The 89441-nt window shown below is 54.0% G+C and carries 91 protein-coding genes, 1 tRNA gene and 3 pseudogenes; 44 read left to right on the forward strand and 51 right to left on the reverse strand.

From position 1 onward, the window contains the following. The first annotated feature begins 52 nt into the window (after positions 1-52). A complete protein-coding gene (locus DS901_RS08720; protein WP_181820820.1) occupies positions 53-625 on the forward strand; it encodes a hypothetical protein in 573 nt (190 codons plus the stop codon). 66 nt (positions 626-691) lie between these two features. On the opposite strand, the gene DS901_RS08725 is transcribed toward DS901_RS08720, so the two are convergent. Genes DS901_RS08725 through argE form a run of 3 tightly spaced genes read right to left on the reverse strand, consistent with a single transcriptional unit; the run spans position 692 to position 4392 of the window. Further along, positions 692-1855, reverse strand: a complete 1164-nt coding sequence (locus tag DS901_RS08725) for a M20 aminoacylase family protein (protein WP_113776563.1) — start codon at positions 1853-1855, stop codon at positions 692-694. Between the two features lie 33 nt (positions 1856-1888). Then, positions 1889-3235 carry an NAD(P)/FAD-dependent oxidoreductase gene (locus DS901_RS08730; protein WP_113776564.1) on the reverse strand — a complete coding sequence of 449 codons (1347 nt, stop codon included), beginning with the start codon at positions 3233-3235 and terminating at the stop codon, positions 1889-1891. Next, entirely contained in the window at positions 3232-4392 is a 1161-nt protein-coding gene (argE, locus tag DS901_RS08735) for an acetylornithine deacetylase (RefSeq protein ID WP_113776565.1), read from the reverse strand. Before argE ends, DS901_RS08730 begins: the two co-directional genes overlap by 4 nt. A gap of 211 nt (positions 4393-4603) precedes the next feature. Here argE and DS901_RS08740 point away from each other — a divergent pair, with 211 nt between their 5' ends. The 5 genes from DS901_RS08740 (at position 4604) to DS901_RS08760 (ending at position 10438) form a co-directional block, all read left to right on the forward strand. After that, the gene (locus tag DS901_RS08740) at positions 4604-5608 is read left to right on the forward strand and encodes an ABC transporter ATP-binding protein (RefSeq protein WP_113776566.1); all 1005 of its coding nucleotides are present in this window, start codon (positions 4604-4606) and stop codon (positions 5606-5608) included. Next, on the forward strand, positions 5601-6608 hold the full coding sequence (locus tag DS901_RS08745) for an ABC transporter ATP-binding protein (RefSeq protein ID WP_113776639.1): 1008 nt from the start codon (positions 5601-5603) through the stop codon (positions 6606-6608). Before DS901_RS08740 ends, DS901_RS08745 begins: the two co-directional genes overlap by 8 nt. A 50-nt stretch (positions 6609-6658) precedes the next feature. Then, positions 6659-8389 carry a peptide ABC transporter substrate-binding protein gene (locus tag DS901_RS08750; RefSeq protein WP_113776567.1) on the forward strand — a complete coding sequence of 577 codons (1731 nt, stop codon included), beginning with the start codon at positions 6659-6661 and terminating at the stop codon, positions 8387-8389. A 104-nt stretch (positions 8390-8493) separates the two neighbouring features. Continuing rightward, entirely contained in the window at positions 8494-9501 is a 1008-nt protein-coding gene (locus DS901_RS08755; RefSeq protein WP_113776568.1) for an ABC transporter permease, read from the forward strand. After that, positions 9494-10438, forward strand: a complete 945-nt coding sequence (locus DS901_RS08760; protein ID WP_258546686.1) for an ABC transporter permease — start codon at positions 9494-9496, stop codon at positions 10436-10438. The genes DS901_RS08755 and DS901_RS08760 overlap by 8 nt, the downstream gene beginning before the upstream one ends. A gap of 2 nt (positions 10439-10440) precedes the next feature. Here DS901_RS08760 and DS901_RS08765 read toward each other — a convergent pair whose 3' ends face one another. The 4 genes from DS901_RS08765 to DS901_RS08780 form a co-directional block, all read right to left on the reverse strand. Continuing rightward, positions 10441-10815, reverse strand: coding sequence for a carboxymuconolactone decarboxylase family protein (locus tag DS901_RS08765; protein ID WP_113776570.1), 375 nt, complete (start codon positions 10813-10815; stop codon positions 10441-10443). A gap of 1 nt (position 10816) precedes the next feature. Beyond that, positions 10817-11185 carry a MerR family transcriptional regulator gene (locus DS901_RS08770; protein ID WP_113776571.1) on the reverse strand — a complete coding sequence of 123 codons (369 nt, stop codon included), beginning with the start codon at positions 11183-11185 and terminating at the stop codon, positions 10817-10819. Positions 11186-11259: 74 nt separating this feature from the next. Then, the gene (locus tag DS901_RS08775; RefSeq protein ID WP_113776572.1) at positions 11260-12318 is read right to left on the reverse strand and encodes a phospholipase D-like domain-containing protein; all 1059 of its coding nucleotides are present in this window, start codon (positions 12316-12318) and stop codon (positions 11260-11262) included. A 90-nt stretch (positions 12319-12408) separates the two neighbouring features. Next, positions 12409-13236 (reverse strand): LysR family transcriptional regulator, encoded by an 828-nt coding sequence (locus tag DS901_RS08780; protein ID WP_113776573.1) that lies wholly within the window; start codon positions 13234-13236, stop codon positions 12409-12411. Between the two features lie 86 nt (positions 13237-13322). Here DS901_RS08780 and DS901_RS18560 point away from each other — a divergent pair, with 86 nt between their 5' ends. Further along, positions 13323-13514, forward strand: a complete 192-nt coding sequence (locus tag DS901_RS18560; protein WP_147249889.1) for a hypothetical protein — start codon at positions 13323-13325, stop codon at positions 13512-13514. Between the two features lie 42 nt (positions 13515-13556). On the opposite strand, the gene DS901_RS08785 is transcribed toward DS901_RS18560, so the two are convergent. The 3 genes from DS901_RS08785 to DS901_RS08795 all read right to left on the reverse strand — a co-directional run bounded on the left by DS901_RS08785 (position 13557) and on the right by DS901_RS08795 (position 17129). Then, positions 13557-14984 (reverse strand): NAD(P)(+) transhydrogenase (Re/Si-specific) subunit beta, encoded by a 1428-nt coding sequence (locus tag DS901_RS08785; protein ID WP_113776574.1) that lies wholly within the window; start codon positions 14982-14984, stop codon positions 13557-13559. 16 nt (positions 14985-15000) lie between these two features. Continuing rightward, entirely contained in the window at positions 15001-16575 is a 1575-nt protein-coding gene (locus DS901_RS08790) for a Re/Si-specific NAD(P)(+) transhydrogenase subunit alpha (protein WP_113776575.1), read from the reverse strand. Between the two features lie 104 nt (positions 16576-16679). Then, the gene (locus DS901_RS08795) at positions 16680-17129 is read right to left on the reverse strand and encodes a methyltransferase family protein (protein WP_113776640.1); all 450 of its coding nucleotides are present in this window, start codon (positions 17127-17129) and stop codon (positions 16680-16682) included. A gap of 76 nt (positions 17130-17205) precedes the next feature. Between DS901_RS08795 and DS901_RS08800 the strand changes: the two genes are divergently transcribed. The 3 genes from DS901_RS08800 to kynU are packed head-to-tail and all read left to right on the forward strand — an operon-like array spanning position 17206 to position 19520. Then, on the forward strand, positions 17206-17970 hold the full coding sequence (locus DS901_RS08800) for an SDR family NAD(P)-dependent oxidoreductase (protein ID WP_113776641.1): 765 nt from the start codon (positions 17206-17208) through the stop codon (positions 17968-17970). A gap of 12 nt (positions 17971-17982) precedes the next feature. Beyond that, on the forward strand, positions 17983-18330 hold the full coding sequence (locus tag DS901_RS08805) for a DUF1304 domain-containing protein (protein WP_113776576.1): 348 nt from the start codon (positions 17983-17985) through the stop codon (positions 18328-18330). Next, positions 18327-19520 (forward strand): kynureninase, encoded by a 1194-nt coding sequence (gene kynU, locus DS901_RS08810; protein WP_113776577.1) that lies wholly within the window; start codon positions 18327-18329, stop codon positions 19518-19520. The genes DS901_RS08805 and kynU overlap by 4 nt, the downstream gene beginning before the upstream one ends. Here kynU and DS901_RS08815 read toward each other — a convergent pair. Beyond that, positions 19517-20383 carry a YihY/virulence factor BrkB family protein gene (locus DS901_RS08815; protein ID WP_113776578.1) on the reverse strand — a complete coding sequence of 289 codons (867 nt, stop codon included), beginning with the start codon at positions 20381-20383 and terminating at the stop codon, positions 19517-19519. The genes kynU and DS901_RS08815 overlap by 4 nt on opposite strands. Before the next feature lie 158 nt (positions 20384-20541). On the opposite strand from DS901_RS08815, the gene DS901_RS08820 reads away from it, so the two are divergent. Continuing rightward, positions 20542-21180, forward strand: coding sequence for a sugar transporter (locus tag DS901_RS08820; RefSeq protein WP_258546687.1), 639 nt, complete (start codon positions 20542-20544; stop codon positions 21178-21180). Here the strand turns inward: DS901_RS08820 and DS901_RS08825 are convergent. Both DS901_RS08825 and DS901_RS08830 read right to left on the reverse strand, forming a co-directional pair. Beyond that, entirely contained in the window at positions 21173-22486 is a 1314-nt protein-coding gene (locus tag DS901_RS08825; RefSeq protein WP_113776642.1) for a TRAP transporter large permease, read from the reverse strand. The two genes, DS901_RS08820 and DS901_RS08825, sit on opposite strands and share 8 nt — an antisense overlap. Beyond that, a complete protein-coding gene (locus tag DS901_RS08830) occupies positions 22479-22988 on the reverse strand; it encodes a TRAP transporter small permease (protein ID WP_113776643.1) in 510 nt (169 codons plus the stop codon). Before DS901_RS08830 ends, DS901_RS08825 begins: the two co-directional genes overlap by 8 nt. Positions 22989-23201: 213 nt before the next feature. Here DS901_RS08830 and DS901_RS08835 point away from each other — a divergent pair, with 213 nt between their 5' ends. The 4 genes from DS901_RS08835 to DS901_RS08850 are packed head-to-tail and all read left to right on the forward strand — an operon-like array spanning position 23202 to position 27081. Continuing rightward, on the forward strand, positions 23202-23831 hold the full coding sequence (locus tag DS901_RS08835) for a paraquat-inducible protein A (protein WP_258546688.1): 630 nt from the start codon (positions 23202-23204) through the stop codon (positions 23829-23831). Further along, a complete protein-coding gene (locus DS901_RS08840) occupies positions 23801-24442 on the forward strand; it encodes a paraquat-inducible protein A (RefSeq protein WP_113776580.1) in 642 nt (213 codons plus the stop codon). Before DS901_RS08835 ends, DS901_RS08840 begins: the two co-directional genes overlap by 31 nt. After that, positions 24429-26522 (forward strand): PqiB family protein, encoded by a 2094-nt coding sequence (locus DS901_RS08845; protein ID WP_113776581.1) that lies wholly within the window; start codon positions 24429-24431, stop codon positions 26520-26522. Before DS901_RS08840 ends, DS901_RS08845 begins: the two co-directional genes overlap by 14 nt. Position 26523: 1 nt before the next feature. Beyond that, positions 26524-27081, forward strand: coding sequence for a PqiC family protein (locus DS901_RS08850; protein WP_113776582.1), 558 nt, complete (start codon positions 26524-26526; stop codon positions 27079-27081). Here DS901_RS08850 and DS901_RS08855 read toward each other — a convergent pair. The 10 genes from DS901_RS08855 to DS901_RS08895 all read right to left on the reverse strand — a co-directional run bounded on the left by DS901_RS08855 (position 27070) and on the right by DS901_RS08895 (position 36260). After that, entirely contained in the window at positions 27070-28212 is a 1143-nt protein-coding gene (locus DS901_RS08855) for a Gfo/Idh/MocA family protein (protein ID WP_113776583.1), read from the reverse strand. The genes DS901_RS08850 and DS901_RS08855 overlap by 12 nt on opposite strands. 1 nt (position 28213) lies before the next feature. Further along, positions 28214-29266: a sugar phosphate isomerase/epimerase family protein gene (locus tag DS901_RS08860; RefSeq protein WP_113776584.1), complete on the reverse strand. Its 1053-nt coding sequence runs from the start codon at positions 29264-29266 to the stop codon at positions 28214-28216. A 69-nt stretch (positions 29267-29335) separates the two neighbouring features. Next, a complete protein-coding gene (locus DS901_RS18965; RefSeq protein ID WP_258546689.1) occupies positions 29336-29458 on the reverse strand; it encodes a hypothetical protein in 123 nt (40 codons plus the stop codon). Between the two features lie 2 nt (positions 29459-29460). Further along, positions 29461-30654, reverse strand: a complete 1194-nt coding sequence (locus DS901_RS08865; protein ID WP_404932346.1) for a formate dehydrogenase subunit gamma — start codon at positions 30652-30654, stop codon at positions 29461-29463. Between the two features lie 63 nt (positions 30655-30717). Continuing rightward, positions 30718-31311, reverse strand: coding sequence for a formate dehydrogenase FDH3 subunit beta (gene fdh3B / locus DS901_RS08870; RefSeq protein ID WP_113776585.1), 594 nt, complete (start codon positions 31309-31311; stop codon positions 30718-30720). Positions 31312-31322: 11 nt separating this feature from the next. Then, a complete protein-coding gene (locus DS901_RS08875; RefSeq protein ID WP_113776586.1) occupies positions 31323-34274 on the reverse strand; it encodes a formate dehydrogenase subunit alpha in 2952 nt (983 codons plus the stop codon). A 59-nt stretch (positions 34275-34333) separates the two neighbouring features. Further along, on the reverse strand, positions 34334-34519 hold the full coding sequence (locus tag DS901_RS08880) for a twin-arginine translocation signal domain-containing protein (protein ID WP_113776587.1): 186 nt from the start codon (positions 34517-34519) through the stop codon (positions 34334-34336). A 36-nt stretch (positions 34520-34555) separates the two neighbouring features. After that, a complete protein-coding gene (locus tag DS901_RS08885; RefSeq protein WP_113776588.1) occupies positions 34556-35167 on the reverse strand; it encodes a TorD/DmsD family molecular chaperone in 612 nt (203 codons plus the stop codon). Beyond that, positions 35164-35730, reverse strand: coding sequence for a DUF3306 domain-containing protein (locus DS901_RS08890; RefSeq protein WP_113776589.1), 567 nt, complete (start codon positions 35728-35730; stop codon positions 35164-35166). Before DS901_RS08890 ends, DS901_RS08885 begins: the two co-directional genes overlap by 4 nt. After that, positions 35727-36260, reverse strand: a complete 534-nt coding sequence (locus DS901_RS08895) for a DUF3305 domain-containing protein (protein WP_113776590.1) — start codon at positions 36258-36260, stop codon at positions 35727-35729. Before DS901_RS08895 ends, DS901_RS08890 begins: the two co-directional genes overlap by 4 nt. 213 nt (positions 36261-36473) lie before the next feature. Between DS901_RS08895 and DS901_RS08900 the strand changes: the two genes are divergently transcribed. Genes DS901_RS08900 through DS901_RS08920 form a run of 5 tightly spaced genes read left to right on the forward strand, consistent with a single transcriptional unit; the run spans position 36474 to position 40872 of the window. Further along, positions 36474-38429, forward strand: a complete 1956-nt coding sequence (locus DS901_RS08900) for a 4Fe-4S binding protein (RefSeq protein ID WP_113776591.1) — start codon at positions 36474-36476, stop codon at positions 38427-38429. Positions 38430-38444: 15 nt separating this feature from the next. After that, positions 38445-38639 (forward strand): DUF6494 family protein, encoded by a 195-nt coding sequence (locus DS901_RS08905; RefSeq protein ID WP_113776592.1) that lies wholly within the window; start codon positions 38445-38447, stop codon positions 38637-38639. Further along, on the forward strand, positions 38640-39707 hold the full coding sequence (locus DS901_RS08910; RefSeq protein WP_113776593.1) for an Mrp/NBP35 family ATP-binding protein: 1068 nt from the start codon (positions 38640-38642) through the stop codon (positions 39705-39707). Beyond that, positions 39704-40372, forward strand: a complete 669-nt coding sequence (locus DS901_RS08915; RefSeq protein ID WP_113776594.1) for a biotin/lipoate--protein ligase family protein — start codon at positions 39704-39706, stop codon at positions 40370-40372. Before DS901_RS08910 ends, DS901_RS08915 begins: the two co-directional genes overlap by 4 nt. Further along, positions 40369-40872 carry a DUF6505 family protein gene (locus DS901_RS08920; RefSeq protein WP_113776595.1) on the forward strand — a complete coding sequence of 168 codons (504 nt, stop codon included), beginning with the start codon at positions 40369-40371 and terminating at the stop codon, positions 40870-40872. Before DS901_RS08915 ends, DS901_RS08920 begins: the two co-directional genes overlap by 4 nt. A gap of 43 nt (positions 40873-40915) precedes the next feature. Here DS901_RS08920 and DS901_RS08925 read toward each other — a convergent pair whose 3' ends face one another. The 7 genes from DS901_RS08925 to DS901_RS08955 all read right to left on the reverse strand — a co-directional run bounded on the left by DS901_RS08925 (position 40916) and on the right by DS901_RS08955 (position 46599). Continuing rightward, on the reverse strand, positions 40916-41713 hold the full coding sequence (locus DS901_RS08925) for a substrate-binding domain-containing protein (RefSeq protein WP_113776596.1): 798 nt from the start codon (positions 41711-41713) through the stop codon (positions 40916-40918). Then, positions 41710-42426: an ATP-binding cassette domain-containing protein gene (locus DS901_RS08930; RefSeq protein WP_113776597.1), complete on the reverse strand. Its 717-nt coding sequence runs from the start codon at positions 42424-42426 to the stop codon at positions 41710-41712. The genes DS901_RS08925 and DS901_RS08930 overlap by 4 nt, the downstream gene beginning before the upstream one ends. After that, positions 42420-43124 carry an ABC transporter permease gene (locus DS901_RS08935; RefSeq protein WP_113776598.1) on the reverse strand — a complete coding sequence of 235 codons (705 nt, stop codon included), beginning with the start codon at positions 43122-43124 and terminating at the stop codon, positions 42420-42422. The genes DS901_RS08930 and DS901_RS08935 overlap by 7 nt, the downstream gene beginning before the upstream one ends. Before the next feature lie 64 nt (positions 43125-43188). Then, a complete protein-coding gene (locus DS901_RS08940) occupies positions 43189-44019 on the reverse strand; it encodes a metal ABC transporter permease (protein ID WP_113776599.1) in 831 nt (276 codons plus the stop codon). Beyond that, complete coding sequence (locus tag DS901_RS08945) at positions 44019-44876, reverse strand: metal ABC transporter permease (protein ID WP_113776600.1); 858 nt, start codon at positions 44874-44876, stop codon at positions 44019-44021. The genes DS901_RS08940 and DS901_RS08945 overlap by 1 nt, the downstream gene beginning before the upstream one ends. Beyond that, a complete protein-coding gene (locus DS901_RS08950; RefSeq protein WP_113776601.1) occupies positions 44873-45709 on the reverse strand; it encodes a manganese/iron ABC transporter ATP-binding protein in 837 nt (278 codons plus the stop codon). The genes DS901_RS08945 and DS901_RS08950 overlap by 4 nt, the downstream gene beginning before the upstream one ends. Then, positions 45706-46599, reverse strand: coding sequence for a metal ABC transporter substrate-binding protein (locus tag DS901_RS08955; protein WP_113776602.1), 894 nt, complete (start codon positions 46597-46599; stop codon positions 45706-45708). Before DS901_RS08955 ends, DS901_RS08950 begins: the two co-directional genes overlap by 4 nt. 335 nt (positions 46600-46934) lie before the next feature. Here DS901_RS08955 and DS901_RS08960 point away from each other — a divergent pair, with 335 nt between their 5' ends. The 5 genes and pseudogenes from DS901_RS08960 to DS901_RS08980 form a co-directional block, all read left to right on the forward strand. Continuing rightward, positions 46935-48059 carry an ABC transporter ATP-binding protein gene (locus DS901_RS08960; protein WP_113776603.1) on the forward strand — a complete coding sequence of 375 codons (1125 nt, stop codon included), beginning with the start codon at positions 46935-46937 and terminating at the stop codon, positions 48057-48059. Positions 48060-48136: 77 nt separating this feature from the next. Beyond that, positions 48137-49243, forward strand: a complete 1107-nt coding sequence (locus DS901_RS08965) for an extracellular solute-binding protein (protein ID WP_113776604.1) — start codon at positions 48137-48139, stop codon at positions 49241-49243. Positions 49244-49307: 64 nt separating this feature from the next. Beyond that, positions 49308-49595: a DUF1330 domain-containing protein gene (locus DS901_RS08970; RefSeq protein ID WP_113776605.1), complete on the forward strand. Its 288-nt coding sequence runs from the start codon at positions 49308-49310 to the stop codon at positions 49593-49595. Between the two features lie 5 nt (positions 49596-49600). After that, positions 49601-51214, forward strand: coding sequence for an ABC transporter permease (locus tag DS901_RS08975; protein ID WP_113776606.1), 1614 nt, complete (start codon positions 49601-49603; stop codon positions 51212-51214). Between the two features lie 10 nt (positions 51215-51224). Further along, positions 51225-52103 (forward strand): annotated as a pseudogene (locus tag DS901_RS08980) (ABC transporter permease); the annotation flags it as partial. 53 nt (positions 52104-52156) lie between these two features. Here the strand turns inward: DS901_RS08980 and DS901_RS08985 are convergent. Genes DS901_RS08985 through DS901_RS09015 form a run of 7 tightly spaced genes read right to left on the reverse strand, consistent with a single transcriptional unit; the run spans position 52157 to position 58540 of the window. Next, positions 52157-53086: an AEC family transporter gene (locus DS901_RS08985; protein WP_113776608.1), complete on the reverse strand. Its 930-nt coding sequence runs from the start codon at positions 53084-53086 to the stop codon at positions 52157-52159. A gap of 17 nt (positions 53087-53103) precedes the next feature. Then, the gene (locus tag DS901_RS08990; RefSeq protein ID WP_113776609.1) at positions 53104-53907 is read right to left on the reverse strand and encodes an MBL fold metallo-hydrolase; all 804 of its coding nucleotides are present in this window, start codon (positions 53905-53907) and stop codon (positions 53104-53106) included. Then, entirely contained in the window at positions 53904-54692 is a 789-nt protein-coding gene (locus DS901_RS08995) for a TatD family hydrolase (protein WP_113776646.1), read from the reverse strand. Before DS901_RS08995 ends, DS901_RS08990 begins: the two co-directional genes overlap by 4 nt. 10 nt (positions 54693-54702) lie before the next feature. After that, the gene (locus tag DS901_RS09000) at positions 54703-55806 is read right to left on the reverse strand and encodes a DNA polymerase III subunit delta' (RefSeq protein WP_113776610.1); all 1104 of its coding nucleotides are present in this window, start codon (positions 55804-55806) and stop codon (positions 54703-54705) included. Next, positions 55803-56411, reverse strand: a complete 609-nt coding sequence (gene tmk, locus DS901_RS09005; protein ID WP_113776611.1) for a dTMP kinase — start codon at positions 56409-56411, stop codon at positions 55803-55805. The genes DS901_RS09000 and tmk overlap by 4 nt, the downstream gene beginning before the upstream one ends. Next, positions 56408-57586, reverse strand: a complete 1179-nt coding sequence (locus DS901_RS09010) for a D-alanyl-D-alanine carboxypeptidase family protein (protein ID WP_113776612.1) — start codon at positions 57584-57586, stop codon at positions 56408-56410. Before DS901_RS09010 ends, tmk begins: the two co-directional genes overlap by 4 nt. Positions 57587-57613: 27 nt before the next feature. Then, entirely contained in the window at positions 57614-58540 is a 927-nt protein-coding gene (locus tag DS901_RS09015) for an SPOR domain-containing protein (RefSeq protein ID WP_113776613.1), read from the reverse strand. Between the two features lie 248 nt (positions 58541-58788). On the opposite strand from DS901_RS09015, the gene DS901_RS09020 reads away from it, so the two are divergent. After that, positions 58789-58878: transfer RNA gene (locus tag DS901_RS09020), tRNA-Ser, on the forward strand. A 502-nt stretch (positions 58879-59380) separates the two neighbouring features. Here the strand turns inward: DS901_RS09020 and DS901_RS19140 are convergent. The 4 genes and pseudogenes from DS901_RS19140 to DS901_RS09040 all read right to left on the reverse strand — a co-directional run. After that, positions 59381-60427 (reverse strand): annotated as a pseudogene (locus DS901_RS19140) (recombinase family protein); the annotation flags it as partial. Continuing rightward, on the reverse strand, positions 60412-60771 hold the full coding sequence (locus DS901_RS09030) for a hypothetical protein (protein WP_147249890.1): 360 nt from the start codon (positions 60769-60771) through the stop codon (positions 60412-60414). The gene DS901_RS09030 and the pseudogene DS901_RS19140, both read right to left, overlap by 16 nt. A 176-nt stretch (positions 60772-60947) precedes the next feature. After that, positions 60948-61241, reverse strand: a complete 294-nt coding sequence (locus DS901_RS09035; RefSeq protein ID WP_113776615.1) for a type II toxin-antitoxin system RelE/ParE family toxin — start codon at positions 61239-61241, stop codon at positions 60948-60950. Then, positions 61238-61489, reverse strand: a complete 252-nt coding sequence (locus DS901_RS09040; protein WP_113776616.1) for a type II toxin-antitoxin system ParD family antitoxin — start codon at positions 61487-61489, stop codon at positions 61238-61240. Before DS901_RS09040 ends, DS901_RS09035 begins: the two co-directional genes overlap by 4 nt. A 22-nt stretch (positions 61490-61511) precedes the next feature. Between DS901_RS09040 and DS901_RS09045 the strand changes: the two genes are divergently transcribed. Beyond that, positions 61512-62804: a DotA/TraY family protein gene (locus tag DS901_RS09045; RefSeq protein WP_113776617.1), complete on the forward strand. Its 1293-nt coding sequence runs from the start codon at positions 61512-61514 to the stop codon at positions 62802-62804. 15 nt (positions 62805-62819) lie between these two features. Here DS901_RS09045 and DS901_RS09050 read toward each other — a convergent pair whose 3' ends face one another. Next, complete coding sequence (locus DS901_RS09050) at positions 62820-63263, reverse strand: hypothetical protein (protein ID WP_113776618.1); 444 nt, start codon at positions 63261-63263, stop codon at positions 62820-62822. Between the two features lie 239 nt (positions 63264-63502). Between DS901_RS09050 and DS901_RS09055 the strand changes: the two genes are divergently transcribed. The 4 genes from DS901_RS09055 to DS901_RS09070 all read left to right on the forward strand — a co-directional run bounded on the left by DS901_RS09055 (position 63503) and on the right by DS901_RS09070 (position 65241). Next, the gene (locus tag DS901_RS09055; RefSeq protein WP_113776647.1) at positions 63503-63961 is read left to right on the forward strand and encodes a recombinase family protein; all 459 of its coding nucleotides are present in this window, start codon (positions 63503-63505) and stop codon (positions 63959-63961) included. Between the two features lie 280 nt (positions 63962-64241). Then, entirely contained in the window at positions 64242-64712 is a 471-nt protein-coding gene (locus DS901_RS09060) for a hypothetical protein (RefSeq protein WP_113776619.1), read from the forward strand. Continuing rightward, on the forward strand, positions 64709-64978 hold the full coding sequence (locus tag DS901_RS09065) for a hypothetical protein (protein ID WP_113776620.1): 270 nt from the start codon (positions 64709-64711) through the stop codon (positions 64976-64978). The genes DS901_RS09060 and DS901_RS09065 overlap by 4 nt, the downstream gene beginning before the upstream one ends. Further along, positions 64978-65241 carry a hypothetical protein gene (locus DS901_RS09070; RefSeq protein WP_113776621.1) on the forward strand — a complete coding sequence of 88 codons (264 nt, stop codon included), beginning with the start codon at positions 64978-64980 and terminating at the stop codon, positions 65239-65241. Before DS901_RS09065 ends, DS901_RS09070 begins: the two co-directional genes overlap by 1 nt. Here DS901_RS09070 and DS901_RS09075 read toward each other — a convergent pair. The 6 genes from DS901_RS09075 to mobC form a co-directional block, all read right to left on the reverse strand. Further along, on the reverse strand, positions 65236-65595 hold the full coding sequence (locus DS901_RS09075) for a hypothetical protein (protein WP_181820821.1): 360 nt from the start codon (positions 65593-65595) through the stop codon (positions 65236-65238). The two genes, DS901_RS09070 and DS901_RS09075, sit on opposite strands and share 6 nt — an antisense overlap. 62 nt (positions 65596-65657) lie before the next feature. Continuing rightward, positions 65658-66218 (reverse strand): DUF7678 domain-containing protein, encoded by a 561-nt coding sequence (locus DS901_RS09080; protein ID WP_113776623.1) that lies wholly within the window; start codon positions 66216-66218, stop codon positions 65658-65660. An 82-nt stretch (positions 66219-66300) separates the two neighbouring features. Beyond that, a complete protein-coding gene (locus tag DS901_RS09085; protein ID WP_258546690.1) occupies positions 66301-68145 on the reverse strand; it encodes a type IV secretory system conjugative DNA transfer family protein in 1845 nt (614 codons plus the stop codon). A 96-nt stretch (positions 68146-68241) separates the two neighbouring features. Beyond that, positions 68242-69270, reverse strand: coding sequence for a hypothetical protein (locus DS901_RS18565; RefSeq protein WP_147249891.1), 1029 nt, complete (start codon positions 69268-69270; stop codon positions 68242-68244). Between the two features lie 381 nt (positions 69271-69651). After that, positions 69652-70971 (reverse strand): relaxase/mobilization nuclease domain-containing protein, encoded by a 1320-nt coding sequence (locus tag DS901_RS09095; RefSeq protein WP_404932347.1) that lies wholly within the window; start codon positions 70969-70971, stop codon positions 69652-69654. Next, the gene (gene mobC / locus DS901_RS09100; RefSeq protein ID WP_258546691.1) at positions 70926-71303 is read right to left on the reverse strand and encodes a plasmid mobilization relaxosome protein MobC; all 378 of its coding nucleotides are present in this window, start codon (positions 71301-71303) and stop codon (positions 70926-70928) included. The genes DS901_RS09095 and mobC overlap by 46 nt, the downstream gene beginning before the upstream one ends. A gap of 271 nt (positions 71304-71574) precedes the next feature. Between mobC and DS901_RS09105 the strand changes: the two genes are divergently transcribed. From DS901_RS09105 to DS901_RS09130, 6 genes are all read left to right on the forward strand, one after another. Continuing rightward, positions 71575-72744 carry a tyrosine-type recombinase/integrase gene (locus tag DS901_RS09105; RefSeq protein WP_113776625.1) on the forward strand — a complete coding sequence of 390 codons (1170 nt, stop codon included), beginning with the start codon at positions 71575-71577 and terminating at the stop codon, positions 72742-72744. Between the two features lies 1 nt (position 72745). After that, on the forward strand, positions 72746-73561 hold the full coding sequence (locus DS901_RS09110; RefSeq protein WP_113776626.1) for a hypothetical protein: 816 nt from the start codon (positions 72746-72748) through the stop codon (positions 73559-73561). 88 nt (positions 73562-73649) lie between these two features. Further along, positions 73650-73862 carry a MerR family transcriptional regulator gene (locus DS901_RS09115; RefSeq protein WP_113776627.1) on the forward strand — a complete coding sequence of 71 codons (213 nt, stop codon included), beginning with the start codon at positions 73650-73652 and terminating at the stop codon, positions 73860-73862. A 148-nt stretch (positions 73863-74010) separates the two neighbouring features. Next, positions 74011-74481 carry a hypothetical protein gene (locus tag DS901_RS09120; protein WP_113776628.1) on the forward strand — a complete coding sequence of 157 codons (471 nt, stop codon included), beginning with the start codon at positions 74011-74013 and terminating at the stop codon, positions 74479-74481. Positions 74482-74741: 260 nt separating this feature from the next. Then, positions 74742-75029, forward strand: a complete 288-nt coding sequence (locus DS901_RS09125; protein WP_113776629.1) for a hypothetical protein — start codon at positions 74742-74744, stop codon at positions 75027-75029. Next, a complete protein-coding gene (locus DS901_RS09130) occupies positions 74989-75804 on the forward strand; it encodes a sugar phosphate isomerase/epimerase family protein (protein WP_113776630.1) in 816 nt (271 codons plus the stop codon). The genes DS901_RS09125 and DS901_RS09130 overlap by 41 nt, the downstream gene beginning before the upstream one ends. Before the next feature lie 286 nt (positions 75805-76090). Here the strand turns inward: DS901_RS09130 and DS901_RS09135 are convergent, their stop codons facing one another. Together DS901_RS09135 and DS901_RS09145 are read right to left on the reverse strand one after the other, a co-directional pair. Then, positions 76091-81448 carry a beta strand repeat-containing protein gene (locus DS901_RS09135; protein ID WP_113776631.1) on the reverse strand — a complete coding sequence of 1786 codons (5358 nt, stop codon included), beginning with the start codon at positions 81446-81448 and terminating at the stop codon, positions 76091-76093. A 684-nt stretch (positions 81449-82132) separates the two neighbouring features. Then, positions 82133-82705, reverse strand: a complete 573-nt coding sequence (locus tag DS901_RS09145; protein WP_113776633.1) for a TetR/AcrR family transcriptional regulator — start codon at positions 82703-82705, stop codon at positions 82133-82135. 106 nt (positions 82706-82811) lie between these two features. On the opposite strand from DS901_RS09145, the gene DS901_RS09150 reads away from it, so the two are divergent. The 6 genes from DS901_RS09150 to DS901_RS09170 all read left to right on the forward strand — a co-directional run bounded on the left by DS901_RS09150 (position 82812) and on the right by DS901_RS09170 (position 87829). Continuing rightward, a complete protein-coding gene (locus DS901_RS09150) occupies positions 82812-84029 on the forward strand; it encodes a multidrug effflux MFS transporter (protein WP_258546692.1) in 1218 nt (405 codons plus the stop codon). A 286-nt stretch (positions 84030-84315) separates the two neighbouring features. Further along, the gene (locus DS901_RS09155; RefSeq protein WP_220150226.1) at positions 84316-85446 is read left to right on the forward strand and encodes a DUF6152 family protein; all 1131 of its coding nucleotides are present in this window, start codon (positions 84316-84318) and stop codon (positions 85444-85446) included. Between the two features lie 96 nt (positions 85447-85542). Beyond that, the gene (locus tag DS901_RS18900; protein WP_220150227.1) at positions 85543-86001 is read left to right on the forward strand and encodes a hypothetical protein; all 459 of its coding nucleotides are present in this window, start codon (positions 85543-85545) and stop codon (positions 85999-86001) included. A 12-nt stretch (positions 86002-86013) separates the two neighbouring features. Further along, on the forward strand, positions 86014-86511 hold the full coding sequence (locus DS901_RS09160) for a DUF6644 family protein (protein ID WP_113776635.1): 498 nt from the start codon (positions 86014-86016) through the stop codon (positions 86509-86511). A 25-nt stretch (positions 86512-86536) separates the two neighbouring features. Further along, positions 86537-87175, forward strand: coding sequence for a HupE/UreJ family protein (locus DS901_RS09165; protein ID WP_113776636.1), 639 nt, complete (start codon positions 86537-86539; stop codon positions 87173-87175). Positions 87176-87187: 12 nt separating this feature from the next. Next, positions 87188-87829 (forward strand): hypothetical protein, encoded by a 642-nt coding sequence (locus DS901_RS09170; protein WP_113776637.1) that lies wholly within the window; start codon positions 87188-87190, stop codon positions 87827-87829. Between the two features lie 448 nt (positions 87830-88277). On the opposite strand, the gene DS901_RS09175 is transcribed toward DS901_RS09170, so the two are convergent. Next, complete coding sequence (locus DS901_RS09175) at positions 88278-89048, reverse strand: inositol monophosphatase family protein (protein WP_113776638.1); 771 nt, start codon at positions 89046-89048, stop codon at positions 88278-88280. A 51-nt stretch (positions 89049-89099) separates the two neighbouring features. On the opposite strand from DS901_RS09175, the pseudogene DS901_RS09180 reads away from it, so the two are divergent. Continuing rightward, positions 89100-89225 (forward strand): annotated as a pseudogene (locus DS901_RS09180) (IS3 family transposase); the annotation flags it as partial. Positions 89226-89441: the final 216 nt, after the last annotated feature.

Raw genomic sequence — 89441 nt, forward strand, 5'->3', positions numbered from 1 at the left:
ACAAATCTAGGGACACCTCATACTGCCGGATGCCGAGACGCCAAACCTTGCGATGCCCTACCACGAGAGCCTGACATGGGCGAAACTTGCTATGTCACTCGTGGTGGAAACTGGAGCGCCAGAACTCTTTCGGGATATCGCTATACCTGAAAGATATGGTTTTTTAGACACTCGCGGTATGGTCATGCCCCATGAACGCGGCGCAACAAGATCGATCGTCGGCAAAAGCGATTTAAGTAAAGTAGACAATCTTATCGGTAAAATAAACGATTTTAATGCCGACGAACACACTGCATTGCTCACGCTATTACAGCAGTTTCATAAGGCGCGGCTACTGTTAGACCCAGTTCAAAAAGCCATTCATCTGCGTATTTGTATAGAAAACGTGTTCATAAAGCATGGTGAAAAAGAACAACTGGCCGCGAAGGTGAAAAACCGAGGTGCCAGTTATCTGTGTGAAAGTAGAACGCAAACAGAACGTATTTACGATTTTCTTAGTTGTGCCGTGCATCGCGGCGAACTTCCACAAAAACGTAAACACTCACCCACATATATTGAGGGTCGTGTCGCTGGTGCGATCAAACGGCTGCTAGATGAGGGCACATATCCAGTTTGGTCCGACTAGAAAGGTTACGTTACACCCCAAGCATATATTCAACGCGGCGCCAAAGGCCGCGCTGAGAAATTTCATTTAGGCCGCAGGCATCCGTTTTTCAACAATTTCGGCCCACCAGCTACAGCCCGCTGGAATCGCGTCATCGTTGAAGTTGTAGTGCGGGTTATGCACGTCTGCAGAATCCCCGTTACCGACCAGAATATAGGCGCCGGGGCGTTCTTCGAGCATATAGGCAAAATCTTCTCCGCCCATGACCAATGGCGCCTCGCTGCAGTCCCCCGAGACTGATTTCGCCACATCCGCTGCAAATGCGGTTTGATCGTCATGGTTCACCATACAAGGGTAGCCGTGATAATAGGTCACATCGGCCTTTGCGCCCAATGTGGCCGCTGTCCCTTCGCAAATTGCGATCAGACGTTCTTCGGCAAGGGCGCGCATGTCTTTCGACATCGTGCGCACGGTGCCTTTGATCTGCACACGTTGTGCGATCACATTGAATGCTTTGGATGACGATTCAATTGATGTGACCGAAACAACGATCTGATCAACCGGATTAGCATTCCGGCTTGCGATGGTTTGCAAGGCTGTAACAACTTGTGCTGCAACCACCACGGAATCGACGGTTTGATGCGGCTTGGCAGCGTGCCCGCCCTGCCCTTCGATGGTGACATCAAACTGATCGGTCGCTGCAAAAAACGCCCCAGGCCGGATAGAAAATGAGCCGACTTCATGGCCCGGCCAATTGTGCATGCCGTAGACTTCTTGGATGTTCCATTTGTCCATCATGCCATCCTCGCACATCTCGCGGCCACCGCCGCCGCCTTCTTCGGCGGGCTGGAAGATCACGACGACTGTGCCGTCGAAATTGCGGGTTTCCGACAGATATTTCGCAGCACCCAGCAGCATGGCCGTGTGTCCATCATGGCCACAGGCATGCATGGCGCCGTCAACCTTGGACTTGTAATCAACCCCGGTTTGCTCATGGATTGGCAACGCATCCATATCTGCGCGCAGGCCAATCACCTTACCGGATGTATCAGTCTTGCCCTTGATCACCCCAACAACACCAGTGCGCCCGATGCCGGTTACGATCTCATCGCAGCAAAATTCCTTAAGTTTTTCAGCGACAACAGCGGATGTCCGATGCGTTTCAAATAGAATTTCCGGGTTTTCGTGCAGATCTCTGCGCCACGCAGTGATTTCGGGCAGAAGCTCTGCAAAGCGATTCTTGACGGGCATGTCGTCTCTCCATTGGGGTATTTGTCTATGTTGTTAAAGGTTCGGACCAAGCACCAGCTTGGACCCATCTGAAAAACGGGACAGTCTGAACCTGCTGATATCATGCGACGGGGTTTTCCCAGTTGCAAGCTGTGCGGTGATGCGACCAAAGGCAGGACCGATCCCAAATCCGTGACCACACATTCCTGTCGAAATCGTCAGACCGGGAATCGCTTCGACAGTATCGACGATTGGAACGATATCGGGCGTGGCATCGATCATGCCCGCCCAAGCGGTCTCAATCTTGATATTCTCCAACCCCGGGTAGGTTTCTTGAAATGTCCGCGCCATAAATCGGACTTTTGATGCGTTCGGCTTGGGGGCAAGCACGCGCATCTTTTCAAACGGGGTGACATCGCCTGCGGACCAACGTCGCGCAGTCCCCCAAGCATCAGGAAACCCTTTCGGTGCGAAAGGTTTAAGCCGCGTGCCCAATGGGTCTTTCACCAGCTGCGACGCGAATTTCATGAGTGCACGAAAGGCATCTGGCCCGACAAACAGCTCGTGAAAACCGGCTGGGGCAAGCGTATAACCGCCATCAAGACGACGCCGGAATGCAAGGTGATGATCAACGGCAGCACCATTGTGCACGTTGTCGACAGGCGCAGTTGCTGCAACAGTGGCCCGTACCGATAGTTGCGGAATAGAAATGCCATGATTGCGTAAAAACAAGGCCGACCATGCGCCACCTGCGACGACCACAGATTTCGTTTTGATCAACCCGCTTTCTGTCACGACCCCGGTAACTCGGCCACCTTCAAGATCAAGCAAACGCGCTGCGCAGTTTTCAACGAAAGTAACACCATCGGCAGCAGCGGCGCGGGCTATCGCGGGCACCGCTGTCCATGGTTCGGCGCGCAGATCATTTGGGGTCCACAACGCCCCTTCCCAATCGCCATGCGCCCCAGGTAAGACATCCGAAAGATTTTCTTTAGTAACCACACGCGTATCGACACCATGCGCCTTTGCTTCGGGTAACCACGATGCATATCGGTCCAGATCATCTTTGGTTTTTGCCAAAAACGACACACCACCTTCGCGCAATCCGATGTCGGCACCGATGGTGTCATTCAGCGCCCGCCACATCGCGGCCGATTCTTGCATGATCGGTATTTCAGCAGCGTCGCGCCCCTGCACTCGTACCCAGCCCCAGTTGCGCGAAGATTGTTCAGCCGCAATGCGACCCTTTTCAAGTACAACGACCTTCAGGCCCTGCTTGGCGATTTCCCACCCGGTCATGACCCCAATGATGCCACCCCCGATAACCACTGCATCCGCCTGCGCTGGCGGTGGGCCGGGATATTTAATCGGATCGTTGAGCGATATAGGAAATGGTTTCATTGCTTGAGGCTTTCGATCAAGTCCCTGATAAAGGTTTCGCCTTTTTCGAACTGGGCGACAGAGATATATTCGTTTGGTTGGTGCGCCTGTGCAATATTTCCGGGGCCACAAACAACAACGGAATAGCCCTGCGCCTGAAAATGCCCCGCTTCGGTGCCGTAGCTGACGACTTCGCTGGCATTGGCCCCGGTCAATTGCCGTGCGAGCCGCTCTGCCGAGCCGTCGACCTCTGGGGCCAGTCCGGGCAGTTCAAAAAATTGCTCTGTGGTGATTCCCGTATCAGGGTGAATCGCCTTCATGTCGGCCTCGAGCTCTGCAACCTTGGCTAAGAAACGGTCCCGCCATGCGGCATTACTTTCTCCGGGCACGACACGGAAAGTAACATCAAAGGTGCAGTCTTTGGCGGTGATGTTATGTGCAGTGCCGCCGTTGATCATGCCAACATGCAAGGTGGTGTAAGGCGGCAAAAACGCGGCATCCATCGCAGCCGGGGCTTTGGCCGCGTTTTCAGCGTTCACTTGATTCACCCATTCGATCAGCTTTGCGCCCATCATAATCGCACTGACACCTGTGTGCAGCAGCGACGAATGTACTTCGAACCCATGGAAATGCATCTTGTACCCCATGCCGCCCTTATGACCCGTAACCACCGACATCATCGATGGCTCGCCAACAATTACAGTATCCGCACGCGGCATCCCCATGTTCACCATATGGTCGATCATTGGCGGGGCACCAGTACAGCCGATTTCTTCGTCATAGCTGAGCGCAATTTGGAGCGGACGTTTGATATCTGCCTGCGCAGCCAGCGTCATCGCCCAAATTGCAAGCGCATCAAACCCTTTCATATCGCAGGTTCCACGACCGTAAATTTTACCGTTACGCGTGGTCACGGTGAACGGATCGCTGTCCCAACTTTGACCAGCAACTGGCACGACATCTGTATGGCCAGATAGCACAACACCGCCGTCAATTTGCGGGCCAACATGAGCGTAAAGCGCAGCTTTGGTGCCATCTTCATTCGGAACGCGCTGCGTCGAAATACCAAGGTCATTAAAATATTGTTCAACAAAATCAATCAAATCCAGATTGCTTTGTGTGCTGACCGTAGGGTATGAGACCAAACGTTCCATCAATTGGTAAGCTGTCAATGACATCGATTTTTCCTTTCAACGCCGCAAATGCAGCCAATTGGGTGCTCACCTGTTCAATCAGGTGGCATTTCATGTCTGGGCCGGGTTCGGGCACAACGCAATTACGAAACGTCTTGCGGCGTCCAAAATAACTGTTACCAATTGGTAAAAATCCGCAATGCCTAAAATCCGGCAAAAGCGTAAAAATTAATCCGAACCACGTGGGAGGTTCTCTATGCCCGATGGGGCCTTGCCTGTTCTGGATGTCCAGAATCTAAAAACTGTGTTTCAAACGCGATCCGGTGAAGTTCACGCAGTGAACGACGTCAGCTTTTCGCTACGCCCGGGTGAACTACTTGGGGTCGTTGGCGAAAGTGGCTCTGGCAAATCTGTGACCATGATGTCCCTGCTCGGGCTTTTGCCCACCCCGCCCGCCGATGTGCGCGGCGGAACGGTGATGTTTGACGACAAAGATTTGCTGAATGTTGATTCCAAAACCCTGCGCGACGTGCGCGGTGGCAAGATCGGTTTCGTGTTCCAAGATCCGATGACATCCTTAAACCCCGTCTATACCGTCGGCATGCAGATCATGGAGCCCCTACGCAAGCATATGGGGATGAACAAAAAACAAGCTGCGGCGCGTGCGCAAGAACTGTTGGAACTTGTCGGTATACCCGATGCCAAACGCCGATTGAGCGATTACCCGCACCAGTTTTCTGGCGGGATGCGGCAACGTGTGATGATCGCAATTGCGTTGGCTTGCGATCCGCAAGTGTTGATCGCGGATGAACCCACCACCGCGCTGGACGTGACCATTCAGGCGCAGATTCTTGAGCTAATGAAGGAATTGCGCACCAAACTTGGTATGGCTGTTATTTGGATCACCCATGATCTTGGTGTCATCGCGGGAATCGCAGACCGTGTGATGGTGATGTATGGTGGACAGGTCGTTGAGCATGCGACCGTCGAGGACCTGTTTACAGACCCGCAGCACCCCTATACGCGCGCGCTCCTTAAGACGATTCCGACGATTGCGGGCGAACGTGCCGCGCGCTTGACCGTAATCGAAGGGCAGCCACCCATCATGAAAGACGCGCCTGCGTCTTGTGCATTTCGTGACCGCTGTGATGTCGCGTTTGACCGTTGCGCCGTTGAAAATCCGCCCCGCTATGATCTTGGCGCGGGTCATGACGCCGCATGTTTTTATGATGCCCGCACCGGAGCGCCCCGCGATGCTTGATACCGAACAAAAGCCACTCGTCAGTGTGCGCGACCTAAAAATGCACTTCCCTATTCATGCCGGCCTTTTGCGTCGCCGTGTGGGCGAAGTAAAAGCGGTCGATGGCATAAGCTTCGACGTGATCGAAGGCGAAACGCTCGGGCTTGTCGGCGAATCAGGTTGCGGGAAATCCACCTGTGGCCGCGCCGTTTTACGGCTGTATGACATCACCTCGGGTGAGATCATGATCGATGGCGACGAAATTGGTGCCACCTCGCAGGCGCAACTGCGCACCAAGCGACCAACCATGCAAATGGTGTTCCAAGACCCACAAGCCTCGCTGAACCCACGCATGACCGTTGAGGCGATTATCAAAGAGCCGCTTGATGAGCATACAAAGCTGTCAGAGGCTGAAAAGCGCGAAAAAGTCGGCGAACTGATGGACGCCGTTGGGCTCAACCGTCAATTTGCGAAGCGGTACCCGCAGGCGTTTTCAGGTGGCCAACGTCAACGTATTGGGATCGCCCGCGCGCTGGCGTTAAACCCCAAATTCATTGTTTGTGATGAACCGATTGCAGCGCTCGATGTGTCAATCCAAGCGCAGGTTGTGAACCTGCTTGAAGACCTACAAGAACAGTTTGGTCTGACCTACCTGTTCATCAGCCATGACCTATCGATGGTGCGCCATATCGCGACCCGCGTTGCGGTCATGTACCTCGGCAAAATCGTCGAACTCGCCCCGCGCGAGGCGCTGTATGCAGAACCTTTGCACCCTTACACCAAGGCGTTGCTGTCAGCGGTCCCCGAACCCGATCCTAGCCTTGCCAAGACATCAGAACGGGTCGTGCTACAAGGGGATGTACCGTCGCCCGCGAACCCGCCAAAGGGATGCAATTTTTGCACCCGTTGCCCATCGGTGATGGATATTTGCAAGACGACAGAGCCTACGTATTTTGAGGTGCAGCCAGGCCGCTTCACGGCCTGCCACCTCTATGAGAATAACAACGACACTGCCGAATAAACGGCAGGTCACGAGGTTAATAAGAGCACAACCAACAAGGAGAAGACACTATGAAACTCAAGACAGCACTGCTTGGCGCTGTTGCGACCGTTTCCCTGGCGCCCGCGGCATTTGCCGACGCGCATGAAGGCGAACGTGGTCGCGACGGCCAACTGAACATCATTTATTGGCAAGCGCCATCTATCCTGAACCCTTACCTGTCTGGCGGGACAAAGGATCTGGAATCTGCCAGCTTGGTCGTGGAGCCTTTGGGCCGTTACGACGAAACCGGTGCAATGGTGCCATACCTTGTCGACGAAATCCCAACAGTGGGCAATGGCGGCGTCTCCGAAGACCTGACCACGATCACATGGAAGCTGACAGAAGGCCTGCTTTGGTCTGATGGCACACCACTGACATCAGCGGATGTTGTGTTCACAGCCGAATACTGCATGAACCCAGAAGGCGGTTGTGCGCAGCTTGCAAAATTCGAAGGTGTCGAAACTGTCGAAGCGCTGGACGACTTGACTGTCAAAGTCACATTCAGCGGCCCACAGCCGAACCCCTACGGCCCGTTCATGGGCGGCCAGTCCCCAATCATTCAAGCCGCACAGTTTGCTGAATGTCTTGGCGCGAAAGCCCCAGAATGTACGGATGCAAACTTTGGCCCAATCGGCACAGGTCCGTTTGTTGTCACAGACTTCCGCACAAACGACGTGATCCAACTGGTTGCGAACGAAAACTACCGTGATCCAAACAAACCAGCCTTTGCAACTGTGACTTTCAAAGGTGGCGGCGACGCAACTGCGGCCGGTCGTGCCGTTCTTGAAACAGGCGAATTTGATTACGCTTGGAACCTCCAGCTCGCACCTGATGTCATCGCATCTATGGCCGAAGGCGGCGTTGGTACACCTGTATCCGCATTTGGTACACTGGTTGAGCGTCTTGAAATGAACATGACAGACCCATCTGCTTCGCTTGAAGAAGGTGTGCGTGCAACTGCTGCAGCGCCACACCCGTTCCTCAGCGACGAAGCTGTGCGCCGCGCGCTATCTATGGCCATCGATCGCGACCTTCTGGTTGAAGTTGGCTACGGTCAGGCTGGTCGTCCAACATGTAACCTTGTTCCCGGTCCAGAAGTTTACGCTTCAACTGAAAACACTGGTTGCTTGGTCCAAGACATCGAAGGTGCAAAAGCGCTTCTTGATGGCGCGGGCTGGGTTGACAGCAACGGCGACGGCATCCGTGAAAAAGATGGTGTTGAACTGCGTATCCTTTACCAAACTTCGACAAACGCCGTCCGTCAGGATTTCCAAGCGTTGATCAAAGAATGGTGGGGCGAAATCGGTGTTGAGACCGAACTACGCAACATTGATGCATCCGTGTTCTTTGGTGGTGACCCAGGTTCGCCTGATACATTCCAGCGTTTCTACGCAGACGTTGAAATGTACGCCAACAACTTTGACGGCACAGACCCACAGGCCTATTTGTCCGCATACACTTGCGACAAAGCACCAAAGCCTGAAAGCCAGTGGCAGGGTGAAAACATCAACCGTTTCTGTGACCCTGCATATGACGCGCTGGTTGCCGAATTGGGTGCCACTGCTGATCAAGCCGAGCGCAGCCGCATTGCAATCGAAATGAACGACATGCTGACCAAAGACACGATGACCATCGTTCCACTGGTTGACCGTGGTCGTGTGTCAGCACATGCAAACACCCTTGGCGGTGTTGTACTGAACACTTGGGATTCAGAGCTGTGGAACGCAGCTGACTGGTACCGTATCGGCGATAACCGCTAAGAACGGCGTAAGGTGGATCTTGATCCACCCTACCTGAATTATTCGGCAGGGCGTCATATGCGCCCTGCCCCTTTTCCAAAGCTCTGACCAAAGGCGTTGCCACCGTGCTGATCTATACTATACGCAGATTGCTCATTTCGATCCCGACGCTTTTGTTCATCGCTTTTGTGATTTTCATGCTGCTGGAACTTGCCCCGGGTGACCCGATGGCGCAAATGCCGCTGACAATCCCGCCCGAGGTCAAAGAAAAGATGCGCCTCGCGCTCGGCCTTGGGGAACCATGGTATGTACGCTTCCCGCTTTGGCTGAACCAATTCTTTATTGTTGAGCCGCAGTATTGGATCGACAGTAAATTCGGCACCAATTTCGCCGATGGTGCACAGCGTATCATCAGCTTCCAATCGCGCAGCCCAGTGTTCGACACAATCGCACAGCGGATGCCGCAAACCTTGTGGGTTGTGGGCATGTCTTATGTGGTCGGCGTTTTGATCGCCCTGCCCATCGGGATCATCAGTGCTTACCGTCAATATTCGGTCTTTGACCAAGCTGGCACATTCGTCTCAATGATCGGCTTTTCGGTGCCGCCATTCTTTTCAGGCGTGCTGTTGATTGTAATTTTCTCGGTCCAACTGAAGTGGCTTCCGTCGATCTATGACACTACGCATGTTGTGACCAATTGGGACAGCTTCGTGTTCCAACTGCGTCAAATGATCATGCCCGTTATGGTGCTAGCCTTGCAAACGACAGCCCAGGTCAGCCGGTACATGCGCGCATCCATGCTGGACAATCTGACCCAAGACTACGTACGCACGGCCCGCGCCAAAGGCATGTCTGAAACCACTGTCGTTCTGAAACACGTTCTACGCAATTCCATGATCCCAGTTGTGACGGTGATTGCGCTAGGGATCCCATCGATCTTTGGTGGTGCGATCATTACCGAGCAAATCTTCAAGGTGAATGGCCTTGGCCAATTGCTGATCATCGCCCTACAGGGCAACGATATCCCGATGGTCATGACCATCACATTTTTACTGGCGGTGCTGATCGTCATGATGAACCTGATTGCCGATGTGCTTTACGGCATTCTGGACCCGAGGATCCGCTATGACTGATACGACCATGACCGCTGTCGAAAAACCCCGCAACCAGTGGCTTGATGTCTGGGCACAATTCCGCACCCATAAAGGCGCTGTCGCCGGGCTTTTATTTTTGGTGTTCATCACCCTCTTCGTGACCGTGGGTCCCGTGATTTGGGACGTGGATCCCGGTAAGCTCAACATCCGCAACAAGGATGTGCGCCCCATCTATATGGCGATATTTGATAGCAATGCTAAGGTCAGCTGGGGCAGTCCAATGGGCACTGATAACCTTGGGCGGGATATCATGGCGAACATCATGGCCGGTGGGCGCGTGTCGCTCGCTGTGGGTTGGACTGCGATGGTCTTGGCCGTGTTTATCGGCACCCTGATTGGCGTGCTTGCGGGCTACTTCAAACGCTTAGACGGGCTGCTGATGCGGTTTACCGATCTTGTGCTGGCACTGCCGCTGCTACCGCTGTTGCTGGTCATGATGCTTTTGTTCCGCGATCCGCTGCGGGCGGCATTTGGACCTGAAAACGGAATCTTTATCCTCATCGTAACCGGGATCGGCATCACATCATGGATGCAAACCGCACGGATTGTACGCGGCGATGTTATGGCACTCAAAGAACGCGAATTTGTACTGGCAGCACGGTCAATCGGAACCCCAGCACGGCGTATGATCACCCGGCACCTTTTGCCGAACGTCATGTCGCCGATCATGGTGTCTGCCACGCTTGGGCTTGCCACCGCGATCATCACAGAAAGCGCGCTGTCATTCCTTGGTCTTGGCTTCCCATCAGATTTCCCGACTTGGGGTAAAATCCTGTTTGACAGCGTCGACCGTATGACATCGTTCCCCGAACGTGTTATTTGGCCGGGGCTTGCGATCTCACTGACCGTTTTGGCTGTGAACTACATCGGTGATGGGCTGCGTGATGCGCTTGATCCGCGTATTCGCGGACAGTAACCCTATTGCTCTGCTTGGACCTCAAGCAGAGCATTCAACCCGTTGATCGCGGCAGGCATTCCGCCATAGACGGACATCTGCCAAATCACTTCAGCCATTTCCTTTTCGGTGACCCCAACAGATAGCGCATGCGCGATGTTGATCTTTAACTGCGGGGTTGTTTGCCCCCCCATCGCGGTTAGCGCGGCCACAGTACAAAGCTGACGGGTTTTTACATCTAGGCCTTCGCGGACATAGTGACGCCCATAAGCCCATTCAACCAAACTTTCGGCCATACCTGGCACCAGATGGTCATAGCGCGCGGCAAGCGTTTCTTCCAATGTCGGGTTCATCTGGGCGACATGCGCGCGGCCCTTTTCAAGTGCTGTTGTGGTCATTTTAGTGCCCTTTCGCTTTGCGTTCCATATCGTGGTATGCGGCAACCTTGCGGTCCATCAGCGCTAATGTGTCTTGCATCAACACAAGCTTGGCCGCAATTTTTTCGCGGTGCTGCTCAAGCATCTCGCGTCGTTCGGTTAAGGTTTCATCCCCGCGCTGGCGCAACGCGGCATAGTGGATACGGTCGGCCTGTTTCATTCCTGTTGCATTCAACTGTTCGAGAAACCTGATCCAACCAAGCACATCATCGCCATAGACACGCCGCCCGCCATCGTTGCGCATCGGCGGCGCAATCAGCCCGATTTTCTCATAAAAACGCAAAGTATCGATCGTCAGACCACTTTGCTTCGCGACATCCCCAATCAGCATGACTTACTCCGCCTGTGTGTGTGATTCGTCCTAGCCTACTAGCTGGAGTACGCTCCAGCTCAAGCATAAACAGATCAAACGGGAATGATTTCTGACTGATGCGTAATAATGCGGTCTATTTCAGTGCGTGCATAATGGCCCAACGCGATCTGCGCGTCCCGGGCAGCGCCATCAGGCAAATCAAGATCGCCCAGCACAATGATGTTTTCATCATTCACAAGGTTGGCGGGCCCCGTGTAGTTAAAGCTGCCCAAGATCGTCAGCCCGTCATCAATCACCATCAGCTTGTGATGGATTTTACGCACACCGGTGCCCGTGCGGTTTTGATGCAGACGCACCCCGCCTGATGTCAGCGTATTCTTAGACGCCCATTTTTGGTTGGCCTGACGACGGTCCAAGACACCCGTTACAGTTAGCCCTTTTTGCTGGGCATTCACCAATGCATCATCGATCCCCGATGATTGTGAAAAAGTGAAGACTGCAAAATCGATCCGGTCTTTCGCTTTGATCATCTGCTTGATGAATTCCATCTCGGGCATATGGTCCGGGGCAAACAGCGGCTTGATCCGAATGCCCCCGACACTATGCCCTTCAAGCGGCTTGCGCGGCGTTGTCAGGCTTCGCGCTCCAAATATCCCTTGGCGTAATTGGCGAAACTCGCGCCCATATTCGCGTGCCACTTCGAGATCATGGATGACGCAGACATGGTTCAGGTTCTTTGTCACACCTGTTGTTGTGAAATTCGTTGACCCCGTAAGCACCGAGGCCTTGTCACGGATCATGAACTTTTGATGGAAGATCGCGGGGTTGTAATCCGCCTTGGCATCAACCCCCGCCCGTAAAATCCGCATGAGCAGCTCGCGGTTGATCTCTTGCACCCCCAGACTGTCGGGATCAGGGGCGTTTTTCTCTCGCAAATAGTCTTGCTCCATGATGGCCCGCACACGGACCCCACGGCGCGAAGCCGCGATCAACGCATCCGCAATGGGGCGGTGGTCCAGCTCTTGTACGCAGACCAGAAGTTCCTTTTGCGCAGCATCGACAAATTCAATAATCGGCGCTTCAAGGCTATCAGGTCCCCCGACGGTATCAGGGCCCATATGCAGGGTGATCGGGCCAACGGCGATGGGCATAACATGTCTCCATATCTGCGGCTGCTACGATATGGTGGGCATTCAGGGGGCGCTACGACAAGTGAGGAATTCCAGACTATATATGTATGGCTACGCGCCGTGCCGATCACAAAGAACCGCGCACATGCGATCAATCGCCCGCCGGACCTCGGGCAGGTGCCGATCATCTTGGTGCGAAACAAGCCATTGATCATGTGAAAGTTCAGGAATATCTGCGCCCCGCCGTTGCAATGTTTGCTGCGCGTCCCCGATGAATGTCGGCAACAGCGCAATGCCTTTACCCAACAAAGCGATATCAAGACTGTTGCGCGGCGCGTTCACTTCGCAAATGGCGTCGTTGCCGACCGTCTTTTCCAACCACCGGGCCGACGGGGTATCGGCCAAGACCTTAATCCACGGAATTGTTTTTTCTGTTGCCGCGTAAGGGGCGAACGAAACGCGCAGCAATTTACGCCCGGCAAGATTCGTTTCGGTTGGGCGGCGATTGCGAAAGCCGATCATAACCTCGCGGTGCGGGATGTCGCGGATTTCCTCGCCAGACAAAAAGCGTAGTTTTATGTCAGCCGGTTCGCCGATAATTTTATCCAGTTGGTCGATCAATGCTAAGGTTGTCCAAGTTCCGGCGGACACTTTGACCAATGGGCGCGTCGTTTGATCTACAGGGTCGGTCAACCTGACGATGCGCTGTTCAACCTCATCGAGACTTTCCAATAGCTTACGCCCCTCGGACGTCAATTTGTAGCCTCTGTCATGCCTTACAAAAAGATCACGTTGAAGCGCCCGCTCGACTTCAAGCATGCGGCGCCCCAAGGTCGCGGCACTTCGCCCAGTTCGTTTTGCAGCCGCAGATAGCCCACCGGCGCGCGCGACGGCTATGAATAGACGTAGATTTTCCCAATCCCCTCTCTTTTCATACATGAAATGATCCCTTCAAACCATTTCATTTATATGCATCAGCCGAACACCTAGACAAGTGTCAGGTCAAACAAAGATAGGGGAATGACTTGCACACTCAACCACCCAATCTCGGGACAATCTTCGTGCCGTTTTCTTACTCCAAACAGGCGAAGGCATTGAATGAGGAAGATGCATTTATGCTGGAACATGGGGGATACCCCGCGCGGATCATCTATTTGGTCGTTATAGCCGCAACCGGCGCGCACGACGCCCTAAAACCGAAACGCCCCGCCAAATAAATGGCGGGGCGCAATCGTAGGGTGGATCTTGATCCACCCCACCTAGTCGATTTTTGGCAGCAATTCATCCAGTGACTTCTTCGCATCACCATAGAACATCCGCGTATTGTCCTTAAAGAACAGCGGGTTTTCGATGCCCGAATAGCCAGTCCCCTGCCCGCGCTTAGAGACGAACACTTGTTTGGCTTTCCAGCATTCCAGAACCGGCATGCCTGCAATCGGGCTGTTCGGATCGTCTTGCGCCGCAGGGTTCACGATGTCGTTGGACCCGATCACGATGGCAACGTCCGTATCAGGGAAGTCATCGTTGATCTCATCCATTTCCATCACAATGTCATAAGGTACTTTGGCTTCGGCCAGCAGCACGTTCATGTGACCCGGCAAACGCCCGGCAACAGGGTGAATGGCGAAACGCACGTTCTTACCCTGCGCGCGCAGCTTGCGCACGAGTTCAGCAACAGATGCCTGCGCCTGTGCCACGGCCATGCCGTAACCGGGAATGATAACGATGCTGTCAGCCTCGTTCAGCGCGATGGCAACACCATCTGAATCGATCGCAACCTGTTCGCCTTCGACTTCCATCTGCGGCCCGGTCGTGCCGCCAAATCCGCCAAGGATCACCGACACAAAACTGCGGTTCATCGCCTTACACATAATGTAAGACAAGATCGCCCCAGAAGAGCCAACCAGCGCACCCACAACGATCAGCAGATCATTGCCGAGACTGAAACCAATCGCCGCTGCGGCCCAACCAGAATAGCTGTTCAGCATGGACACAACGACAGGCATATCCGCGCCGCCAATCCCCATGATCAGATGATAACCGATAAAGAGCGCGGCCAAAGTCATCACGAAGAGCGGAAAGAAACCACCTGTGTTAAAGTACCAAACCAGCGCAATCACAGAAAGCGCCGCAGCACCCGCATTGAGCATGTGACCGCCGGGCAATTTTGTCGCCGCTGAATCCACTTTGCCAGCCAGTTTGCCGTAAGCAATGATTGACCCGGTGAATGTCACCGCACCGATAAACACGCCCAAGAACAGTTCAACCCGCAGGATGTTGATCTCAACCGGTGACTTATGCGCAATCAAGGCCGCGAATGTGCCCAGATCTTCGCCATGGGCGCCGTGCAATACATTGCCAATCTCAAAATGCGCAATAAAGCCGACGAACACAGCTGCCAGCCCGACAAGGCTGTGCATCGCCGCAACCAGTTCAGGCATTTGGGTCATCTGTACCTTAGTGGCCAGCATATACCCGATTGCCCCACCACCCGCGATCATGATCAGCGACAAGAGCCACAGCCCACTGCCCGGTCCGATCAATGTCGCGAATACCGCCAGCGCCATACCTGCAATGCCGTACCATACCGCGCGTTTTGCGCTTTCTTGCCCTGATAGCCCCCCAAGAGAGAGAATAAACAGGACCGCTGCGACTACATAAGCCGCTGTTGTAAATCCGAAATCCATTTGTTCTTACTCCGCTTTAAGACTTTTGGAACATGGCAAGCATGCGCCGTGTCACGAGGAACCCACCAAAGATGTTGATCCCTGTCATAAAGACCGACAGCGCGGCCAATAAGATCACAAGGAACGACCCTGATCCGATCTGCATCAACGCCCCCAAGATGATGATCGAAGAAATTGCATTGGTGACAGCCATCAACGGCGTGTGCAGCGAATGCGACACGTTCCAAATCACTTGGAAGCCGACGAACACAGATAAAACAAACACGATAAAGTGCTGCATAAAGCTGGCGGGCGCGACAAGCCCCACACCCAACAACAAAGCGGCACCAACCGCGATCAATGTTACTTGGTTTTTGGTCTGCGCCTTGAAATCCGCAAGCTCTTTGGCGCGAATTTCTTCGGCTGTCAGCTCTTTCGGGGCCTCTTTTTTCGGGGCGACTGCAATGGCTGCGATCTTTGGTTTGGGTGGAGGGAATGTGACCTCACCCTTGTGGGTCGCGGTTGCGCCCCGGATCACATCGTCTTCCATATTGTGATTTGGTCGCCCGTCTTTTTCGGGGGTCAAATCCGTCATCATGTGGCGAATATTGGTCGCATAAAGTGTCGAAGACTGCGCTGCCATCCGGCTAGGGAAATCGGTATAACCAATGATGGTCACGCCGTTTTCGGTCACGATTTTTTCGTCTTTGACGGTCAGCTTACAGTTCCCACCACGTTCCGCGGCAAGGTCGATAATGACCGACCCCGGCTTCATGCTGTCGACCATATCTTTGGTCCACAGTTCCGGTGCGTCGCGTCCCGGGATCAGCGCCGTGGTGATCACAATGTCGATGTCAGGTGCGATTTCGCGGAACTTTGCCAATTGGGCCGCCGCAAATTCCGGGCTAGACACAGCGGCATAGCCACCAGTCGCCGCACCGTCTTGTTGTTCTTCGTTGAAATCAAGGAACACAAATTCAGCGCCCATAGATTCAACTTGCTCGGCCACTTCGGGACGGACATCAAACGCATATGTCACCGCGCCCAGCGATGTCGCCGTGCCAATTGCAGCCAGACCAGCAACGCCCGCACCAACGACCAAAACCTTGGCTGGTGGGACCTTGCCTGCGGCGGTAATTTGCCCGGTAAAAAAGCGGCCAAAATTATTACCCGCCTCGATCACCGCACGGTAGCCCGCAATATTCGCCATGGATGACAATGCGTCCATTTTCTGGGCGCGGCTGATGCGTGGCACCATGTCCATCGCGATGACGGTCGCGCCTTTTTTGTTGGCAGCCTCCATCAATGCGGCATTTTGCGCTGGATAGAAGAACGAAATCAACGTCTGCTCTTCGCGTAGACGTTTGACTTCGACATCTGACGGCGGCTGTACCTTGGCCACAATATCCGCAGCCTTAAACAACGCAGCGCCGGTTTTCACGACCTCTACGCCAGCGTCAACATAGGCTTGGTCAGCGAACCCAGCGGCAGAACCCGCGCCGGTTTCGATCAAACATGTATAGCCCAGCTTTTGCAGATCCTTGGCAGAGGCCGGGGTCATCGCGACCCTATTCTCTCCCGGAAAGCTTTCTTTTGGTGTGCCGATTTTCACAGATAATCCCCTATTTTATCAGTCAGCGGTCGGCGGCTTGTTACATGGTAGACTAGTATACCACAACTCCCGACCTCTGTTTTCCTTTTGTGATGCGTCCCCAACTATAGCCAACGCCGTGTATTTTGGCAGTAACGTGCGAATTCCGCACGGAACTTGCGCCGCAACCTATCCTCCTCTGGAATGATAAAAAGTTGCGTTAATGTGGCCTGCAACAATCCGACCATGACCAGCGCAATTGGCGCGTCCCAACGCAGGCAAAGCCCGGCAAGCACGAGTAAATCTCCGAGATATATTGGGTTGCGCGACCGCCGAAAAATCCCTGTGGTCACAAGCCGGCTCGCATCGCGGTGCGGCACAATCGTTGTGTGCTGCTTGCGCATTTCGACAAAGGCGAGCAACATCATGACAATCCCTGCGCCAACAAGCAAACCACCCAGTAAATCCGGCACCGGCCCACCGAAACGCAGTGCAAGCGGCTGCACTTGTACAATGCCCCATGCAAAGATAGCCGCAAGCCCTAACCAGACCGGGGGTATATTCATCCATTTCATGCGCTGAGTTTGCCCTGCGTGTTTTCGCTTGTCCATCTCTCATCAACAGATACGCTGGGTCAAAACGGAGGTCATTTTGACACACCAAGGAAAACATGCGCTTGTAACGGGTGGCGGCACCGGCATTGGGGCAGCAATTGCGGTCGCACTGGCGCAGGCCGGGGCCAAGGTCACGATTACAGGACGCCGCGAAGGCCCGTTAAACGATCTTGCTGCAAGCAACCCGCAACTGCATCCGCTTGTTATGGACGTCAACAACGAAGCATCCGTGCGCGACGGAATCGCAGAAGCGGCCATGGCGCGTGGCCCCGTCCAAATTTGCGTCGCCAATGCAGGCATCGCAACGGCCCAATCGTTTGCCAAAACCAGCATGGCAGACTGGCGCAACATCATGTCCACCAATCTCGACGGCGTATTTTTAACCTTGCAAGCCGCGCTGAAAACCCTACCAGACGGCATGCCTGGGCGTATGATTGGTGTCAGTTCAATCGCTGGGGTGCGTGGGCTTAAGAATGGCGTCACCTACACGGCCAGCAAGCACGGGGTGATCGGCCTGATGCGTGGGTTGTCCGAGGAATATATGGGCGGACCAGTCACGTTTAACGCGCTGTGCCCCGGTTACGTCGACACAGACATCGTGCGTGACCAAATCATTGGCATGCAAGAAAAATTCGACATGACAAAAGACGCGGCAACCGCTATTTTTTCCGCTGGAAACCGTCACAACACTTTGCTTGGGGTGGATGAAATCGCCGCAGGTGCGCTATGGCTGTGTAGCGAAGGTGCGCGGAGTGTTAACGGGCAAACACTTGAAATTTCGGGCGGTCAAACCTGCCCGTAGAAGGATAATACAATGCTATCAACAATTCTCGTACTGATCGTGGCCTTGATCCACGTCTACATTGCCGTTCTTGAAATCAAGTTTTGGGATAAACCGCGTGGTTTGCGTGTGTTTGGTCTTTCACAAGAATTAGCGACCCAAACGACAACCCTTGCGATCAACCAAGGTCTTTATAATCTATTCTTGGTGGCGGGTATTCTTGTTGGGGTGGCGTTTGGGATGCCCCAACTCACACTTTTCAGCGTCGTATGCGTGCTTGTTGCGGGTATCGTCGGGTTTGCGACGGGCATTAAATCTGCGCTTTATGCGCAATCGATCCCAGCCGCATTGGCCTTATTGGCGATGGCCGCGCACCTATGACAGATTTTGCAAGAACAAAGGCCCAATTCGATTTGCCTGACGGGATGATATACCTCGACGGGAATTCGCTTGGGCCTTTGCCCACCGCAGCCAAGGCGCGTGTCGCGCAAACGGTTGCAGGTGAATGGGGGCAGATGCTGATCACCGGCTGGAACAAGGCCGGATGGATGGCGCAACCGACCGCACTCGGTGATCGCATCGGTCGCTTAATCGGGGCAGCACCCGGGCATGTCGTGCTGGGCGATACGTTATCGGTCAAGGTTTACCAAGCCTTGGCCGCTGCCGTTGATCTTGTGCCTAATCGCAAAGTAATCTTGACAGATAACGGCAATTTTCCGTCTGACATCTATATGGCCGAAGGGTTGATCAAATCACTGGATCGCGGGCATGAATTGCGCGTTATTGCCCCCGAAGACATCGCCGATGCCATCACACCCGAGGTTGCCGTCGTCATGCTGACACAGGTCGATTATCGCACCGGGCGCATGCATAACATGAAGGCGCTGACCGCCAAAGCGCATAGTGTCGGCGCGGGGACTGTTTGGGATCTCGCCCATTCAGCAGGCGCGCTGCCCGTAGATGTGGCGGGATGCAAAGCCGATTTCGCCGTTGGCTGCACCTATAAATACCTTAACGGCGGCCCCGGTGCGCCCGCATTTATCTATGTCGCGCCGCACCATATTGGCACCTGCCAACCTGCACTCTCAGGGTGGTTGGGGCATGAAGCGCCCTTTGCCTTTGATCTAGATTACCGGCCCGGCACCGGGATAGAACGCATGCGCGTCGGCACACCACCGGTTCTGCAGATGGCTGCTTTGGAAGCCGCACTTGATATCTGGGATAAGGTCGACATGCACGCGCTACGCGCGGCATCCGTCGCCCTGTCCGAGCAGTTTATCACAGGGATTGAGGCCGTCTGCCCCATGCTTGCACTTGCCAGCCCGCGCGACCCGGCCCAGCGCGGCAGCCAAGTCTCGTTCCGCTTTGATCAGGGATATGCAGCAATGCAAGCCTGTATCGCACGCGGGCTGATCGGCGATTTTCGCGCGCCGGATATCATGCGGTTTGGCTTTACCCCGCTGTTTATTGACGCGGGCGATGTGGATCGCGCAATCAGCATTGTCGCGGATGTCATGCAAAACCGGCTTTGGGATGATCCGATCTATCAGACCCGTGCGGCTGTGACCTAGGTTTCGTCTAAGAACGATGTATCCCCACCAGATGGCGGCACGTCGTAGCCGTGGACCTGCACATTCAACGCGGCCCCAAGCAAGATCAAATAGGCCGTGACATAAAGCCAAAGCAGCAAGACAATGACGGCACCAATTGATCCGTAAACCTCGTTGTAGCTGGCAAAATTCGTCAGATAGAACGACAGGCCAAACGATGCCGCAACCCACAAGATCACAACCACAAATGCACCTACAGTCATCCAACGCCCTCGTGGGCCAATACGCGCCGGGCCAAAGCGATACAGCAGACTAAGCCCCATCATCAGAACGCTTAGTGCGATGAGCCAACGCGCACCTTCGACAAACCACGCCGTGGAAGCTGCGACAGGCACAAACGCCAAAACGATTGGCAAGATCACAACGGCTGTCAACGCGACAAGCGCCAATGACACCAGCGCAATTGTCAGCGCAAAGGCGATTAGCATTTGCAAAATCCCGTTGCGTTGGCGTTGCCCTGCAATTGCATTCAACCCGCCAATCAGCGCGCCAACGCCCGCGCGGCATGACCACAGGGCCAAAACGATCGAAACCAAAGTCGCCCATCCCAGCTTTTCAGGAGGGGCCAAGACCAACCGATTGATTTGCGTCGACAATAGACGGTAGGCGTCCGGCGGAATAATATCTTGCATCAAGACGAGCTGTTCCGAAATCACCAACGGATCAGCAAGAAGCCCAAAGATCGCGATCACTGCGGCGATGCCCGGAAAAATTCCGAAAATACCAAAAAACGCGACCCCGGCTGCGATCAACCCAAGGTGCTTTTTTCCGGCCATGTCCCAAACGGCATAAAGCACGCGCCACACACGTATGAGCTTCGACATTCTCGGTATCCACCCTTTTTGCATTTAACCACACCTAAAACATCAGGTGCATGATTGCCACGAAGCAAATCTACGCACGCAAATTTCATTCGCCAGCGCGCAAGCTTCGGGTTAGGCTAAACAAAAGCGGCGCAAAGCCCAAGAGCAGGCAACATATTTTGGACACTCTGAATCAGCATATTAACACGCTGGCGGATCACCTTTTGCAAAGCGGTGACGCACGCCAGATCGTTGCAATTACCGGCGCGCCCGCTTGCGGGAAGTCAACGCTTGCCGCTGAGCTTGCCCGCCGTCTGATCGCGCAGCGCCGTTCGGCGGTTGTTGTGGAAATGGATGGGTTTCATCTTGATAATGCTGTGCTTGCGGATATGGGGCTTGGCCTGCGCAAGGGGGCGCCTGAAACATTTGACGCGGATGGGTTTATTCGCCTGATCCGCGCCCTGAAATCCGGCCGTGATGTTTACGCCCCACGGTTTGACCGCACCCGCGACCTGTCGATTGGCGGGGCTATTAGAATTCCGGCGGACACGCAATTTGTCATCGTCGAAGGCAATTACCTGATGTTTGATGAAGCCCCATGGCGCGATTTATCCCCGCTATGGGATGTGACCGCCCGGCTTGAAGTCGCGATGCCTGAACTGCGCGCGCGGCTGATCCACCGCTGGCTTAGCTTAAACCACACCCGTATGGTCGCCACCCGCCGCGCCGAAGGCAACGACATCCCCAATGCGCAGCGCGTCATTGATCACGCGCTTGCCTGCGACTTTACGCTGAATGGGCAACCCGCAGTCAATTAATCCAAACCAGCGTAATTGCCGGAAACAGCAAAAGCAGCGTAACGCGGATAATGTCGGAACAGACAAAATAAAGCACCGCACGGTAAGTCGCCGTTATCGGCGTGTCGCGGTCCATATTATTGATGATAAATAGGTTCATCCCCACCGGCGGGGTGATCAACCCGACCTCGACCACGATCAAAACAATAATCCCGAACCAAATCGCGACCTGCTCAGTTGTCATGCCGAAATCTAACCCGCTAATCACCGGCCATAATATCGGCACTGTCAACAAAATCATCGACAGGCTATCCATCAAGCAGCCCAAGATCAGATAGCTGAGCAATATCAAGATCATCACCACCCACGGGCTGAACCCTTGCGAAGTTACCCAAATCGACAATTCTTGCGGCACATGTGTAAGTGCCAGAAACCCATTATAGAATGCCGCCCCCAACACGATGAAAAAGATCATCCCGCTGCCTGTTGCCGTTTGCAAAATTGCGTCGCGTAGCGCGGTCCAGTTAAGCGTGCCTGAAGTAAGCGCAATTACCCCTGTGCCCGCCGCCCCAACAGCGGCGCCTTCGGTTGGGGTAAACCAACCTCGATAAATGCCGCCCACCACCAACCCGAACACCGCTATCACGGGCCACACGGCGATAAACGCTTTGACGCGCGCGCCGTATGGCATGGGGGCTTGCGTGCCCGCCGCGTCCGGATGACGCCGCACGTAGATCGCGATGGTGATCATATATCCAAGGGCCGCCAAAATGCCGGGAATGATTGCTGCGGCAAATAGTTTTGCAATGTTTTGGTCGGTCAGCATCGCGTAGATGACCAAAATGACCGAAGGCGGGATCAAAATCCCCAATGTGCCACCCGCCGCCAATGTCGCTGTCGAAAACCCGCCTGCGTAGCCGAATTCACGCAACTCAGGCAGGGCAACCCTGCTCATCGTCGCGGCAGTCGCAAGCGACGATCCGCATATCGCGCCGAACCCCGCGCAAGCCCCGACGGCAGCCATCGCCATCCCGCCCCTGCGGTGCCCAAGCCCGGCTTGTGCGGCGCGAAACAACGCCTGCGACATGCCCGAAAGCGTCGCGAATTGCCCCATCAAGAGGAACATCGGGATGATCGACAGATTATAGTTTGAAAAGGTCGAATAAACCTCTGATTTCAGGCGCGCCATGAACACGGTCGTGCCATCCGTCGCGAAATATAGCCCACCTATGCCGCAGATCAGCATCGCTAAGCCGATCGGGGCGCGTAAGAATATCAGCACCAAAAGCATCGGAAACGACAGGTAACCAAGGGCAAGATCACTCAGCATTTGTAGGCTTTCCAATAAGCTGCAGCGCCGCGCAATAGGCGCTGACACAGCAGGCAACAATCGCCGCACCAAAGCAGGCCACATAGGCCCACCAGATCGGAAACTGGATCAGATAGGTTGTGTCACCATAACGGTGCTTGTCTTGCAGCCCTGCAAACAGCCGCGATGTGATCAACAGCATTACCAGCAACATGACAATGGCCCAAAACGCATCGATCCACCGCTGGGCTTTGTCGGAAAACCGGGCGGTAAACACATCCACCCGCGCATGTGCGCCCGACAGTTGCGTGATCGGCAAAAATGCGAAAATCGCAAAGGCCGTGCCAGCCTCGACAAGTTCAAAATCGCCCAAGATTGGGCCAAGACCTTGGTCCAAGAACCAATCGCCTCCCCCCCCGAGGAACCCTGAGTTGGCCAAATCTGCCGCCTCGCGGCCGGCGACGCTGATGCATACGGCGGTGATCACCGCACAAAGAGCACCCCCCCCAAAAAAGGCCATCGTCTTTGCGCAAAAATGAATGATTTTATGGGCTGTCATGGGGCTACAGATATGCACAATTTAGCACAGATCGGCGAAATATCGTCACCATTACGTAACTTCTCGGCTTGTTGTGTTGTTTGGACAAGGTCTCTAACCTATTTACATCTCATGCGATAGCTTCGCGCTCACCGGGGGGCAAGCCCCCCATCAATTGTCAGGAATGCGTTCACCTTGCCGCAACCGCTGCCCCCATTGGATGATTTGGTCGCGTGCCACCAATGCGATACATTGCATGTGGCCCAAGACCTGCCAGAAAATGCGCGCGCTTACTGCCAGCGCTGCGGCGCGGTGATGATGACGGCGCAATCGGCGTCCATTGCGCGCATTCTGAGCCTTGCAATGACTGCATTTGTGATGTTGATCGCGGCGATCAGCTTTCCGTTTTTATCGCTTGACGCCAATGGGTTGCACAACACAACTTCGGTCATTGACGCGGTGCTCGCGTTTAATGATGGCTATGCGTTCCCGCTTGCCGTTGCTGTGGCGTTCTTTATCATCGTGATCCCGCTGATGCGGTTGGGCGCGCTGATTTACGCGCTTGGACCGCTCGCGCGGGATCAACGCCCGCACGCTGGCGCAAAACACGCCTTTGGACTGGCAGAGCGGCTGCGCCCATGGAGCATGGCAGAAATTTTTATCGTTGGTGTCACCGTGGCCCTTATCAAAGTCGCAGGGCTTGCCGCGGTAACCGTCGGCCCCGCATTTTGGGCATTTGCGGGGGTGGTGATTGTCACCGTTCTTAAAGATCAAATAATTTGTAGGTATTCGATTTGGGAAGCACTGGACCATCGGCCGGATTGATCACTGCCCGCGAGGCCGGGCTTGTCGCCTGTCAGCGCTGTGGTCAGGTTCATGCGATCAATACCGCCTATTGCAAACGCTGCGATGGGCCGTTGCGTAGCCGCGACACCCAAAGCCTGCAAAAGGTCTGGGCATTGCTGATTGCGGGCATGATCGCCTATATCCCAGCCAATATTTACCCGATGCTGCTGACCAATACCCTTGTAGAGCATACTGAAAGCACAATTGTCGGCGGCGTGGTCGATCTGATCCATCATGGATCATTCGGCATCGCACTCATCGTTTTTGTTGCCTCTGTCATGATCCCTATCGGCAAGTTTGTGGCAATTATTTACCTTGCGTTGAGCGTCCACAACAGATCGTCCGACAATCAACATGAACGCCATAAAGCATATGAAGTTGTTGAATTTATTGGGCGTTGGTCGATGATCGACGTTTTTGTTGTTGCGATCCTATCGGCATTGGTTCAGCTGAACACGGTCGCCACAATTAACCCCGGTATCGCTGCCCTGAGCTTTGCGCTATCAGTGATTTTTACAATGCTCTCAGCGCAAAGTTTTGACTCGCGCCTCATTTGGGATGTCGACAGGACAAATAATGACGGACACTAACTCCCCCGGCCCCGCGCGCCTTGATGTGCGCCCAGTCAAACGACCGCTTTGGCAGCGGGTTTCGTTGGTGTGGCTTGTCCCTGTTTTGGCGCTTGCTGTCTCACTTTGGGCGGCCTGGAAAAACTATTCTGAACGCGGCACAGAAATCATCATTAGTTTTGAGAATGCGGCAGGTGTTGCGGCGGGCGAAACGGACATCAAATACCGCGATGTAGTTGTAGGCACAGTTGAAACCGTTGAATTTGCCCCCGGCCTTGGCGATGTGCTGGTGCATGCGCGTATCGACAAAGAGGTCGCCCCCTATCTTGATGATGACGCCGTGTTTTGGGTGGTGCGGCCAGACGTTTCTGTGCGCGGGATTACTGGGCTCGATACCGTTTTGTCGGGCGTCTATATTCAGGGGAACTGGGACACCGAAGCCGATGTCGCGCAGAATGAATTTACCGGGCTTGAAGCACCCATTCTGACGCTTGCCGGGCAACACGGCACCCGAATTTATCTACGTACAACCGATGGCAGTACAGTTTCTGCTGGCGCACCGGTCCTACACAAGGGAATCGAGGTCGGGTATCTTGAAACACCCGAACTCAACTTTGATGGCAGCGAGATTCTTGTCTCTGCCTTTATCGAAAGCCCCTATGACCGCCGGATTACCACAAGCACCCGGTTTTGGGACACGTCCGGGTTTTCCGTGTCCTTTGGGACGGGAGGGGTATCGCTTGATGTGAATTCCATTGCGTCCCTGATCGAAGGTGGCGTTGCCTTTGACACCATCGTTTCAGGCGGATCGCCCGTAGAAGACGGACATCAGTTTTCCATTTTCTACGATGAACAAACCGCGCGCGACAGCCTGTTCACCGACCCTGACGCCGAATTGCTTGAGGTCGCGGTACTGTTCGAGGAATCTGTTAGCGGTTTGATCGCCGGTGCAGAGGTGCGCTTTCAAGGCATCCGTGTCGGCGAAGTCACAGAGATGAGCGCCATCGTCGTCGGCGAAGGTGATACGGCACAAGTGAGGCTGCAAGCCGTGCTTGGTATCGAACCTTCGCGCCTTGGGATGCCCGAAGGGTCAACGGTCGAAGATGCAAGCGCCCTCCTATCTGATTTTGTCGCGCGCGGCTTGCGCGCCCGTATGGTCACAGGCAACATCCTATCAGGCACTTTGCTCATTGAACTTGCACAAGTCGAAGATGCTCTGCCCGCCATCATGACCCTAACCGAGGGCCCCTATCCAGTTATCCCAACAACGGATTCGCAGATTTCCGACGTAACGGCCACTGCCGAAGGTGTATTGGCGCGGATCAACGCGCTACCAGTCGAAGAACTCATGGATGGGGCAATCGACTTAATGGATAGTCTCGAGCGGCTCGCCAATGATGAAAACACCCGTGCCGCACCAGAATCGCTTGTCGCCCTTTTGGACGAAAGCCGGGCGTTGATTGCCAACGAAGACCTGCAAAGCGTGCCAACTGATCTGCGCGAAGTGATCGCCGAATTGGATGCCATCGTCGCCCGCGCGAACGAATTGGACCTTGTTGGCGACATTGACGGCGTTGTCGCCAGTGCCGGGCAGACCGTTGCCAGCATCCAAGAAGCCACGCAAAACCTGCCGCAGATTACAGCCAATATTGAGGCCCTGACCGCGAAAGCCAACGCGCTTGAATTAGAAGCGCTGGTCGCATCGGTGAACAGCACGCTTGATTCCATTGACGCGCTGATCGCCAGCGACGACACAAAGGACTTGCCCGGCACGCTGAACGCCGCACTTGATGAAATGCGCGGGTTCTTGGCTGAGGTCCGTGAAGGTGGGGCGATTGAAAACGTCAATGCGGCGCTGGCATCGGCGAATGAGGCCGCACAGGCCGTCGAAGAAGCGGTTGCTGGCCTGCCGGAACTGTCGACCCGCGCCAACAGCCTTGTCGCCCAGACCCAAGCGGTTATTACAAGCTATGGCGAACGGTCCCGATTTAACGCCGAAACTATGGCGACACTGCGCGATATCCAATCTGCCGCCGATGCGCTGACGGCCTTGGCGCGTACTATTCAACGCAACCCGAATTCTTTGCTGACAGGACGTTAATATGCTGAAAAAGATTACATTTCTGGCCTTTACCGCGATGTCAGCCTGTGGCGCGCCAACCGACCGGCTGGCCTTGACACCTGCGCCATCCGCGATGGAACTACGCCCGCTGGTTGGCAGCGCAATGGTGCGCACAGTGTCCCTGCCGACTTATGCCGCCGCCGAAGAAATCGCGTTTGAAACCGACACCGGGCTGATCACATCGAATGAAGCAGTGCTTTGGGCGGATGACCCTGAGCGCGCCGTGACGCTGGTGATTTCGGATACTTTGGGCGATATTTTGAACACCGATGTGGGGCCCGACCCTTGGCCCTTTGTCGGCCTGCCCGATGTCGCGATTGATATTCGCGTGACGCAAATGTTGGCGGGTGCCGACGGGCAGTTTCGTCTGGCAGGTCAGTTTTTTGTCGGTGGTGACGGGATCAGTTTCCGCAATAGTGCACATCGTTTTGCCATCAGCCAGCCGATGCAAGATCAGTCGTTGTCCAGCATCGCAACCGCCCAAGCGGCCGCGCTACTGGTTCTTTCAGAAGACATCGCGCAAACGCTAGCCCGCTAGTTTGACCCATGCGGCATCGCGTTTCGACGACCGTACACAGGCGTCAACAAAACGCATGCCTTGCAGCCCGTCTTCAATCGTTGGGTAAAGCACATCTTTGCTGACCTGCTTGCCATCACGATGCGCTCCGATAGCTTCGGCGGCCTCGTTATAGATCGTCGCAAATCCCTCAAGATAGCCTTCTGGGTGGCCCGGGGGAATGCGTGTCACACGTTCAGCAGCCGTCCCCGTCCCTGCACCGCCTCGGGTCAATAAACGCTTAGGTTCGCCAAAAGGTGTGAACCACAGCTGGTTTGGGTTTTCTTGCCCCCATTCGATGCCGCCTTTGTCGCCATAGATGCGCAAGCGCAGACCGTTTTCATTGCCGGGTGCCACTTGTGAACACCACAATGTCCCACGCGCACCGCCCTCATATCGCATCATGACATGCGCGTTGTCGTCTAAGGCACGGCCCGGAACAAACGACTGCAAATCAGCGCTGAGCGTATCCAAGGTCAACCCACTGACAAAGCTAGCAAGGTTAAACGCATGTGTCCCGATATCCCCTGTCGATCCCCCAAGACCAGAGCGCGCAGGGTCTGTGCGCCATTCGGCTTGTTTGGCATCTACATGCTGGGTCAGCCAATCTTGGACATATTCCACCTGCACCAAACGGATATTACCCAGATCCCCATTTGCCACCATTTCACGCGCTTGACGCATCATTGGGTAGCCCGTGTAATTATGGGTCAACACGAATAGCGCGTCACTGTCATCCGCAGCCTTCGCCAATTTTTTGGCGTCGGCCATGGTGGATGTCAGCGGTTTATCGCAAATCACGTGAATGCCACGCTTTAAGAATTCGCGCGCAGCTGCGTAATGCACATGGTTTGTGGTCACGATTGCGACAGCTTCGATCCCATCTTTTAGACGGGCCTCGCGGATCGCCATTGCCTTAAAGTCATCATAGGTCCGATCCGGCGCAAGGCCCAGTGCGTCCCCTGACGCTTGCGCTTTTTCGGGGGTGGAGGACAAGGCGCCCGCCACCAGTTGAAACCGCCCGTCAATACGCGAAGCGATCCGGTGAACCCCGCCGATAAAGGCGTCGTTGCCGCCCCCTACCATGCCCAGTCGAATTGGTCGTTGTGTCATCTTACAGCCCCAACATTTTGCGGTTCGCCGCGTGATCAATTTCACCACCAGCAAAATCATCAAAGGCGCGTTCTGTTACGCGAATAATGTGGTCTTTGACAAACTGCGCGCCTTCGCGTGCGCCATCTTCGGGGTGCTTCAGGCAACATTCCCATTCAACAACAGCCCAACCGGCGAAATCATTGGCCGCCATTTTTGCAAAAATCGCTGCAAAATCGACCTGACCATCGCCAAGGCTACGGAAGCGTCCCGCGCGATCCACCCAGGACTGATAGCCGCCATAGACACCTTGACGTCCGGTTGGGTTGAATTCAGCGTCTTTGACGTGGAACATTTTGATCCGGTCTTTGTAGATGTCGATGTTGTCAATGTAATCAAGGCACTGCAGCACATAATGCGACGGATCATAAAGCATATTACAGCGTGCATGGCCATCAAGGCGTTCAAGGAACATCTCAAACGTGACGCCATCATGCAGGTCCTCGCCCGGGTGAATTTCATAGCACACATCCACGCCGCAATCTTCGGCATGATCCAAAATCGGGCGCCAGCGTGCCGCCAATTCATCAAATGCCGCGTCGATCAAACCTTCGGGGCGCTGTGGCCAAGGGTATACGTAAGGCCAAGCCAAGGCACCCGAGAATGACGCCATTTCGGTCAATCCCATATTCTTAGACGCTGACAGTGCCTTCTTAACCTGATCGACTGCCCAAACCTGACGCGCGGCGGGATTGCCCTGCACGGATGGATCGGCAAAGCCGTCAAACGCTGTGTCGAATGCTGGGTTTACAGCAACCAACTGCCCTTGCAGGTGGGTGGACAATTCGGTCACCTCAACACCGTTTGCAGCGGCTTGGCCCTTAAATTCATCGCAGTAGTCTTTGGAACTGGCGGCTTTGGCCAAATCAATAAACCGGCCATCCCAGCTAGGCACTTGCACGCCCTTATAGCCGCAATCGGCGGCCCATTTTGTAATACCATCCCAAGTATTGAACGGCGCTTCATCCCCTGCAAACTGCGCTAAGAACAGCGCGGGTCCTTTAATCGTTTTCATATAATCCTCCCTGAATTGAGAAAACTATATCGATTTCGAAGAATGGTGCCAGCGTAAAATTACGTTAGGTTACAAGCGCACCGCCGGGCTGGCGGTAGCGCTATCAGATGCAAAACCCGCGGCGTGCAAACCATAGTAGGCTATGACGGCAATAACAGCAGTTGCAGCGAAGGCCAAAAGCATTGTTTTCATGGCTATCTTTCCGATTGTGCTGGGGGTGTATCGGGTTGTTTGGCTTGCACCTCTGCGAGCCAAAGCGAATGGTGCTCGCGCGCCCATTGCTCTTCGACCTCGCCGCTGCCCATTGCATCATAAGCGCCTTCCATACCGACCGATCCGATATAGATATGCGCAATCACAATCGCCATCAGAATAAATGCCATAATCGCGTGCCAAAGCTGCGCATATTGCATTTCGGCCTGCGGCGTTAGTGTCATGGGTAGATCAAACCCGAGCATTTGTGGCAGCCCAGTTGCATTCAAGATGGTAAATGTTTTGGCGAACATTGGCAGCTCGAACGGAAACAGCAGCGACAGCCCTGAGACAGAGATCGACGCCCCGAACAGAATGACCGACCAAAAGATCACCTTTTGGCCTGCGTTGAATTTCTTGGCCGGCGGATGTACACCCTTTGACATCAGGCCGCCACCCACGGCGATCCACCGCAGGTCATGTTTGTTGGGAATATTTTCAAGAACCCACATGAAAAACACCATGATCAGCCCGATCATAAACGCCCAAGATACGTTGTTATGCACCCATTTTGAGGCTAACGCGACCAGTGCAAAACTGTCATGCCCAAATGTAGGAATGATGAATTTGCGCCCAAACAACGACACCAGACCGGTAATTCCAAGCAAAACGAACGCCCCCCCCATCAGCCAATGAGCAAAGCGTTCAATCGATTTGAACCGTGTAACTGTGCGCCCGGTCTTCGCTCCATCAATCCGAATGCGGCCACGCAGTAAATAAAACAGACCGAGCAAAGCCAGCGTCCCGAGCAAAAGAAAGCCACCATAGGTCAAAAGCGGCCCCTCACGGAAGGTCAGCCACCACATCCCGCTGTCTTGGATCAACACATCGCTTGCTGGGCTACGCGATTGTGTCGTGACGTCGGCACTATCATAACGCAATGCACGCCACAGATCGGGGTCGGATTGACCGCCACGTGTGCCCAGCGCTTGGCGGCTATCCGCATTGACACTTGGGTCGCCTGTATTTTCAGAGCGGAACGCATCATCAACAGCCTGTGCGTCTTGACGGGCCATAATGTCAGCAAGGGTTTGCGCCCCGCCGGTTGCACTGCGATCAGGCGTCGATACATCTTGTGCTTGTGCGCCAAGCGCAAATAAGCATATGATAAGACTTGCAAAATATGCGCGGATCAAACCCTTGCCCCTATAGTAAATACGGTAAAAGGGCGGTGCCACCACCGCCCCGATCAACAGACGTTAGCCGCCTTTTTGCTCATAGGCTGTACCCCAGCCCCAAGCTCCTGACCCAAAGCCGCGCGCCACAACGCGTTCGCGGTAGATCGATGACACCATATCGCCGTCACCCGCCAACAGCGCCTTGGTCGAACACATCTCGGCGCAGATCGGCAGCTTGCCTTCGGCGATCCGGTTGCGACCGTATTTGGCGAATTCGGCCGTGCTGTGGTTTTCTTCGGGGCCGCCAGCGCAGAAGGTACATTTGTCCATCTTGCCGCGTGATCCAAAGTTGCCCGCTTGCGGATATTGCGGCGCGCCAAAGGGACACGCGTAGAAACAATAGCCACAGCCAATGCACAAGTCTTTGGAATGCAACACGATCCCGTCTTCGCTTTGATAAAAGCAGTCAACGGGGCAGACGGCCATACAAGGCGCATCCGAACAATGCATACAGGCGACCGAGATTGATCGCTCACCCGGTTTGCCATCATTGATGGTGACCACCTTGCGGCGGTTGATGCCCCATGGGACCTCGTGTTCATTCTTACATGCGGTGACACAGGCGTTGCATTCGATGCAGCGTTCGGCGTCGCACAGGAACTTTGCTCTTGCCATTATACTTCTCCTTACGCTGACCAGATTTTGCAGAGGGTCGCTTTGGTCTCTTGCATCTGGGTCACTGAATCATAGCCATAGGTTTGCGCGGTGTTTGTGCTTTCACCCAAAACATACGGGTCAGCACCATCTGGGTATTTGTCCCGTAGGTCTTCGCCTTCCATGTGGCCGCCAAAGTGGAAAGGCATGAACGCGACGCCTGACCCGACCCGTTCGGTGACCATGGCCATCACTTTGACCTTGCCTCCTTCGGGGCCTTCGACCCAGACCTGCGCACCATCACGCACCCCAAGGTTATTGGCGTCACGCGGATTGATCTCGACGAACATGTCTTGCTGAAGCTCGGCCAACCAAGGGTTCGACCGGGTTTCATCACCGCCACCTTCATATTCAACCAAGCGACCAGAGGTCAGCACGATTGGATAATCTTGCGAAAAGTCGTTTTCTTGGATCGACTTATACAGCGTCGGCAGGCGGTAGAATTTCCGGTCCTCATAGGTCGGATAATCCGCCACCAGATCACGACGTGCCGAATAAAGCGGTTCGCGGTGCACTGGCACCGGATCGGGGAACGTCCAAACCACGGCACGCGCCTTGGCGTTACCGAACGGCGCACATTCGTGTTTGATTGCAACACGTTGGATGCCGCCAGAAAGGTCGGTTTTCCAATTTACGGCGGAGACGCGGCCATCATAATCAGATGGGAACGGAGACATCCCTGCTTCACCAACCTCTTCTTGCGTTCCATTCGTCGCAGACATGCCTTCAACACCAGCGATATAGCCAATCGTGCGTTTTTCAGCATCTGTCAGGTCACTATCCCAGCCCAAGTCAATCAGCATCTGCATAGTGAATTCAGGGTAACCATCCGTGATCTCGGACCCGGCTGAATAAACACCTTCGGCCAGCAGATTGTCCCCATCACGTTCCACGCCAAAGCGGGCGCGGAATGTCAGGCCGCCTTTGGACACTGGTTTGCTCATGTCATAAAGATTCGGCGTACCGGGGTGGTTCATCTCTGGTGTGCCCCAACACGGCCACGGCAACCCGTAATAATCCCCATCAGCAGGTCCTCCAATGGCCTGCAATGTCGTGCGATCAAATGTGTGCTGGTTTTCCATATGCAGCTTGATGCGTTCTGGGCTTTGTCCAGTATAGCCGACTGTCCACATGCCACCGTTAAATTCACGGGTGACGCTTTCGATATTAGGTGTTTCCGCGTCTTCCATTTCGATATTGCGGAACAACCGATCAGCAAAGCCGAATTTACGCGCGAATTTCGCAATAATTACGTGATCTGGTTGGCTTTCGAACAGCGGTTCAACAACTTTATCACGCCATTGGATTGATCGGTTAGACGCGGTGACTGAACCACGGGTTTCGAACTGCGTACATGCTGGCAACAGATAGACGCCATCTTCACGGTCTTGCAGCACGGCTGACACAGTTGGATAGGGGTCCACGACGACCAGCATATCCAGCTTTTCCATCGCCGTTTTCATTTCTTTTTGACGTGTTTGCGAATTGGGCGCATGCCCCCACAGAACCATCGCGCGAACATTATTGGGTTGGTCGATGTTATCGGCGTCTTCCAAAACACCATCGATCCAACGGGACACCGGAATACCTGTCGATTCCATAAGGTCCTTAGAACCGAACTGGCCTTTCAACCAGTCGTAGTCTTCATCCCAGACGCGTGCCCAGTGTTTCCAAGCCCCTTCGGCTAGCCCGTAATACCCAGGCAGCGTATGTGACAACACGCCAAGATCGGTCGCGCCTTGCACGTTGTCATGGCCACGGAAAATGTTCGTGCCGCCGCCAGAGGTGCCCATATTGCCCAACGCAAGCTGAAGCACACAATAAGCACGCGTGTTATTGTTACCTGTGGTGTGTTGTGTGCCACCCATGCACCAAACGACAGTGCCAGGGCGGTTATTAACCAATGTATACGCAACGCGGCGCAGCTGTTCTCCGGGAACACCTGTCACACGCTCGACCTCATCTGGCGTCCAGCGCGATACTTCTTCGCGGATCTGATCCATGCCCCAAACGCGGGTGCGGATGAATTCAGCGTCTTCCCAGCTATTTTCAAAAATATGCCACAAGATGCCCCATACCAATGCGACATCGGTGCCGGGACGCAGGCGTACATATTCGTCAGCATGGGCTGCTGTGCGCGTAAAGCGCGGATCACACACGATCAGCGGCGCATTGTTTTGTTCTTTGGCTTTCAAAATATGCTGGAGCGACACAGGGTGTGCTTCGGCCGGGTTGCCACCGATGATAAAGATCGCCTTGGCAAGATGCATATCGTTAAAGCTGTTGGTCATGGCGCCGTAGCCCCAGGTATTCGCAACGCCAGAAACAGTCGTAGAGTGACAAATTCGCGCTTGGTGATCGACGTTATTACTGCCCCAGTAGGCTGCGAACTTACGGAACAGATAGGCTTGTTCGTTGCTATGCTTGGCGGAACCGAGCCAATAAACACTGTCAGGGCCGCTCTCGTTGCGGATATTCATCATGCCATCGCCGATTTCATCGATGGCTTGCTCCCAGCTCAGGCGGACCCATTCGCCGTTTTCACGCTTCATTGGATAGCGCAGGCGGCGTTCACCATGGGCGTGTTCACGGACCGCGGCCCCTTTGGCGCAATGCGCACCAAGATTAAAGGGGCTATCCCATGCGGGTTCTTGCCCGATCCAAACGCCGTTATCGACCTCGGCCAAGACGGTACATCCGACCGAACAGTGCGTGCAGACCGATTTAATGGTTTCAACCGCGCCAGCAACGGCCTCTTGGGCGTTGGCGGCGGTCACGGTGCCGCCTGTTGCGGCAATGGCGGTCAAACCACCAATGGTCAGGCCCGACCCACGCAAAAATGTACGCCTGTCGATTGCCCCTTTGGTGGATGGGGTTTGAAATCCCGCGCGGTGGCCTGCGCTTGTGGTCTTTTTCCTAAGCATGTCTTGTCTCCCTTGCTGGCGCCAAAATCTGGGCTTGCTGGGTTAGTGGTGAACGTCCTTTAGAAGCGGGCGCTTTCGAAATAGGCACGCGTATGCGCCGTGTCTTGAATTTTGTTGGATGTGGGATCAACCGGCTGAGCCGCAACTTCCGTGCCTGACACGGCCACCGCGGCGGCAGCGGGCGCTACCACCCCAAGTTTTAGAAAATCGCGACGGCTGCTGCCGCCCTCTTTGGTCGTTGTCATCAGAGTGTCTCCCCTTCTCAATTCTTCTTGCGTGGATTAATCCGCAATCATCCGAAACGCTTCGCGTTCAATATCTATAAATGCGCGGCCAACTGCGCCCACGGACGCATAGAAAACCGAATTCTTGGCCGCGGCGAGATCGTCAAAGAAATGCCCGGCCCATGATCCCACGTGTTTGTTAAAAAACGCCTTCTGCGCGTCCAAATCAGCGGCCCCGCCGGTAAAGCGGCCAACAATGAGCCCGCCCATCATTTCCATCAAGGACGCGATATTGTCTTCGGGTTCATAGACATTTGGCGCGCGCGCGATGCCACGCCCTGTCATGTCTGCACGCAAAGCGGCCAATGGTTTTTCGTTCAAAAACCCGGTCAGATAGTAGCTGGCAAACGGCAGTAGTTCACCCCGTCCCAGCCCAATAAACAAGGCGTTGAACTCGCGGGTCACTGCCTTTGGTTTAGTCACCCGGGCAACCTGCGCCAATTGCGTAATCGCCTGCCCTAGATCTGTATCATCCCCTGCAAGCGCCGCAGATTGCACCAAAAGCATCTCATCAGGTGGCCCCGACAAGAGTAGCCCTAGAAAATTATAAAGATCCGCGCGGAGGCGATCTTCGGCATCAATCACAATTTGCGTGTCAACTGCGGTCATACGGCGGCCTCTTGTGCGATATCGAACCGCATCCGGCGGCGTGGCGGGGCGCTGGTTTCAACCGCGGCTTCTGCAACACTTTCAACTGGGTCTAGCGCCAGAGTTTCCGCCTCGACTAGCGCTATCGCGGCATCAGAAATCTCTTCTTCGGCGGCTTCATCCGACTCTAAGAGCGTCGTAGACCCTGTCAGTTTTTCGAGATGCGCCATCATGCCCTTGCCGACCTGATAGGCCGTCTGCAAACCATCAACAACCATCGCATTATCAGTGAAATCCTGCCCGTAATCGACCAAACCATCAACATTGGCGAGAACGGGGTTGAGCCGCCACAGCTTACGCAGCGCACGGCGGCGCAAATGGTCAGGTACGTTCTTGAGCATGAAACCTTTGATGTCATCTCCTGCAACCAATTGATCCGGATCGGGAAGTTCGAGCGCAGCCAAGACCTCTGCATCAGACATCTCAGAAAAATCGGGCTCCGGCGCGGCGTGCTCTTCTATGGCAACGGCCTGTGCTTCGGCAGCGACCTGCGCTTTGCGACGGGTCCAGAAGTCTTCGGTCATGCGGGCTCTCCCTTGCGGGTCGGCGCGCGATAAACATCCGTAAGCTGCGTGATCCGCGCATCACCAATACCGTTATCAGCACCATCGATCTGCGCCCGATCCCGGCGGCGCTTGATAAATACTTCTTCTTCGAAATGTGCTTTTGCGAAATCACGTACCCATGCAATCACACCTGCCGGCATCATGATTTTTTCGACGATATCATCACCATTGTCCGCGTAATCTTGCGCCTCATAGGGCGAAGCGGTTGCGAGTTTTATATAAAACGGATGATCAGTGTCATCGCTTTCCCGCATCACCACATAAATCGCAGGGGCTTTGTCAGCCAGGCCTGTCAGATAGGCCTCACAATCGGCACCGTGCAATTCGAGTGGGACAGTGGCCGCATGAAAATCAGTTGTATCATCTTGACCGCGTAGCTGTATCCAGTCAGCAGGGCCCGCGCCCGGCATAACAGCCACGGCGCGCCATGCCCATTTCGCCCAACGCGTCGCGCCCGGACTGCGCCGCACGACAACACCCAGTGGCATTGATTGAAACTGATGTGGGTTGCGGATCAAAGCTGCCTTCTCCAGAATCTTACCCTAGACTGCACCAAAACCTATTACAAAAAAAGTACTATTATCACCGACTTATGCCGCAATGCAGCATAGCACAAGTCCATTTTGGGGGTTTCATTCAGGTCCCAGCCGCGCCTAAGTTACACCTATTCAGGCGACGCAATTCCGGGAATAGTAGCGGCAATGACCAAAGGTAAACATTTGATTTTATGCGATTGTTTGGGCAGTCAAAAAATTGATGCGGCGGCGATTTCGAACGCGACGGGATTAGGCTGTTCGCGCGTCCATACCGCGCTGTGCACACACGAAATTAACAGCGCCGCAAAGGCATTGCGAACCGGAGATGCGCTTATCGCTTGTGCGCAAGAACAGCCGCGTTTTGAAGAGCTTGCCTTTGATATTGGGGTACAAGAACCACAATGTTTTGACCTGCGCGACCGGGCTGGCTGGGGCATTGAAAACGGCGATGCAACGGCCAAAATGGCGGCGCTCGCCGCAGCCGCCGTTTTACCCCAACCCAAGCCTAAGCTGCGCGACATCACGTCACAGGGGCAGTGTCTCATCATCGGCGCGGGGGCTGCCGCCATGGCAGCAGCTGAACAGTTATCCGATGCGCTAAGCATAACGCTTTTGCTAACCGATGACAGCGGGTCAACGCCGCAAGATACATTTGATGTGATCAAGGGGCAGCTGCACAGCGCCCGCGGTAGCTTTGCCAATTTCACGATCCAAATCAATGCGTTCCAGACACGCGATCCAGGTGGGCGTGGCATAGTTGCATTCACCGAACAACAAGATGGGGCCACGTCACAATGCGACATCATTCTAGACCTGACAGGCAATCCGCCACTGTTCCCTGCCCCGGAAAAGCGAGATGGGTATCTGCGGGCCGACCCCAAACATGCGCCCTCCGTGGCCAAGGCCATCTTTGATGCCGCGCAGATGGTTGGGACGTTTGAAAAGCCGCTTTATGTGCAATTGGAGCCCAGCTTGTGCGCCCATTCACGCGCAGAAAAAGCCGCCTGTAGTAATTGTCTGGACGCCTGCCCCACTGGCGCGATCACCTCTGCTGGCGATCATGTGGCGATTGATCCGCTGATCTGTGCGGGTTGCGGGGCCTGCGCCGCGCTTTGCCCATCGGGGGCGATTGCCTATGATGCCCCTGCCGCGGATGCCATTTTCCGACATATTGAAACGCTCGCGCGTACGTTTCGCAACGCTGGCGGTGAAAACCCACGCCTTTTGGTCCATGACGACACTTACGGAACCGAGATGATCGCGCTCGCCGCGCGGTTTGGCCGGGGGTTGCCTGCGGATGTGATCCCGATGGATCTCTCGGCGCTCGCGGGTTTTGGCCATGCCGAAATGCTTGCCGCTTTTGGGGCCGGTTTTGCAGATCTACTGGTGCTGGTGGGGCCAAAATCCGACCAGGACACCATCGCGCAAGAAGCGGCCTTGGCAACAGCGCTTAGTGGACGTGCAGTGTCGCTATTGGATATGGCTGACCCGGATGCGCTATCTGATTATCTATATGCAGCGCAGGCGTCTGCTGCGATTGTCAGCCCTATTTTGCCTCTTGGCACCCGTCGGCAAGTCGCCCGCACCGCGACCAAAGCCTTACAAACTAACGCAATCATCCCGCTGCCCGATACCGCCCCCTATGGCGCAGTTTTGGTCGATGCGGATGCCTGCACATTATGCCTATCATGCGTTTCTTTGTGCCCATCAGGGGCGCTGGCCGACAACCCAGATATGCCACAGCTCAGGTTTCAAGAAGACGCCTGTCTTCAATGTGGGCTGTGCAGCAACATCTGCCCCGAAAACGCGATCACGCTTGAGCCGCGAATGAACCTGACCGATAGTGCGCTAGCACAGGTCGTGCTGAACGAAGAGGAACCCTTTGCTTGTATCACCTGTGGCAGCCTGTTTGGGGTCAAATCCACGATCGAAAAGATCACGGAAAAGCTTGCGGGCAAGCACGCAATGTTCGCCAATCCCGACACCGCCAAAATGATCCAAATGTGTGACAGCTGCCGCATTCAGGCGCAGTATCACGCGACCGATAACCCGTTTACTGCGGCCGACCGCCCTGCCGTGCGCACCACCGATGACTACCTGTCAAAGCGCCGCGACCATTAACAAGGACCACCACCAATGAGCGATGATTTCAACATGTCAATGCGTAAGTTTCTCAAACAGGTTGGGGTGACCTCCCAACAAGCGATTGAGACCGCGATGCGCGAAGCCGAGACCGCCGGGAAAACGTTTGAAGCCAAGGTCGTATTACGCATTGATGATCTTGATCTTGAACATGTCGTCACTGGAACAATTACCGGGCAGGACACGTAAGTGAGCATCACACGCGACGCAGTGATTGCGACCCTCAAGACGATTACAGACCCGGTTTCAGGCGATGATATCATGGCTGCGGGCCTTGTGCGCGCGTTGTCCGTTGACGCGGGAAATGTGCGTTTTGTTTTCGAAGTGGCACCCACCTTGGCGTCCCAAATGGAGCCGGTACGCGCCGCTGCCCAAGCCGCGCTTGAAGCAATGCCGGGCATTGGCGCGGTCTCTGCTGTGATGACCGCGCATAGCGCCCCCGCCACCCCGCCGGATTTGAAGCTAAGCAAACCAGCAGCGCCGAAAGGCCCACAAAAAGTGCCCGGCATCGACCGGATCGTGGCCATTGCATCGGGCAAAGGCGGGGTCGGAAAATCGACGGTCTCGGCCAATCTGGCCTGTGCGCTTGCCGCCGAAGGGCGGCGCGTTGGACTGCTTGACGCTGATGTATACGGGCCATCGCAGCCACGCATGCTGGGTGTCTCTGGCCGGCCCGCCTCGCCTGATGGCAAGACCATTTTACCAATGCGCAACCACGGCGTCACGATGATGTCGATTGGGTTGATGCAAAATGACGATCAGGCCGTCGTCTGGCGTGGGCCAATGCTGATGGGCGCCTTGCAACAGATGATGACACAGGTGCAATGGGGGGCGCTGGATGTGTTGATCGTTGACCTGCCACCAGGCACGGGCGATGTACAAATGACGCTTGCCCAAAAGTTTGATCTGTCAGGCGCGATTATCGTCTCGACGCCGCAAGACGTAGCCTTGCTTGATGCGCGCAAAGGTATTGATATGTTTCAACAACTCGGTACGCCAATCATTGGCATGATCGAGAACATGAGCACACATATCTGTTCTAGCTGCGGCCATGAGGAACATACGTTTGGACATGGCGGCGTGACCGCAGAGGCGGCAAAACTGAATGTGCCTTTGCTGGCAGAACTGCCCTTGCATCTTGATATCCGCTTGGCGGCGGATGGGGGGGCGCCCATTGTGACATCAAAACCCGATAGCCCCGCAGCCCAAGCGTTTCGCTCCGTCGCGCGCCAATTGATCGCTGACGGGGCGGCATGACCGGGCTGCTTTTGCCACCATTGTTTCACGGGGTTGCAACAGTTGAGCAGCCCAGCGCAGTCGCCGAACGTATGGCGCGCGCGGGCTGCGATGCAGGCACATTGGTTTATAACCTCTCTGGCGCAGAGCTTCGGGCGGCGATCATCTTTGCCCCCGAAGTGCCGCTAGCCCAAGCGATGGCGATTTTGCCCGTCTGCGGGATTGGGTTTCAGAATGCGCTTGGCGCGCTCGCTCCGCCAGAGGTCGCGGTCCATTTGAAATGGGACGGCAGATTGATGGTGAATGGCGCGGGCTGCGGCGCCCTGACAGCCGCGGCCAGTACCCATGCCCCTGACGCCCTGCCCGATTGGTTGATTATCTCGCTAAATTTGCCGCTTTGGTCTGCGAATGCAGTTCCGGGTGACACGCCAGATGTGACCGCGCTTTATGACGAAGGTTGCAGTGATATCGCGGCAGCCGATCTGGTTGCAGCATGGGCGCGGCACACGTTGATCTGGGTGAACCACTGGTCCGACGACGGCCCGCGCGCGATCCACAGCGCCTTTACCGGTTTGTGGCACAAAGATGAGGCTGATCTGGGGCTTGATCCTGACCTTGGCCTGCTACGTAAATCAGATGATGCAACCACTCTTACCCCGCTCACAACCTTGCTGGAGCCCGCATGACCGACAGCTATTTTGCCCGCGCAATTCATTTTGACGAAAGCGATCAAATGATTTTTCACACGCCTGCACGCACAGGCGAATGGTGTATTTCAGGCGGGTTTGAATTTTCGAATTGGTCGCAAGGTGATCTATCTGGCAAGGCTAGGCAGGCGTTTGCAAATGGCTGGCTAGGGCTAGAGACCTTCGGCCGGGCGACCGTTGTCGCAATCACTAAGATTGAAAAGGGTGAACTGGCGGCTTTGACCCACGCGCTTGCCGCGCATTTTGTCAGTCATTACGGCGCGCCCGATATTGCCGCGGCAACCGGCGTAGCCCAAGAAGAAATCGCGCAGATGTCAGCGCTTTGTGCGGATCAAGACGCCAATACATTGTTGATGGTAAGCCGGGAATTGACCGATGCGGGCGTCAAAGAAAGCTACCGGTTGGTGCCCCCCCAATCCGCTGGGCTTGATCAATTTGCAATCCACGGATCGCTCGACGACGATCCGCACCAGCATTGAGGGCCAGTGCGATCACATTCGGCTCAATGTGATCGCCCCATTCTTACGACCCTGTTTCGGCATTGAAGGTAAACAAGGTCTCGCCATTGATCGTATAGCCATTGATTAGCATCGCAGCATGCTCTCCGGTCAGCCAGTCTTCAAGCGCCAGCGCGACATCGTTTTTCACATGTGGATGCAGTGCCGGGTCAACTGGAATATAGGCGTATTGGTTGAACAGCACGGGGTCGCCTGCAAACAACAGGTCCAGATCAGCTTTGTTCCCAAAGTTCAGCCAGCTTGCGCGGTCGGCAATGATATAGGCATCCATGCCCGCGGCCGTGTTCAATGCAGCGCCCATGCCCGCCCCAACAGGTCGATACCAATCGCCGCCGCGCGCCACATCAGCGGCATCCCACAGCGAAAGCTCTTTTTTATGGGTGCCGCTGTCATCGCCACGGCTAACAAAAATTGCTTCGGTCTGTGCTATGCGGGTCAGCGCATCAGCGGCGCTTGCAGCGTCAGACACAGCAGCCGGATCTGCATTCGGCCCGATAAATACGAAATCATTATACATGATCTCGCGACGGTGCGTGCCATAGCCATTCGCGATAAACGCCTCTTCGGACGCGCGCGAATGCACCAAAATCGCGTCCACATCGCCTGCTTCGCCCAAGCGCAGAGCTTGCCCCGTGCCCACCACCAACAACTGCACATCGATCCCGGTATCCTCGGCAATTGCAGGCAGTAAGATGTCAGAAAGCCCCGAGTTATGAAACGAGGTTGTCACCGCCACCTTAAGGTTTTCGGCGCTTACAGTGGTTCCGGTCATTGCGAGAACACAAGCTATTATTCGGATCATTCGACAATATCTCCTCTGAGTAGGGCCGCGGCTTGCGGCGTTTTTGGTTCTTCAAAAAATGCCCCTGCTGGGCTTTGCTCAACGATTTTACCGCGTAAAAGAAACACAACGTCCAAAGCAAGCCTTTTAGCTTGTCCGATGTTATGGGTTGCCATGACGATCCTTGTACCAGCGGCATTTGAAGCTTGCAAAACATCTTCAATCTCACGAGTGGCACGCCCGTCCAGATTGGCGCAAGGTTCGTCCAAAAAAACAATATCAGGCTGTGTGATCAACGCACGCGCCAAGGCGAGTTTTTGTTTTTCGCCCCCCGAAAGCTGTGGCGCGGGGTTATCCAATGCATCTCCTAGCCCCACACGTTGCGCCCAGTCCCGCGCAAGCGCGGTGGCCCTACCCTTTTCGGTGCCTCGGAGCCGTAGCGGATAGGTCAGGTTCTCCAAAACGCTGCGGCGCAACACAATCGGCGACTGAAACACAAAGGCTTGACGGCGGCGCGCGTCTTTTAGCGGCGTTTGCCACTGCGCACGGCCCTGCGCCAAACGCTCCAGCCCATGCAAACTGCGTAACAGCGTCGTTTTTCCGGCCCCGTTTGGCCCCATCACAATCGTGAACCCGGTTTGGGAAATCGTCAGATTCACCGGACCAAGCAAGACCTTCGCGCGCCGTTTGACCACCGCATCCGACATCACAAGTGGCAAGATCGACGTCACCATTTGCCGTCCCTTTCCGTGCGTCCAATCGCGTGGATCAAGATATTGACGGTCACGGCAAGTGCAATCAACACGAACCCAAGCCCAAGGGCCAACGAAAAGTCTCCTTTGCCGGTTTCCAAGGCAATCGCTGTGGTCAACACCCGCGTCGCGTGATCGATATTTCCTCCGACAATCATGATTGCACCCACCTCGCCAATGGCGCGACCAAATCCGGCCAACGCCGCTGTCATTAACGCGCGCCGTCCGTCCCAAATCAGGGTCGCTATCCGTTGGCGTTTGCTTGTGGACATCGAAATCAGCAGGTCATGATATTCCGCCCAAATATCGCGGATCGCCTGATGTGCAATCGACGCGATCAACGGCGTGATGATAATCACTTGGGCAATAATCATTGCCGTGGGCGTAAACAGCAGCCCCAGCACGCCAAACGGGCCAGAGCGCGACAGCAAAAGATAGACAATCAAGCCGACGACAACTGGCGGCAATCCCATCAGCGCGTTGAGAACCGCAATGACAAAACGCCGATAACGAAACCGCCGAATTGCAAGCCATGCCCCAAACGGGAGCGCAAAGCACGACGCAACAAAAGTTGCCGTCACCGTCACACGCAGCGACATCAAAGTGATTTCGACCAAATCGGGGTCGAGAGTGACGACCAGCCAAAAGCCAGCGCTGATCCCCTCCCATATGTCGCCCATGCTATGTCACCTTGTCCTGCGCTTGGTGCAAAGTTTCACGCTACGCCCACGCATTCAATGAAAATCAATCAGCAATCGCAGCTTGGCGCGACTTTCGGCTTGCGCGGATAAAGGCGACAATGAAAAAAATCGTCAGCACCAAGATCACGGTTGGCGCAGGTGCACTATCGATAAAAAAGCTGATGTATATGCCAATGGCTCCCGAAAGCATCGTCACCGTCACCGCAATTGCCAACATATAAGAAAATCGTTTTGTCAGCAAAAACGCGATGGCGCCGGGCGCGATCAGCAGCCCAATCGCAAGGATGATCCCCACCGCCGACAAGGTCGCCACGATTGTCATCGAAATCAACGTCAGAAGCCCATAGTGCAGCCAACCAACGCGCAGCCCCACGGCTTGCGCCTGCACCGGGTCAAACGCATGCAGTAAAAAATCGCGCCGTTTGGCCAAGACCACCAAAGCGACAAACCCTGCAATCAGCCCCGCTGTCCATAGTTCGCCCTTGCTGACTCCCAGCATATTGCCAAAGAGGATATGATCCAAATGCACATCTGTGGTGATCTTTGTATAAAGCACGATGCCAAACCCAAACATCCCCGAAAACACGATCCCCATGACGGTGTCTTGTTTCACCCGGCTGTTCTCGGCCAGAAACCCAGTCGCTACCGCGCAGACCATACCCGCGCAAAACGCCCCGACAATCAATGGGATATGCAACAGATACGCCAGCACGACACCCGGCAAAACGGCGTGGCTGATCGCGTCGCCCATCAATGACCAGCCCTTTAGCACCAGATAGCACGACAACAGGCTGGTCGGCACCGCGATGATCGCCATCATCAAAAACGCCTTGGTCATGAAGGCAAATTGAAACGGGAAAAGCAGGCTCTCCATCACGTCGCCTTTAGTGCATCTGCGGCGCGGCGACGCGCGGCGAAATACCCGTGTTTAGGTGCGAAAGTGAAAACCGCCAAGAAGATCAGGGTTTGCAAAGTCACAATCAACCCGCCTGTCGCCCCATCGAGGAAATAGCTCAGATAGGCCCCGGCAAAACTGGTCCCTGCCCCAATCGCCACGCTCAGCATCAACAAGCGCGGGAAACGGTCGGTCAGCAGATAGGCTGTCGCCCCCGGCGTCACTACCATCGCGATCACCAAAAACGCGCCAACGGTTTGCAATGCCGCCACACAGGACGCGGACAGCAGTGTAAAAAACACCGCCTTAAGCAGATCCACACGCAACCCAATGGAGCGTGCATGGGTTTCGTCAAAAAATGTGACCATCAGGTCTTTCCACTTGGCCAAAAGCACGGCCAAAGTCACAAAGCCGATAATCGCCAACTGCCATGTGTCCGACGGGGTAATCGCCAGAATATTGCCCATCGTGATTGTTTCCACGCTGACCGAAGTTGGCGACAGCGACACCATAAACAGGCCAAGCCCAAAGAAAGAGGTAAAGATAATGCCGATGATCGTGTCTTCTTTTAAGCCTGATCGTTGGTTCAAAAACAACATCGCGCCCGCGGCTAATCCTCCCGCGGCAAACGCCCCCAACGCAAACGGCAACCCTAACATATAGGCCCCGGCCACGCCCGGCACGATCGCATGCGACAGCGCATCCCCGATCAAAGACCAGCCCTTTAACATCAGGTAAGCGGACAAAAACGCGCAAACACCCCCGACCAGAGCGCTAACCCACATCGCGTTGAACATGTAGTTATAGCTAAACGGTTGTAGTAACGTATCGATCATTTACCCTTGCCTTCATCGTAGACAACAAAGGGCCGTTCATCATCAGAAATCACCGTGACTTGGCGGCGATCATCATCATCGTGTAAATCAGGGCCGCCCAACACAAAGTGCCGCAGCACCCCGCCAAATGCATGTTCTAAATTTTCGCGGGTAAATGTGGTCTCGGTCGGACCGTAAGCCAGCACCGTTTCTTTTACCAAAACCGTACGGTCGCAAAATTCAGGCACCGAGCCAAGATTATGTGTCGAAACCAGCATCACCCGCCCTTCGTCGCGCATATCACGCAAAAGCTGGATAATTGCGTCTTCGGTCTGCACATCGACACCTGTGAAGGGCTCATCAAGCAAGATCACTTTGCCATCTTGGGCCAAGGCACGGGCCAGAAAAACCCGTTTGCGCTGGCCACCAGAAAGCTCCCCGATTTGTCGATGCCGGAAATCCAGCATGCCGACACGCACCAATGCAGCCGTCACCGCGTCTTGATCTGCTTGCTTGGGACGGCGCAAAAAACCCATATGGCCATAGCGCCCCATCATCACCACATCCTCAACCAAGACTGGGAAGCTCCAATCAACTTCTTCGGATTGCGGGACATAGGCAACGACGTTTTGGCGCAAGGCCTCTTTGACCGGCATACCAAGCACGCTGATCGCACCGCCCGATGCAGGCACGAACCCCATGATTGCCTTGAACAGCGTGGATTTCCCCGCTCCATTGACCCCGACCAAAGCGGCAATCGTGCCTGTGGGAATTTCGAAACTCGCGTGGCGCAAGGCAGTATGCCCGTTGCGGTAGGTGACCGTCACATCGTCAGCAACAATACCTGTGGTCATTGCGATAACCCCGCCGCGATGGTTTCTAAAGTGACGCGCAGCAGGTCGATATAGGTCGGCACGGGGCCGTCTGTATCGGTCAGGCTGTCAACATAAAGCACACCTGCGTAGTCGGCATCAGTTTCACGCGCGACCTGTTCGGCTGGTGCCTGCGAGACCGTGCTTTCGCAGAACACGGCACTGATGTCATGTTCGCGCACAGTGTCGATCACGTTGCGCACCTGTTGTGGTGTACCTTGCGCGTCGGCGTTCATCGGCCAAAGATACAGTTCGTGCATTTCAAAATCGCGCGCAAGATAGCTAAAGGCCCCTTCGCAAGTCACCAACCAACGCTCATCCTCGGGAACGGCCTGAATGGCGGCGCGTAGGGGTTCGATGGTAGCGGCGATCTCGGCCTTATAGGCCTCCGCGTTAGCCGTATAGATCTCCGCATTTTCTGGGTCATGCAATACAAAGGCGTCACGAATATTATCGACATAGATCAGCGCGCTTTGCATGCTCATCCAGGCATGCGGGTTTGGTTTGCCTTCATATTCGCCCGCCGCAATGCTGATCGGTGTGATGCCATCTGTCAGCGTCACGCTCGGCACATCGTCTAGATTGTCCAAAAACTGCGCAAACCACAGTTCAAGATTCATCCCGTTCCACAAAATCAAATCAGCATCATGCGCACGGATAATATCGCGTGGCGTCGGTTGATACCCATGAATTTCTGCGCCCGGCTTTGTAACACTTTCCACAATCGCCGCATCCCCTGCCACGTTACGGGCCATATCTGCGATCACTGTAAATGTGGTCACGGCCTTAAACCGATCATCATCGGCTAACGCCACGTTCCCCGAAAGTAACAGTGTGCTCGCTAACAGGGCTTGTTTGATCAGGTGACGCATTATGATGCTCCGTGAATTTCCGCTGGTAACTGCATATGAGAATTATTCGCAACTGTAAATGCGAATAATTCGCAAGAGTTCGCACGTGACTCATATGTATGTAACAATTTTCGTAAAAAGATCGGGATCGTGTCTTTTTCTCTCAAACCTCCCACAAGATGCAATCTCAAGCTGTGCTCTCTCAACGTACGCGCAAGTATTTCGACTAGAAACTGCTAAATATTCAGTCAAATCGACCAAATCATCGCTAAAAACCAGACATAGTAGCCAGAAACAAAAAAAGCCGGCCTTTCACGTTGCAAAACGTCGTGAGGACCGTTTTAGTTAGCCCGTAAATGCCAATCCTCGGGGGAAATGGTTTGTCAGCAGACAAAAGCGACACAGCGTTCGTAGAATTTGAACGCGTACAAAAAAGTTACGACGGCGAAAATCTCGTTGTAAAAGACTTAAATCTGTCGATGCCGAAGGGCGAATTTCTTACAATGCTTGGGCCATCAGGGTCCGGTAAGACGACTTGTTTGATGATGTTGGCCGGGTTTGAAACGGCGACGCATGGGGCGATCCGGCTTGATGGTGTTTCCATCAATAACATCCCACCGCACAAACGCGGCATTGGCATGGTGTTCCAAAACTACGCGCTTTTTCCGCATATGACGGTCGCCGAAAACCTGTCCTTCCCGCTTGAAGTACGCAAAATCGGCAAATCGGACCGCGAAGAAAAAGTCATGCGCGCACTTGGCATGGTGCAGATGCAAGATTTCGCAGGTCGCCGCCCGATGCAGCTATCTGGTGGTCAACAACAACGTATCGCGCTTGCGCGGGCCTTGGTGTTTGAACCTGAACTCGTGCTCATGGATGAGCCGCTTGGCGCGTTGGATAAACAACTGCGCGAAACGCTCCAATTTGAAATCACAAAACTGGCGCATGATCTGGGGATTACCGTTGTTTACGTGACCCACGACCAAACCGAAGCGCTGACAATGTCAGACAGGGTGGCTGTCTTTGACGACGGACGCATTCAGCAGCTTGCGCCACCAGATGAGTTGTATGAAGCACCGCAAAACAGCTTCGTTGCGCAGTTCATCGGCGAAAACAACACGCTAGAGGGCGTTGTACAGGAAATGCGCGGCGACAGCTGCATTGTGAAACTCGACAGTGGCGATGTCATCGATGCGATGCCTGTCAATGTCAGCAAAGTTGGCGAGCGGACCAAAGTGTCGATCCGCCCAGAGCGAGTTGAATTCGACAAATCCCGCCTGAGCCCTGACGCACATACTCTTAAGGCTGAAGTCTTAGAGTTCATCTATATGGGTGACATTTTCCGGACGCGTTTGCGCGTTGCAGGAACCGATGACTTTGTCATTAAATCACGCAACGCCCCTGATCAGGTCCGCCTGACGCCGGGAAGCCAAATCGAAATTGGCTGGCTTGCACGAGATTGCCGCGCGCTTGATGCGTAACGGCTGAAACAGAGCCTGCCTTCGCCCGGAAGGTAGGCTCGCACGTAATAATCCGGGTAAACTTACGGGAGACTAAAATGACTTTGACCAAAGCACTCATGGCCACTTCGGCTCTGACGCTGGCTGGTTCAACAGCCTTCGCAGACGGCCATATGGCCGACGAAATGACCATCGTTAGCTGGGGTGGCGCGTATTCTGCATCACAACAAGCAGCCTACCACGACCCCTACTCCGAAAACACGGGCGTCACGATCATCAATGACGAAAGTTCAAACGAAGCGGTTGCGAAACTGCGTGCGATGAACGAAGCGGGCAACATCACATGGGACGTTGTTGACGTTGTGGCATCTGACGCGATCCGTCTTTGCGACGAAGGCCTTGCGCTGGAAATCGACGCCGACGAACAGCTCGCACCTGGCGATGACGGTTCTTCTGCTTCTGACGATTTCGGCGACCTGTTGGTATCTGATTGCTTCATCCCGCAGATCGTTTATTCGACAACTGCTGGTTACCGCACTGATTTGGTTGGCGATACACCGCCAACGTCTATCTGCGCATTCTTCGATCTCGAAGCATACCCAGGCATGCGTTCGCTTGAAAAACGCCCAATCAACAACATGGAATGGGCGTTGCTTTGTGACGGCGTTGCAAAAGAAGACGTTTATGACGTTCTCGAAACCGAAGAAGGCCAAGCACAGGCATTTGCCAAGCTTGACACGATCAAAGACAGCGTTGTTTGGTGGTCTGCTGGTGCAGATACCCCACAATTGTTGGCCGACGGCGAAGTCGTCATGGGCACAACATACAACGGTCGTCTGTTCAGCCTGATCGAAGAGCAAGACCAGCCTGTTGCAATGCTGTGGGACGCGCAAGTGTTCGACCTTGACGGTTGGATTATTCCCGCAGGCCTGAGCCCAGAGCGTGAAGCACGCGCCTTGGACTACATCTACTTTGCGACAGACACACAGCGTCTTGCTGACCAAGCGAAATACATCTCTTACGGTCCAGCACGTGCATCATCTGCGCCTCTGGTTGGGCAGCACGCAACATTGGGTATCGACATGGCACCACATATGCCAACCGACCCTGCGAACGCGACAAACACCTTCTTGTATAACTACGAGTGGTGGGCTGATTACCGCGACGATCTGGATGCAAAATTCCAAAGCTGGCTTGCACAATAAGCCTTAATACCTGCGCAAGGTGGGGCAACCCGCCTTGCGCATCTTTCATCCACGGGAATTCAAGATGCCAAAAGGCTATATCATCGGCCATATCACGGTGAACAATCCTGACGCTTACCAGGAATACATCATCAAAGACACGCCCATGATCGCAGCCCACGGTGGCAAACCAATCGTCCGTGGTGGCCCAAGCGAAGTGCCTGAAGGCACAGCATTTGACCGCCATGTGATCTTTGAATTTCCAGACTACGCAAGCGCCAAGGCGCTATATTATTCCAAAGAATACCAAGAGGTCGCGCGCATCCGCCGCGAAAACGCAACAAGCATGATCATCTTGGTCGAAGGGGTTTAGAACACATGGCAGAGCAAGTCCTTGCCGCAGACGGCACACCACTAAAGGCAAGCCTCAACCGCGCATTGCGCCGCCAAAAGATGCGCGCGCTGGTCCTGATTTTACCTCTTCTTCTGTTTATTCTGGCGACATTCATCTACCCAATCGGGCAAATGCTGTTCCGCTCGGTCGAAAACGGTATTGTGAGCGAAACCATCCCGCGCACTGTTGTCGCCCTTGATGATTGGGACACGCAGGAAAATGATCTTCCCCCTGCCCCGGTATTTGACGCGCTTGCCAAAGATTTGGCCGTCGCGGTTGAGCTTAAAGAACACACACGTCTGGGCAGCCGCCTGAACTACGAATTGTCGGGTATTTCATCGCTGTTCCGTAAAACGGGCCGCAGGGTCGATGATATTGGTGAAATCTACACGGACCAGTTGGTCGCGCTTGATCCCGCATGGGAAGATCCGGCCACATGGGTCACGCTGATGGCTGACCCTGATTGGATCACCGCACAAGCCGCATGGGACGGTGAAGGGGATGAACCCGCCTTTGTCATGTCCGCCTCAGCGATTGACCTGCTGCCCCAAACGGCCGACATCTACGCCGATTTTGCCCGCGTCATCCAATCCGAAGACAATGATAGTCCCACCGACGAAGAACCATGGCACATCGTGTCCTTGGCCCTGTATCAAGATTTGATTGCTTCGCCGTCGGTCGACATTCCCGGCCCGCTTGCCGGTCTTGTAAGCACAGCTGCGGCTGCGGCGCCAAGCTTTGAAACCGAAGACGTCATCGCGACATTGACCGAAGTCGACGATGATTGGCAAAACCCGGAAGTTTGGGAGACCATCTATACTTATAGCCCGGCCTACACGAACGGCTATTTCTTGAACGCGATTGATTTGCAAAAAACTACAGATGGCGTTGAATGGCAGCCAGAGAACGAACAAGTCTACCTGACTTTGTTCTTGCGCACGATGATCATGTCGATGACCATCACAATCAGTTGCATTTTGCTGGGCTACCCCGTGGCATGGATGCTTGCGAACCTGCCGGCACGCAAGGCAAACCTGTTGATGATCCTTGTGCTGCTACCGTTCTGGACATCGCTATTGGTACGGACATCTGCGTGGAAGGTGCTGTTGCAAAACCAAGGGGTGATCAATGATCTGTTGGTTTGGGTCGGTTTCGTTGCCGATGACAACCGGCTTGCCCTGATCAATAACGCCACAGGAACAGTGATCGCCATGACGCATATCTTGCTGCCCTTTATGATCTTGCCGCTTTATTCCGTGATGCAGACCATTCCGATCAGCTATCTGCGCGCGGCGAAATCTCTGGGCGCAACCAATTGGACAGCCTTCTGGCGTGTTTATTTTCCGCAGTCCATTCCCGGTATCGGCGCGGGGTCGATCCTCGTGTTTATCCTATCGATTGGCTACTATATCACGCCAGAAATCGTGGGCGGCACCAAGGGTGTCTTTATCTCGAACCGGATCGCTTATCACATCTCAAGCTCGCTCAACTGGGGCTTGGCAGCGGCACTGGGTGCAATCCTACTGGCAATCGTTCTGGCGCTTTATTGGGCCTACGACCGGATCGTCGGCATCGACAACGTGAAACTAGGAGGCTGATCAGATGAGCTTGCCAATCTATGCAACCACCGGTCAAAAGATCTGGTATTATACCTTCCGCGTGATCGTGGGCCTGATCTTGTTCTTCTTGATCGCCCCAATCATCATCATCATTCCGTTGTCGTTCAACGCGCAGGATTTCTTTACCTTCACGCCAGAGATGCTGGCGCTGGACCCAGAGGGCTATTCGCTCAAACACTACCGTGACTTCTTTTCTAATCAGGACTGGATCCGCCCGCTGAAGAACTCGCTGATCATTGCGCCCTTCGCGACGATTATCTCGGTTTCATTGGGGACATTAGCTGCCATTGGTCTGTCACAATCACACGTACCGTTCCGGCGTGGGATCATGGCGATTTTGATTTCACCGATGATTGTGCCGCTGATCATTTCAGCGACAGGCATGTTCTTTTTCTACAGCCAAATGGGCCTGTGGATGGAAAACACGTTCGGGATTTCAAAATCGCTTTCGGGCTACATAAAAGTGATCTTGGCACATGCCGCACTTGGGATTCCCTTCGTGATTATTACCGTGACCGCAACGCTTGTCGGTTTCGACCAATCCCTGACGCGGGCCGCGGCCAATATGGGCGCGACACCAACGGTCACGTTTTTCCGGGTACAGATGCCGCTGATCCTGCCCGGCGTAATTTCAGGCGGGCTGTTCGCCTTCATCACATCGTTTGACGAGGTCGTCGTCGTGCTATTCGTAGGTGCGGCGGCGCAAAAAACCCTGCCGTGGCAAATGTTTACAGGGCTACGCGAACAGATCAGCCCAACGATCCTCGCGGTGGCGACTGTGCTGGTTGGGATTTCGATCCTCTTGCTTGCAACGGTTGAATTGCTCCGGCGGCGGTCCGAACGGCTGCGCGGTATGTCACCAACCTAATACCGCGACAGATGAATGCACAAAGGCAGACCTATCTAGGTCTGCCTTTTGCGTTAAGGAAGGATATGCAGCCAAGCCCAGACCGTGATAATCGACAACCCGGTCCCCATCAGGACGGCAGAGGCCGCAACCCGCTTTGCCCGCCCATACATATTGGCAAACACATAGGCGTTGATCCCCGGTGCCATCGCGCCGGTCATCACCGCAGACCGTGTTGCAGATAAGCTAAGATCATTAATATCGGCCAGTAGCCAGACGATGACCGGGTGCATCACCAAAGAGATTGAGACAACAAACATGATCGCCCGCATGTCCCCCTCGGGGCGATAGTGATACAGCACCCCACCAAGGCCAAACAGCGCCGCAGGCAAGGCTGCACGCGCAATCAGTCCAATCGCGTCAGTCAAAACTGTGGGCACGGGCACCCCAGCAACATTCACAAACATCCCGAGGCTGACACCAATAATCAATGCATTGCTAAACATCGCCTTGAGCACCTTGCGCGGCAAAGCCGCAACGCTGCCCCCCCAATTGCGCGCGATCTCCATCGCGGTGATACCGATAGCGTAGCAAAACGGCGAATGGATCGCGATAATCGCATAGTTCGCTTCAAGCGCATCAGCGCCATAAGCGCGTTCAGTGATCGGCACGCCCAATAGAAATGAATTGGAAAACAATCCGCAAAACCCAAAGACCACGCAGTCTTGCCAGTCACGTTGAAATAGCACACGGCCACCAACGAAACCCACTATGAACCCCGCGACAGCGCCCGTGTAAAACGACCCAAGCAATGCAAAGCTAAAGTTTTGCTGCAAATCCAGAGTCGAGATTGCCGTAAATAGCAGGCACGGAATGGCAAATCCTTGGGTGAACTTCATCAGCCCGTCGACGCCACCTTCAGAAAAATAGCCTCGCCAGACAGCTATATATCCAAACCCGATCACCAAAAATACGGGCATGATAACGTCGATCAATGCACTCATGCGGTTGGTCCTTTGGGTTAGGTGATGTCAAATGTTAACGTCATACCATCATAGGCGGGCTGCACATGCGCGGGGGTTTCAGCTGCGACCGTCGCAAAATCCAGATCATTGTGCATATTTGTCAGCACTGCCTGTTTTGGCTGCAGCTTTGCTATCCAATTCAGCGTTTGTTCAAGATGTGCATGGGATGGGTGCGGCGTGCGGCGCAGCGCGTCGATGATCCAACACGCGAGCCCATCCAGCTTGGCCCAAGCCGGATCAGGGATTGCGGACACATCCGGGATATAGGCCACATCGTCGAACCTAAACCCAAGCGCGTCAATCCCGCCATGCGTCACCGTAAACGGGGTGAGCGTGATTGCGCCCCCTGCCGCGGTGATTGTCACATCACCGTCCATCTCATGCAGTTTGCAAATCGGCGGATAAGAAGAACCAATAGGCGTTTCAAAGATATAGCCGAACCGATCACGCAACGCTTTGGCGGTGTCAGGATCGGCCCAGACGGGTAGCATTTCACGGGTGTTAAAGACGATCATCCGCAGATCATCAATCCCGTGAACATGATCCGCATGAGCGTGGGTATAAATCACTGCATCCAAAGTCCCGACGCCCGCGTCCAGCAGCTGGTTGCGCAGGTCTGGTGATGTATCAATCAGGACCTTCGTTTCGCCCTTACCATTTGATCGCGTCAACAGTATCGAGCAGCGTTTCCTACGGTTTTTAGGGTTTTCGGGATCGCAATCCCCCCACAACCCACCCAGACGAGGCACGCCGCCTGATGATCCACAGCCTAGAATGGTCACCATGAGAGTGTCGCTCATGCGCGTGCTTTCCAGAACAGTCGATCAAAATTCGCTGTCGTTTTCCGTGCGAAATCTGCGTAGTCCATGCCGAACGCTTCGGCCCCGACCTTTGCAGTCAAGGCAGAAAACGCTGGTTCATTGCGCTTGCCACGGTGTGGCGGCGGCGCAAGGTAAGGGCTGTCAGTTTCCACCAAAATCCGTTCAATCGGGGCAGCCGCGAAAATATCGCGCAATTCTTTGCTTTTGGGAAAGGAAGCGATCCCGGACATCGACAAGTAAAACCCTAGATCAAGCGCAGCCGTCGCCAATGCGGCAGAGCTAGAAAAGCAGTGCATCACACATGAATAGGCACCGTTTGCGTATTCCTCGGCCAGAATTCGTGCCATGTCACCATCAGCGGCCCGTGCGTGGATAATCAGTGGCAGTTTGGTTTCGCGCGCCGCCGCGATATGCACACGCAGGCTTTGTTGCTGAATATCCATGCTTTCGGCGGTGTAGTGATAATCAAGCCCGGTTTCGCCGATGCCCACAAATTTCGGATGCGCGGAGAGCGCGATCAATTCATCGACAGTCGCGAGTGGCTCTTCGGCGGCGCTCATCGGGTGGGTGCCTGCGGCATAGAACACAGGGGCGAATTCTTCGGCAATGGCGCGCACTTGGGGTTCCAAACGAAGACGCGTGCAGATCGTCACCATGCGCTCAACCCCGGCGTCCAGCGCGCGCTGGATCACAGCAGGGCGTTCCGCATCAAAATCAGGAAAATCAAGATGGCAATGGCTATCGACGATGGTGGGCTGTGTCATGAATTGGCCTTTAGGCAGCGACGCCAAGCGCCGTTTCTTCGATCTTGAAAATGATATCAAGGATCAGCGCGGCAGGGTCAAGGTTCACCGCGCGCCCATGACGCGATCTGTTGGATAGGTCCTGTTGCAACTGCGCCCATTTGCGGGCCATTTGATCATTGGGCGCGATACGCGCCAGCAGCGCGCCCTCACCCGGCGCACCTTCTGTCAAGGGTTGCCCCAACAGCCCGGCGCGCGCGGTACGTGACAAAAACAGATCAATCAGGTCCAGAACCATACCATAGCGCACGTCGGCGGCACGCCCGGTACAACTCTCAGCAAGTTTGAGCGCCATCGGCCGATCAATGCGGGGCATGCCGTTAAAGAGGCGGATCAGTTCCGCATAAAGCTGGAGGCCGTCGTGTTTCAAAAGCCGGATCGCGTCGCCCGCTGACCCGCCTGCCAATGCGGCAAGGCTATCTGCATTATCGGCGTCATGCCCTGCTTGCGACAATGCCTTTTGCAAATCATCAGCGCCCAAGGTGTTGCATCGCAAAACCCGGCACCGCGACCGGATCGTTGGTAAAAGGCGGGATGGTTGATGGGCGATGAGCAAGATCACCGTATTGGCAGGCGGCTCTTCGAGTTCTTTTAGAATTGCATTGGCCGCGTTGCGGTTCAATTCATCCGCCGCATCCACGATGACAACGCGCCGTCCGCCATCTGCAGACGACATCTGAAAAAATGTCTTAAGCTTGCGCACGGCATCAACTGTAATTTCGCTGCGCAGTTTTTTGGTTTTTTCGTCCCATGGCCGACGGATCACGGAAAGCCGCGGGTGTGCGCCCGCTTGCATCAGTCGCGCATCGGGATGTTCGGGGTCGACCTCTAGCGTGGGATCGCCAAACAACCCCACCCCTTCGTCAGCCAGCAGAAACGTCGCGATCTTCCACGCCAGTGTCGCCTTACCAACGCCGCGCGGCCCCGTGATCAACCAACCCGAATGCATCCGCCCCGATTGAAAGGCATCAAGAAAATCCGCCTCTGCCTGCGCTTGACCGAACAAATGCCGGGTTTCGCGTGGATGCGGTGCGCCTTCGATCCGGTCAGGTTCTGGCAGCGTATCATCGCTCATAGATGGGCCGCGATTTCGCTGGCGGTTTCGTCAGGCGTGCGGTTGCCATCAACCAACACGCAGCGGTCAGGCTGCGCATGGGCCAGCGCCAAAAATCCGTGGCGCAGGGTTTCTTGAAAACCGAGCCCAAAATCTTCAAACCGATCTTCGCCAGATTTACGGGCAAGCCCGCGTTCCAGCGCCGTCGCCGGGTCCATGTCGATAATGAAAGTCAAATCTGGTTCGCGCCCAATCATCAGCCTATGCAGGCTGTCGACCATGGCGCGCAAATCACCACGGGTCGCGCCCTGATACACCCGCGTGCTATCGGCAAAGCGGTCACTAATCACTGTTTTTCCAGCCGCCAAGGCGGGTTGGATCGTCTTTTCAAGATGATCTCGGCGCGCGGCGGTGAAGAGCAGGATTTCAGTTTCCGCCGACCAACGATCCGTGTCGCCCGTCAGCAGCAGCTGGCGGATTTCTTCTGCGCCGGGGCTGCCGCCGGGTTCACGCGTGAGGATCACATCGCGTCCTTGCGCACGCAGGTGATCTGCAAACAATCGCGACTGCGTGGATTTACCAGACCCGTCGATCCCTTCAAACGTAATAAACATAGGCGTCGTCATGCGGCGTCGTCAGCCGTGCCGGGTTGAGGTCCGAACTTAGTCCAAAGCACATGTGCTGCGGTCCGCAACCGTGTCGTAAATCCGCCCGCTGGCACAGTGGCATCAGCAACCAAGGGGATACGTTTTTCAGGCAACCCGTCAAGTTGGATCACCAATTCCGCCAGCGGATCACCCGCCGCGATTGGGGCTTGGATCGGTCCGTTGTAAACGACTTGTGCATCAACGGTGCCTTGGTTCAGCACAGGCACCAACATCGACAGGTCTTCGGCAACCGTGAGCCCAACAGTGGTTTGTGCGCCCATCCAAACATCTGCGGTTGCAATCCGGTGCCCAGCATCAACGACATCTTTTTGCGCAAACTGACGGTAAGCCCAATTCACTAGACGCTCGGATTCTTCTGCGCGCGCCTGTTCGGTCGGCAGCCCGGTAAGCACAAAGATAATCCGGCGATCACCCTGTTTGGCCGATCCAACAAGCCCGTAACCTGCTTCGGATGTATGGCCTGTCTTAAGCCCATCCGCACCAATGCCAAGCGATAGAACCGGGTTGCGGTTTCGCGAATTGCTAGGCACGCGGCCATCAAAAGCAAATTCGCGTTCTGCGAACAGCGGGTAATAGGTTGGAAAATCGCGGATCAACGCATCGGCCAGAATACCGAGATCTTCGACCGACATGCGGTGCCCAGCCGCGGGCCAGCCGTTTGAATTGGCAAAGGTCGAATTTTCCATACCCATCTGTTGGGCGCGTTGGGTCATCATCCGGGCAAAGCCTGCTTCGGTTCCGTCGGGCGACAAGGTTTCAGCCAAAACGGCGCTTGCGTCGTTGCCTGACAGGATGATCACACCGCGCAAAAGGTCTTCGACACGCACCCGGTCAGTGGTATCCAAAAACATCGACGACCCTGTATAAGACGCGGCATGCGAAGATACGGGCAGTTCCTCGTCAATGGTCAAACGGCCGTCAGCGATTGCCTCAAACGCCATATAGATTGTCATCAGCTTGGACATCGACGCAGGTGGCAAAGGCGCGTCTTCGTCTTTGGCCAAAAGCACCGTGCCTGTTGTTTGATCGAAAACATAGGCCGCGCGCGCAGTTGTATCAAAGGTCTGCGCAAAGCCCGCTGTCGCACCAAACCAAAGCGCGATCACAGCAAAACGAAAGTAAGAAAGGATCATTTGATCTGTGCTCCGAAGTTAGGGACGCTATTCCGCGCCCACGATAAACGCATCAACAAAGCCAAGTGATTTGAGCTGCGCCAGCGTCGCGTCATCTGAAACCGGCCCAGCTACGACACGCCAGACAGTACGCCCTCCCGCATCTTGCGGTTCAACCGACGATGGGATGCCCGCGCTGCGGATTGCCTGCGCTGCGTTATTGGCGTTACCTTCCACGCTAAAGACCCCGATCTGCGCCAATGGGGCCGTCGCACCTCCGACAGCAGCGGGAGCTTCGGCTTCATCTGTGGCTTCACCCGCTTCGACCGCAGCAATTGCAGCGGCGGCACCAACGATCGGATCAACCGCAGACGCATCCGCTCCATCCGCCGCAGACACGTCCACATCCACAGCAGGCACATCATCCAATGCGGTTGCGGCAACCGCGACCGGGGCAGCAAGGCTAGCGATAACCGCATTGTCTTGCGGATTCTCGGCGACCTCTTCCGGTTCTGCAGGGACTTCGATTTCTTCGCGGACCAAGGCGATAACGCTCAGTTCGGTTGGTGCGCCGGCCAAAAGGCCCAACTCTGTCGCAGCGTCCGATGAGACCTGCAGAAGCGGGCCTGGGTTTTCACGTTCGCGCCGGAACAAAGCACCGACAACCGACTGGCCGTTTTCGGGGTTGCGAATGATCACACGCTCAGGGTCTTGGACATCAGGATGGGCTACCCAAATGCCGCCAAGCGATGGGCGTCCGTCCCATAGCCCGCGATCCGTGACCTCAAACACATCAGGGCGTTCAACATCGCGGTCGGTTTGGACCAACCGCGTAGGACTAGTTGGCGCAGCACTCTCGGGACGCGGGGCAAACATGCCGCCCCCGCCTTCTTCACAAGCTGTAAGCCCAAACGCAGCAACCAATACAACCCCAATTGGGATACAACGCCCAGTTCTGAAATATTTACCTGTCATTCTTCGCCCCTATATTCCGCCCCACCAATTTGTGGGGATCGCGCCGTTTTTCCAGCTGCATTCATTTATGTGACCACACGAATAACTTCGTCATTAAAAATGACAAACCCGCGACGCGGCACCTGCTTTCGCGAACGATAGCGCCCCGCTGCCATTTAGGGAAGAGTCATCACAAAATTGTCGGCGGAATCCCCCAACGCAAAAAGTTGCTTTTCGAATCATTTCTTTACCGTTAGAGACCGCCCAACGGAGGCTTGGCAGAGTGGTCGAATGCACCGGTCTTGAAAACCGACGAGGGTGAAAGTCCTCCCAGGGTTCGAATCCCTGAGCCTCCGCCATTTTACATTTTTGTATGTAAGACTGCCCTAACACCTTGAATGGTAAGGTGGTTTTCGGTGTTCGAAGTCCCTCAGATCGTGAGTATACAATGCGCTCCGCAAAGGCGAGTTTCAGGACAGTTCTGCGCAATGCAAGATTGCCACTCTCCCATATTTTATAGGGGTTTGAGAGAAATGTGAGGGCGTGTTCGAACAATTGATCGAAGGTGCCTTGCTGAGGTCCGTGATTTTCAATCTTTTCATCTAAGATCAGCTTGTCTTTTTCGAGGGCAACAATGCGCTTTTCGTAAGCCGCAACGACAGTTGGGCTTTCAGACGCGAGAATACGGTCCAACACACCCTCTATTTGTTTATCAATGCCGTTGCGCTCACGACGCGTGATTGCGAGGTTGGCGTCACTCTGCTTTTCCTTTTGGTCCCAAGCGTCTTTGAACATACGCGTTGTGATGGCAAACAGACCATCAGTTGGCTTTAAGTCTTGGATCAAGCCCGCAAAATCACTCTCAAGAACATCACGGCGGATAGACTTGCGATAGCTGACGCAACCTTTTGAGTGGCACAGATAATATGGATGCTTGGCACCTGACTTACTGGTGGACCAACAGGACGTCAGAGACGTCCCACAATCGTCACAGGCAACAAACCCACGTAGTGGGAAGTCGGCGCTAATGTCTTTGCGAAACGTTGCGCGTGCGCCGTCTTTGAGGCGCTGTTGGATAGCCTCATAGGTCTCAAAGGTGATGATTGGCTGGTGATGGCCTTTGCGTGTTGTAACGTCCCAATTGGCATACGCCACATGACCAGTATAAACGATCCGCGACATCAACCGAATGATCTTCTCATAACGCACAACGCCATTAGGCGTGTCTTTGGGAAATGCGGGCTGACGTTCGAGGAAGTGTTTAACCTCTGATTGACTGCCAAAGCGTCCAGATGCAAATCCTTCAAGGGCTTCTTGAATGACGGAGGCCACAGGTTCATCGCGAACCAACACCTTCCCATGTCCAGCCACACGGTCATACTTGTAGCCCGTAGGTGGGTAAAACACCCAGTATCCACTCTCTAACCGCGCTTTCATCTTCTGGGAGACCTGACGCCCGTTTTGTTTACGCTCTAGCTGACCTTGAGCCGCGAGGATGGTTTCGATGAACTCCCCTTCTGGCGTGTCTTCAAAGTTGAAGTTCAGGCATTCGACTTGAGCATCCCGCTTGCGGAAAGAGTCCCGCAGCCGAAAGTGAAACTCGCGATCACGCGCAAAGCGCTTGAGATCATCAAAGATCACAACAAAACTCTCATCCGGTTGCGCATCAAGAAACGACAGCAACGCTACCATGCCGGGGCGGTTCATAAAATCGCCGCCGCCACTGATTGTATCTGGGAAGACGGCTGCGATATCATAGCCCTTCGTTGCCGCATATTGGCGGCAGCGTGTTTCTTGGCTCTCCAAGCCGTGACCGTCGGATTCTTGCGCCTTAGAGCTTACACGACAATAGATCACCGCCTTGGTTGGCTGTGCCTGTCTGGGTGCTTTGTTTACTGATCCTGCCATGTGTCCTCCTTATGCGTTTGTTCCCATTCGGTTCGTATTAAGGATAGCAGATCGGATGGATCATCGCTGAGAGAATCACCTGTTTCTCCACAGATTTGCCGCGTGGGGTGCAAATCAAAACCAAGATCAACAAACATAACAACAATCGTCCAGAGCGTTTCCACAAGCTCTTTTTGCTGATCGAGCGGCATATCGCTATCTTCCAGCATGGCAGCATAAAGCTCCCAATCAATGTTCAGGGTGGGTGGTGGTGTTGAGGTGTGGGATGGCAAACCATCATCGTCAGGCGGACAGGACATGTGCGCTCCTTTCTTGTTATCAGTTGTTGGAAATGCGTGTTTCAATCGCCAATCATCATACGGCGTATTGAGAACAAATACAGAACATTTATCTCACATCTCCTGCAATCACGCAAGGAATATATTCCAATGATCGTAACTGCTTACCTGTGACCGTAGTCTGTCAGACTGATGATGATCTTGGGGTAAATGGGGGGTAAAAACGGGTAAACCAGTTTGTACTAGATTGGCTTTTCTGACCAGTTTTCGCGGCCATGGCGGATGCGCAGGATTCTGACCATACGATGGTCATCAATCAGATAGATAATAATATGTGCGCCCACCGGATGAATGCGTACCGGAGGTGAGATTTCTTCTCTGAGGCGGGCGATTTTAGGTGACTGGACGATCAACTCAATCATTGAGTCAATCTTGTCCATATACCCTTCGGTTTGGGCATATCCGTAATTTTCGATGCCATTAAGGTAGATCGAAATGAGGTCGGCGTCCGCCTTTTGGGAAAGGCGAAACGTCATTCTGGTGTGGCTGTGCCTGCTTGTTGTCGCGCAATGGAACGAATTTCGGCAAGTGAGTTGTTTGTGTCATCACTCGCTATCGCCTCATCGACCAGCTTTTGCATTGATGCAATCTTGTTGGCACGATCTTGATCATGGCGAATGAGATCGCGCACATATTCGCTGGCGTTATCGTAACGCCCTGCTTGTGTTTGTTTTTCAACCCAATCCCGCATTTGACCGGGAAGGGAGACATTCATACTGGCCATATCTAATTCTCCTAACCATAGTATGTCACAAAATGACAGATATTGCCATAGGAACATAGTCCCGTTGAGTTTTGATCCTGAAAACACAGACGACAAAGCCCAGCTTTATCAGGCGCTCAAAGCCATAGCTAAGTTGAGCTATGGCGACACCGTAGAGCTTCTGATCGACAGAGCTGTTGGTCAGCCGATACCGCGAGGCTTGGGATCGACCCGCAATCTGCGGCGCGGCACATATGATAGCATCGTCGCACAGATCACGCATCGCTGGATTGAGAAACACCATTTCACCTTGGCGCATGAAGTTTCGCCGGACATTTTCCCAAACACGCCAGCACGGCAATGGAGGAAGATTTTAGACGAACGCACCGATGAAGGCAGATTAAGCCTTGTTTTGGTTCCATCCACCCTTAGCGTCGTGCAACGCGAAAGCCAGCTTGAGAAGGTCAAACAGGTTATCAAGTTGGGGCAGCGGTTTTGTCTTGAGTTGGACAGCAGCAACCACGGTCACGCCATAGGGGTTGGCGGTAGTTTGGCCTCGTCGACACCAGACCCACGGATCAAATTTGCGGGCGAACTGGCTGGATCAGCAGCAGCGTTCTTGTTCGTGTTTGCAGGAATCGCTATAACGGCAGGAATATTTCTTGCTTACATCCTTCCAATCATTCCCTTCGTCTATTTCGCCTTCGCCTTGATGGGGTGGATACTAGAAATATTCGAAGCGGTTGTTGCGATGCCTCTTTGGGCCTTGGCTCACTTGCGTATCGACGGCGAAGGCATGCCCGGACAAGCTGCAATCAGTGGCTACCAGTTGTTGTTAATGATATTGTTACGGCCAGCCTTGATCGTCATTGGCCTCATAGGTGGCTATGTGATTTTTAGCGCGGCAATCTTTTTCTTCGCAACATTGTTTAACTCAGCCACTGCTATCACACAAAGCGACATCGCGGCCAATTCCATTGGTGCCATTGGGATCTTCGTCTACACGATCATCTTTGCGTTCTTGACCTACAACATTGCGCTCATGTGTTTCAAGTTGGTCGATGATGTTCCCAAAGGTATTCTGAGATGGATGGGAGCGGGTGTTCAGCCGTTTAGCGACAGTCGTGGCGATCCAATCAACGGATCAAGAGAAATGGTTGCTGGTGGTGCTGCGGCGATGATAGGATTGTCTCGTGGCATTCAGAGCGGCGCTACTGGTGCTTCGAAAGCCAACATGCGGAATAAACAGAGAAAACAAGGAATCGATCCAGACGATCCGGTTCAAAAGGTTCAGATTATTCAACCGCAACCTCCCGGTGGTGGTGGGACACCATAATCATTCTCGGCCAAGCTAGTTCTTGGCCGTAAACTGCCATTGAAAAAACTGACTGCCAAAGCCGATAAAGGCGTAGATCAGACCATAGATCGCCATCAGTGATCCAAGGATTGCCATAGGGACGAGTATGGCGTCCCCTATATTCTGAGCAAATCCAAGAGAAATAAGAACACCTATGCCAGCGACGCCGATCCACAATGCTCGTTGGTTTGCCTGAGAACCACGCAAACACTCGCTTGATGTCTTTGCGCGTAAAAACAGGCTGACGTGGCTGATCAAGAAAAACGCAACAGAAACCATCATTCCGACGGCGACTGTCCCGGCCAATAGTCCGGGAACAGTTGATACTGGCGGCATCTCCCCCACCCAAGCACCGTATCCCCAGAACCCAAGCCAGATCGTGCCTGCAACGCCGATGTTCAACTTCATAAGAATGTTCTTAAACTGCGCCCAACTCATCGCTTTCTCCGTTTTTCAAATGGTGAGGAGCATTGCGGGCGATTAAGGGGTCCCTTTAGAATATTGATAGCATGATGGTCGGATCGAAGGCAGTTTTGTTGTTTTCCACAGCTTTTTCGGCGGTGACAGATCGGCCAAAACCAGACGGAGCATGGCGTTACAAAGGGACCCCTTTTGCAACGGAGAATATCGCCATGATTACAGATTGTTTGGCCTGCGAATCCGACCACACTCATAGAATGACAACGACACAAAAACAGGGACGAAAGATTGGGTATGTCCGCGTCTCCGACGCCGATCAATCCGAGGCATTGCAAGTAGATGCGCTGAAAAAGGCAGGATGCGTGAAGCTATATCATGATCATGGCGTATCAGGCGCGAAGACGCATCGACCGGAGCTGCAAGCCATGCTGGACGATCTGTCCGCCGGAGATACATTGACGGTTTGGAAACTAGATCGTTTGGGCCGATCAACGTTACATCTGATGACCATCCTTGAAGACCTGCAACAACGCGGTATTCATTTTCACGCCATCACTCAAGGCATCGACACATCGACGGCAGTTGGGAGGATGATCTTTGGGCAGCTTGCGGTATTTGCTGAATATGAACGAAGCCTGATTAGTGAACGCACCAAGGCGGGTATGAAAGCGGCAAAAGCCAGAGGGGTGCATGTGGGGAGGCCGAAAATAATTTAGCCGCAGAAGACTACTTGATAACGACGTCCAACTTTTTCAAATTCCACCACATCCGCTACAGGCTTGTCGGCATGTAATCGTGCATAAAATCTGAAGTGCATGTTTAGATCATCGTTTGTCATCGGTCCTTGATTTCGCTTTGAAAATTCGTCATCAACAAACTTTCGAAAGTCAGCTTTCGAGCTTGCATGATGCGGACTTGAACTAGGGGTTCCTTGCATTGTATACCTCAATTTATTCCCATGTTTTGCTGGGGTTGATCTATATATAGCAAAAATGCATGAGTATGTCACCATATTTTGTATTTTTGAATGAATGGGAGGTCTGTTTGTTGGACGAGTATTCTAAGCTTCAACAGGAAGCGGTCATAGCAATTACGAAGCGATTTTCCAGAAAAGTGGGCTCTATCGTTCTTCGAGGTAATGAAGAAAATCTATTTTGTGTTGTTTCAGCATTAGATGGTCATCTTATCCGCCAATTTTTGTATACTGGAATGAACCGTTCTGGAATTCGAAAGTTGAGAAAGAGAATATTTGAGAGGCATACGGTCATCGATGTAAGCGAGCCGGGATTAGTTGACTCCATTAGTGCGAGTTCGCAAGGTTCGCACGATAGCGACTTGTTTTTTTTAACCGCCAATGGCCATGAGACGACAGCAGTGATGAGTGTGCGGTTCGCACGCAAACTTGAGTATATGATGTATGTTCGCCAACGAGCTGCACGAGAGTATTTTTTTAGGAGAACGAAATGATCCAAAATATTACTTTACAGGGTCATCCAAAATATATGCTAATTATGATGGATAATGCGTTTAAATCTGGCAAAAACGCTGATCTTAACGTTGCATTTGACGCCTGCTATCAATCAACGAAGAATGGTGGTTTTGAGACCGAGGCACTAACGTATTGGAAATCAAACATTGTCGAATTACATGACCGAGTATTTTGGGTAAATACGGATTTAGCAGATCCAAACGATGTAGTGAGATTTGTATCGTGTCGGAAAAGGTATTTCTGATGTCTGTTTGGTCAATTATCACTTTAGTGGGTTATTGTCTTGAAATTGTTGGCGTCATAATGATGGCCAATAGATTTAAAGGCGTCGATTTGTTAAGTCTGATTGTTGGTTTAGTGCTATCTCCTTTCAAAACTAACTTTTCTAATGTAATTGCACGCATATCTAAGGGGGAAAGCGACGACCCATATCTGATTTTCCGTGGATTAGGCTTTTTGGGGTGGGGATTTAGCCTTCAATTTATTTCTTTTATTGCAACACTATAAAAAGGTGGAATCATTCGCCACTTCCCCAAACGGCTCATATCCTTCTGGTAAGACATCGTTTGGCTTAGGTAAGCCATAGCGGTGGCGGTTACATTGATCCATCCAGAGCCAGTACATGAGCAGTTCGGAGATCGACCAATCTTCAAAAGGGGTTTGTTCGCAGTGGATGACCCAGTCTTGGAAGCTGATATCGCCACGTAGCTCGACCCATTCCACGAAGTCCCAGTAGCTACGCGGAAGGTGGATCATGACGTCGGCCTTCGCCATGTTTTTGTAAAGGCGCATTTCGATGGGATCGTTAGGTCGATCTTTTGATTTGGATTGTAGGTAGGCCATATATTTTTGTTGAGACATGCCAATAGGATAGCATGTTTTCATGCCACCCTACCGCAGGACGATATTCCCAAACGCGTCGCTCACCGCTCCATCCCGTGCCCCGTATCTCTACCCTGATCAAACCCTTTGAACGGCCTTTTCTCAGGTGTGTCGCCGAGGCCATTGCGGATGCGTTGCAGGGCTTCTTTGTGTTCTGCTGTCTCAGGCTTTTGATCCCAGCCACGGTCAAAATTCATGACCTGTTTGCCGTCTTTTTGGACCTGCAATTTCGAGATACTACCATTCTCAATCCCAAGCTGTGACGGCTGGTCATACATTTTGGCCTCGAAGCTATACCCTTCCATGGTGACAATGCGACCTTTGATCCAAAGGCCTTGATCCGGCTTGCCGCCGTCAATGCTGATGCCGGATTGGAGGCGGTCTTGGGGCTGGTCAGGTGTGGGTTTTCGGAATTGGATTTTCGGTTTCTGCGGCGGCTTTTGTTGTTTGATGCCAGACATGCCCGGTGGGGCTAGATTGGGCGCAGGGCGCGGGCTGTAGCCTGGTTTCAGGACAGGTTGCGCGTTGTCTTTGTCGCGCAAAGGCGTTCCGTCTGGGTTGGTGATTTTGTTGAACGGGTCTTTGGAATTGTCATCAGCCATGATCACATGTCCTCATGATTTTTAAATGTCTGGGGGATCAGGGAGTTGGCGAGACTTTCCGTCCCGCCAACAATTGCCCTGATTATTCCGAGGTTGGTTTCTCGTGCAAATTGACGCCAAGGCTTTTGAACATCGGGTGTTCAAACCACCGAATTTTCTCCGCTATAATTGGCATCGTGCCTTCGACCAAAACCAATTGACGGTTCTTTGGCAGGCGCATCAACTCATCGGGATAGGCCAGTTTGCGCTGTGTCGCGGCGCGGTTGTCCGTTGTGGTGGTTGAACTGGAAGATGATCCACCGCCCGAACCGCCAGAGCTTGAACTCAACGCTGTCGCGATGGCCGAAGAGAGGTTCCAAACAGTCGTCACACCGCACATGGCCGAGAAATATTCAGCGCTGGTTTTGTCAGGGGAGCCAAAATAGGACACGACACCGCTGTTGCCGATGAACGTTTCATAATCTTGACCATAGACTTTGCGCAGTTGAGACAGGTCTTGACAGATTCCCCAAAGCTGAATGCCGTAACCTGCCATTAAACCAAAGGCTTGTTCCACCATCGTTAAGCGACCAAGGGCGGGCATTTCATCAAGGATGAACAACACTGGCTTGTCTGGTTTGACGTCCAGATTTCGCGCATTGACCATGATGGCTTGCTGCACGATCAGGCGCAGGAAACGGCCAAAAGTTTCCAACTTATCCGGTGGCAGGATGATGAAGATGCTGACCTTGTCGGTTTTCAAATCCTCGAATGAGAAATCAGAGACAGACATGCAGTCGCGCAGACGCGCACTGTCCAACATATGAGTTTCTGCCTGCGCCGATGCCAGCACATTGGACATCAGCTTTGGGTCCTTTTGCAGGGACCGCGCCCCCGTGGACGCGACCACGTGATGCGGGGATGCAGCCATGTTTTCAAACAAGGCTGTCATTTGATCATCTGGCAGCAACAGCAAGTCACGAACGGTGCCAAGATGCCGTTCCCCTTCATAGGACTCATCAAAGGCGACATGCAGGATCAGACCTTGCAGGATGGCCTTGGCCTCTGCGGACCAGAATGGGTCGCTAGCCTTGCCGCTTTGCACCACCAAGGATTCCGCAAGCATCATTGCGGTTTCAGGCGCATCTGGATCAGTGAGCTTGATCAAGTCCATCGGATTGATCCGCGCAGCATCCTCACCAGAGATACCCATAGGATCGACGGCAATGACCCGTTGTCCCATTGCGCGGCGGGCGTCGGCGGTGATCTTACAGTTCTCCGCCTTCACATCAATCACCAGAACCGAGCCGACATAGCGAAGCAAGTTTGGAATAATGTGCGAGACACCTTTCCAAGCGCGGGTCGGCGCAACCGTCAAAAGATGACGATCCCCTTTATAACTAAAAAGCTTTTTAACCGCGTTTTGGATGGCTTCACCAATGATGATGCCGTCCTCGTCAAACAGGCCTGCTTCTTCCATATCAGTCTGCGTGGCCCAACGGCTGGACCCAAAGGTGGTGGGTGTTTCAAACAAGGATTGAATCCCACGCCCCAACCAGTAGCCCAAACCCCAGCAAAACCCGAGCAGAGCAATCAACGACGCAGCGCTCCATCCCCACGGAGTGGGATTACCCAAAGCAAACAGCCCGACCACAATGCAAACGCCTGCGGCAATAATCCGGCGAAAAACCTGCGCTTGGGGCGAACAAAACCACCCGATGCCAAAACCAAGGCAGGTTGCGCCGATCATCATCGCAACCCGCAACACGCCCATAGTGAGGTTGGCAGTTTTGGCGTTGTCGATCTGCCATGACACTAAATGGCGCGTGTCGATCCACCGCCCGTCATACCAAACCATCTCCGCAAACGCAGGTTCGGCCATAAATACAGTCGCAGAAAACGCCAACACGACGCTCCACAACCTGTTCAATTTCAAAGTTCGTTGCACGATCATTTCTCCTTATCCAATGAGTGAACGTGCTCACGGGAATGAAGGAGGCCTCATGCACTGAGAGGGGGTGAAATGGGGGTATTGAGAACTTAGCTATTGTTGGTGAAAGCCATTTCCAGCCCATTGAATTTGTGCAGTATCACCACCGTGAAGGTACAAGCTGATTGTTGGTACGACGTCAGGGCTGACTTCGAGAAGCTCACCAAGATAATCTCCAAATTTGGGGGTTACGTCGCCTCGGCGCAAGAATATCCTAGTAGAACAAACTTGCGTGCCGCAATGGGTGCTCTCACCTCCATTGTCACACGTTATGCCAGAGTGTTGCAGCAAAAAGTCGTCGCGGCCATCACCGTCAAAATCACGAATGACATAGGCTTGGGAATCTATTTGACCTGTTCCGTTGCATGCTTGGGTAATTTCATCATTGATGATCCACCTCGCACCATTCCAAAGCTCGACTGGTGTATTAACGGCTTGAGCCTCCTCGTCTTCGGCACAACTTATGCAATAATCCGAGACACACTCATGATATCTTTGATCCAAGACATCATATTGACCAAGGCAGCGATTGATACAGAGTTGAGTGCCTTGATCTTCGACAGGCGTGCATTGCTGAGGCGCACTCTCAGGAGACAAGGCTGGTTCTCCTGCATTGGGTACGATAAATTCTGGAAAAAATTCTCCAAATATTTCATTTACCGCGTCGCTTTGTTCCTTTGTAGGGAGACATGAGCCGGGATTGAGACAATTATTTCGAATTTGAATATCATCAGCAACCGCCGTAATGGCCTGCCGAACAGTACGGCTGGACACGCTCGTTGAGGCAAATCTTTCGAGAACTGAAACTAGGTAGTCCCCTGTACTTTGTCCCGTTGTGCGAAATTCGAATAAGCGCGCTTCAATATCTTGTCCGGTCACGATAAGATGCTGGACCCTTTCAGCATCAAGGTATGTTTCAACGGCTAGCCGGAGTTCAGGAGAACTAATCGCTGGTGTTAAACTTCTGATGCTTTCAAATTTGCGTTGGTCTTCTATCAGATCGTCAAACGTCATCGTTTGACTAAGGGCTATTTTCGATGATGTCACAAACATCATCAGCGCTACTAGCACAGTACGAATCATCAAAAACCCTATCATTCGGAAAATCTAATCGAACTTTAAAGAGTGCACGCTCAAGAATAAACCGATTATACTCTTTCCCGCATCGGTTTATCGCCGAATATGCCTCCAGCTCTTTGATATGAGAAGCACAAACGCGTTTAGTAAGTCTGGGTGAGTAACCATCGTATTTTCTAACTTGTGCTCTTGATGAAGACCAAATGCACAAGTCCAAAAAAGTATACCCACCGTGAATCGAGCACGGGCGAGTGTTGCTAAACTCGTCTCTACTAATTTCATGCGCATTCACATGAGCTGGGCCAAGAAGGATAAGAGTTGCTATTAAAATCAATGGCATAAACATTTCGAAGCGTAACATCGAAATAGTTTGATTGCAATTATCTCTTAGCGATCAAGACTGAAGGTTGTTGGTATCCTCTGTACCCTAGGCTTGAAGTGAGCATCAGAGCCATGCAGCCGTTGCATGTAACCCCGCATCGTCTTTGCAACCTGCATGCGCTCTTGCTTATGCCGCTTGCGGATAGGTTTCACCCGATCCAATAACCCGTGCCGTTCCGCCATTTGCGCATAGATCAGCCTGTCTCTTTGTTCCTGATCGCGATGCAGACAATTCAAAGCGTCACGCTCGTTGGCGTTTTGTGTTTTGCGGTGCGTACCCGTGATCCGATCAAACAATCCGCGCAAGCCACCATTGAGGCGATCTTGCCGCGCTTTGGTTTCTTTCACCCAGCGTTCTTCTTGTTTTCGTTTGAGATCAGCCCGTTCTTTGCGCTGACTAACCACCATATCTGAGCGCTCGTTATGAAGGGGGTGCATTTCGTTGGTGTGCTGGGCCTTCACCTGACGGATGTAGCCGACGACTTGTTCCGTCTTACGAGAGCGCAGCCAGGCACTTGCTTCCGTTACGGATTGCAAATCCGACGCGTCCCCAAGACGGGCTTTGACGTCCTTGGTTTTTACCCCAGCCCAACGCGGCAGCGAATATATATTGCCATCAATATCTAGAGCGACAAACCCACGCCGATCTCCTTTGGCGAGATAAAGGCCGCGATCTTTCAGAGCATTGGTCAGGGATTTCTGGTCATCCGATTGCGCCCATGCGTCATGAAAGGCCTGTTTCATTTCCCTTGGATCAACGCCATGGCGTTGGGCTTGCTGCCATTGTTCCAAAGTAAAGTTTAGCGGATTGCCTTTGCCGTAAGTCCGCAAACCATCGGGCAAATCCCATCCATGATCCAAAAACAGCTCCTTCGACAGGTCCCGCAGCTTGAGTTTGAACAGGCCAAGTTCTTTGGCCGTCATCGAAACGGTATTGATACGATGGAGCACAAGATGTGCGTGCCGTCTGCCGTTTTTTTCATGAACGACGATGACGCGGGGATGATCATCAAGGCCCAGTTTATTGGCGATGCGATCCGCCGTTTCCCGAAACCCTTCATCCGTGACGATGACACCTTCAGGTGGATTCATTGACACAGAGACTAAGAACTTCTGGCACTTGGTTCCGAGCGAAATCGCATGGGCTTCTTCCAACGCACCATGCAAATCATCGGACATGAACCCATCAACACAGATCACCTCAACGTGGTCGTTTTCTACATGGTTGGCCAAATGGTCAGCCAATGCCTTTGCACCGGATCGTTGGGACCCAATCAGAATCATGATCGACCTTTCAGCGCCTGCATCAAAGTCGTGCGCATCCATGCGACGTCAGCAATCGCCCGCTTGAGATCGATTTCTAATTCCTCATCAACAAGCAAGGTGCCTTGGTTCAAATGTTTGGCGATCTGGTTGAGGTTGTTTGCCGTACGGCTCTCGCCAAGTCGCGCCAAAACTTCAGCCAAAAGCTGCTGTTCCGCTGCAGGTGGTTTTTGTATCTTGCGGTAGTGATCGGCCTCATTCGCAAAAACCACTGACTTTATATATGATCCCAACGGCATTGATCCGGCTTGAGATACAAGACGGTGACGTTCTTCGTTCGTAAGCCGCACCGACAGTGGGGCAGGACGTTTGGTTTGTTGCGTAAGTTGCGTCATGGGCGTGGCCCCCGCAAATGACGTGCATGGGGTTTGAGCACTTCATTCCAACGCTCTAATTCGTCGAATAACTCAACCTCAGAGCCGCCTGTGTTCGAACTCTCTCGCAGCTGGTCCGCCACCACACATATTTGTTGGATTTGAATGGGTCGCCTTGGGCGGCCTTTTTCTTTTGTTTACATGAAGATTACACGCAATCTGCTTTGTCTTGAGTTTCTTTCGATGATGTCTATATTCGTTTCTTGAGTGGTATAGATTCTGGTATTTCAGAATGTCCCTATCCGGAAAGCTAACGAAGAAACTCGTCGAAAACCTGGGCCCGGGGCGCCATGGCGATGGTAACGGACTTTACCTTGTTGTCGATCCGTCTGGTGCGCGGCGCTGGATCGTGCGCGTTGTCGTAAAAGGACAGAAAAATAAGAAAGGTGCGCCGCTGCGCACTGACTTTGGCCTTGGTGGTGCTGACATCGTGACAATTAACCAAGCAAGGGGCCGCGCGCTGGAATATCGCCGGATGGCGAAACAGGGTCTTAACCCGCGTTTTAATGCCCGCCAGGACGTCCCCACCTTTGAAGAGGTCGCCCAGCAGGTTCATATTGATCGCATGCCCACGTGGAAAAACGCGAAGCACGGCCTGCAGTGGATAAATACATTGCGAGACTATGCGTTCCCAAAAATCGGCCGCATGCCGATCGATAGTATTGGCCAACCAGAAGTCATGATGTGTCTTGCCCCAATCTGGACCGAAAAACACGAAACGGCGAAGCGGCTTTCCCAGCGCATGAAGACGGTGTTGGACGTGGCACGTTCCAAAGGCTTTCGGTCCGGGGAGAACCCCGTCACCGCCGTCAAAGATGCGCATGTCTTACCAAAGGTTAAAGCAAAGCCCAAACATCACAAGGCGATGCATTGGAAAGATGTCCCCGCTTTCTATGCCGATCTAGCGTCACGCAAATCAATGGCGGCCAAAGCGCTGATGTTTACCTGCCTGACTGGATCCCGCACAGGCGAAGCGTTGGGGTTGCGCTGGGAAGAGATCGACTTTGACGATCGCATCTGGACCTGCCCTGCTGCGCGGATGAAAACCGGTGACGCGCACCGCGTTCCACTGACGGATGAGATGCTTTCAATCATTGAACCGTTAAAATCGGTAAAATCTGATTACGTGTTTGAGGGCCAAAAACGGCATCACCCTCTCTCCAACATGTCGATGCTGATGCTGCTGCGTCGCATGAACGTTGAAGGTGTCACCGTGCATGGCTTTAGATCCACATTTCGTGACTGGGCGTCCGAAGCTACAAATGCGCCACGTGAAGTCGCGGAGAAAAGCCTTGCCCATTCAATTGGTTCAGAAGTGGAGCGTGCCTATGCAAGGTCTGATCTGCTGGATAAACGCCGCGACTTGATGAACGCCTGGTCGCGATTTGTGGTGGGGCGTTAAAATGGCTCACGACATTATCATTACGCATATTGCAAAGTCGCCTCCACAGAGCACCCCTGAACATACAGTGATCGGCTATCAGGTCGGCACACGTAAGTTTATTCTGACACTCGCAGGGCGTGATCAAATTGACGAAGGTGATCTGGCCGGTGCATTGGCAATTGCAAAGGAACACCTCAAACACTGCGTGCAACACGGGCTTAGTAATTTTGATAATGCTATGGCCTACGCTGATGATGTGCGTGAACGTGTTGAAGCCCGATTGCGCGACCTTGGGTTGCTGGACGCAGGCGACATAGGCGGCGACATTGCTAAAAGCCTAGAGCAAACAGGTTCACAAAGCGCTGCGACACACCCGGATGATCAGCCCACACTTGAAGAACTCGCCACACTCCGGGCTAAAGATCTAATAGATCGGGTTACCGCGTCAGGGGATTACCTTTCTGAAGCTGGCTACCTTGCGCGCATTCTTTATCATCTCGACGTCACGCAGAATGACTTCTTAGTTGGTGTTTTATGGAGTGAGATGAACTGGTTCTTAAATCATGAACAGTCCGCCCTCCTTGGTGAGAAGTTCCTGAAGCCAGCGAATACAGCGCCGGCAACCCAAGCACGGCAGCGCATAGCAACGGAAGACACGCGCGCAATTATTGCAATAGCCAAACAGATCGATCGCGATGCCTATCTGACCCACAGCGGTAGGATTAAGATCCGACCGCTCGCGAAGGCAGTGCAAGCAGAGCTTGATAGCAGAGCGACTCGGCGCAGCTGTGGCCTGCGAAAGATTGAGAAAATCTTGTCTGAAAAATTCAAATAGTGAATATACGTCGAAAATTCTCTATTCAAATCCTTTAATATCTGCCCATAATTGGAGGCTCCTTAAAAAAACTTAACGGAGCTGAACAATGGCTGATCTGTTCGATTCAAACCGAAACTACGTACTTGGCGACCCCGAGCTGGAGCTCATCGGGGATCGCGAAAAGCTTGCCCAATGGCGACACAAGAACATGGGCCCAGCCTACTACAAGCTGGGCCGGAAGGTCATCTATCGCGGTTGCGATCTCAACGCGTGGGCGGAAGCAAGCCGGATTGATCCAGCCGTGGAGGGACCCAACTAATGGCTTCTATGTTGTCAGCCGTTTTGCCTGAAACAGCGCTCAAGTGGTTGTTGAATGTGGTCGATCTCCGCGCTTTGGAGCCCAGGGCGCTCGAGAGACACCGTTCGAGACCGCATGAGACAGGTATAGCCCAACTGGGAAGTCAGCCATGACTAAGGGTAATCCACCAAAAGCACAGGGTGACCTGTTTGGTTGCACACAGTTGGCTGACAAACGCTTGTCGTCAAAAGTGTCGAATGCCCCAAAGGATACCCCAAGTAAGCGCTCGCAAAACCGGTCATCCCTTATTGACAAAAAGTTCTCTCCCCATTCCGCTAAGCATTATATTGGCGCGCTCGGCCTCAAGCGTTGCCGGACCATCGAACAACAGGCAGCATGGTCAGCCAACATGGGGCACGAAGGAATGGATGTAACTCGGCGATATTACCAAAAAATGCCTCAAGGCGACATTGACGATGTATTTGAGCAGTTTCATCAGTCCACTAGCAACGATGTTCTCCATGCCGACCTACTCCAGATGGTGCGCTATCATTCACATCTTCTTGTGAGAGGGACCCCGGAATTTGAGCGCGCGGAAAAGCTGGTACAGGAGTGTGCCAAAAACGGGACGTTTGAATAGAGTTATGTACTCGAACGCAGAATTTAAGTTGGTAGCGGCCTCTCAGCACAGCAACCGGATGCTGCGTTCGCAGAATCAGGTGATGGGCGGATTCACACAACGCGGACAAAGCCGACAATGAGCAACTTTGTACAAACGGCTGGTTTCGACAGTTCAATCCGGCCACATTTGTCAGCATATGCGGGATCGGGCTTTCTCCGCGCTTACTCATTTTCGGCTTCACCCTGCCCGGTCTGATCCTTGCCGCCGCGCTTTACGGGATGGGCGATGGCATCAAGACCATCGCACGCGGCACGCTGCCGCTCGCCCTGTTCGGACAAAAGGGCTACGGGGCGCGGCTGGGTTGGATTTCCTTTGTGCAAATGGGGGTCAACGCCTCAGCGCCGTTCATCTTTGCGTGGCTCACCCAAAGCTTTGGCGGCTGGTGGAGCTTTTTCGTCATGACCCTTTGCTTAACTGTTGCAATCGGCACCTACACCTTGATCCCAGACCCAAGGAGATTGCCCAATGACACCCCTGAAAATCGGAGCCTGCCTGAAGGCCAATGAAATCGCCGACCACCGCGACTGGCTATTTGAAGCAGACCGCGACATCGAAATTCAGGATTTCGGAAGCTATGCTGCCTTAACAACGGAATTCGAAGACCGCATCGCCGCGACCAAATCGGCGCTTTCAGGGCACAAGGGTCGGCTTGGCATGCACGGGCCGTTTGAAGGGCTCGACATGGATAACAAGGACCCAGAGTTGCGGCCCGTGATCACCGCCCGGTTCCTCAAGGCGCTAGAGGCTGCGGACCGCATCGGCGCACGGCAAATAGTGCTGCATTCGCCCTATGGGCTTTGGTACGAAAACAACTTTCACAACAAACCCAACTACGAAGCAAAGGTGCTAGACCGCGTGCATTCCGTGATGGACCCGGTCGTGGCACAGGCCGAAAAGCTAGGCGTAACGCTGGTGATCGAAAACATCATGGATGTAGATCCTGCGCGTCGCCGGATGATGATCGACAGCTTCAATTCTAACGCTCTGGCTATTTCCATCGACACCGGCCACGCGCATCTTGCGCGGTGGATGTCTGGTGCTCCGCCGGTGGACTACTTCGTGCGCGACGCAGGTGAGCAACTTGCTCATGTCCACTTGCAAGACCTAGACGGCCACGCAGACCGTCATTGGGCGCCGGGAGAGGGCGAAATCCACTGGGAAGAGGTCATTCGGGCTTTAGCCGATTGCCAAAATGCACCGCATTTGGTTCTAGAGCTCCGTGATAAAGCAGATATTCCAAAAGGCTTCGCGTATTTAGCCGGGCTTGGATTGGCCTGCTAGACCATACGGCTTATCCTCGTCGGGTTGTCCCCACTATCTGTAATGGCAGTTCTGTAAGGTGTGCCGCTGTTCATGCAACCCGCAGCATTCGACACTTTGGGCTCATTGCAGACCTTTGCTGCGTTTGCGCAGCTTGGCAAGCATGGCATTGACGTGAACGGCCCAAAGCTGCCTTTCACGGAGGTCTCATTTGCTGCGGCGCAGCCCCTCAAAGCGGACATTGACGCGTTGCCGCAGCATTACTGGGGCACTAAAGCCTGTAGAGCGGACAAAACGACCATTGGCATTAAAACGACATCTGTGCGCCAATTGCGAGCCCAAGGTTGCTGTCATTGGCGCTTCTATCGAGGCTGCTCGCCAGCGTCACTTGCGCATAGGCCGCACCCATCCCATTTTCAAACCCACGGCTAAGACCAACCCCAACTTCACCCGACCATTCAGGCAACTGGGTGACAACATCGCTACCCGCGACATCAATTAGTAATTCACCGTCCAACTCGTGGTATATATTGGCCAGCCCGTAGATGGTTGTCGCTGCATCGCCTTGGCGCTGCGTGGTTCGCTCTGCCATCACACCCAGACCAACGCGCAGGCTGTCGGCTGATTGCATCGCAGTATCAAGCCCGCCGCCGCTGGTAAAATCGTCGAAATCGACGCTGGCATAGCGCAGTTGTCCATTGGGGGAGATTGTCCAATCGGAACCCGATAGCGCCATGCGTTTGCCGACCTCAATCGAGGCTGCATAGCCCAGACCTTCAACCGAGCTTTGCGCACCATCCGCGGCAATGCTGTTGTCAAAGCCCGTGTATTGCACCTGCCCATCCGCATAATACCCCGTCGCGCCAATCCATGTCGCAGAAGCCCCAATGCTGTAGCTTTCAGTACTGATTGCACCTTCACCGCTATCAGACGTCAGCGCAGTATTGGCCGCACCATAGGCCCCGTGCAGGCCAAATATCAGCTTACCAGCACCAACGGACATGGCATCAAAATTTACGCCGGCGCGCAACTCATAGCCATCCATGCGCCCAGTGTAGTCGGTCCCAGAGGATGCAGGCGCAAACCGTGTTGTGCCTCCGCCAGTTGTTGCCCAAACTCGTGCCACGTCATGGCCGGTATCAAGCACCGCGCCCAGACGTTGCTGCATCGTCGCGCCACCAGTCTGGCGAATTAGGCTGTAGGACAGCGCCTCGAGGCCGACTACCTCGGTCACGAATGCCCCGGTTGCCCCCAAGATATAATCCGACCCTGATTGCTGGATGTCATAGACTTGCGCCCCAAATGAAAGCGGCCCGGATAGGATAAACGCATCGTCAGCACCCGCACCTGTCACGCTCGCAATTACAATGTCATTGCCGGTTACCGCAGAGGATCCGATGTCATTCACAAACACGGTGGTTGTCGCGCCGGTAATATTGCCCGTCACAGACAACATATCACTACTATCGGTGTCGAAATTCACGTCGATCCCCAGATCACCGCCACCTGCATAATCGCCTGTGATACTGACGGTTTCCGTCGCCGTTCCATTTTGCATATTGACGGTGCCAGAGTTGGTCATTGCACCAGTGACATTGACTGACGCGCCCGCGGCCAGGCTCAGCAAGTTGCTATTGGCAAATACCCCTGCGCCGCCAAGGGTAATCGCAGTCGTCCCGCCGTTGACTTGAATGATCCCAGCATTACTGATCCCTTCGTCCCCGGCATTGTTCGTATCCGAATTTAACGCACCGCCATCCGCAAAAATGATCACCCCAGCGCCAAGGTTGCTGACTGCGCCAGCATCCTCAACAACCCCATTGGCTGCAACATTGATCAGGGCCGCGTTGCTGAGCGTATTTCCGAGCCCGGCCAATGTCGCGCCAGCGCCGATTTGAAGCCCTGCAGACCCCGCGTTCACGGTGATCACATCCGCCTCCAGGCGGTGTCCCGAGCTGACGATGACCGCGGTGCTACTGTTTTGGGTCAATGTTGTGATGCCGCTCAGGTCACCATTTGTGCTGATCGCGCCTGTACCGTTGTTCGTCAACGTGCCGTTCACGTTGCCTGATAGCATAGCCGCGCCAGCGTTGGTCAAACTCCCATTGATCGTACCGGTACTGATCATCGTGGCAGTCGCCCCGTTTGTGACCCCGCTTGCCGCGTTCATCGTGCCAGCGTTATTAAGCGTTCCCAATCCTGAATTGACGATGCTCGCCGTATCAATGACCCCGGAGGCGGCGACTTGTACGCCTGCGGTTGTGATGCTTGTCCCAGTCCCGGCCGAGGTATTTGTCAATGTCGACAGCTCAAACTCACCGCCGCTGACGTTCAACACGGCACTGTTTTCATTGTTAAAACTGCCAACGGGTGTGGGCGATGGCGATGTGGCGGATGATGCGCCCCCGCCATAGGTATCGCCTACGACATTAAACGTCGCGCCTGACCCACTGTTGACGATCGTTGTTGGGGTCCCAACACCCGCGCCAACAAGCCCTTGCACGTTCATGGTGCCATAGTTGGTGATGCCAGTCGCCATCAATGCGCTGGTCACGGCGTTCGAATTCAACGTAGCACCCGTATAGTTGGTCAGCGTTGACCCCGCATTTAGGGTCCAGTTGTTTGTGATGACAGAGGCCGCCGACCCATCGGCCAATCCATTCTCAATAGCACCCGTCACGTTCAATGTCGCAAAACCCGCGATTGTGGTACTGCTGCCTGATGTTGTCGTATTGGTCAGGCTACCAATCGTGGTGCTACCTGTGTTGACATCAAATGTGGCGGCACCACTGTTTGTGACACTCGTGATCCCTGAAAGGTTGCCAGTGGTATTGAAATCACCGCTGCCTTGATTGACGACTGCCCCGGTGATCGTGCCTTGCGCATTCACGGTGCCTGTATTGGTCAACGTCGTCATTGTGAGGCTGCCATCTGTGTCAAGTGTACCAGAGTTTGCAATTGCGCCACCCGATGCGTCAATCACGCCACCAAGGGCAACATCCAAAGTTCCAGTGTTAGTGACACCGCTTGCCACCAAAGTGCCACCGGACTGCACCCCGGCACTTCCATTGTTGGTGAACTGATCCACCGTCATTGTATTGCCGCTGGTTACAGTCAAATCGGCACTGCTGTTATGCGTAAATGATCCAGTCGTGGTGAAATCACCGCCCAACGCGAACACGCCCGCAGCAGCAGTCGCAAAATTCGCCGTGAACCCGGTGCCGGCCCATGTCGGCCCTGCGGTGCGCTCTTCGGTAATTGTGTCCGACACATTGAAGGTGACGGTGCCCGTTTCAGCATGATTATCGCGGTAGGTTAGGTTTTGCGTGTTCACAGTAATCGACCCTGCGGCATCACCAATCGCGCCATCGGCAATAAAGTCGGTCAGCCCCGTCAGGGTTGCGGCAACCCCACCTGAATTTGTCACACTACCTGTTGCATTGTTGTTAAAGGTGCCGTTCACTGTCGACGTGCCTGTCAGATCAAACACTGCGTCGTTGTCAACATCCCCAGCCCAAGTGCCCGAAACCACAACCGCGCCCGCGTTATTGGTCAATGTGCCAGTCGCGGTATTTGCGCCCGACAATTCAAACGTGCCGCTGCCCTGATAGATCAGATCACCTGCACCTGCCATAACGCCTGCAAATACATCATCGCCTGCGTCGCCTGTCGTCAGATCCGCGTTCAGCACAACAGATGACGTCGCCGATGCACTTGCCAGCGACCCGATGGTTTCATCGCCAGCAACTGTCAGCACGCCGCTATTCGAAATGGTCACATTTGCCGTATCAGCCAGCGATGTACCGTGAACCACGATACCAGCACCGTTATTACCAAGGTCCGTGATATTAACAGTGTTCGTAACGGTGGACCCAGTTATGTCCAATGCGCCGTAGTTTGCGACAAGATTGCCGGTAAAGGTGTTGGCCGCCGACAGCGTGCTCGTGCCGCTGCCAGCGCTCGCCACGTATCCGGTGCCCGACAATACGGTATTAACCGTTGCATTCTGGATCTGAAGGGCACCGGTTATATTCAATGTGCCGTTTTGTAACGTACCGCCTTGCGAGATCGTCGAAAATTTCGTGATGGTGAACCCACCAAGATCAGCGGTGCCGCTGACGCGGAAGTTGTTGCCAGTGCCGAATGCATTGGCGTTCCCTGCGACCAAGGTGCCGCCACTGTTGACGATGGTTTCCCCGGTATAGGTGTTCGCGCCGTTCAGGGTCATCGTGCCGGTGCCGGACTTGGTCAGCCCACCCGCGCCAGAAATCACACCGTCATAATCTGTTGTTGAATTGTCGCCACCCGTAGTCAGCGTCTGACCCGAAGCAATCGCAACGCCACCGTTCGCCCCAGCAAGCGAGCCAATGGTTTCGCTTGTATTGATCGTCAGCGTGCCGCCATTCACGACCACCGCACCTGTATTGGCAATCGCAGCGCCTCCCGAAACCGTTAGTCCACCGGCCTCCAATGTCGTCGTGCCCGTATGCGAATTTGCCCCCGACAGTGTCAGCGTGCCGCTGCCGGTTTTGGTCAGCCCCCCCGTGCCGGAAATGCTGCCCGATATCTCGCCATTACTGGCGTCGCCTGTCGTCAATGTGTTGTCGTTCAGGTTGATATTGCCAGCACCAAAGACAGAGCCGACAGTTTCGCTGTTGCCGGTCAGGATAAGTGTGCCAGCATTGCTAATTACTGCGGCATCATCAATGGCGTCACCGTCCCCCGCGATATTCAGTGAAGCCGGAAAACTAGCGCTGGCCAGAATACGTATATCCGTCGACGCGATCGAACCGGTGAGAGTGACTTGGTCTCCGGCGATCGTCGTCACGCCTGTATAGGTGCTGTCACCGGTCAGTGTCATGTCGCTAAAGCTTCGCAGATTGCCGGCACCGGAAATGAGCCCGCCGTAGACGGAAGACCTGCCGTTATAGCCTGTTGTCAATGTCTGACCTGCGTCAATCACCGTTTCGCCGTCACCGGCAAACCCGTTGATATTGTTCGATGCAGAAACCTGCAATGTGGCACCCGCGTCCACTTGCACAGTGCCTGACGTATTTGAGATTGCAGAGGTATTCGTCAGCTGCAACGTGCCCTCTTGCACGACCGTATCGCCCCTGTAAAAGCCAACACCATCTAGCACCAACGTGCCGGCACCGGTCTTGACCACATCGGTATCCGCGACACCGGCATCTTCGATTGAAACGCGCAGGGTGGCGGTGCCGGTATTGACGGCAATCTCTCCTGCACCGGCAGCAAGCCTGATCTGATCGTTCGCGGTGTTGACCCCGTTCAGCACATAGCCATCGGTATTGAAGGTGATATTAGACACCTCCTGCAAACCCTGTACCGTGACGGTTCCTGCCGTGCTCCCAAACACCGCATCACCGCCGCCGGTATAGATTTCGTTTGTGACACCCGCATCGGAAGTCCAATTTTGCGTGCCCGCATCCCAATCCCCGGCACCACCATCAACGACGCCGTTAGCCGCCGCGCCACCTGCGTCCCAGTCCAACGCCTGTGCGTGGCCTGCAGTCCCAGACATGCTGACAAACACGACCGCAGCGCCGATTGCAGGTGGAAAACTGGCCACCATGCCCTTGCATTTTGTCAAACGACCTCCGCGAAAAAAGCTGGTCTGAATGCGTTGAAATGCCGTTGGTGTCATGATGTGTCTCCCGATAGACAAAAAATCGTTAATGAAAGCGTTGCAGGTGGTTGCGCGGAATATTTCCTAACAATTCTATGCTATTGTTTAACCATGCAAAAAGGTTAACGTGGTTAGCCTTCCCGTAAAGTTAAGCGAAGCCCGGGTCTGTGTGCAATGACACAATGCATTGTAAATTTGAGAATGCGTTTATCGCCTACTCTGCGCTCTCCCCAAGCGTGCCACCGTTCACAATCCCCCCCGCGGCATCAACCCATACTCAAACTCTATGTGGGCGTGTGAGGCGAACGTCCGTTCCCAGCCCTTCGCAACCGTTATGGCCAAGTCAAGGGTTGCTACTTGTAGTAGGTCCGCTTTTACACTCAATCGATGAGAATTCGCACCCGCAGCGAACTTCCGCTTCCCGCCCTTCGTGCCCAACGTCGCTTCCGGCCCTTAGCTGACATTGACCGAGCCTCGCGACGCAGCGCCGCAGTTTCCTCGAAGCGGGCATTAGAAATGGCACGCAGCATTTTGGCGGGGCCGATGACTGCAATGCGGGGCTTTGCAGACCTTTGAGACATCAGAGCGAAGGACCGCTTTGCGTCGGTGAACCATCAATACAGAATTTGCGCAACACAGGCAGTTTGAGGACAAGCTACTCAGCTCGTGAGGCATGACGTTCTTGCATTCAAATACGGTCGTTCAATCAAAAAATTCAGAAATGATAGCCCTTGCAAAATCGGCATTCAACGCTTTTCTATTTAGCAATCGGTACCAGAATGCGCCATGGATAAAGCCCGAAACCAGCTCTGCATTGCGGTCCGATGAAAACTCACCACGCGTTTGCGCCAGTCTCAGCAAATCCGTTATCATCCTATCGCGGGGCAAAACGAACTTAGCATAGAAGGTATCGTGAAATGCCCTATCGATTTGGGCTGCCGCGATAAGAGCGCGCATCATATCCCCATTGTCGGTCAGATGATGAAAAACGTTCGTCAGAAACTCTTCAAGTAAAACACGGCTGTCCCGCGTGTCATTCAACGAAGGCGCCGCCGCGTAGTTTTGGGCTTCTTCGAACAACGCATCAAGGACAAGATCAGCTTTGGTATTCCATCGATTGTAAAGCGTTTGACGCGCGACGCCGGCCTCTTTTGCGATGACCGCGATTGAGACTTTATTATATCCTTTCGCACGCACGAGGCGTAACGCAGCTTCTTTCAGTGCCGCACTCGCTTGGGCACTGATTGGACGTCCGCCAGTACTTTCCTTATTCATGCACAAGTCCTGTTCAATTTCGCAGATTTGACCTCTCTTTACTTATTGGACTGAAGTCTAATATTTATCAAGTAGACCGCGGTCCATTAATAAAGCAGGAAATAAGATGTTCAAACCGTCCCCCCCCCACATCAACCGAACCATGGCCATTACGGCGACGTTGGGCTTACTGTCTTTGTTCCCGCCGCTGGCAACCGATATGTATCTCGCCGCCCTCGGCGATCTGGCGACCTCACTGGGGTCAACCCATGCTGGGGCTGAATTTTCTTTGTCGATCTTCTTTCTTGGGCTCTGTGTAGGGCAGCTTTTACTTGGCCCGCTCGCTGACGCTTATGGTCGCAAAAAGCCGCTTCTGATTGGGACAGCAATATTTTCGGCGACGTCGATTGCCCTTCCACTGGTCCATGACATCACATGGTTCAATGCATTGCGGTTTGTGCAGGCGATCGGTGCCAGCGCAGGTATGGTCGTTGGACGCGCCATCGTAAAAGATTTATATGAGGGGCGCCGTGCAGCACAGGTGATGACTGTGCTTGTTATGCTGTTAACAGTCGGACCGATCGTATCGCCAACCTTGGGCAGTCTCCTGCTAGAAGCGTTCGGCTGGCAATCAATCTTTTTCACGATGTCCCTTATCAGCATTGTGGCCTTAGCAATGGCTTTCGTTGTCTTGCCCGAAACGCTCCCGGCGGAGGCACGCAAAACCCTGCCATTCACCGATGGTGGGCGTACAGCGATCACGCTAATGTCAAAGCGGGAATTTGCCGTTATGGCGTTGGTATCAGGCCTCATTCAAGGTGGCATGTTTGCGTTCATCACTGGGTCATCAGGGGTATTTCAAGGGAATTTCGGGCTAAGTTCTCTTGAATTCGGCATCATGTTTGCTGTGATCGCCGCCGCATTGATAATCTTTGGCAAGATCAACGGCATTTTGCTCAACCGCTACAATCCTGCACAGGTGGTCGCTGTCGGCCTGCCCTTCTTTGTCGCCTCGACGGCGGTTCTCGCGCTGGTATCCGGCTCACACATCCTGTGGGTCTTTGCACTTCCTCTTTGGGTTTCGATTGGCATGGTTGGGCTACTTTCAGCGAACGCAATGTCGATGACGATGGAGCTGTCCGGTGAAGGGGCCGGGATGGGGTCCGCGCTGCTGGGCGCAATCCAGTTCGCCATCGCATTCCTCGTGTCATTCTGTGTGGCTTTGGGGGGAACACATACGGCTCTTCCGATGGCCCTTGGGCTCTTTGTGCCCGCCTTCTTTGCCATGATCTTTTTTTACGCGTTTGTTGGCCGGCCACACGTAGGTCCCGTTGCGATGCCGTAATATTTACGTCGCCAGGCCACACGAGCGTGACCAGTGCGGCCTTGGGTGGCGGTGAAGAAAGAAAGCCCGTTACTAGGGCTGATAAGATACGCATGAGTAACCCTCCTTTGATTATTATCTTTTAGATACCAGGGGTTCCTCGGTTTTGGCTGGGGGGCTGGCGGTGTTTACGGCCCATTTCTTAAGTCGTCGGTCTTTCGATGCGACGGAGATCACGTCCTTCACCGTATAACCTGCAAGGTGGCGCATAGGGCCTACCAAAGTTTACGCTAAAGGATCAAATTACATGTCATATTTGCGCGACGCCGGACTTATCATGGCGCTTCTGGCTTCACCACTGCCGGCATTTGCCCACCACGGTAGCAGTGGGCAGTTCGACACCAGCACCACGATTGAACTCGCCGGTGAAATCACCCGCATTCGCCTCGTGAATCCGCATGCCTATGTTTATTTCGACTCCACGGATGAAAACGGCGAGGTGGTGAACCTGCGTTGTGAATTGCAGTCAGGCTCCCTGCTGAAGCGCAACGGCTGGACCACGGATATGTTTGAAATCGGCAGCCATATTTCGATCGTTGGTTCGCCTGATCGGACAGACCCCACCACCTGCTACATGAGCGAAATTACCTTTGAAAACGGCGTTGTAGCATCGCGTCACAGCACGTTTGACGACGACGGTACAATTGAAGCCGAACAGCGCCAGACGACACGCGACGACGGCACGCCCAACATCGACGGCAACTGGGCGATGGTCCGCGAAGAAGGCGCGCGCCCTGGTGGTGGCGGTCAGTCGGAAACTGTGTTGACGCAAGCCGGCGCCGCCGCAATCGAAGGCGCCACATCCGACGATAACCCGCGCTATCAATGCGAGGCGACGAATATTGTCATGGATTGGTGGTTTGACCAGATGGTGAACACGATCGAGCAAGGCGACGATCAGATCACCATGACATATGGTTTCATGGACCTTGAGCGCACCATCTATCTTGATGACACTGAAATGCCTGATGATTTCGAACCAACCCGCGCCGGTTTTTCCACAGGCGAATGGGACGACGAAACCCTGATTGTCACCACAACAGGATTTGACGAAGGCTGGATCAACGCCCCGATGAGCGATGGCGAAGGCCCGGGCGAACGGCTCGAAGGCGATGATCGCCCAGCTCCACCAGAAGGCGGTGACCGCCCCGAAGGCGCACGTGGTGGCCCTCCATCCCCTGTCAAGAACAGCCCCGAACTGGTGGTTGTTGAAGAGTTCACACTCAACGACGACGGGACGGCACTGACCCGCACATACACGTTCACGGATGCGGTCTACCTTGATGCGCCAATCACTGGGTCCGATACGGTTACGCTGACCAGCGACAGCTATGAAGCCTACGCTTGTGACGATCTGACAGAAGAACGTTCAGAGTAATCCTATGGGGCCGCGTCACTGCGGCCCCAAACCAAATCCCCAAGAATAGAAAGCGGTTGGACGCAACTGCGCCATCCGCTGACAGGAAGACACTCTATGGAAACGTTATTCTGGTTGGAGGACACAATCGTCGGATTGACGGTGTCCAGCACGCAGTGGGGCTATCCCATTGTTCTCTCACTCCACGCGATCGGCATGGCGACCCTTGTGGGGGTGGCATTGATGCTGACAATCCGCGTTTTGGGCTTCGCGCCCTCTATTCCCGCCACCGCGATGGCCCCTTATTGGCGCGTCGCCTTAGCGGGGTTCTTTTTGAACCTGTTGTCGGGCACGGCGCTGTTTTGCGGCAATGCATCAGAGCTGTTTTTCAACCTCGCATTCCGCATCAAGATCGTGCTGGTTTTCGTCGGCTTGGCGCTGACGTGGCGGCTGGTTCAAATATGCATCAAACGCACCGATGAGGTCAGTGTCGCGCACAGACGGCTCGCCGCCGCCGCCATGATCACTTGGATCGTTGCGATCATTTTTGGCCGGCTCATCGGGTATTGGTCTTAAGGGGAACATGACATGAATACGGTAGTCAACTGGGTCATCGATACCCTGAATTCCACAGCCCTCAGCGGGCTTGTGATGGACAATGCCTATGTGTTTCCGTTTCTGGAAATGGCGCATTTTGTCGGGCTGTGCTTGTTGTTTGGCTCACTTATCGTGGTTGATTTACGGGTGGTTGGTGTTGCCAAATCCGTGCCGATTGATCGCGTTGAACTCTTCGTGCGGTTCGCGTTGATCGGTTTCGCAATCAACCTGATGTCAGGCGCATTGTTCGTGGTCGGGGACTCCGATCGCTACCTTGTGAACATTGCGTTCTGGGCCAAGATTGGGCTGATTGCGGTTGCGGGGTTGAACACAGCTTACTTCGTGCGGCGCATCAAACCGCAAATGGATTTGGGCGTGGCGAGTGCGGACCTTAGCCGTGATGCGCGCGTCGTGGCATGGCTGTCGCTGACGCTTTGGACCTGCGTCATCGTTCTGGGTCGGTTTATTCCCTATGTCGAAGACTTATAGATCCCTCACCCTGCCGCTATGGGCCATGTTTGCGGTGCTACTGGCATCGCAGGCATCGGCCCACGGCGTGGCGGCTCAAGACCAAGGGTTCCTCGTCAGCGCATCGGGTATCCACCTTGGGCCGTTCATTTACTTGGGCGCGAAACATATGGTCACTGGATACGACCACTTACTGTATCTGGTCGGCGTGATCTTCTTTCTGGGCAAGCTGCGTGATGTGGCAACCTTCGTCAGCCTGTTTGCCCTTGGCCATTCGATCACTTTGCTGACGGGCGTGCTGTCCGGCATCCATGTGAACCCCAATATCATCGACGCCATCATTGGCCTTTCGGTGTGCTACAAGGCGCTAGAAAACCTAGGCACGATCCGCCTCATGAACCCCAAATCGGCGGTTTTCGGGTTCGGGCTGGTGCATGGGCTTGGCTTGTCGAGCAAATTACAAGACCTGTCGCTGTCCAAAGACGGGCTGATCGCAAACATGCTGGCCTTCAACGTCGGCGTTGAGATCGGTCAGGTTCTATCGCTGACCGTATTGTTCGCCGCCTTGGCATGGCTGCGTGCCCGCCCCGATTTTCCATCCTTATCAACAACCGCGAACGTGTTTCTGTTTGCCGCAGGGCTGATCCTGTTTGGCATGCAAACTGTTGGCTATTTCATATCATAACGGAGACGTCCCATGAACCTTTCCTCAAAACTCACCCTTGGTGCCCTTGCGGGCGGCGTCCTGTTGGTTGTGGCAGTTCTACCCGCCGAATATGGTGTTGACCCAACAGGCTTGGGCGCAAAGCTCGGCTTGACGAACATGTCCGAACCGCCGCTGATCATTGCGCAATTCGAGGGCGATCTGTCCTTCAACATTGGTGAATACGACCCGACTGCAGAACTGATTAATGAATCCGTGCAAGGGTTGATCAACCTCGAAGACACTCCCTTCCACAATGAAATCATCGACATTGAAATCGAAGACTACGGCGAAGTCGAATACAAATTCATCATGCCTGCCGACACCACGTTCGTCTATTCATGGGAGGTTTTGGACGCAGTTGATGATGGCGTTTACTATGACTTCCACGGTCACCCATCCTCAGACGACGCCGTGAACTTCCCTGACGGGTTCGAAATGGCTTATGCCAAAGGTGAAGGCCTGACCCAAAGCGGATCCTTCACAACACCCTTCGCCGGCTACCACGGCTTCTATTTCATGAACATCGAAGAGGGCCCAATCACCGTGCGCCTGAACATCGCCGGGTATTGGGACGTCAGCAAAGAAATGTACCGCGCCATCAATGGCGAGGTCGTCACCAACGAAGAGTTCTGACGCAATGCCGCGCGAAAATTGAAGGTCGGCCGAAGAACTGAAAGCCAGATAGCCAATAACTTTTCTTACCTCCATGAAAGCGATCCGAAGTTAGCCGATTGTAAAGTCGACCTATTTGGATGGGATATTTGCGTTGCATGTTCTCGAAAGAAACCTTTGTAGACGTCACAACGTCCTGTGCGTGGGACTCTTAGCTGACTTCGCTGCGTTTGCAGATCGAACGAACTAGATCGTCGCTCTGAACGTCTGCCTTATTCAATTTGTCGAATCTGGTTTGCACCCGCGGCGAAAGTCCGGTTTCCGCCCGTTGTGTCAATCAACGCGAACGGCCCAATCTGCGGTTCGATGTCCGGCCCTTCAGCGCAAAACTGGATGCCGCCAACTCAAGGCCAGAGGTGCTCGCAGTAGCACATACGGTGGGTGAAATTCTTCAATGCAGTGATGCTATTCATGCATCCTTCTTCAGCAGAGAATCAACTTCGGGTACACATGCATTGTGTACAAGAACATCCGAGGGCGCCTGCAAGAAGTCGTTGAGCGGCTTGTCGTGCCACACAACCCCGCCAGCCTCTTCGAGTAGGATCAAACCGGCAGCGACGTCCCAGATGTTCAGCAGTGGCTCATGAAATGCATCAACCCAGCCACTTAAAACCGCAAGAAACCCAATTGTTGCAGCACCATTGCGACGATGTTCGATGCCATTGGCATGCAGTCGCGTGATCCTGTCCAAGTAGTCGGATAGCGAGCTGCGTGGTGACGTTCCCAACGCCACAAGCGGTGCTGCGGTCGGCTCATTATCAAGTCGAACCGGCACGTTATTGATATAGCAACCTTTTCCACTCTCTGCCCATGCCGTCACCCCGAGGTCTGGAGCATGGATCACACCCAATTCCAGTGCTGACCCATTATAGCGGGCAATTGATACTGCCCAATCCGAGGACCCGCGATAGAAATTGACTGTGCCGTCGATGGGATCGACAATCCACGTGCAAGGTTTGTGGGTATCAAGACCACCTTCCTCGCCCAATATCGCCGCATTGGGATCTATAGCGGTGATCCTTTGTCGGAGCAGGTTTTCGACCGCGATATCCGCCGCTGTGACCACATCCATTGGGCCTTTGATCGTGGAGTCCATGTCCGCGGGGTGTTGGCGCATCTTTTGGGCCAGCGCACCGGCGGAACGCGCCATGTCCAATGTCGCATCAAGATAGTCAGTCATTCTGCGTGGTTCCCCGCATGACCGAAGACAGCCCAAGCCGTATGATACGCTTGGGTAAACCGAAGGCAGGCTGAGATCGCTATCTTCGAATACATCAACGGCTTCTACAATCCACGCCGTCGTCACTCAGCACTGGGTTGGAAAAGTCCGGTCGCCTTCGAACGTAAGGTGGCTTAAACGAGCACAGGGGGCGGCACGAAAGCGCGACAGGTCCAAGTTGTACATTTTTAGAAGTATTACTTTGCTCCAATTTATTTTGTGCAAAGTTGACCTTAAAGTATATCGCAGAGAATGTCGGCAATCTGCCCGTTGTGCCGATCGGCACTTCCGGCCCAAAGCCGCCGTTGGCCGTGACGATAAAATGCTGCGGCGTGGCCTGTCGAAGCGGACATT

The organism is Loktanella sp. D2R18, assembly GCF_003318235.1.
In the GTDB taxonomy this organism is placed as follows: Bacteria; Pseudomonadota; Alphaproteobacteria; order Rhodobacterales; family Rhodobacteraceae; genus Yoonia.

What these genes read in the sequence shown, in the direction of transcription:
- DS901_RS08720 (WP_181820820.1), top strand. Translation starts at nt 53, where the DNA reads ATGCCCTACCACGAGAGCCTGACATGGGCGAAACTTGCTATGTCACTC.
- DS901_RS08725 (WP_113776563.1), bottom strand. Translation starts at nt 1,855, where the DNA reads ATGCCCGTCAAGAATCGCTTTGCAGAGCTTCTGCCCGAAATCACTGCG.
- DS901_RS08730 (WP_113776564.1), bottom strand. Translation starts at nt 3,235, where the DNA reads ATGAAACCATTTCCTATATCGCTCAACGATCCGATTAAATATCCCGGC.
- argE (WP_113776565.1), bottom strand. Translation starts at nt 4,392, where the DNA reads ATGTCATTGACAGCTTACCAATTGATGGAACGTTTGGTCTCATACCCT.
- DS901_RS08740 (WP_113776566.1), top strand. Translation starts at nt 4,604, where the DNA reads ATGCCCGATGGGGCCTTGCCTGTTCTGGATGTCCAGAATCTAAAAACT.
- DS901_RS08745 (WP_113776639.1), top strand. Translation starts at nt 5,601, where the DNA reads ATGCTTGATACCGAACAAAAGCCACTCGTCAGTGTGCGCGACCTAAAA.
- DS901_RS08750 (WP_113776567.1), top strand. Translation starts at nt 6,659, where the DNA reads ATGAAACTCAAGACAGCACTGCTTGGCGCTGTTGCGACCGTTTCCCTG.
- DS901_RS08760 (WP_258546686.1), top strand. Translation starts at nt 9,494, where the DNA reads ATGACTGATACGACCATGACCGCTGTCGAAAAACCCCGCAACCAGTGG.
- DS901_RS08765 (WP_113776570.1), bottom strand. Translation starts at nt 10,815, where the DNA reads ATGACCACAACAGCACTTGAAAAGGGCCGCGCGCATGTCGCCCAGATG.
- DS901_RS08770 (WP_113776571.1), bottom strand. Translation starts at nt 11,185, where the DNA reads ATGCTGATTGGGGATGTCGCGAAGCAAAGTGGTCTGACGATCGATACT.
- DS901_RS08775 (WP_113776572.1), bottom strand. Translation starts at nt 12,318, where the DNA reads ATGCCCATCGCCGTTGGCCCGATCACCCTGCATATGGGCCCTGATACC.
- DS901_RS08780 (WP_113776573.1), bottom strand. Translation starts at nt 13,236, where the DNA reads ATGTATGAAAAGAGAGGGGATTGGGAAAATCTACGTCTATTCATAGCC.
- DS901_RS08785 (WP_113776574.1), bottom strand. Translation starts at nt 14,984, where the DNA reads ATGGATTTCGGATTTACAACAGCGGCTTATGTAGTCGCAGCGGTCCTG.
- DS901_RS08795 (WP_113776640.1), bottom strand. Translation starts at nt 17,129, where the DNA reads ATGAAATGGATGAATATACCCCCGGTCTGGTTAGGGCTTGCGGCTATC.
- DS901_RS08805 (WP_113776576.1), top strand. Translation starts at nt 17,983, where the DNA reads ATGCTATCAACAATTCTCGTACTGATCGTGGCCTTGATCCACGTCTAC.
- kynU (WP_113776577.1), top strand. Translation starts at nt 18,327, where the DNA reads ATGACAGATTTTGCAAGAACAAAGGCCCAATTCGATTTGCCTGACGGG.
- DS901_RS08815 (WP_113776578.1), bottom strand. Translation starts at nt 20,383, where the DNA reads ATGTCGAAGCTCATACGTGTGTGGCGCGTGCTTTATGCCGTTTGGGAC.
- DS901_RS08830 (WP_113776643.1), bottom strand. Translation starts at nt 22,988, where the DNA reads ATGGCCTTTTTTGGGGGGGGTGCTCTTTGTGCGGTGATCACCGCCGTA.
- DS901_RS08845 (WP_113776581.1), top strand. Translation starts at nt 24,429, where the DNA reads ATGACGGACACTAACTCCCCCGGCCCCGCGCGCCTTGATGTGCGCCCA.
- DS901_RS08850 (WP_113776582.1), top strand. Translation starts at nt 26,524, where the DNA reads ATGCTGAAAAAGATTACATTTCTGGCCTTTACCGCGATGTCAGCCTGT.
- DS901_RS08855 (WP_113776583.1), bottom strand. Translation starts at nt 28,212, where the DNA reads ATGACACAACGACCAATTCGACTGGGCATGGTAGGGGGCGGCAACGAC.
- DS901_RS08860 (WP_113776584.1), bottom strand. Translation starts at nt 29,266, where the DNA reads ATGAAAACGATTAAAGGACCCGCGCTGTTCTTAGCGCAGTTTGCAGGG.
- DS901_RS18965 (WP_258546689.1), bottom strand. Translation starts at nt 29,458, where the DNA reads ATGAAAACAATGCTTTTGGCCTTCGCTGCAACTGCTGTTATTGCCGTC.
- fdh3B (WP_113776585.1), bottom strand. Translation starts at nt 31,311, where the DNA reads ATGGCAAGAGCAAAGTTCCTGTGCGACGCCGAACGCTGCATCGAATGC.
- DS901_RS08875 (WP_113776586.1), bottom strand. Translation starts at nt 34,274, where the DNA reads ATGCTTAGGAAAAAGACCACAAGCGCAGGCCACCGCGCGGGATTTCAA.
- DS901_RS08880 (WP_113776587.1), bottom strand. Translation starts at nt 34,519, where the DNA reads ATGACAACGACCAAAGAGGGCGGCAGCAGCCGTCGCGATTTTCTAAAA.
- DS901_RS08885 (WP_113776588.1), bottom strand. Translation starts at nt 35,167, where the DNA reads ATGACCGCAGTTGACACGCAAATTGTGATTGATGCCGAAGATCGCCTC.
- DS901_RS08890 (WP_113776589.1), bottom strand. Translation starts at nt 35,730, where the DNA reads ATGACCGAAGACTTCTGGACCCGTCGCAAAGCGCAGGTCGCTGCCGAA.
- DS901_RS08895 (WP_113776590.1), bottom strand. Translation starts at nt 36,260, where the DNA reads ATGCCACTGGGTGTTGTCGTGCGGCGCAGTCCGGGCGCGACGCGTTGG.
- DS901_RS08900 (WP_113776591.1), top strand. Translation starts at nt 36,474, where the DNA reads ATGACCAAAGGTAAACATTTGATTTTATGCGATTGTTTGGGCAGTCAA.
- DS901_RS08905 (WP_113776592.1), top strand. Translation starts at nt 38,445, where the DNA reads ATGAGCGATGATTTCAACATGTCAATGCGTAAGTTTCTCAAACAGGTT.
- DS901_RS08915 (WP_113776594.1), top strand. Translation starts at nt 39,704, where the DNA reads ATGACCGGGCTGCTTTTGCCACCATTGTTTCACGGGGTTGCAACAGTT.
- DS901_RS08920 (WP_113776595.1), top strand. Translation starts at nt 40,369, where the DNA reads ATGACCGACAGCTATTTTGCCCGCGCAATTCATTTTGACGAAAGCGAT.
- DS901_RS08925 (WP_113776596.1), bottom strand. Translation starts at nt 41,713, where the DNA reads ATGATCCGAATAATAGCTTGTGTTCTCGCAATGACCGGAACCACTGTA.
- DS901_RS08930 (WP_113776597.1), bottom strand. Translation starts at nt 42,426, where the DNA reads ATGGTGACGTCGATCTTGCCACTTGTGATGTCGGATGCGGTGGTCAAA.
- DS901_RS08935 (WP_113776598.1), bottom strand. Translation starts at nt 43,124, where the DNA reads ATGGGCGACATATGGGAGGGGATCAGCGCTGGCTTTTGGCTGGTCGTC.
- DS901_RS08940 (WP_113776599.1), bottom strand. Translation starts at nt 44,019, where the DNA reads ATGGAGAGCCTGCTTTTCCCGTTTCAATTTGCCTTCATGACCAAGGCG.
- DS901_RS08945 (WP_113776600.1), bottom strand. Translation starts at nt 44,876, where the DNA reads ATGATCGATACGTTACTACAACCGTTTAGCTATAACTACATGTTCAAC.
- DS901_RS08950 (WP_113776601.1), bottom strand. Translation starts at nt 45,709, where the DNA reads ATGACCACAGGTATTGTTGCTGACGATGTGACGGTCACCTACCGCAAC.
- DS901_RS08955 (WP_113776602.1), bottom strand. Translation starts at nt 46,599, where the DNA reads ATGCGTCACCTGATCAAACAAGCCCTGTTAGCGAGCACACTGTTACTT.
- DS901_RS08960 (WP_113776603.1), top strand. Translation starts at nt 46,935, where the DNA reads ATGCCAATCCTCGGGGGAAATGGTTTGTCAGCAGACAAAAGCGACACA.
- DS901_RS08965 (WP_113776604.1), top strand. Translation starts at nt 48,137, where the DNA reads ATGACTTTGACCAAAGCACTCATGGCCACTTCGGCTCTGACGCTGGCT.
- DS901_RS08970 (WP_113776605.1), top strand. Translation starts at nt 49,308, where the DNA reads ATGCCAAAAGGCTATATCATCGGCCATATCACGGTGAACAATCCTGAC.
- DS901_RS08975 (WP_113776606.1), top strand. Translation starts at nt 49,601, where the DNA reads ATGGCAGAGCAAGTCCTTGCCGCAGACGGCACACCACTAAAGGCAAGC.
- DS901_RS08985 (WP_113776608.1), bottom strand. Translation starts at nt 53,086, where the DNA reads ATGAGTGCATTGATCGACGTTATCATGCCCGTATTTTTGGTGATCGGG.
- DS901_RS08990 (WP_113776609.1), bottom strand. Translation starts at nt 53,907, where the DNA reads ATGAGCGACACTCTCATGGTGACCATTCTAGGCTGTGGATCATCAGGC.
- DS901_RS08995 (WP_113776646.1), bottom strand. Translation starts at nt 54,692, where the DNA reads ATGACACAGCCCACCATCGTCGATAGCCATTGCCATCTTGATTTTCCT.
- DS901_RS09000 (WP_113776610.1), bottom strand. Translation starts at nt 55,806, where the DNA reads ATGAGCGATGATACGCTGCCAGAACCTGACCGGATCGAAGGCGCACCG.
- tmk (WP_113776611.1), bottom strand. Translation starts at nt 56,411, where the DNA reads ATGACGACGCCTATGTTTATTACGTTTGAAGGGATCGACGGGTCTGGT.
- DS901_RS09010 (WP_113776612.1), bottom strand. Translation starts at nt 57,586, where the DNA reads ATGATCCTTTCTTACTTTCGTTTTGCTGTGATCGCGCTTTGGTTTGGT.
- DS901_RS09015 (WP_113776613.1), bottom strand. Translation starts at nt 58,540, where the DNA reads ATGACAGGTAAATATTTCAGAACTGGGCGTTGTATCCCAATTGGGGTT.
- DS901_RS09035 (WP_113776615.1), bottom strand. Translation starts at nt 61,241, where the DNA reads ATGACGTTTCGCCTTTCCCAAAAGGCGGACGCCGACCTCATTTCGATC.
- DS901_RS09040 (WP_113776616.1), bottom strand. Translation starts at nt 61,489, where the DNA reads ATGGCCAGTATGAATGTCTCCCTTCCCGGTCAAATGCGGGATTGGGTT.
- DS901_RS09045 (WP_113776617.1), top strand. Translation starts at nt 61,512, where the DNA reads ATGTCACAAAATGACAGATATTGCCATAGGAACATAGTCCCGTTGAGT.
- DS901_RS09050 (WP_113776618.1), bottom strand. Translation starts at nt 63,263, where the DNA reads ATGAGTTGGGCGCAGTTTAAGAACATTCTTATGAAGTTGAACATCGGC.
- DS901_RS09055 (WP_113776647.1), top strand. Translation starts at nt 63,503, where the DNA reads ATGACAACGACACAAAAACAGGGACGAAAGATTGGGTATGTCCGCGTC.
- DS901_RS09060 (WP_113776619.1), top strand. Translation starts at nt 64,242, where the DNA reads ATGAGTATGTCACCATATTTTGTATTTTTGAATGAATGGGAGGTCTGT.
- DS901_RS09065 (WP_113776620.1), top strand. Translation starts at nt 64,709, where the DNA reads ATGATCCAAAATATTACTTTACAGGGTCATCCAAAATATATGCTAATT.
- DS901_RS09070 (WP_113776621.1), top strand. Translation starts at nt 64,978, where the DNA reads ATGTCTGTTTGGTCAATTATCACTTTAGTGGGTTATTGTCTTGAAATT.
- DS901_RS09075 (WP_181820821.1), bottom strand. Translation starts at nt 65,595, where the DNA reads ATGTCTCAACAAAAATATATGGCCTACCTACAATCCAAATCAAAAGAT.
- DS901_RS09080 (WP_113776623.1), bottom strand. Translation starts at nt 66,218, where the DNA reads ATGGCTGATGACAATTCCAAAGACCCGTTCAACAAAATCACCAACCCA.
- DS901_RS18565 (WP_147249891.1), bottom strand. Translation starts at nt 69,270, where the DNA reads ATGATTCGTACTGTGCTAGTAGCGCTGATGATGTTTGTGACATCATCG.
- DS901_RS09095 (WP_404932347.1), bottom strand. Translation starts at nt 70,971, where the DNA reads ATGGATGCGCACGACTTTGATGCAGGCGCTGAAAGGTCGATCATGATT.
- mobC (WP_258546691.1), bottom strand. Translation starts at nt 71,303, where the DNA reads ATGACGCAACTTACGCAACAAACCAAACGTCCTGCCCCACTGTCGGTG.
- DS901_RS09105 (WP_113776625.1), top strand. Translation starts at nt 71,575, where the DNA reads ATGTCCCTATCCGGAAAGCTAACGAAGAAACTCGTCGAAAACCTGGGC.
- DS901_RS09110 (WP_113776626.1), top strand. Translation starts at nt 72,746, where the DNA reads ATGGCTCACGACATTATCATTACGCATATTGCAAAGTCGCCTCCACAG.
- DS901_RS09115 (WP_113776627.1), top strand. Translation starts at nt 73,650, where the DNA reads ATGGCTGATCTGTTCGATTCAAACCGAAACTACGTACTTGGCGACCCC.
- DS901_RS09120 (WP_113776628.1), top strand. Translation starts at nt 74,011, where the DNA reads ATGACTAAGGGTAATCCACCAAAAGCACAGGGTGACCTGTTTGGTTGC.
- DS901_RS09125 (WP_113776629.1), top strand. Translation starts at nt 74,742, where the DNA reads ATGGGCGATGGCATCAAGACCATCGCACGCGGCACGCTGCCGCTCGCC.
- DS901_RS09130 (WP_113776630.1), top strand. Translation starts at nt 74,989, where the DNA reads ATGACACCCCTGAAAATCGGAGCCTGCCTGAAGGCCAATGAAATCGCC.
- DS901_RS09135 (WP_113776631.1), bottom strand. Translation starts at nt 81,448, where the DNA reads ATGACACCAACGGCATTTCAACGCATTCAGACCAGCTTTTTTCGCGGA.
- DS901_RS09145 (WP_113776633.1), bottom strand. Translation starts at nt 82,705, where the DNA reads ATGAATAAGGAAAGTACTGGCGGACGTCCAATCAGTGCCCAAGCGAGT.
- DS901_RS09150 (WP_258546692.1), top strand. Translation starts at nt 82,812, where the DNA reads ATGTTCAAACCGTCCCCCCCCCACATCAACCGAACCATGGCCATTACG.
- DS901_RS09155 (WP_220150226.1), top strand. Translation starts at nt 84,316, where the DNA reads ATGTCATATTTGCGCGACGCCGGACTTATCATGGCGCTTCTGGCTTCA.
- DS901_RS18900 (WP_220150227.1), top strand. Translation starts at nt 85,543, where the DNA reads ATGGAAACGTTATTCTGGTTGGAGGACACAATCGTCGGATTGACGGTG.
- DS901_RS09160 (WP_113776635.1), top strand. Translation starts at nt 86,014, where the DNA reads ATGAATACGGTAGTCAACTGGGTCATCGATACCCTGAATTCCACAGCC.
- DS901_RS09165 (WP_113776636.1), top strand. Translation starts at nt 86,537, where the DNA reads ATGTTTGCGGTGCTACTGGCATCGCAGGCATCGGCCCACGGCGTGGCG.
- DS901_RS09170 (WP_113776637.1), top strand. Translation starts at nt 87,188, where the DNA reads ATGAACCTTTCCTCAAAACTCACCCTTGGTGCCCTTGCGGGCGGCGTC.
- DS901_RS09175 (WP_113776638.1), bottom strand. Translation starts at nt 89,048, where the DNA reads ATGACTGACTATCTTGATGCGACATTGGACATGGCGCGTTCCGCCGGT.